Below are 112,004 nucleotides of genomic sequence, written 5' to 3'. Positions count from 1 at the left end.
ATGGACGAGCCCTTCGCGGCTGTGGACGCGCAGACCCGGACCCTGCTGCAGGACGAGTTGCTCCAGGTCTGGTCCCAGCACCGCAAGACGGTCCTGTTCATCACGCACAGCATCGAGGAGGCGCTGCTGCTGGCGGATCGGATCATCGTGCTCGGCCCCCGGCCGACCCGGGTGGTCGAGGAGATCCGGGTGCCGTTCGCCCGGCCCCGCGACCGGGACGTCGAGCTCGATCCGCGCTTCACCGAGCTGAAGCGTCATCTCTGGGCGCAGCTGCGGGACGCCACCCTGGCGGCCGAGTGGGCGGAAGTGAAGGGGGAACGATGAGCGAGAGCAGCGCGCCGACCCGCGACCGGGCGGCCGAGAAGTCCCCGCCGGTGGTCCGCTACGCGGTGGACCCCCGGGCCGAACGCCCGCCGGGCCGAATGTTCAAGCTACTCAGCAGCGGGCTGGGCAGCATGGCCCCAGTGGTCCTGGTGCTGCTGCTCTGGCAGGCGGGCAGTGCGGCCGGGCTGATCGACAAGACCTTCTTTCCCGCCCCGTCGGAGTGCGTACGGGCGCTCGTCGACCTCTTCTCCTCCGGGGATCTGCTGCCGAACGTCGGCATCACGGCGCGGCGGATCCTGCTCGGCTTTCTGCTCGGCGTGATCCCGGCGACCCTGCTGGGCATCGCGATGGGGCGCTCCCGGTGGGTCCGGGTGCTGATCGACCCGCTGATCGCCATCACCTACCCGATTCCGGTGGTGGCCATCCTGCCGCTGCTGCTGGTCATCTTCGGCACCGGCGGGCGGCCGATCGTCGTACTCGCCGGGATCATCTCGTTCTTCCCCGCCGTGGTGAACGCGATGTCCGGTGTGCTCCAGGTCGACGAGCGGCTCATCCTGATGGCCCGCAACCTGGGCGCCAACCGGCAGCAGATCCTGTGGAAGATCGTCCTGCCGGGCGCCCTGCCGTCCATCTTCGCCGGTGTCCGGCTGGCCGCCGGGCTGGCCCTACTGGGCACGATCGCCGGGGAGTTCCTCGCCGCCAGCGACGGCATCGGGTCGATGACCTGGCGCTACTGGCAGATCTATCAGATCGACAACATGTACGCCACGCTCGCGGTGATCGCGGCGATGGGTTTTGTGCTGACCACGGTGACGCTGCGCGTGCAGCGACGCTTCTTCGGGTGGACGGAAGGCCAGAAATGAGAATCAAGAAGTCGGGTGTGATCGCCGGCCTGCTGGGTGTCTCGCTGCTGCTCGGCACCGCGGCCTGCGGTGACGACTCTGTGGACTCGGCCGACTCCGGCGGGACCGCAAAGGTGACGGTGAACTCGCTGGAGATCCTGTCGTTGGCACCGATGATGGTGGCCGACGCGAAGGGCTTCTTCGGCAAGCACAAGATCGAGGTGGAGTTCAGCAACGCCGACATCTACTCCCGGTTGGCCGTGCAGGGCCAGGGCAAGCTGGACGTCAACATCCCCGGCACCGGTGGCGCGCTGTTCAACGCGGTCAACCAGGGCCTACGGGTGCGTGCGGTGGCCGACCGGCAGCAGTACCGGTGCGCCTCGGACAACCTGCTGCTGGCCCGGACCGAGGCGTTCAACGGCGGACTGAAGAGCGTCGCCGACCTCAAGGGCAAGAAGGTGGCCATCCTGGCCAAGGGGTCGACCACCGAGTACTGGCTGGACCGGGCGCTGGACGAAGTCGGGTTGAAGCAGTCCGACCTGGCGCAGATCGTGACCCTGAGCTACCCGGACACCGCCAACGCGCTGAAGAGCGGGGCGGTGGACGCCGGCTTCGTCGTCCAGCCGCTGGCGTACCAGCTCATCACCGACGGGCAGGCCAAGCGGGTGCTCGCGATGAACGAGGTGGCCCCCAACCAGGAGCAGGGCCTGATCACCATGTCCCAGGACTTCATCTCCAAGCGGCCGGAGGTCGCCGCCCGGTGGACGGCCGGCTGGCTGGAGGGGGTCCGGTACTACCAGGACCCCGCCAACAAGGACGACGTCATCAAGATCGTCGCCGAGCGGACCAAGGTCCCGGCGGAGACGATCGGCAAGCTCTACGGCACCGACCAGTGGCCGTACATGGACCCCAACGGCCGGGTGGACACCGCGACGGTGGTGGCCGAGGACGGCAAGTGGCTGCTCGACAACAAGATCATCGAGAAGCTCCCGGAGGTCTCCGGCTGGCACGACGGTTCGGTCGTCGACGCCGCCCTGAAGATCGTCGGTGAGGTGCCGGTCAACCGCGACTGCGCCTCCGTGCAGAAGCTGGTCTCCTGATGTATCCCCGCCCGAGCCGGCTGGCCGCCACCCTGCGCGAAGGTGGGGTCGCCCTGGGCAGCCTCACCCTGCTCCAGGAGCCGGCACTCGGCGAGATCCTCGGCTGCCTCGGCTACGACTTCCTGGTCATCGACACCGAGCACGCCGCCGCCGACGAGCAGAGTGTGCTGAGCATGGTGCGGGCGGCCGGTTCGGCGGGGACCACCGCCCTGGTCCGGCTGCGCCGGATCGAGGAGAAGGACCTGCTCTGGTCCCTGGACAGCGGGGCCGGCGGGGTGATGTTGCCGCTGGTGGAGACCGGGGAGCAGGCCGCTGAGGTGGTCCGACTCACCCGGTACCCCCCGACCGGGGACCGGACGCTGTGCTCGGCGGCCCGGGTCGCCGGGCACGGCACCGCGCGCGGCGACTTCGACCGGTACCTGGCCTGGGCGGCCGAGAACACCACGACGGTCGCCCTGGTGGAGACGCCCACGGGGCTGGCCAACCTGGACGACATCCTCGCGGCTGACCTCGACGTGCTGATGCTCGGCCGGGCCGATCTGTCGGTCAAGCTCGGCCTGGGTTACCAGCCGACCCACCCCGAGGTGGACAAGCACGCGGTGGCGTTCGTCGAGCGGGTGGTCGCCGCCGGCCGGGTCGCCGGCATGCTGGCCTACTCGCCGCAGGAGGCCCGCCGCTGGATCGGCCTCGGCGTCCGGTTCGTCGTCTACTCCCAACCGGAGATGCTGCTCTCCACCGCCTACCGGCAGGCCCGCGAGGAGATCCTCGGGGGCACCGGATGAGCCTGCTGGTGACCGGTGGGGCAACCTCAACGTCCTCGACGGCGGGACCCGGCTCTCCGGCACCGCGTACGCGGCGGCGAAGGCCGGGGTGCTCGGCCTGATATGCGTCACCTGGCCGTCGACTTCGGACCGCGGGGGGTCCGTGTCAACGCCGGCGCGCCCGGCCCGGTGGGCACCCCCACGCACGCCCGGCTGGACGAGGAGCAGAAGGCTGCGCGGCGCCGGCGGATGCCGCTGGGCCGGGTCGCCCGGGCGGCGGAGATCGCCGACATCGTGCCGTTCCTGCTCTCCGACTCGTGCGCCACGGCAACCGGGACGACCTTCGATGTGAACGGGGGCAGCCATCTCAGCTAGGTTGCCGGGGACGGAACCGCTGCGGGGCACAGGAGGCACAGTGAACAAGCGGGTGACACTGCGCGACGTCGCCAAGTTCACCGGTGTGCACGTCTCCACGGTCTCCCGGGTGCTACATGGCGACGACGGGCGAGTCAGCCCCGCCACCGCGATCCGGATCGCCGACGCCGCGAAGGAACTCGGCTTCCACCGGGATCGCTGGGCGGCAAGCCTGCGCAGCGGCAAGACTGGCGTGATCGGGGTGCTGGTGCCCCGGATCACCGACATCGTGCTGGCCACGGTGTTCGAGGGCATCGACGCCGCCGCGGCGAGCGCCGGCTACCAGGCCGTGGTCAGCGGTTCCTGGGACGACGACGAGGCGCGGGCGGTGCGGATCCGGCGGTTCCTCGGCGAACGCGTCGACGGCCTGATCATCGGCGATGCTCGACGCACCGACCCGGCCCTGGTCCGGCTGGCCGCCGACCAGGTGCCGTTCGTGCTGGTCAGTCGCGCCTCCCGGGGCTTCCCGTCGGTGACCGGCCGGGACCGCTTCGGCGGTCGGCTCGCCGCCGAGCACCTGATCGACATCGGGTGCCGGCGGCTCGCCGTGGTCGCCGGACCCGACCACGCCAGCACCTCCGCGGACCGGGTCGCCGGCTTCGTCGCCACCGCGAAGGCCCGTGGGGTGCCGGTCGATCCCCGACTGGTGGCCCCGTCCAGCTTCGACGTGGCCGGGGGCGCGTCGGCGATGGCCCGGCTGCTGGAGGTGGGGCGGCCGGACGGCGTGTTCGCGGTCAACGACTTCGCCGCCATCGGGGCGATGGGCACGCTGCGCGACCACGGCATCCGGGTGGGCCGGCAAGTGGCGGTGGTCGGCTACAACGACATCGACGTGGCCGCCCAGCTCCTGGTGCCGCTGACCTCCATCCGGCAGCCGCTGCGCGACATGGGCGCCCGGGCGCTGCACGCATTGCTGGCCCTGTTGGAGTCGGGCAGCACAGAGTCGGCCCGACTGGCGCCCGAACTGGTCGTCCGGGCGACCACCGGCGATTTCGCACCGTCGGCGGCGGACCGGCTGTGACGGGCGGCGGAAGACCCCTCGACCGGATCTTCCGCCGCATGCCCGACGGCGTTCGGGAAGCCTGCGGCCGCCGGTCGTCCCGCCGGTGAGCGACCTAACGGTCGACTGTGGAGTTCGTGACCGCCGGTAGAACGACCGTGAACACGGTGCGCCCCGGGCGGCTGGCGACCTCAACCCGGCCGTGGTGGGCCTCCACCACCGCCGCCACGATGGCCAGCCCGAGGCCCGTGCTGCCGTGGGCCCGCGACCGGGAGCTGTCGCCGCGGGCGAAGCGCTCGAAGACGTCGCCCTGCAGTTCGGGCGGCACGCCTGGGCCGTCGTCGGTGACACTCAGCGCCACCCGGTCGGGCCCGTCGGCGACGAGTCGGGTGGTGACGGTGGTCCCCGGCGGGGTGTGCACCCGAGCGTTGGCCAGCAGGTTCGCCACCACCTGGTGCAGCCGGGCGGCGTCGCCGGGCACCAGTAGCTCCGCCTCGGGCAGGTCGAGCTGCCAGCGGTGTTCCGGGCCGGCGACGTGCGCGTCGCTGACCGCGTCGACGACCAGCGCGGTCACGTCCACCGGCTCGACGGCGAGTGGCCGGCCGGAGTCGAGCCGGGCCAGCAGCAGCAGATCCTCCACGAGGCTGGTCATCCGGGTGCTCTCCGACTCGACCCGGCGCAGCGCGTGCGCCACGTCGGGCGGGACCCGGTCCCGGCCCCGTCGGGCCACCTCGGCGTACCCGCGGATGGCCGCGAGGGGGGTGCGCAGCTCGTGACTGGCGTCGGCGACGAACTGGCGTACCCGCGTCTCGCTGGCCTGCCGGGCGGCGAGCGCGGCGGCGACATGCCCGAGCATTCGGTTGAGCGCGCCCCCGACCTGGCCGACCTCGGTGCGGGGGTCGGTGTCGGCGTCCGGCACCCGCACCGACAGGGCGACCTCGCCCCGGTCCAGCGGCAGCTCGGTGACCCGGGTGGCGGTGGCGGCGACCCGGCGCAGCGGGCGCAGCGTGGCCTGGACGATGAGCGCGCCGAGACCGCCGGCGACGAAGAGGCCAGCGGTGGCCACTCCGGCCTGGGCCAGCACCATCCACCAGACGGTCTCCTGGACGCCGGCCAGCGACAGGGCGAAGATCCGCACCTCGCCGTCGGCGAACGGCCGGGCCACCGCCCGGTAGTCGCCCTGCTCGCCGAGTTCCACGCTGCGTGGCCGGCCGTCGGCGGCCAGGGCGGCCAGCGGGGCCGCCGTGTCGGTGGCCAGCGCCTCGGTCTCACCGGTCGAGGTGCGGACCTTCGCCTCGACGACCCGGCCGTCGGCCACCCGGGCGACGATCGAGCCGGGCGGTAAACCGGGCGGCAGCTCGACGGCGCGGGGCAGCGCGGGCGGGTCGGTGAGCCAGGACGGCCGCCCCCCGCCGCGCCGGCGCTCGTCGAAGGTGAGCTGGTCGTCGACCTGGGAGGTCAGGAACTGCCGCAGCGCCACCGTGGTGAGCCCGCCGATGCCGACGCTGACCAGGGCGAGCAGCGCCACCACGGCGGCCACCAGCCGGGTGCGTAGGGACCAGCCGGCCAGCCACCGGCGCAGCCGGTCAGTCCGCGGGCTTGAGGACATACCCCGCGCCGCGCAGCGTGTGGATCATCGGCGTCCGCCCGGCGTCGATCTTCTTCCGCAGGTACGAGATGTAGAGCTCCACGACGTTGGCCTGCCCGCCGAAGTCGTAGTTCCAAACGTGGTCGAGGATCTGCGCCTTGCTGAGCACCCGGCGGGGGTTGCGCATCAGGTACCGCAGCAGTTCGAACTCGGTCGCGGTGAGGGTGATCAACTGGTCGCTGCGGCGCACCTCGTGGCTGTCCTCGTCGAGGCTGAGGTTGCCGACGGTCAGCACCGCGTCCTCCCGGGTGGCGATCGCGAAGCCGGAGCGGCGTAGCAGGGCGCGCAGCCGGGCGATCACCTCCTCCAGGCTGAACGGCTTGGTGACGTAGTCGTCGCCGCCGACGGTGAGCCCGGCGATGCGTTCCTCCACCGCGTCGCGGGCGGTGAGGAAGAGCACCGGCACGGTCGGGGTGTGTTCGCGCAGCCGCCGCAGCACCTGGAAGCCGTCCAGGTCGGGCAGCATCACGTCAAGCACCACCGCGTCGGGCTGGAACTGCCGGGCGGTGCTCAGCGCCGCCATCCCGTTGCCCGCGGTGCGGACCTGCCAGCCCTCGTAGCGCAGGGCCATCGAGAGCAGGTCGGTCAGCGTGGGCTCGTCGTCGACCACCAGCACACGGACGGGTTCCCCGTCCGGTCGGCGCAGCTCGATTCGGCCCTGCGCGGCCTGCCCCTCCATGACCATGCCCCCCATCGTGGGACGATCGGCTGTGTCCCACCTCGGCAGACCCTGTGTACCAGCTGTGCCGGTCGGCCGGGCCGAGACCGCACGCTCATTCACCCCGCGCTCGCGCCCGTCGGCGGCAGGGAGGGCTCTCCGCCGGGCCGCCCGGGCGGCTCCGCGCGCCGACCGGGTGACCGGAGCGCCCGCGGATCCGAACGCTACGGAGCGTTCCCCACCTATCTACCCGGTGGGTAACTTTCTCCGGTGAGAGCCGGCGGCCGGGCTGCCCGCAGACATGTCCGGTGTGGTCGCCGGCGTGACGGAGGTCTTCGCCGTGCTCGGTCTGGACCGCCCGCACGTGGCCGGCAACAGCCTCGGCGGCGCGATCGCCCTGGAACTCGCCGCCGCCGGTCGGGTCACGTCGGCGACGGTGCTCTCCCCGGCCGGCTTCTACACCCCCCGGGAGCTGCGCTGGGCGCTGGGTGTGCTGACGACGCACCGGGCAGCCGCCCGGGTGCCCGCCCCGGTGCTGCGGGCGGTCCTCGCCCGGCCGGCGACCGCATCTCTTGCCGGGCGACACGGCTCACCGGCTTCGCGCCGGGCGACACGGCTCACCGCGTTTCGACGCCGGGCGCGGCCCACCGCGTTTCGACGCGAGGCGCGGCTTACTGAGTCATTCCGAAGGGATCGGTGCGGACGAAGCGCATCGTCCACATGCCGGTGTCGTCGGGGCGGTCGCGCTGGTAGAGGTGGTCGGCGACGCCACCGACCGGCGTCGGGGAACCATTCGGGTGGCGCAGCACCCAACGCTGCGGGGGTGCCCCGTCGGGCCCGGCCGGCACCTCCCGCATCAGGTCGTGAGCGGGTCCGCCCACGAAGCGCACGGTCACCTCGGTCATCGCCCCTCCGTCCCACCGCCGTCACCCCGGGACGAGCCCTCCGATGGAAGTTACCGCACCTCCCCGCCGGCCGCGGGCGACGCCGGCCGACACCCCGGTGGTTTGCCCTTTTGGCAGGCCGGGTACCGGGCGGAAGCGACGGGATTTTTGCGCCCGCCGGGATGGCGAGCGAGACGAGGAGCGGTCGATGAGAACGCTGGACGGGCGGTACCAGCTCGAACAGCGCATCGGTATCGGGGGGATGTCGGAGGTCTGGCGGGCCCACGACACGGTGCTCGACCGGCCGGTCGCGGTGAAGCTGATCTCCCCCGGTCGGAACGAGCCGACCGCCCTGGAACGGATCCGCACCGAGGCCCGCTCCGCGGCCCGGCTGGTGCACCCGAACGTGGCCAGCGTGCACGACTTCGGCACCTCCTCGACGCTGCCCGGCGGGTCGCTGCCGTACATCGTGATGGAGTTGGCGGAGGGCGACACCCTCGCCGCGCACCTGCGCGCCGGACCGTTGGACTGGCGCATCGCGGTCCGGGTCTGCGCGGAGGTCGCCGCGGCGTTGTCCGCCGCGCACGCGAGCGGCATCGTGCACCGCGATGTGAAGCCGGCCAACGTCATGCTCACGCCCAGCGGGGTGAAGGTGCTGGACTTCGGCATCGCCACCCCGGCCGGCGTGGCCGACGAGGTGCCGGACGGGATCGTGGTGGGCACCCCCGCGTACCTGGCCCCGGAGCAGCTCGAACGGCATCCCGCCACCCCCGCCGCCGACATGTACGCCCTCGGCGTGCTGCTGTACTACTGCCTCACCGGCCGGCTGCCGTACCCGGCCACAAGCACCACCCAACTGCTCGGTGCCCGCCGCCAGCAGCCGCCGGAGCCACTGCCGTCGATCGAGGGCCTGCCGCAGGAGGTGGTCGTGCTCTGCCGGCAGCTCATGGCCGACGACCCGGAGAGCCGGCCGACCAGCCTGGTGGCTGCGCTGCTGCTGGCCGAGGCGGTCGACGCCCGGGTGTACGTGCCGATGCTCGACGCGGGCCGTCCGCCCCGGCAGCGCGACGGGGAGGTGTCCCCGTGGACCGAACAGGCGGCCGCCGAGGCGACCCAGGCGGCGGTCTTCGGCGACGGCCCGGTCGGCTGAGCGGCGAGCCCCCTGTCGACGAAGAGGTCCTGCCTCTCACCGCGATGCCGGCGGCGGTTTCGCGGGGCCCGGGCCGGGTAGCCGGGCGGGTGACTGAGGGGGGAACGCGATGCCGGATCCGAGCTCCTGGCTGCACGAGGCCACCGCTACCGCGGAGGGGGGCCATGTCCGCACCGACGACGGGGGGCTGTCGAGCGCCCTGGCCTCCCCGTTGGCGCCACACTGCACGGGTTTGACGCCGGAGCAACTACTGGCCGCCGCCTTCGCGTCCTGCCTGCACCACGCCGCGGTCGAGGCGGCCGGGGAGATCACCGACGAGGCGCACACCGTGCAGGTCCGTGCGGAGGCCCGGCTGGGCCGCGACGACGACGGACGTTACCGGGCCGACGTGCACGCCTGGATCTCCTCGGCAGGCCTGAGCCGGCAGCAGCTCGCCCAACTGGTCGAGCACGCCGACCGGCTCTGGCCGTTCTCCAGCGGCGACAGCACCCGCCATAGCCTCACGGTCACCTCGGCGGAGAACGGCCGACGTTGACGTCCCGGACGGTGCTCAGGCCGCCCGGGTGCCCCGCTCGCCCGGTGGCTCGACGCCGGCCGCCGCGCCCCGGGTGGTGGGCCCTCCGCCGGGCGGCACGGCCGCGGCGGCCGTCGGCGTGTCCACGGCCACCGGCTCCCCGGCCAGCGCGGTGAGGATCTCGTCGGCCCGCTCTTCCCGGTGGCGACGGGCCGCCAGGGCCGCCTCAAAGTCCCGACGGGCCCACACCGCCTCGGCGTACGTCTGCTCACGGAGGTGCCGGGCCTCCTCGCGGGCCGCGTCGAGCTCGAACCGGGCCTGGGCCAGGATCTCCGCGGCCTCCCGCTCGGTGTCCCCCAGCGGCGACCGGCCCGGCTCGGCTGCGCCCCGGGTGGCGCGGCGGTGCTCGATGAGGGCGCACACGCCGGCCGCCTCCTGTCGGACGCGGTCCCACTCGCGGCCCGCCCCGGTGCCCTCCGCCCGGGCGGCGAGCCGGCTCAACCGGACCGCCAGCTCGTCGAGGCAGGAGTCGACCTGCCGCCGGTCGTAGCCGAACTCCACGACGGAGAATTTCATGCTGTCGCCCCCAGGCAGCCGATGTTTCTTCCCTCCTGCGATCCTCGACGGTGCCGGCTACCGCCGGAGGGGTTCGCCGAAAATGTTCAGCATCCGAAGCGGCGACGCCAGCCGCCTCCGGAGGGCGCGGGGGCGCGGGTCAGCCGCGCTTGGGCAGCACCACGACCCGGCCGAAGAACTCGTCGATCCGACGCACCACGTCGTTGAAGTCGTCCAGGTCGATGGGCTTGGTCACGTACGCGTTGGCCTGGAGGGTGTAGCTGCCCACGATGTCGGTGTCGGCGTTGGAGGTGGTGAGCACCACGATCGGGATGGTACGCAGGTCGTCATCCTGCTTGACCTCGCCGAGCACCTGCCGCCCGTCCATCCGGGGCATGTTCAGGTCGAGCAGAATCACGTCGGGGCGGCGGGCCTCGGTGTGCCGACCCTCGCGGCGTAGGAATTCCATCGCCTCCTGGCCGTCGCTGACCACGTCGATGACCTTGTCGACGTCGGAGTCGGAAAGGGCCTCCTCGATCATCAGAACGTCACCGGGGTCGTCGTCCACCACGAGGATGCGAACGGGGCCGGGGATGTTTCCAGCCATGAAAGACCTGCCTCGGGTTGACGCGGACGGCGACCTAATGGCCACCTTGCTGGCGGGGAAATCTAGCCCATCAGGGGGCAGACTGCGACCTCGGGTTGGCCGTGTCTGAACGGTAACCCAGGACCTCGGCCAGCCCCGTCACCCGCAGCACCCGCTCCACCCGCCCGGAGGCCCCGGTGAGCCGCAGCCAGCCGCCCCGGGCCGCGGCCCGGTTGTCGCCCCGGACGAACGCGGCAATGCCGGTGGAGTCGCAGAAGGTAAGGTCGGTCAGGTCGACCAGAAGGTGCCGTTCCCCCTCCTCGGCGAGCCGGTCGAGGGCCTCGATCAGCTCGGGGGCGGTGCTCACGTCGAGCTCGCCGGCGAGTCGCAGGCACACCGCGACGCCGAACCGCTGGGCGTACGTGACGGTGAACGTCACCGTGGTTCCCCTCGCTCCCCCGCAGGCGGACTCTTGCAGTGGAGCAAGTATAAGCAAGGCCTCCGCGGAGGTCGGCACCACCGCGTGTCACCCCGCCCGCGGGCCCGTTCCGGCAGCGGCCGACGCCGACGCCTCGCCCAGGAACCGCGCCGCCCGCGGAAAGTCCCGCAGCTCGTCCACGTAGTACCCGAGGGTGAGCCCCACCGCCGAGGCCGGCACCCCCCGACTGGCCAGGATTCCGATCAGCCACCGCACGAAGTCGATGAACAGCGAGCCGTCGTCGACGTATACCGCGGCGGCGAGGAAGTCGACGATGTGGCCGAGGTCGCTGACGGTGGAGTCGAGCTGGGCGGTCGTGTACTCCCGCACTCCGGGGGCCCGGGCGCGCAGATCGGCCAGCGCACCGTCGATCAGCTCGCCGCGCCGCTTCGCCAGGCTGGCGTACTCGTCATCGGCGAGCTGGGACAGCTCCGCCGGCCGGACCCGCCGCAGGGCCCGCTCGTCGGCCACCAGGTCGGCCGCGGCGGGCGCGTCGGGGGCCCAGGCGACCCCGAGCCGGTGGGCCCACCGCCCGTCGTGGCCAAAACCGCGACCACCGACCACCACGGGTACGTCGGAGCGGCGGCAGGCCTCGATCATCCGGTGGGCGTGCGGCAGCCGCATCGGCAGCGCGCACGCCAACGCGACCGCGTGCGCGTCGTGCCGGTGCAGGTAGGAGACCAGATGTGCGGCCGGCACGCTGGCCCCGAGAAAGGTAACCTGCCAGCCGCGCAGCCGCAGCACCTCGGCGACCAGCCGGGGCGGCAGGGCGTGCCACTCGCCGTCCATGCAGGCCACCACGACCCGGCCGCGGGTGGGGCGGGGCACGGCCCGGGCGGCGACGGCCGCCACGACCCGCTCGCTGATGTGGGTAGCGGCATGTTCCTGGGCGACGCTCCACTCGTTGCGCGCCCACCGCTCCCCCACCTCGACCTGGGCGGGGGCGATCAGGTCGAGCAGCACCCGCTCGGCCGGCACCCCGGCGTCGATCAACCCGAGGGCCGTGTCGATGGCGGCGTACTCGTCGGCCTCCTCCAACGACTCCAGGAAGCCGTGGTACGAGTCGGTCGGGGACGCCTCGGTGGCGGTGGCGGTCACGCGGAAGTCTCCTCAGGGTGGTCGGTCAGGACGAAGAGGGCACCGCGTGCAGGTGCCGGGTCGGCCGGCCGTGGGGGCCGGTCGCCCGCAGCGCGAGCACCGCGATGTCGTCGTGGTCGCCGTGGGCGAGCCAGTCGCAGGTGACCTGTTCGATCCGCTCGGCCAGCGCCGGGGCTGGCATCCGGTGGCACCCGGTGAGCGCGCGGACCAGCCGGTCGGCGCCGAACTGCTCGTCGCCGCGCCGGCCGCCACGTGCCTCGGTCACCCCGTCGCTGTAGAGCAAGCAGGTCTCGCCCGGCGCCAACTCGACGGTCACCTCGCCGATGCGCGGATCGGGCACCACGCCGATCAGCATCCCGCTGAGGCCGACCGGCTCGACCTCACCGGAGGCGCGCAACACCAACGGCGGCAGGTGGCCACCGCCGGACATGGTCAGGGTCAGCCCGCCGTCACGGCGGGGCCGGGCCACGCCGAGAACCATGGTGGCGAAGCGGCCCTGCCCGTGCGCCAGGGTGGTCTCCAGCAGGGCGTCGTTGAGCAGCCGCAGCAACCGGCCGGGGTGCGACTCCACCCGGTGCAGGGCCTGCAGACACTGGCGGAGTTGCCCGGTGAAGACGGCGGCCTCGACGCCCTTGCCGGAGACGTCGCCGAGGAAGAACACCGAACCGCCGTCGGGCAGCCGGTGCGAGCCGTAGAAGTCGCCGCCGATGCGCAGGCCGGCCTGCGCCGGCCGGTAGGCGGTGCCCCACTGCACACCGGGAGTCTCCGCCGGTTCGACCGGCACCAGACTGGCCTGGAGGGTGTCGGCGACCTCGGCCTGATCGCGGTAGAGCACGGCGGTGGTCATGGCGGCACCGGCCCGGGCCGCGAAGGCGCGTACCAGATCGACATCGTCCTCGTCGTGGTAGCGGGTGTTGCGGCGGGCGACGAGCAACACGCCGGCCGGCAGGTCAGGCCCCGGCAGCGGCACCACCCGAACACGGGCGTCGGCGGCGTCGAGGCCGGGCAGCCAGCCCGCCTCGACGGCCTGCTCCACGAGCCAATCCAGGGCGTGCGGCTCGGAACCGGCGAGCGCCTCGTCGATGGCAGCCGGCAGGTCGACGGCGTTGAGCACGCCACTGTCCACGGTCGGGGTCTCGTCGTCGGCCCGGGCGGCCCGCCACCAGCGGGCCCGGCCTGAGCGGGGGGCCGACACCAGCACGGCCACCTCGGCCAGGGTGGGCACGGCGAGTCGGACCACCGCGGCGGCGGCCCGGTCGGGGTGCAGCGGATTGCCGAGCTTCTCGCCGACCACGGCCAGGAACGCCGAGCGCGCCCGCGCGGCGAGCAGCGCGTCGGCCCGGGTGACGCTCTCGGTGACGTCCTCGACGTACCAGCAGCACCGAGCGGCGGAGAGTGGCACCTGACGGACCCGCAGCCGACGACCACGGTGGGTGAACTCGCCGGCGTCGGACCCGGCGTCGAGGGCCGCGATGCCGGACGCGGCGAGCAGCTCGCCGGCGACCACCTCGGGCAGCAACCGCTCGGCGACCGGGCTCAGGTGGCGCACCACGGCGCGGGCGTCGCAGACGATCAGGCCCTCGCGGAAGTGCTCGACGACCTCTGACCAGTCGGGGTCGGTGTCACGGCCGGGGGTGGGCGGGCCCCGGTCGAGGGACGGCGGGCCCCGGTCGGGGGTGCGCGGGCCACGGTCGGAGGTGCGCGGGCCACGGTCCGGGGTGCGCGGGCCACGGTCCGGGGCGAGCGGCGGCAGCGGCGACGCGGATCGCGCCGCGAGGTCGGCGGACCACGCCGGGAACCGTGCGGTGCCCGGCGTGGAGACCCGTCCGTCGCCCGGGTCCGAGCCCCTGACGTCGGCGGCAGTCACCAGCTGAGCCCCACTCCTTCTCGACACCCACTCGGCACCTGCGGGGTGCCGGAAACGACGCATGGGTCCATTCGCCTACATCCCACCCTACGCCGGTGTGCCGGTAACGCCACTCGACGCCCAGGTACCTGCCGAATCGACGTACCGGGCGGTGGCACGTAAGCATTGATACGATCCGGCGAAGACCTGCCCCACCGGCAGCCCGTGGAAAGGCGTGATCGTGGTCCCCCATGGGAGAAAGTCCGAGGCGACACCACTGCCCCTCTCCGTCGATCTCTCCGATCCGGACGCCCCCCTCGTCCGGGTCGGCGGCGAACTCACCTTCACCACCACCGCCCCGTTGCGGCACGAGATCGACCGGCGACTCGCCGAGCGCCCGGCGGTGCTCGTGCTCGACTTCGCCGAACTCGAGTTCATCGACAGCTCCGGGCTGTCGGTGATCGTGCACGCATGGCGGGAGGGTCAGCAGATCGGCACGGCCCTCCGGCTGCGCTCGACCCCCCGCTTCCTGGACACCATCCTCGACCTGACCGGTGTCGCCGGGCTGCTCGCCCGCCCGCTGCCAGACGGGGCGGAAGAGCCCGCCGAGTTGTGGTCGCATCGCTCGGCGTCCGCCTGAACACCCCCCGGGTGCGTCGATCACGGTCGGCTGGAAGCATGGACCCATGCCCTCCCAGCTGTTGACCATCGAGGTGACCCGGCTCGAAGCCGGGCGCGCCCGGCTTCGGTTGACCGGCGAGTTGGACTTCGACACCTCGCCCGAGCTGGTGGACGCGGCCGACGAGTTGCGTCGGGACGGCCACCACGACCTGGAGATCGACCTCTGCGGGGTCAGGCTCTGCGACTCCTCGGGGCTCAGCGCCCTGGTGGTGATCTACCGCAGGGGATCCACCCCGATCCGGCTGACCGGGATGAGCAGCCAGCTCCGGCAGTTGCTCGACCGCACCGGTCTGACCGAGGTGCTGGCCGCCGCCCGGCCGGCCACCGGCACCCACGCCACCGCCGATACCGACGGGGCACGCGACGTCGGCTGACATCAAGCAAGGCGACGTCGGCTGACATCAAGCAACGCGACGTCGGCTGACATCAAGCAACGCGATGTCGGCTGACATCAAGCTAAGCGGCGTCGGCTGGCCTCGGGACACGCGGCGTCGGCTGGCCTCGGGGCGTCGGATCCCGGGCAGAAGGTGGCCCCCGGCCCTGGGACGAGGGGGCCGGGAGCCGGAGGAACGCCTCAGGTGGCGGTGACCGGTTGCAGACGCGGCCCGTCGACGCGACGCTCGGTGTCGCCGAGCGGAGGTTCCGCGTCCTCCGGCGAACCGGAATCCGGCGTCTGGAACAGGTAACGGACGAACTCTCCACCCGCCTCGTTGTCGTCCGCCCCGGGCCACTGCCCGACGCAGTCGACGCCGACCACCTCCCGGCCGACCCCGTCGGCCTCCTCCAGCAGCGCCCACAGGCTGACCGGGTAGCACCTGGTGGCCTGCGGCGTAACCCGCCAACGGGCGTACCAGCCGGGACGGGCGGGGACGATCTCGACGATCCTCTTCATGGCGACCTTCCCTTCCGCGTGCATCGGAAGTCTTCCGGTCCACTGCGATCGTGGGGGCGATCCGGGTGATCCACCATCACCCACCCGGGATGAGCCTCGGCAGGCCGTCCCACCCACCCGTCGTCCCACCCGGGCCGGCGGCGACGGCCCGTCCCGTCGCGTCCCGCCCCGACAGCCGACCCGTTTCGGCCCCCGGGGCCCGACCCGTTTCGGCCCCGACGACGCCGGGAAGGCGAGGGCCGACGGTCATCCGGAGAAGGAACGGGGTGTGCCACATGCGCAAGCAGATGGAGGGGGACAACCAGCGCCGTCGGGCCCTGGCCCGCCAGGCCCGGGAACGTGGCCGGCAGGCCAGCGAGACCGGTGCCAGCCTCAGCGCGTCCAAACAGCTCACGCACCTGGACCGGGGCAAGCGCGCCGGCCCGCCGCCGGCCGGACGGCACAAGCCGGACGCCACCCGGGGCGGCCCGGCCCCGCCGCCGGCCGCTCCCGCGCCGACCGCCCGGGCTCAGCCGCGCGCGCCGCGGGAACCCGGTGGGGCGCCGGGAGCCACGGCCCTGGGCTACCGCGAACTGGTCGACGACATCGGCCGGCGGGCCGGCGTCGACTTCGGCACGGCGAAGGTGGCCGCCGAGGCGACGGTGCTGACCCTGGCCTGGGCGCTGGACCAGGCCGAGCGACAGCGCCTGTTGGAGGCGGTTCCGGTGTCGCTGCACGACGTGGTCCCGGTGGACGGCATCGAACGCCACCGCGACCTGCCCGGCTTCCTCGCCGAGGTGGCCCGGCTCAGCGGTCGTACCAGGGAACAGGCCCGTTACGGGGCGCAGGCGACGCTCACCGCGCTGGCCGACCGGGACGGCGACCTGGTCGCCTCTCTGCACGTACCGGACGGGTTGCGTGACCTGCTCGGCCCGGCGGCCGGCGGCTGAGCACACCGGCCGGCGGGCCTGTGCCCGCCGGCCCGGCGGCCGGGACGTGGAGCACCGGCCGATACCGTGCCGGGATGCACTCCGCCGCCGACGGCCCACACCTCGTGGCCGACCCGGCCCGCCGCACCGGGCGCACCCTGCTCGCCGGCGGGGTCGCCCAGTCCTACGTCGACGTGGCCGACCCCCGTCACCTGCACTTCGAGTACGTCCGCCGGATGGCTGCCGTGGTGGACCTGGCGGCGCCGCCCGGGGCGCCCGTTGACGCGCTGCACCTCGGCGGGGGCGCGCTGACCCTGCCCCGCTACGTCGGGGTGACCCGGCCGGGGTCCGCCCAGTTGGTGGTGGAGCGGGACCCCGCCGTGGTCGAGCTGGTCCGCCGCGAACTGCCCGCGCCACCGCAGGGGGTACGCGTCGTCGTCGCCGACGCCCGCGACGCGGTGACCGCGGCCCCGACGGCCGGGTACGACCTGGTGCTGGCCGACGTCTACCAGGCGGCCCGGATGCCGGGGCACGTGGCCACCGTGGAGTTCGCCGCGGAGGCGGCCCGGGTGCTGCGCCCGGACGGCATCCTGCTGGTCAACGTCACCGACCTGCCGCCGCTGGCGTTCACCCGCGCCCGGGTGGCCACGCTGTGTGCCGTCTTCACCGACGTCTGGCTCGTGGCGGACCGACGGATGTTGCGCGGGCGGCGCTACGGCAACGTGGTGCTCGCCGCCGCGCACCGGCCGGGGCGGCTACCGACCGGCAGACTCGCAACGCGAGTGGCCCGCGATCCGATTCCGGGCCAGGTCCTGCACGGCCCCCCACTAACCGACTTCACCGCCAACACCACCCCCACCACCGACCCCACCCCCACCCACCCCCACCCCGCCGACGGGGCCGCCGGTGATCATGGAGTTAGCGTCACGAAACGCCGATGCGAATAGCGCTAACCTCATGATCACCGGAGCGCTTCCGGGCCGGGGTGGGGTGGGGGTAGGGCGCGGGGTGGGGGGTTTGTTCGGTTTGGGTGGGGGTAGGCGCGGCGGATGAGGAACGCCGACCTGGTCGCCGCCCGGCGGGCGGCGATCGTCATCGGCCTGGTGCTGGCCACGCTGCTCGGGGCGGCGCTGATCTGGGCCACCCGGCGGGTGCTGCTCTGGACCGTCATCGCGGCGTTCTTCGCCGTCGCGCTGAAACCGCTGGTCGACGCCCTCCAGCAGCGCTTCGTCCGGCACCGCGCGGTGGCCACCCTGCTGATCTTCCTGGCCGTGATCGGGGTGCTCGCCGCGTCGGTCACGGTGATCCTCCTGCCGCTCCTCGACGAGTTCGGCCGCTTCGCCGACCGGGCCCCGCACCTGCTGCGGGAGGTCCGGGACGGGCAGGGGCCGGTCGGCGAGGCGCTGGACCGGTTAGGGCTGCGGCAGTACGTGGCCGGTCACTCCGCGAAGATCGAGCAGTACGGGGGCCGGTTCGGCGAACCCGCCGTCGGCCTGCTCCGGGGCGTGGTGGAGACCTTCGCGGGACTGGTCACCGTGGTCGTACTGGCGTACCTGATGGTGCTGGAGGCCCCGAGGATCACCGCAGGAGTGACGGCCCTGCTCGGCGACGGGCCGGCGCGCCGAGCACGGCGGATCGGCCGGGGCATCTCCCGGGTCATCACCGGCTACCTGAGCGGGAACCTGCTGATCAGCGTGATCTGCGGGGCTCTGACCTTCCTGGTGCTGATCCTGACGGGGGTGCCGTTCGCCGGGGTCATCGCGCTGTTCGTGGCGCTCGCCGACCTGGTGCCCCTGGTCGGGGCGACCCTGGGGGCGATCTTCGCCACCGGAGCCGGATTCCTGCACTCCCGCACGGCCGGCATCGTGGTGCTGGTCTTCTTCGTGGTCTACCAGCAGATCGAGAACCACCTGTTGGAACCGGTGATCATGTCCCGGGCGGTCCGGCTGAACCCGCTGACAGTGCTGGTCAGCGTGCTGTTCGCGGCGGAGCTGGCCGGGTTGGTCGGCGCGCTGCTGGCCATCCCGGCCGCCGGCATCGGGCAACTGCTGCTGCGGGAGTTCGGGCCCTCGGGCCGCCGCCCCCCACCGGCCCCCGCCGCCCCCGCCGGCCGTTGACCGCGCGCTGACCCGTTCTCAGTGGACTCAGCGGCGGTGGGCCGGGACCTCCGGGGACGAACTCTCCAGCGGCACGGTGCTGGCGGGCACCAGGCCGAGCTGCACGACCGGGCGGGGCAGCATCGCGTCGAGCAGCCAGTCCGCGCCGATCCGGGCCCGATTGCCAGGCATCGCCAGCAGATGGTAACCGCGGGTGACAGCCTTGGCCGGCAGGCCGGAGAGGGGCACCTTCAGCGGGTTCGCGGCGGCGTCCTTGCCGCCGAGATCGACAACCCAGCCCAGGTCGTGATGCTTGTACGGCTGGCGCCGGCCCTGCCCGTACGAGGCGGCGATGTTGTGGGCGGCCAGTTTGCCCTGCCGCTGAGCGTGCTGGGCGGTCATCGTGCACACCTGCCCGGGGCGGGTCAGGTCCGGCACCGCGGCGGCGTCGCCGCAGGCGTACACCTCGGGGAAGCCGGGGACGGTCAGGTACTCGTCGACCACCAGGCGGCCCTTCTCGGTGCGCAGGCCGAGCTCGGCGACGAACGGGTCGGGGCGCACCCCGACGCACCAGAAGAGGCTGCACGTGGGCACGTACTCGCCGTCGGTCAGCATCACCCCGTCCGGGGTGGCCTCCGACACCGAGGTGCCCATCCGCACGTCGACCCCGCGCCGGCGCAGCACCCGGTCGGCGGTGGTGGACATCCGCTGGTCCAGCTCGGGCAGCACCCGGGGGGCCACGTCGAGCAGCATCCAGCGCGGCCGGATGTTCAGGTGCGGGCGCTGGGCGACCAGCCGGTCGGTGAAGAGTTGACCGTGCGCGGCCACCTCCGTCCCGGTGTAGCCGGCACCGACCACCACGAAGGTGGTACGGGCCCGCTGCTCGGCCCGGTCGTCGGTCAGCTCGGCCAGCTCGATCTGGCGTACCACGTGGTCGTGCAGGTAGAGCGCCTCGGGCAGGCCGCGGAACCCGTGGGCGTACTGGGTGACCCCGGGGATGGGCAGCAGCTTGTTGACGCTGCCGACGGCTAGTACGAGCCGGTCGTAGGCGATCCGGCCCTGGTCGCCCTCGGAGATCGTGTAGCCGACCCAGCGGTTATGCAGGTCCACCCGGTCGGCCTCGCCGACGATCACCCGTACGCCGTCGAGGGTGCCGCTGAGCGGCACCGCGACCCGGCCGGGCTCTACCACACCGGCGGCCACCTCGGGCAGCAGTGGCAGGTAGAGGAAGTAGTCGGTCGCGTTCAGCAGCACGATCTCGGCCCGGTCCCGCGCGAGGCCGCTCAACGTCTTCGCCGCGTGGTAACCGGCGAATCCGGCCCCCACGATCACCACACGAGGTTTCGTCATGCCGGGTGCTTCCCGTCGCAGGGCGGGGCAAACGTGAGGGTTCAGTCCGACTACGGGCGCGGCTGGTCGGGCGGCAGCGGCACCTGGAGGAAGGTGGCGCCGCGCAGGTCGAGCCAGGCCCGGTCGGGTGCCCGGACCAGGCGCAGCATCACCTGCGTGCACGCCGGGCAGCGGGCGACCAGGCCGGGGGCGTGCGGGTAGACGTGCAGGCCGGCCAGCGGGCCGGTCATCCCACAGGATTCGCAGCGGGCGATGGCGGGGCTCAGGTCGACGGCGAACAGCTCCCGCAGCGGGCCGTCGAGCATGTTGCCGTCCAGGTAGGACATCTCGGTCATCGGGTCTCCTCGCCGGGTCACGCTGTCGGGATCGCAGGGGTGCGAAACTGCGGGGGTCGCGGAGGCGGATCAGCCGGTCGGGCCGAACCGTTCGGTGCGGATTCGCCCGGGCGGGTGACCCAGGCCCACCAGCATGTCCGCCACCGCCTCCACGAAGCCGGTCGGCCCGCAGACGTAGCAGAGCGGGTCCAGGTCGGGCGGCCAGCCGTGGGTGTTCACGTCGGCCGCCCCGATCCGGTGCGGCTCGCCCCGCCATCCGTCGGGCGCGGCCCGGGTGTAGACGTACGCCACGTCCAGGCCCCGGTCGTCGCGGGCGCGGCGGTGCAGCTCGTCGGCGTAGAACACGTCGGCCGGGGTGCGCACGGAGTAGATCAGCCGGAAGGGTGCCCGGCTGCCGGCAGCGCGCCGGCCACGGACCATCGCCATCAGCGGCACCGCGCCGGAGCCGCCGGCGACCAGCAGCACCGGCATGGTTTCCGCCGGCCGCCAGACGAACCAGCCGCCGACCGGGCCGCGCACCTCCACCGGGTCGCCCACCGCCCAGACGTCGATCAGGTACGGCGACACCTCGCCGTCGGGCACCCGCTGCACGGTCAACGCGATGCGGTCGCCGTCGGCCGGCCCCGCCAGGGAGTACGACCGGGCGGCCTGGTAGCCGTCTGCGGCGGTCAGCCGGACGTCGACGTGCTGGCCCGGCAGGTGCCCCGGCCAGCCGGGCGCGTCGAGAACGAGGGTCTGCGCGGTCGGCGTCTCGGGCCGGCGCTCGACGAGCCGGGCCACCCGCCAGGTCAACGGGGCGGTCAATCGCCGGCGTAGCGCTGCTCGCGCCACGGGTCGCCGTAGTCGTGGTACCCGGCGGTCTCCCAGAAGCCGGGCTCGTCCGAGGTTCTGAGCCGAATCCCGCGTACCCACTTCGCGGACTTCCAGAGGTACAGGTGGGGCACCAGCAAGCGCGCCGGCCCGCCGTGCTCGGCGGGCAGTCCCCGGCCGTCGTAGCGGTGCACCACCCAGGCCTTTCCGCCGCGCAGGTCGGCCAACGGCAGGTTGGTGGTGTATCCGCCGTACGAATGGACCAGCGCGTACGCCGCGGCGGTGTCGACGCCGTCGAGCAGGACGTCCAGGCAGACGCCCTGCCAGGTCGTGCCCAGCTTCGACCAGCGGGTGACGCAGTGGATGTCGACCCTCGGGGTCTCCTGCGGCAGGGCGGTGAACTCCGCCCAGGACCAGCGGTACTCCGCGCCAGTCTCGGTGGTGACGACGAACTCCCAGGTGTCCGGCCGCACCGTCGGCGTGGGGCCGGCGGAGAGCACCGGGAAGTCCTCGGTCAGGTACTGCCCCGGGGGTAGGGCCGGCTCCGCCGAGCGGGGCCGGCCCTGGAAGCCCGGTGACACGATTCCCACCCGTCAGTCGTACCACCCGGGGTGGGGCCGAATGCCCGGATCAGCCGGACCCGCCCCCGCCGGGGGCACGGACGCGGGTGGCGCGGAGGCTGGTGAGCGTGACGACGACCAGCACGCCGATGATCACGCCCAGAGAGGCGAGGGTGGGGATCTCCGGCACGCCGGACCAGATGCCGTGCGCCCAGTGCAGGCCGAGCTTGACGCCGATGAAGGCGAGGATGGCCGCCAGGCCGTAGCTGAGGTGCACGAGGCGGCGCAGCGCGGCGTGCAGCACGAAGTACAGCGCCCGCAGGCCGAGCAGGGCGAAGGCGTTGGTGGCGAAGACGAGGTACGGGTCCTCGGTGATGCCGTACACCGCGGGCACCGAGTCGACGGCGAAGACGATGTCGGTGGCGAGCAGCGCGACCACCACGAGGGCGAGGGGGGTCAGCGCCCGGCGGCCGTTGTGCCGCACGATCATCTTGGTGCCCTGGTACTCCTCGACGACCGGCATGAACCTGCGCAGCAGCTTCACCGATCGCATCTTGTTGATGTCCACCTCCTGCTCGTGGCCGGAGAGGGCGTCGCGGAGCAGCTTGGCGGCGGTGACGATCAGGATGATCGCGAAGATCAGGAAGGCGAAGTCGAGGGTCTGCAGGGCCGCCGCGCCGAGGGCGATGAAGACCGCCCGCAGCACCAGCGCGCCGGCGATGCCGAAGAGCAGCACCCGCTGGGCGAGCACGGCGGGCACCGCGAACGCGGCGAGCAGCAGCATGAAGACGAAGAGGTTGTCGACCGAGAGGGACTTCTCGACCAGGTAGCCGGTCAGGTACTCCACGCCCTGCTGCGAACCGAACCGCCACCAGACCCAGCCGCCGAAGGCCAGCGGGAGGGCGATGTAGAAGGCGGACCAGCCGAGCGCCTCCTTGATCGACACCTCGTGCGGGCGCCGGGTGACGAGGAAGTCCAGCACCAGCAGGGCGAGCACCCCGGCGATGGTGACCGCCCAGAGGATGGGGGTACCGACCGAGGACAACTCACCGGCGGAAATATACGACAAATCGGTCATGGAGTCTCCTCGAACACCCTGTCATGTTCGAGGTCTCCTTCACCCACTGTTTCGTGGGCAACCACCCGAGGCGCGCCCGGGGCACGCCGTACTGACCGGAATGATTCGTGGGAAGTACTCCCCTCGTCCGGCAAGGTTAGGCCAGCCCCCGTCGACTCGCCAAGCCCCCATCCCCGCCGTCACCAGCGGTGATCGGTCCCGGACCCGCCGCCGAGGGGCACCGGGACGCCAACCGGCCGGGACGGTCGGGACACGCCACCCCCGCGAACGGGTCCGGGCCTTACGGGACCGAAGCGCAGCGCCTATGGTGGCCCGGTGCGACCCACCCGACGAGGGCCGGATCGGGCTCAGGGGCGGCGTGGCGTGGTGGCGCCCGGGGCGAACGCCGGTTCCACCATGTCCCGGTAGTCCCGCGGCAGTTGGACCACGATGTCGTCGAACTCCCCGCCGGTGACCGCCTCCCGCAGGGTGACGAACACGGCCCGGACCGCGTCCCGGGCGGCCCGCTCGTCGAGGGCGGCCCGCCGGCCGACCCGGGCGACGAACTCGGCCGCGCCGAACCGGTCGGCGGCCTCGGTGTCCGGGCTGGGCCGCAGCACCAGTTGCAGCGGCTTCGGTAGCTGCGCCGCGAGGTCGAGCACCTCGCCCCCGGTCAGGCGCTCCGCCAGCGTCTCCAGCGTGGCCCGGGTCAGCTCGACGGCCCGCTCGGCGGGGACCCTGGCCCGTTGGGCGACCTGGTCGACGAAGGTGTTGTAGTCCATGGGCGTGCTCCTTCCGCTGCCTCGGCCGGCGTGCTTCTTTCCGCCTTCGCCTCGGGCGGGTGGCGTACCCGCGGGCGGGTTCGCCAAACGGCGCCCCCGGCCGGCGAATCCCCCCGCCGCTCGAGGGCGTGAGCGGTCGGCGGGTGGGTAACCGCGGCCGGTCGTGAACCGGATCTAAAGCGGCGAGGAGTCCACATCATGGCGACTTACGACGACGTCCTGCGGTATCTGTCCCGCCTCGACTACCCGGCCGGAAAGGCCGACGTGCTGCGCGAGGCCGAACGGGAGGACGCCCCGCCGGAGGTGCTGCGCGCGCTGCGGGCCCTACCGCCGGTGGACTACGCCAACGGCAACGAGGTGGCCCGGTCCGCGAGGATCGAGGCCGCCCCCGAGGTAGGCAGGTCGCAGCGCGCGGCGCAGGCCCGGGAGCCGCACACCCGGGTCGCGCAGCACCTGCGCGGCATCTGAAAGGGAGACAGGGGGCGCCCCGGGCCGCGAACCGCGGCCTGGGGCGCCACATAGAACCTGTCCCCGGCGGTGACCGCGACCCGAACCGGGTCGCACCGCCGGCGGCTGCCTGCCCGCCCGAACCGGGCGGGCATCCTGCCGAGATCATCATAGGCAATGCCATCGTCCTAACGGTCAGATTTGACGGAACTGTGGGCGAACGCACGCTCAGCCGGTCAGCTCGGCGTACCGCTTCTCCAGCTCCACCCGCGCCAGCGCCCCCACCAGCCACGCCAGCCGCTCCGACTCGCCGGAGCCGGCGAGGCCGGCCAGGTCCGACGGGGAGCGCCCCAGGCCGAGCCGCCGGGCCGCGGTGAGCGCCCGCCGGTCCGCCACCGGGGCGACCTCGCGCCACAGCGCCTGCGCCTCGCGGAGAAACAGGTCCACCGCCTCGGCGTCGACCCCGGGCAGCTCGGCCAGCAGCGCCCGCTCGCCGGCCGGGTCATGGTGCGCCATGGCACGCAGCCGGCGCAGGTCGCCCCGGTACCGCTGGACCACCGCCCGGGCCAGATCACCCAGGACGTCGGCGAGGGCATCGACGTCGCCGCGCTGCCCGGCCGCCCGCAGCACTCGCACCCGGTCGGCGTGCAGGGAACGGGCCAGCCGGGCCGCGCTGTCCCAGCCGGCGTCAGGCAGGGCCACGGCGCTCTCCACGGCCCGCCGGAAGTCGCCCCGGCGGGCCAGCAGGACCGACAGGACGAGCAGCTGGAACAGGCGGGACGGATTGTTGGTGACCTGGAAACCGTACTGCTCGGCGAACCCACGCCCGCTGCCGGCAAGTCGGCGTGCCAGGCGCTTCCTGTCCTCGACGCTGGAGATCGCGGTGGTCGGCATGCCCGCGACTACCCTCGTCGACGCCCGCCACGCGTGGCGGGCGTCGGCTCAGGCCCGGACGTCCCCGTGCCGGGTGCGGGCCTTGAGCCGGGTGGTCGGCAACGGGGGGGCCGGCAGCGGCGGGGCCGCGTCGTCGGCCACCGTGCCGAAGCGTGGACCGCCGGCCATCCAGTCCTCCCGGGCCGCGGCGACCTCCTCGTGCGACCGGCCGACGAAGTTCCACCACATCACCAGCGGCTCGTCGAACGGCGCCCCGCCGAGCAACAGCAGGCGGCTGCCCGGCGCCGCAGTCAGGGTCAGGCTCTCCCGCCCCGCGCCGAGGTAGAGCAGCGAACCCGGCTCCAACGACATGTCCCCGACCTCGGCGGAACCGGACATGGCGAGCAGACCGTATTCGAAGTCGCGGCGCAGCGGAAGCCGAGCCGGCCCCGCACCCCGGGCCGTGAGCTGCGCACCGACCAGCGGGGTGTGCAGCACCGCCGGGGACCGCTCCCCGCCGAACTCGCCGGCCAGCAGCGTGACATCGAGGTCACCGTCGCGCCACACCGGCAGGTCGGCGTGGTGGGCGAAGCCGGCCGCCGCTGCCCGCGCCGGGTCCGGCAGGGCCACCCACAGTTGTACGCCGTGCATCACCGGCGGGTGCGTCGCCGGTGACCGCTCCGAGTGGGCGATGCCGTGCCCGGAGGTCATCACGTTGAGCTGCCCCGGGCGGATCGGCTGGACGTTGCCGAGACTGTCGCGGTGCACGATCTCCCCGTCGAGCAGCCAGGTGACCGTCTGCAGGCCGGTGTGCGGGTGCGGCGGCACCTCCATCCCGGGGCGCTCGGCGACATCGTCCGGGCCGAAGTGGTCGACGAAGCACCAGGCCCCGACCATCCGCCGTCGGCGCTGCGGCAGCAGCCGGCGCACAGTCGTGTAGCGGCCGAGCGGCACGTCGTGCCCGGGCAGCAGCACGCTACCCGGGTCGGCGGTCGCCACGCCGGGCGCGCGTGTCCGCGCCGGCAGGGACTCGGTCCGATCCACCCGCCCGACTGTACGCCCCGGCCCGCGCGACGGTCACCAGCGCTCGGAGTCCCCCCGCCAGGCGTCACTGCGGTAGACGGTCCCGCGGTACTCGCCCGACCCGCCGAAAACCGCCCCGGGCGACCTCGACGCGTCCACGCCACCGGCGTCGACCGGGTTGACGGCCTCGACCGACTCGACCGCGTTCGCGACACCGGCCTCGGCGGCGTCGGTGGACGCCCGCCGGGTGGCGCGGGCCCGCCGTACCCGGGTGACGACGAACCAGCCGACCGCCACCGCGCACACCACGATGACCACGTTCTGGAACGTGCCGACGTAGCCCTCGACGACGTGCCAGTTCTCGCCGAGCAGGTAGCCCGCCAGGACGAAGATCGTGTTCCAGATCAGGCTGCCCAGGGTCGTGTACAGCAGGAAGGTCGGCACCGGCATCCGTTCGACGCCGGCCGGGATCGAGATGAGGCTGCGGAACACCGGGATCATCCGGCCGAAGAACACCGCCTTGACGCCGTGGCGGAGGAACCACGCCTCCGTCCGGTCGACGTCGGCGAGCTTGACCAGCGGCAGCCGCGCGACGATGGCGCGCGTCCGGTCCCGGCCCAGCATCGCGCCGATCGCGTACAGCGCCAGGGCGCCGACCACCGAACCGAGGGTGGTCCAGCCGATCGCCCCGGCCAGGCTCATCCTCCCCTGGCTGGCGACGAAGCCGGCCAGCGGCAGGATCACCTCGCTGGGGATGGGCGGGAACAGGTTCTCCAGGGCGACCGCCAGCCCGGCGCCGGGGCCGCCCAGCCGTTCCACGAGGCCCGTGACGAAGCCGATCGGCCCGTCGGAGCCGGGCTCCGGACCGGCGGCGACCGTACGTGGGAAGGGCAGGAGCGGCTGCGTGCTGATCATCCGACAACGTTAGTGACCGTTTGCGCCGATCGCCACGTCGCGCCCGCCGGCGCACGAGTCCCTGGTGGCCGGAGCGCCGGAACGGATCAGGGCTTGCGGGCCACGGCCCCGTACATGCTGACGTCGACCACGGAGGGCCGGGGCTGCGGCTCCTGCTCGGCGCACCACTCGGCGACCGAGACGATGCCCGGCTCGATGACCTCCAGGCCGTCGAAGAATCGGGTGATCTCGGCCAGGCTGCGCAAGCTCAGCACCCCGCCCGGCCCTCCGCTCCTCGTGGCCGCCTGGGCCTTCTCGACCAACTCCTGCGGCAGGTGGTCGTGGGTGGCGTGCGAGGCGGCCAGGTAGCTGCCGGACGGCAGCGCGTCCATCAGCCGGCGGACCAGGGCGTACGGATCGTCGGGGTCGGGCAGGAAGTGCAGGATCGCCACCAGCATCAGCGCCACCGGCTGCCCGAGGTCGATGGTGCGGCGCAGGTCGGGGTGGGCCAGAATCTTCTCCGGATCCCGCAGATCGGCGTCGATGTAGGCGGTGGCGCCCTCGGGGGCACTGGTCAGCAGGGCCCGGGCGTGGGCGAGCACGATGGGATCGTTGTCCACGTAGACCACGCGGGCCTGCGGGGTGATGCTCTGGGCGACCTCGTGGGTGTTGTCGGCGGTGGGGATGCCGGTGCCGACGTCGAGGAACTGCCGCATGCCGGCCTCGCGGGCGAGGTAGCCGGCCACCCGCTGGAGGAAGCGCCGGTTCTCCAGGGCGGTGACGCGGATGGTCGGGAAGGCCGCGGCCATCTCGTCCCCCGAGTCCCGGTCCGCCTGGAAGTTGTCCTTGCCGCCGAGCAGGTAGTTGTAGCGGCGGGCGGGATGCGCCACCGTGGTGTCGATCCGGTCGCTCGGATGGACGGGACCGGTCGGGGCGCCGGGGGCGTCGGTGGCCACTGTTCCTCCAGAACTCTGCGCTGACCTGCGCGACGGCGAATGTCCACTGTCGTCGATTCCGACCATGGTAGAGGCTCTTCAGGTCGGCACGACGCCCCGGGAACCGGTCACTGCGGGTAGAGCTCGTCGCGCAGTTTGGCGAGCAGCTCCGGCGTCCGCTCCGGGGGCTCGGCCTCGACACAGAGGCGCTCCATGGCCACCGCGTAGTAGTCGAGGTCCTCGCGCTTGTCGAGGTAGATGGCGCTGGTGAGCTGTTCGATGTAGACGATGTCGGGCAGGTCCTGGTCGCCGAAGCGCAGAATGGTGAAGGCGCCGCCCGCCGCGGCGTGCCCGCCCGCGTCGAAGGGGATGATCTGCAACCGCACGTGCGGTGACCGGGTCGCCTCGATCAGGGCGGTGAGCTGCTCGCGCATGACCTCCGCCCCACCGATCGGCCGGCGCACCGCAGCCTCGTCGACCACCGCCCAGAGCTGCGGCGGCCGTGGTCGACGCAGCAGCTCCTGGCGTTGCATGCGCAGGCCCACCCGCCGGTCGACCTCCTCGGCGCCGGCGCCACGGTGACCGAGCAGGACCACCGCCCGGGCGTACGCCGGGGTCTGGAGCAGGCCGGGCACGAACTGGACCTCGTAGCTGCGAATCAGCGCGGCGGCCGCCTCCAGGCCCAGATAGGACTGGAACCAGGACGGCAGCACGTCGCCGTAGCGGTGCCACCAGCCGGGGCTGTTCGCGTCCCGGGCGAGCTTGAGCAGGGATGCCCGTTCCTCGGCGTCGGTGACCCCATAGAGGCTGAGCAGGTCGGCGACGTCGCGCTCCTTGAAGCCGACCCGGCCCAGCTCCATCCGGCTGATCTTCGACTCGGAGGCCCGGATCTCCCAACCGGCGCCCTCCCGGGTGACGCCGCTGGCGTCCCGCAGGCGACGCAGCTGCGTGCCGAGGAGCATGCGCAGCACTGTCGGCCCGGTGGCCGGACCGCCCTCGGTGGGAACCATCGTCACGTCCGACCTCCGCTTGCCAGCCTTCGTCGCCCGAGCCCCACCCCGGCCGACGTGTAAGCATGCCATGGACCGACAGTGAGATGAACCCGTCCGAGGGATGTTTCGGTCCCATTGACAGGACGCTGCCGAGTGGTGACGCTGGGTCAGTTGATCAGGTGATCGAAGTCCCCGTCCCGGGCCCCGAGCACGAAGGCGGCGATCTCGGCCACCGTGTAGATCAGTGCTGGCCCCTCCGGGTGCCGGGAGTTACGCAGCGCGATCCCGGCGCCGCCGGGGAGCTCGGCCAACTCGACACAGTTGCCACTGGGATTGCTCCGTCTGCTCTTCTGCCACTTCAACGGGGGGAGCTGCGGGGCGGGAACGCCGTTACGGGGTTGCTGCATGGGGGCGTCTTTCTCTTCAAGAGCCTGCCGATGCCGCGGGGAGGAGCGGTGGTGGCGAGAGGCGGGATCGAAAACGGGTCCTGCTGCACGTGCATCTGCTATTGCATATGCACCGGACAGCGAGCATGATAACGCACGTGCGGTGTGCCCATCTGTTCACTTTGGGTTACCCAAAGTGGGGCCGTACCAGGGAAAACGAGAGCCCACAGGGGCGTCGGCCGGCCCCGGCCGCAGCCGCCGGGCGGGCGCGCCGAGGGGAGGGTTCGTGCCGGACCCGCTGACCATCGCGTCCGGCATCTCGGCCGCCGGCGCCATCGTCTCCGCATGGCAGTTGCGCCGCCGGGCGCTGCTGGCCGAGGCGGAGATCGAACACCTCCAAGCGGAGTTGGCCGCCGAACGGCACGCCGCCAGCCACGACCCGCTCACCGGCCTGCCCAACCGGCGGGCCTTCTTCCGGCTCGCCGCCAGCCTGTTGACCGACAGCGCCGGCCAGCCCCTGATCGCCGTGGTGCTCGACCTGGACGACTTCAAGCAGGTCAACGACCGCTACGGGCACGCCGCCGGGGACCAGGTCCTGATCAGCGTGGCCGAGCGGCTGGCCGCGTTCGCCGGCGACAACCTCGTGGCGCGGCTCGGTGGCGACGAGTTCGCCGGCCTGCTGACCAGCCCGACGGTCGACCGGCGGTGGATCGAGCACGCGTCCCGCCGGCTCTGCGACTCACTCGCCGCTCCCATCCCGCTCGGCGGCTTCAGCCTCCGGGTCACCGCCTCGGTCGGGCTCGCCCCGGTCAGCGGCCCCGCTCAGCTCACCGAGGCGCTCGACCGCGCCGATGCGGCCATGTACCGGGCAAAGAGCGTCGGGGCGTCCCGCCCCACCCGCCAACTCGTCGACAGCGCGCACCTAACCGAGCGCTGACCCACCCCTCTCCACGCACTTGCCGCCCCGGCGGGGTGGGGTGAGGGTGGGGGTTAGCGCCAGCCGTAGGCGGCGCGTAGGGCCTGGCCGACCCGGTCGAAGCGGGGCCGGTCCAGCACCGCGCCCTCGCGGCGGATGCTGTCCTCCCGCATGGTGAGCACCCGGTCGAGGCGAACCCAGCTCGGTCGGCTGTCACGGTCCCAGGCACCGGGGCCGAGGGAGAGCCAGTGCCGCTGACCGTCCCGTTCGTCCTGGCTGGAGAGCATCAGGCCGAACAGGGTGCGGCTGGACCGGCCCACGACCAGCACCGGACGGTCCTTGCCCTGCCGGGGGTCGTCCTCGTAGGGCACCCAGGTCCAGACGATCTCCCCCGGGTCGGCCTGCCCGTCGGGCTCCGGGGCGTAGCTGAGCTCCCGCCGCTGCAACGCCGAGACCTGCCGGCGCCGCGCGACCTGGGCCGGGATCGGGCCGGGGGTACGCGTCGGCGCGGCCCCGCCACGGGTCACCCGCCCCAGCCGGGACGCCATGCTCCTCAACAGACCTGCCACGGCGGGCAGCCTAACCCCTCCCCCGTCGCGCCGCCGACCGGTAGCCCGCGCGACGGCGCGACGGCGGGCAGAGGACGGGCGCGAAGGCACGCCGACGGCGCGCGAGACGGTGGAGGGGGAAAAGCGGTGGAGACGGACGCCCCGACCCGCAACGATGCCGACGTGACCATCCCCCTGCGTCAGATCCGTGCCCGGTACACCGCCGACACGTTGACCGTGTACCAGGCGTACCCGCCGGAGATCGCCGGGCCGGCGGTGGCGGCGGGTCGGTTCGTGCCCCCGTTCAAGCGGGACCGGATGACCTGGATCAAGCCGTCGTTCCGCTGGATGATGTACCGCTGCGGTTGGGCCCGTAAGGCGGGACAGGAGCGGGTACTCGCCGTCGAGATCAGCCGGGTCGGATTCGAGTGGGCCCTGGCGCACGCCTGCCTGAGCGGCTACGAGCCCGGCCTGCACGCAGACCGGGACGACTGGGCCCGACAGCTGCGCTCCAGCCCGGCCCGGGTGCAGTGGGACCCGGAGCGGACCGTGCGGGCGCAGCCGTTGCCCCACCGGTCGCTGCAGATGGGCCTGACCGGCGAGGCCGCCCGGCGCTACGTCGACGAGTGGCTCGTCGACATCACCGACGTCACCGCGACGGCGCACGCGATCCGGGGCCGGCTGGACGCGGACGACGACGCCGGCGCCGAGTCGCTGCTCCCCGCGGAGCGCCCCTACCCGCTGCCCGACGGGGTGGGCGACCGGGTCCGCGACCGGGAGGAGCGACGGTGCGGGGCATTCCCGACGATCTGCCGGTGATCGAGCGGCGGGCGGTGCGACTGGTGGTCCTCGACGCAGACCGGCTGCTCACCGCGTTCCTGGCCGGGGAGGAGATCGACGAACCGTTCGAGCTGTGGTCGTGAGGACCGGCCCGGGCGGGCAGAGTGGGGGGCATGACGACGAACCTTTCCGGCCCGCTGGCCCGCTACGCCGCCCGGCTGCACGCCTCGGTCGGCGACCGGCACCACGTGGCGTCCCCGCTGGGCGCCTGGCTGCTGCTGGCCCTCGGCGCGTCGGCCCCCCACCCCGACGGCGGCCCCGACCGGGGCACCGGTGATCTCGCTGACGCCCTGGGCATCGACCCGACGGTGGCGGTGCGGGCCGCCGCCGCGTTGCTCGACGCCCCGCACCCGCTGGTGCCGTCGGCCACCGCCGGGTGGCATCGACCCGACGCGGACAGCCCCGCGCTGGCCGCCTGGCGGGCGGCCCTGCCCCGCGCGACGGAGACCGGCCCGCTGCCGGTCCAGGCCGGCCTGGACGCGTGGGCCCGGGAACACAGCGCCGGGCTGATCGAGCGCTTCCCGCTGACCCTGTCGCCCCGGGTCGTGCTCGCACTGGCCTCGGCCCTGGCCACCCGGATCTCCTGGGCCGTCCCGTTCGACGTCGCCCCGGCGACGGCGCTGGGCCCGGACAGCCCCTGGACGGGGCGACTGACCCGGGTGCTGCGCACCCCGGCCTACGGACACCGGGCATGGATCGCCACGACGCCGGAGGCCGGGGACGTGGCCGTGCACGTGGCGGACGCCCGGCCTGCGACGGAGACCGCCGGCGGGCCGGACGGCGCCGGGGACGCGGGTGCGGGGCTGTCGGTGGTCTCGGTGGCCGCCGCGCCCGGAGTCGCCCCGGCGCGGGTGCTGGCCGCCGCGTACCGGATCGCCGCCGACGCGGACGCGGAGACGCCCACCGGCCGGCGCTCCCTGTTCGACCTGCCACTCGGCGCGACGCCGCTGTGGACGCTGCGCGAGGAGGCGGTCCGCACGTACGCGCGCGACCGCCGTGAGGAGCGGCATGCGGCGACGCTGCCCTGCTGGTCGGCCCGCGGGGAGCACGAACTCGCCCGGCCGGGACTCGGGTTTCCCGCCCTCGCCCGGGTCCTCGCCCCGCTGATCGGCGGCACCGAGATCGAGGCGCGGCAGGCCGTGGTCGCCCGGTACACCCGGTACGGGTTCGAGGCCGCGGCCGTGACCGGGGCGTTCGCGACGGTGAGCCTGCCGCCGGAGGGGGTGGCGCGCACCGCGGAGCTGCGCTTCGGCCACCCGTACGCGGTGGTCGCCGTCGCCACCGACCGGCGCGGCGACGACGTCGGCCCGTGGCACGGGGTGCCGGTCTTCTCCGGCTGGGTCGCCGAGCCCGACGACCTGCCCGAGGCCGAACTCGCCGACCCGCCCCAGGGCTGACCGGCGCGACCGGCAGGGCCCGCCGGCAGGTTCACCGCAGGCGCCCGGACCGTGGATCACGCCGCGTGCGCCGCCGTCACGCCGCGACCGGCACCTTCTCCTCCTGCCGCTCGGTGGCCCGGGCGGCCAGTCGCCGCTGGCGCTCCTACCACCGGCCGGCACAGCAGTCCATAGGGCCGCAATCCGGAAGAGACCTTGCCACATCCATAGACGTCTCCCTATCCTCACCTTGGAAAGCGCTTTCCAGGCACCCCCGGATCGTCCCCGACATCACGGCACCTGCGGCGACGCTGCTCCAGCGCCGCTGGAGAGCTGGTCTGCCGTCGATGCCACCTGGCCGATCTCGGATCACTGCACGGCGACGGCGAGGCCCCTCGTCGGGTTCCGCTTCCACCGACACGTACGCAGCAGCAGCGACATCCAGCATTCGAAGGCGAAGGCGAGGCGAGGCGACAATGAGACGACCAGTCGCACTGCGACTCCAGGCGGCGCTGGCCACGGCGGCCGTCGGGGTCGCGATCGGGGTGGCACTGCCGACACCCCAGGCGTCGGCGGCAGCCGGCAGCGCCACCGGGTACGCGACCCAGAACGGTGGGACCACCGGCGGTGCGGGCGGGCAGACGGTACGGGCCACCACGGGGACCGCGATCCACACTGCCCTGTGCACTCGGACCAGCAGCAGCACCCCGATCATCATCGAGGTCACGGGGACCATCAATCACGGCAACACCAGCAAGGTGTCGGGCGGAAGCTGCAACACCGCCGCAGACGTGATCGAGCTCAAGCAGATCAGCAACGTCACGATCATCGGGGTCGGCGCCGGAGCCGTCTTCGACCAGTTGGGCATCCACATCCGCGACTCCAGCAACATCATCATCCGGAACGTGACCGTCCGGAACGTCAAGAAGTCGGGCTCGCCCACATCCAACGGTGGCGACGCCATCGGCATGGAGAGCACCGTCCGCAACGTCTGGGTCGATCACGTCAACCTGGAGGCCTCCGGCGGGGAGTCGGAGGGGTTCGACGGTCTCTTCGACATGAAGGACAACGTCCAGTACGTGACCCTCTCCTACAGCACCCTTCGCAATTCCGGCCGCGGCGGCCTCATCGGCTCCAGTGAGAGCGACCGCTCGAACGGCTTCATCACGTTCCACCACAACCTGTACGAGAACATCGACTCCCGAACGCCCCTGCTGCGCGGCGGCATCGCCCACATCTACAACAACTCCTACCTGAGCCTCCACGAATCCGGCATCAACTCCCGCGCCGGGGCCAAGGCCAAGGTGGAGAACAACCACTTCAAGAACTCCAAGGACGTCCTGGGCACCTTCTACACCAGCGAGGCCGGCTACTGGCAGGTCAGCGGCAACATCTTCGACAACGTGACCTGGTCCAGCCCCGGCACCGACAACAAGCCCGCCGGCCCCAACCCGCAGTCCAACACCGCCGTCAGCATCCCGTACTCCTACAGCCTCGACGGGGCCAGCTGCGTGCCGGACATCGTCCGCCAGACCGCCGGCGCCAACACGGGCCTGAAGGAGTCGAACGGCAACTGCTCGCCGCAGACGCCGACGCCGACCCCGACCACTCCCACGCCTGGGCCGACCAGCCCCACGCCGGGGCCGACGAACCCCGGCGGGACCAACCTCAGCATCGGTGCCGGTTCCGACGGGTCGAGCAAGGCCAGCGGCACGAGCTACGGCAACGTGCGGGACGGCGACATGAGCACCTACTGGTCGCCGGCCGGTTCGACCGGCTCCATCTCGATCAAGTGGGACTCCGCCACCACAGTGTCCAGGCTCATCATCCGTGAGGCGTCGGGCGCCGTGGGCAACATCGGCTCCTGGCGGGTCACCAACGGCGGGACCGGCGCCGTCCTGGCCTCCGGCAGCGGGGCCGGCACCATCACCTTCCCCTCGACCTCGCTGAGCAAGGTCACCTTCGAGATCACCAGCTCGACCGGCACGCCGAGGGTCGCCGAGTTCGAGACGTACGCCGGCTAGCAGTGCCGTCCCGCTGCCCGGCGGGTCCGGTCTCCCCCGGACTCGCCGGGCGGCGGCGGCCGACCCGGCATCGACGCCGTGACCTCACCTCCGCCCGCCACTGATCACCCGGGGGCCACCGGATGCCGGGTATCAGGATGGCCGGGCCCGACACGCCGCCCACATCGCGCGGGTCATCTCGTACTCGACCTCGCCCAGTTCCGTGCCCGGCAGCGGGTCGTCCCAGGTCGGGAAGTACGTGCGCACGTACCGCATGCCGACGGCCTCCAGCACGCCCCGGGAGCCGGTGTTCCCGGCCATGGTCTGCGCGATCACCCGGCTCTGCCCGACGGTGTCGAAGGCGTGCCGCAGCAGGGTCCGGGACGCCTCGCTGGCCAAGCCCCTGCGCCAGTACCGACGGGCGAGGCGGTAGCCGAGCTCCGCGACGGTCGGGTCGTCGGGTTGGTCGGGGCCGTGCGCCGGCGGGAGCATCATCAGCCCGACGAACTCGCCCTCGTCCTCATGTGCGGGCGGCGTCGAGCCGCGCGCGCCGCCGCCGGACCCGAACGCCAGCCAGTAGCCCAGGCCGTCCACCTTGCCCGCCAGGGCCATCCTCCGCGCATGGGACTCGACCACCTCGTCCCTGGATCGCGCCCGGCCGTAGAGGTAGCGAAGCACCTCAGGGTCGGAGTCGAGCTGGACCTCCGCCTCGAGGTGCCGGTCCGCGAGTGGCACCAGCAGCAGACGGTCGGTGCGCAGGACTGGTTGGTTCATCCGACGAGAATCACCTAACGGTGCCGACCGGCGCGATCCAATTATCCGCAGGTCACCGCTTGCCGCCCGGGGTCGAGGCGCAGCCCCCCGGGACCGGCGTCGCCGACGGTGATGGCGCACCCGCTCGGCGAGGCGATCAGGATCGGCTGGACAGCGGGATCGTGGCGGGGTAAGACAGCACGGCGAGGATTCCGGTCGGGCATTGGAAAGCGCTCGATGTCGGCACCGTCAGTCGACACACTGGAGGACCAATGATTACAGGTCGACCGAACGCTCGGCCGTGGTTGCCGTACACCACGGCCATCGTGGCCGGAGTCGCGGTCATCGCGGCGGCCTACCTGATCGTCCGGCCGGCGGCGGACGTGGGGTGCACGCCGTTGCAGGTCAGCGCATCGGTGGAGAAGGACGTGCTGCTCGGCGAGTTGGCCGAGCGCTACAACGACAGCGATCGGCGGTTCGGTGGCCGCTGCGCCACCGTGACCGTCCATGGCCTCACCTCCGGTGCCTCGACGGAAGCGCTGGCCGGCGACTGGGCCGCCAAGCAGCCCGCCCTACCCCGGCCGCAGGTGTGGTTGCCGACGTCGACCCTGTGGACCGGGCAGTTGAAGCTGCTGGACGAGGCCGCCGGTCGCCCGGCGCAGACCTCCGGCCGATACCCGTCGATCGCGAACAGCCCGCTGGTCATCGCCATGCCGCGTCCGAAGGGAGAGCTTCTCCAACGGCAGGGGCCGCTCGGCTGGGGCGAGATCCTAGGCCTGTCCGGACGGACCGGCTGGGCCACCTACGGTCGCCCCGACTGGGGGCGGTTCACCTTCGGCAAGGTCAACCCGAACCTGTCCACCTCCGGGTTGGCGGCCATCATCGCGACGTACTACGCGGCCATCAACCGGTCCAGCGACCTCACCGAGAGCGACCTGGCGGATCCGAAGGTGACCCAGTTCGTCCGCCGCATCGAGGCGAATGTGTCCCACTACAGCGACGACGTGGTGGACCTGCTGAAGAACCTCGCCGAAGCGGACCTGTCCGGCAACGGCACGGCCGCCTCGACCGACGTGAGCGCGATCGTGACGCAGGAGGAGTTGGTCTACCAGTACAACGAGGGGGAGTTGAGCCCAACCCGGGGCGAAAAGCCCAAAGTCCCGCTGGTCGCGCTCTATCCGAAGGAGGGCACGTTCAACCTCGATCACCCGTACGTGGTCCTTCCGTCGGCGAGCCCTGAGCAGCGTGCCGCCGCTGACGACTTTCTGGCGTACCTCCAGGAGCCGGCACAACAGCGCAGCTTCAGCCGGCTCGGGTTCCGCGACCACGAGCGGAACGCCTCCGGCCCGCTGGTCGCCTCCGTCGGCGGGCGTGGGGCAGGCCCGGATCTCACCTACTTCGACCCGCCGGATCCCGCCGTGGTCAAGGCGATCCTCACCGGCTGGGGCACGCTGCGCAAGAAGGCGAACATCCTCGTCGCCGTCGACACGTCCGGTTCCATGAACGCCAAGATCGGTGACCGGAGCAGATTCCAGGTGGCGACCACGGCCGCCGCCAAGGGGTTCGGCCTGTTGAACTCCGAGGACCAGGTCGCGCTCTGGTCGTTCTCGTCCGAGACGAAACAGCGGCCGAAATCGCCCTATAGCGAGGAGGTACGACTGTCGGCGTTCGACCAGAAGGCCCTTGCCAGGAAGATCAGCATTCTTCATGTCGGAGGCAACACCGCGTTGTACGCCACCGTAAGGGCGGCACGCCGTTACATGCTCGACCACTATGACGAGTCCCGGATCAACGCGGTGGTCGTGTTGACGGACGGCAAGAACGAATACAACAAGGACACCGATCTCGCGCGGCTGCTCCAGGACGTCGCGCTGGATCCGGAACGTCCGGTCAAGATCTTCTGTATCGCGTTCGACGAGCAGTCCGACTTCGTGACGTTGGACCGGATCGCCAAGGCGTCCGCGGGCAAGGCGTTCGACGCCCGTGACCCGGCGAAGATCGACGACGCGTTCGTCAAGCTGGTCAGCAGCTTCTAGGGCCTCGCCAGGCAGCCTTGATCGGCTGATCCGAGCGGAGCTCGACCCGACCCTGACCAGGATCGACCTGGCCGGCGCGACGCCATGAGCGACGGCCGTCCCGCCGCCCGGGAAGCCGCTGACGCCCGTCCCGCCTGCGGTCGACCGACGCGGCCAGGAGGGCGTTGACGCCCTACCGGAGGGCCCCGCACTTCACCTGTCCCGGGCTCCCCTGATCGCCGGCTGCACCGGCTCGGGGAGGCGCCTGACCGGACGGCAGTGCCCGTCGAACGGTTCGCCGCTCGCCGCCGGTAGTTCGGCTCGGTCGGGACCGCCGGTGGCCCATCTGGCGGCCGTCCCGGCCGGCTGGCCGGCACTCCCGTGTCGCCGGTCCGGTTTTCGCCACCGCTTGAGTGTGCGCTGGTCACGCCCGGTGTCGACGGTACGCCCCCGGATGTCCGGTTCGGTGCGGCGGCCTGCGGATCTCGCCTGGTCGCGGGCTAGATGATCTCTTGACGGCCCCGCTCACATGAAATATAAAGTACATGCTCCGCCCTTACCTGGGAGGTCTTGTGTTCGTTCGAAAAGGGCGATTCGCCGCTGCCCTGGTCATCACAGCGCTCACGCTGTCGGCCTGCGGCAGTGACCCATCGTCGCCAACTACAGAAGGAGCGGGGAAGCAGGCGCTGACAGTCGCCACCCAACCCGACTTCTTTGGAATTCCCCTGTACTTCGCGGTACAGAAGGGCTTTCTCGCAAAGCAGGGAATCGACGCCAAGTTGCAGGAGTTCCCGACCGGGGTGGAGGGAACGGAGGCCGTGGTCACCGGCCAGGCCGACCTTACCTCCGTCGCCGGCTATCCGGTCGCGAGTCTCGCGGCGAAGGGTGCCAAGGTGAAGATCATCGGGCACAACGCGACGTCGTACGGCTGGTGGGGCATCATCGTCGACAGCAGCATCGCCACCCCCCAGGATCTGTACGGCAAGACGATCGCTCTCCAGTCCAACTCGACGGCCAGCTACTGGTTCGACCGCTTCGTGGCCTTCCACAAGTTGGATAAATCCAAGATCAAGGTCATGGATGCGAAGTACGCCCAACTCGTACCGGCCTTCGCCAAGGGCGACGCGAACGCGATCATCCATTTCGAACCGAACGTGACCAAAGCCATCAACGCACGGCCCGGCGCACGTCTCGGCTGGGCCGGGGGCGATGACGACCTGCTGCCCTTCATCGGTTACGTAGTGGCCGGACCGAAGATCTTCGAAAATCAGGAGGTCGGTGTCAAGGTCCTGCGCGCGCTGCGGGAGACGTCCTCCTACATGAAGAGCAACCAGGGCGAGGTCATCGCTTTCATCAAGTCCAAGACCGGCATCACCGATGACGCCGAGGCCAAGAAGATCCTGTCGAAGATCGATTTCAGCCTGGCCTTCGACCCGGCGAGTGTCGACCAGATCCAGCAGGTCGCTGACTACCAGCTGGAGATGGGCAACATCAAGAACAAGGTCGACGCGAAGAGCTACGTCATTACCGATTGGGTCAGCGCCCTTTGACGATCGCCATTCGGATCCTCGATTCCGAGCCGGCGATCACCGGTGGTGTCCCGAACACCCGATCGACCAATTCCTTCGAGTTGATCCGGACGGTGCGGGAAGGCCGGTCGAACACACCGGACAGTAGCCGCCGGACTTCGAGCCCCGGGTCCGCCGGCATCGGCCCACCACCGGCGGACGCCGGCGGCCGGCCTGTTCCACCGGACCGAGAAGTCATCAGTGCCCCCACCCATGTCGATCGAGTGCCGCACGCACTCGTCGGCCGGCCTTCGGACTCAGTGAGATAGATGGAAATCGCCGTTTCGCACCTCCCGACCGATCCCGCCCGTTCGCTGGAGATCGCCCAGGTCGCCGAGGAGGTCGGCATCGGGACGTTCGGTGTCGCCGACTCGTCCCACCTCTACGGGGCGATGTATCCCGTGGTGCAGCACATCCTCGCGCACACCCGCACCATCCGGGTCGGGCCGTGCGTGACGAATCCGGTCACCCGCCACCCGTCGGTGCACGCCGCCGATGTGACCGCGCTCAACGGGCTCTTCCCCGGCCGGGTGTTCGTCGCGATGGGCACCGGTGACTCGGCCGTGCACAGTGTGGGGTTGCGCCCGGCAGACCCGGGACAGGTGGGCGAGGCGCTCGACACCATCCGGGCGGCGGCCGGCTCGGGTCCTCAACTCTTTCTGGCCGCCAGCGGACCACGGGCGGCGGCGGCAACCCCGGGCAGCGCCGACGGTGTCCTGCTCGGCGGCGGATTCGAACCCGGCTGGCTGGGCAGGCTCGCCGCGACCGCAGCTGAGGCGGCGGGGCGGCCCCCGCGCCGATGGATGATCGCGGTGGCCCACCTGGTCGAGCGGGACAGCGAGGTCGCCGCCGCCCGGCAGGCCGTCCGCGCTTCGGTCATCGCGGTGGCCCGGCACGGGCTGGGGGTCAACCTCGCCGGGCGTGGAGTCCCGGCGGATCTGATACCCGGCCTGCGGGAGTTGTTCTCGAGATACGTGTTCGCCGAGCATGCGCGTCCGGACGGCGTCAACGCCCGGACACTCGCGGACCACCCCCGGGAAGAGGCGTACCTGTTGGACCGGTTCGCGCTGGTGGGGACCCCTGGTGAGGTCGCCGAGCGGCTGCGGGTCGTAGCGGAGAAGGCCGGTATCGAGGGGATCGTCCTCACCACGACGGTTCCCGATCCGATGACGCACGTCGCATTGATCGGACGGCTCGTTCAGGGAGGCAGGGCATGACGACAACGGACGCTACGATGCGACACCCGGCGGTGAACGGGGACGGCTACGTAACGATCGAGGACATCTCGTTCGCATACGCGCCCGGTGCGCCGCGGATCCTTGCGGACGTCTCCCTGTCGCTGTCCCGAGGCGAGTTCTTCGTGCTGCTGGGCCCCAGCGGTTGCGGAAAGACCACCGTCCTCAATCAGGTGGCGGGATTCGAGTTCCCGACCGAGGGGCGGATGACCGTTGCCGGCCGGCCCGTCACCGGCCCCGGGCCGGACCGGGCGGTGATCTTCCAGGGGGACGACTCACTGCTCGGTTGGCTCAACGTCTACGGCAACGTCGAGTTCGGCCTGCGCGTGCTCGGGGTCAAGAACCCCGAACGCCAGCAGCGGGTGCAGGCCGCGCTGGAGATGGTCGAACTCGGTGGTCAGGCGAAGAAGTACCCGCACGAGCTCTCCGGCGGGATGAAGCAGCGGGTGCAGATCGCCCGGGCCCTGGTCACCGACGCGCCGATCCTGTTGATGGACGAGCCGTTCGGTGCCCTGGATGCCCAGACCCGGACCACGTTGCAGGACGAACTCGCCCGGATCTGGGCCGCCACCGACCGCACCGTCCTGTTCATCACCCACGACATCTCCGAGGCGATGATCCTCGGCGACCGGATCGGGATCATGACGTCCGGGCCGGAGGCGCGGCTGCACGACGTCATCGAGAATCCGCTACCGCGTCCGCGTGAGCGGGGCGGGTCGGAGTTCGGCGTGCTCTACCAGGACCTGGAGCGGACCGTGACCGCGGCGAAGGCCCGCCGTCCCGGTCTGGACGGCGAGGTGGGTACGCGATGACCCCCGCCCCCACCACCGACTTCGGTGGGCAACCCGGTGCCGCCCCCACCGGGGTCGCCGATCCCACGACAACGACCGGCCGCCCGGCCGGCCCCCGGCCCCGACGGCACGGACCACGGTCGGCCGCCTCCTGGTCACGGCGCCGGATCGGGCTGAACCTGCTGGCGGTCGTGGTGGCGATCGTGGTGTGGCACGTCGCCGCGCTGGCGAAGAACAACGCGCTGGTCTTCCCGACCCCGGTCGAAAGCGCCCGTGCGCTGGTGGAACTGGTCCAGGACGCGGACTCGCGCAGCGAGGTGCTGATCACCCTGTGGCGGGTGGTGGTCGGGTTCGCACTGGGCAGCACGCTGGGCATCGCCATTGCGAGCCTGCTCGGCTCATCGCGGGTGGCGGCCGACGCGCTGGAACCCGTCGTGCACTTCCTGCGCTCCATCACGCCGGTGGCCTGGATCGTGCCTGCCACCATCTGGTTCGGGGTGGGGGACGCGTCGATGCGGTTCATCGTCATCTACGCCACCGTCTTCCCGGTCATCCTCAACACCCTGACCGGGATGACCCAGGCCGCCCGGAACAAGACCCGGATGGCTCGGGTCTTCGGCGCCGGGCGGTTGCGGACCTACCGTTCGGTGGTCATCCCGAGTGCGGTGCCCTATGTGCTGACCGGGATGCGGCTCGCCCTCGGTTACTCCTTCATGAGCGTGATCGGCGCCGAGATGGTGGCGGGCAGCGACGGCATCGGCTACCTCATCTACGACGCCCGACTCTTCTTCGACACCCCGACGATGTTCGCCGGAATCCTCCTGATCGGTGCCGCCGGCCTGGCCTTCGACCGGGTGTTCGTCCTGGCCACTGCCCGGATTTTCCGCCGATTCTACTGTGGGCAGGTGGCGCGATGAGCGTGTCGACCCGGACGGTCCGACCCACCCTCGTCCGTCGGCCGGGCGGTGCCCCGCGGTGGCGGCGGGCCCTCAGCATCGTCGGCGGCTTCGTCGCCGTGGTGGGGCTGTGGTGGCTGGCCGCCAGCTTCTACGGGATGCCGATGCTCTTCCCCGGCCCTCCCGACGTGGTCACCCAGTTCCGACTGGTGCTTGCCGACGGCAGTCTCGCGCAGGCGGTGTCAGCGAGCCTGGGACGGGTCGCCGCAGGCCTCGTACTGGGCAGCCTGCTCGGTACGCTGCTCGGCCTGCTGAGCGGTTCGAGTCGGGTGCTGGAGGCGTTGCTCGAGCCGTTCATCAGCTTCTTCCGGTTCATTCCGCCGCTGGCCTGGTTCGCTCCCATCCTGCTCTGGCTCGGTGCCGGTGAGCCGGCGAAACTGACCCTGATCCTCTACACGACGGTCTTCGTCGTCGCGGTGAACACGGCGGCGGGGGTACGGGCGGTGCCGGAGAACAAGCTGCGCATGGCGGCGACCTTCGGTGCCCGGCCGTGGCAGACCTTCCTGCTGGTGCGGTTTCCCGCCAGCGCGGCGTACATTCTCGCCGGAATCCGGATCGCGCTGGGCAACGCGTTCATGACGGTGGTGACCGCGGAGATGCTCGGCGCGCCGTTCGGACTCGGCGTGATCGTCACCAACGGCATGGCGACGACCAACATCCGGGGTGTCTTCGCCGCCCTGATCACCCTCGGCGCGCTCGGCCTGATCGCCGATCGCCTCTTCGTCGCCCTGCTCCGCCGGTTCGGTACCCGGTTCGGGGCCAGCCCCGACGTGGCGCGGTAGCCGTCGGCACCTTTCGTCTTTCCCATCCGTTCGACCCGTGATCAAGGAGCACCACATGGCGTACGCGACGATCAACGACACATCTCTGTGGTACGAGGTGGAGGGACAGGGACCACACCTGTTGCAACTGCACGGCCTCGGCCTCGGCCACGCCAACTTCGCCCCGGTGACCCCGTTGCTGCGTCCGGACTTCACCGTGATCGACTACGACATGCGCGGGTTCGGCGACAGTGACAAGCCGCCGGCGCCGTACTCGATCGAGGGGTGGGCCGACGACGCGATCGGGCTGCTCGACCACCTCGGCCTGGACGCCGTCGACGTGCACGGCACCTCGTTCGGGGGCATGATCGCCATCGTGATGGCGGCCAAGTACCCGGACCGGATCAAGCGGCTGGTCATCGGCTGCTGCATGGCCCGCTACGACAGCCTCGCGATCCTCAACAAGAAGGTGTGGAAGGCGATGGCGACCGCGACCGGGATGGGCGAGGAGGTCGCCAACCTCATCGCCTCGCAGGCGTTCAGCCGGGCGTTCCACGACACCGACCGCGCACCGGCCCAGGTGGCGGCGATGGGCGCCGCGTTCAAGAAGAACGACCCTGAGCTGTGGAAGCACTTCTGCGACCTGCTCTGCGAGGCGGATCTCACCGGTTACCTGCCGCAGATCACGGCGCCGGTGCTGGTGACCAGCGGTGACCAGGACATCATGACCCCGGTGGACTCCGGCCCGGCCGGGGTCGGCACCCGGGAGATGGTCCGGCAGCTGCCGAACGCCTGGCTGGAGCTGCTGGAGGGCTGCGGCCACCTGCACCTGGTCGAACGGCCGGAGGAGAGTGCGAAGCTGGTACGGGACTTCATCCTCGACGGGACGATCAGCGGGAAGACCGTGCTCGCGGAGACCGACGGGCGATGACGACACTGGTCACCGGCGGCACCGGTTTCGTCGGTCAGCACGCCACGGCGATCCTCGCCGGGCAGGACGAGCGGGTCCTCGCCCTGGACCCGCTCCCGCCCCGGGAGGAACTGCGGCAGGCCGGGGTCGAGTACGTCCGGGGTGATGTCTCCGATCTTCGATCGCTGCTGGCCATCCTGGCCGAGCACGGCGTGGACCGCGTCATCCACCTGGGTTCCCTGCTGGCCCCGGCCTCGGCGGAGGATCCGTACCGGGCGCTGGAGGTCAACTGCGCCGGTACCCAGAACATCTTCGAGGCGGCGCGGATCCTTCGACTGGCCAATGTCACCTGGGCCACCTCGATGGCGGTGTTCGGGCACAGCGCCGCGGCGTTGGCCGAGGGTGAGCTGCTCACCGAGCACACCCCGCACTCACCCGACAACGCGTACGGGGCGACGAAGTCGTACTGCGAGCACATCAGCCGCGCGTACCGGCAGCGGTACGGGGTGAACTGTGTGGGGCTGCGGCTCGGGTTGGTCTACGGCGCCGGGAAGGTACGCGGCGAGGGCCTGTTCACCGAGCAGTTGTTCCAGCGGCCGGCGCTCGGGCAGCCCGGGGTGGTCCCCTACGGCGACGATATCTACTGCTGGCAGTACGTCCGGGACGTGGCGGCGGCGTTCACGCTGACGTCCCGCCTGGACAGCGCCGACAACGCCGTCTACAACCTGCCCGGGACGGTACTGACCATGGCCGACGCGGTCGAGACGGTACGTACGCTGGTGCCCTCGGCCGAACTGACGGTCGAGCCGGGGGTGCTCGGTTTCCCGTACCGGATCGACGCCTCCCCGCTGACCGCCCTGCTGGGCGACTCCCTCCGGCTGACGTCGATCCGCGACGGTTTCGCCGCCACGATCGAGGGAATCGCCGCCCGGGCCGGCCGATGACGCCCCGGGGTCGAGGGGACTCGACATCGGGGATCGAGCCGACCGGGCTCGCGGGGAAGGTCGCGATCGTCACCGGTGGTGGTTCGCGGGGCGACGGCGTCGGCATCGGTCGGGCCACCGCGATCCTGCTGGCCCGGCGGGGAGCCCGGGTGGTCGTGGTGGACAGCGTCCGGGAGTGGGCCGAGGCCACGGTCGGCCTGATCGAGGCGGAGGGTGGCGAGGCGGTCGTCGTCGAGGCCGACGTGACCAGCTCCCCATCGTGTGCGGCCCTGACCCGGACCATTCTGGAACTCTGGGGCCGGATCGACATCCTGGTGAACAACGTCGGGGTGGTGGGGCCGCCCGGTGACGTGGTCGACGTCGACCTGGACGACTGGGACCGGTGCCTGCGGGTCAATCTCAGCTCGATGGTGCTGATGTCGCGGCATTGCGTTCCGGTGATGCGGTCGGGCGGCGGCGGGTCGATCGTCAACACGGCTTCGGTGGCCGGGTTGGTCGGCGGGCACCCGTCGATCGCCTACCCGACCACCAAGGGCGCGGTGGTGCAGCTGACCCGGGCGATGGCGGCGCAGCACGGTCCGGAGGGGATCCGGGTCAACGCCGTCGCTCCGGGGCTGGTGTGGACTCCGATGGTGTCCAGTACCGGGGTCTCCGAGCAGGATCGCGAGCGGCGTCGTCACCGTTCCCTGCTGCGTACCGAGGGCACCGGGTGGGACGTCGGCGAGGCGATCGCCTTCCTGGCCGGTGATCGCTCCCGGTGGATCACCGGGGTGGTGCTTCCGGTGGATGCCGGAGCAACGGCGGGACTGGGTGTCACCTCGGGACACCTGACCGGTGTGGCCGCTGATGCCGGGCCGGCCGCCGGGGCTGTCGACGGGTCGCCCCTGAAGGGATGAACGAAGACGATCGGGTAGCGGTACGTCCGCCACCCGATCGTCTTCTTCCCGCTCCGGTGACCGGTTCGGCCCCGGTGAGTGTGGCCGGGCCGAACCGGTTCGGTGGGTCAGCTCCTCGCGGCAGCGCCGTCTGGGCTACTCGCTTCGGCAGCGACCAGGCCGTTCGACGCGAAGTGTTCGGCGAGCAGCTCCCCGGCGTGTCGGAGGTGCTCGGTGACCGCTCGTCTGGCTGCTTCCGGGTCGTGGCTGGCCAGTGCTCGTACGATCGAGGAATGGTCGTGCAGGGACGCGTCCGGCCAGCCACCGATCATGGAGTAGAAGCGGCGGGGCACGTACTTGGTGACGAAGCCGAGGAACCAGAGCAGCTTTCCTGAGCCGCCACTGGTGTTGATCATCCGGTGGAACAGGTGGTTCAGGCGTTCCATCTCGTCGGTGTCGCCGTTGCTCGCCGCCTCGTCGATGCGGCCCTGAAGGGCTTGCAGCTCGGCGAGCTGTTCGTCGGTGAGGGTCGTGGCCGCGCGGGCGGCCAACTCCCCCGCGATCAGTGCCTGGGCGATGAACAGGTCGCGGATGTCCGCCGGGGCCAGCGGAGCGACCACGAAACCACGCCGGGGCTGGAGTTGGAGGAAGCCCTCGGCGCGCAGCGAGAGCAGTCCTTCCCGGACCGGGGTGACGCTGATCTCCAGCGCGGCGGCGACCTGTTCCTGACGAAGGTGCTGTCCGGGCCGGAGCTGTCCGGACATGATCAATTCTCGGACGTAGCTGGCTGCCTCGTCACTGAGCTGCATCCGCTTGTTCTGGGACTGAGCGCCGTTGACGGGTAGGTTCATCCAGAGTCCTCAAATATGAAATATGGCCGACCCAGCATACTGAATCGGTCCTCGGATACGAGAGGCGGCCCGACCTCGGCGTGTCGGTCGGGCCGCCTCTCTCACCAACGGCTGAGGCCGAACAGGTTACCAATTTCGTCGCGTTCGTCGATACGCCAGGCCGCGTGCCACAGGGCCGCCGCGCGATCCCCCAGGCGGGGACCGACGAGCAGGTCGAACTTGGCCCGTAGCCGCTCATCGGACATCGGCCGGTCGACGCTGCCGGTGGCGTGTGCGATCGAGACCCGGTGCGTCGCGCCCCCGGTCGTGCGTACGGTGACCTCGCAGGCGTCCTTGGGCATCGTCGGGTCGGTGCTGGCCCGCACCTTGCGGCGTAGGGCGATCACCGACTCGTCCCGCGCCCGGGCGTCGCTGTACTGGGCCGGTCCGGCGCCGCCGTCGAGGAATCCCACCGCGAAGCAGTGGTAGACGGAGAACTTGCTGCGCAGTCCGTCTTCCGGTTCCTCGACCCCCATCACCTGCAACACCACCGGGCGGACCACCACGTCGACCGACTCGATGACCTCCGGTCCGGACAGGACGTCGCGTAGCTCGATGGCGGCGTCGATGACCGGGTGGCTGACGATCCCGCAGCTGTAGGGCTTGAACGCGTTCGCCTCGATCTCCCAGGCCCGGCCCAGCTCCCGGGTGGCCTCGGCCAGGTCGGGTTCGGGCGCCGACAGGGCCGCGAGGCCCCGCCGGCCCTCCAGCGGCGCGTCGGGCCCGGTGAACCCGGCGGCGGCCAGCAGCGCGGCCTCCACCCCGTCAGCGGCGGCCTTGCCGGGATGCATGGACTTGCTCATCGTGCCCAACTGCTCGGTGGTGCCGGCAGCCTGGGTCGCCGCCAGCGAGACCGCGTGCCGCATCCGGGTGGCGTCGAGTCCGAGCAGCCGGCCCGCCGCGACAGCGGCACCGAGATGCCCCATCGTGCCGGTCAGGTGCCAGCCCCGGTCGAAGTGTCCCGGACCGAGCGCGTTGCCGACCCGACAGGCCACCTCGACTCCGGCGGTGACGGCGGTGAGGAGGTCACGCCCTGAGGCGTTGGTGAGTTCGGCCGCGGCGAGAGCGGCCGGCACCACCGGTGAGCCGGGATGGATCACGGTACGCAGGTGGGTGTCGTCGAAGTCCTCGACGTGCATCGCCATGCCGTTCACGAACGCCGCCCCGGCGGCGGTGAGCGTCTCCGCGCGGCCGAGCACCGGGTGGCGCCCGCGCAGGCCCAGGTCGCCCAGGGTGGCGACGGCGATCTCGACGGCGTCGTGGCGGCAGGCGTCCACGGCCAGTCCGACGACGTTGACGAACGTACGCCGGGCGGCGTGCCGGGCCGATTCCGGGATCTGGTCCCAGGTCAGGCCGCTGGCGAACTCGGCAAGCTCGGCGGTGAGCCGGACCGGGCCCGGTTGCGCTCTTCCCGTCATGCTGGCTCTCCCACGATCGTCGTCAACAGGTCGCCGCAGGAGGTGGCCGTGGCCAGGCCGCGTACCGCCGCGATGACCTCGGGGCCGTGTCCGGGTCGGGTCCGGTCGACCAGGGCGGTGACCTTCAGGTCGAGTTCGGTGTCGGTCATCGGTCGCGCGACGCTGCCCCGGGCATGCGTGACGGATTCGGTGAGTACCGACCCGTCCGGGACCACGACCTCGACGGTCGCCGCGTCGCGGGCCATCGACTCGTCGACGATCAGGGTGGTGGCGGCACGGAGGGCGGTCACGTCCGGGGCGACCACCCGGGCGTCCTCGTACTGGGCCAGCCCCACCACACCGTCGGCCAACGCCGCGGCGACGCCGTGCATGGTGCTGAACCGGGCGGCGAGTCCGGTCTCCGGTGCCGGGTTCCCGGTCAGCTCGGCGACCAGGGGGTGGCAGCGGACCCGTACGGCCACCGGTGCGCGGCCGTCGAGCCGGGCGTGCAGCCGCTCGGCGGCCTCGATCGCGGGATGCGCGACGATCCCACACGGATACGGCTTGATGGCGTTGTCCAGGAACTCCCACCGGGTCCCCAGCTCGGTGGTCAGCCGGGCGAGATCGGTCCTGGGCGACAGCGCCCGGAAGTAGCCGCGTGGGCCTTCCAGCGCCGTCGGGGAGCCGGTGAAGTCCCGCCGGGCCAGGGCAGCCGCCAGTACGCCGTTGGCGGCGGCCTTGCCGGGGTGGAACGGCTTGACCATCGTGCCGAACCCCTCCCGATGCCCCAGCGTCATGCTGGATGCGATCGCGATCGCGTTGCCGAGCTGCCCCGGGGAGAGCCCCAGGAGCAGGCCGGCGGTGACCGCGGCGCCCAGGGGGCCCACGGTTCCGGTGATGTGCCAGCCGTCGTCGTAGTGCCACGGTGTCATCGTCCGGGCAAGCCGAAGCTGGGTCTCCAGCCCGAGGGCGACCGCGTCGAGGAGTCGGGGTCCGGTGGTCCCGTGGTCCGGCAGGACCGCCACCACGGCGCCGAGTACGGCCGCGCCCGGGTGTACGACGGTGTCGAGGTGGGTGTCGTCGAAGTCGTCGAGGTGGGCGGCGAGCCCGGTCGCCAGCGCGGCGCTCAGCGGATCGAGGCGCTCCGCGCGGCCGGGCACCGGAGAGCGACGCTCACCCCCGTTCTCCAGCGCGGTGGCGATGACGATCTCGACGGCCCGATCACGGCTGGCGCCGATCGCGGTGGCGACGACGTTCAGCAGGCTGCGGGCCGCGTGCGCGCGGAGTTCGCCGGTCAGGCCGGTGCGGGACAGCTCGACCAGACCTCGGGCCAGCTCGTGGGCGGCCGGATCTGTCGTGCTCACGCGGTCGGCTCCCGGACGTACTCCACCAGGATCCGGTCGGCTCGCCGGGGGTCGACGAAGCCGATCGTCGTCCCCCGCGAGCCGGGGCGGGGCACCGTGTCCATCAGGTGCATGCCGCGCGCCTCGGCATCGGTCAGCGCGATGGCGACGTCGTCGACCAGGTACGCGCAGTGATGGATACCCTCGCCCCGGTCTCGGAGGAACTGGGCCACATCGTCCTCATCGGACTTCGGCTCGAGCAGCTCGATCAGGGTGGCGCCGGCCCGGAAGAAGGCGACCGTCAGGGTCGGGAACTCCTCGGCGCCTTCGTACGGCAGGCCGAGTTGGGTCTCGAAGTGCTCCCGAGACGCCTCGATCGAATGTACGGCCCAGCCGAGGTGGTGTAGCTGCATCGTTCCTCCTGCTCGCGGCTGAGCTCCGGACGCTCAGCGGCGCTGGCATACTGTGTATCATATTTTTCATCTCCGAGATATTCTCGTGCCGACCGAGGTCAGCACCTGACTCAGAGACCTTTCGCATGCGGGGAGAACCAGCAACACACCAGGACAAGGAGGACCCGTGCTCCCTCTGGATGGCCTCGTCGTCGTCTCACTCGAACAGGCCGTTGCCGCTCCGTTCGCCACCCGGCAGCTCGCCGATCTCGGCGCGCGCGTGATCAAGATCGAACGAGCTGAGGGTGACTTCGCCCGGGGCTACGACCGAACTGTGCACGGCCAGGCGAGCTACTTCGTCTGGCTGAACCGCTCGAAGGAGTCGGTGGTCCTGGACCTCAAGTCACCGGGCGGCCGAACCGCGCTGCGTCGACTGCTCGCCCAGGCGGACGTGTTCGTGCAGAACCTCGCCCCAGGGGCGGTGGACCGGCTCGGCTTCGCGGTCGAGGAGTTGCGCGCCGACCGGCCAGAGCTGATCACCTGCTCGATCAGCGGCTACGGCAACGGCGGCCCCTGGCGTGACCGCAAGGCGTACGACGCGCTCATCCAGTGCGAGACCGGCCTGCTCTCCATCACCGGCACCCCGGAGACGCCGGTGAAGGTGGGGATCTCGGTGGCCGACATCGCCGGTGGGGTCTACGCCTACAGCGGCATCCTGACCGCGCTCTACCGTCGGGAACGCACCGGCGAGGGCTGCGCGCTGGAGGTCTCGCTCTTCGACGCCCTCGCCGAGTGGATGTCGCAGCCCGCGCTGATGGCCCAGCACACCGGAACGGACCCACGCCGGTTCGGCGCCCACCACACGATCATCGCGCCGTACGGCCCGTACCCGGTCGCCGACGGCACCGTCCAGCTCGCCGTCCAGAACGAGCGTGAGTGGCGTCGCTTCGCCTTCGAGGTCCTCGAAGCGCCGGCCCTGGCCGACGATCCACGGTTCGACAGCAACTCCGATCGGGTGGCCCACCGGGCGGACCTCGACCAGGAGCTGGCCAGGTCGATGAAGCGGTTCACCGTCGCCGAGCTCACGGCCCGACTCGACCGGGCCGGGATCGCCAACGCGACGGTCAACACCGTGACGGACTTCCTCGACCACGTGCAGCTCACCGCGCGGAACCGGTGGACGAACGTGGCGACCCCGGGCGGTGAGGTGCGGACCCTGCTGCCCCCGGTCATCTCGGCGCAGATCGACGTGCGGGTCGATCCGGTGCCCGCCCTCGGCCAGCACACCCGCACCGTGCTGGCCGAGTTGGGGTTCACCGATGAGGAGATCGCGCAGATGAGTACCGATGAGGCTCCCCGATGACCGTCAAACCCGGCTGGACCGGCCGGTTCCTCGAGGACTTCGAGGTCGAGGACATCTACGAGCACCCGTTGGGGCGCACCATCAGCTCGACGGACAACACCTGGTTCACCCTGCTCACCCAGAACACCGCTCCCCTGCACTTCGACCACCACTACGCCAGCCAGACCGCGTTCGGCCGCCCGCTGGTGAACTCGTGCCTGACCCTGTCGGTCGTCACCGGCCAATCCGTCACCGACGTGTCGCAGAACGTCTTCGCCAACCTCGAGTGGGCCGAGGTCCGGATGCCACATCCGGTCTTCGAGGGGGACACCCTCTATTCCCGCTCCGAGGTACTCGGCGTCCGACCGTCGAGTTCGCGCGCTGACGTGGGCGTTGTCGAGGTCCGCACGACTGGTTACAACCAGGACGGCACGGTCGTGGTGACCTTCCGCCGGACCCTGCTGGTCTACCGGCGGGGACACGGCCCGCGGCGTCCCGCACCGGCGGTCGCCGCGTGAACACCACCGGCACGCGGCGACCGGTGGAGACCGCCCGGACCCTGCTGTTCGTGCCCGGGTCCCGTCCCGACCGCTTCGGCAAGGCCGTCGCGGCTGGGGCTGACGAGGTCATTCTCGACCTGGAGGACGCGGTCAGCGGGCCGGAGAAGCCGGCCGCGCGGCAGTGGGTCCGGGACTGGCTGCGCGGCACCGGTGCCGCCGCGGTACGGATCAACGCCGGTCCGGAGCAGGCCGATGACCTGAGCGCCCTGGCAGGCGTACCCGGGCTCACCGCCGTGGTGGTCGCGAAGGCTGAGGATCCGGACGTACTCCAGCTGGTGGGCGACCGGCTCGGGGTCCCGGTGCTCGCGCTGATCGAGAGCGCCCGGGGGGTGGCCCGAGCCCGTGAGGTCGCGGCTGCCCCGGCGGTGGCCCGGCTGGCGATCGGCACGGTCGACCTGGCCCTGGACCTCGGGGCTGAGGAGGCGTGGGAGCCGTTGCTGTCGGCCCGCGCCGAGTTGGTCATCGCCTCCCGACTGGCTGGCCTGTCCGGTCCCGTGGACGGGGTCAGCGCCGGGCTCGACGACGAGCGGGAGGTGTTCACCGCCACCGAGCGCGCTCGGGCACTGGGGTTCACCGGCAAGCTCTGTGTCCATCCCCGGCAGATTCCCCCGGTGCATCGCGCGTTGCGGCCCTCGGCGGACCGGGTTGCCTGGGCGAGGCAGGTGCTGGCCGCGACCGACACGGGGTCGTCGGCCGCCCGGGTCGGCGCGGAGATGGTGGACCTGCCCGTCCGGCTCCGGGCCGAGCGGATCCTGGCCGCGCACCGTGCCGCCGTGGGCGAGGCACGGTGACTGAGATCGGCGAACTGGGCGATCCGTCGCTGACGGAGGCACTGGTCGCCGAGGTGCGCCGTCCGGTCGACGCGGATACGCGCGGGATCGCCGCGCTGCACGTACTCGACTGGATCGCGACCGCGACGGCTGGCCTCGGCACCGAGGAGGGCAGCATCCTCACCGCGTTCGCCGCCTCCGCCGACGACGGTCCGGCGTGGGCCATCGGGTACGGCGAACGGGCCGAGTCGACCGCCGCGTTCGTCAACGCGGGGCTGGCTCTGGTGCTGGAGATGGACGCCACCCATCGACGGGCCAGGCTGCATCCCGGGCCGGTGGTGATCGCGGCGGCCCTGGCGATGGCCCAACGACAGGCTGCGACCGGGGCGCAGTTCCTCGACGCCGTGGTGCGGGGGTACGAGGTGATGATCCGGGTCGGTGAGGCGACCGGGCCCACCCATTACCGGTACTTCCATCCGACGAGCACCTGTGGCGCGTTCGGGGCCGCGGCAGTCGGCGCGAGCCTGCTGGAGCTGACCGACCGTCAGTGGGTCGACGCCCTCGGCAACGCGGGCAGCCGTACCGGTGGTCTGTGGCGTTGCCGCCTCGAACGGACGATGTCCAAGCTGGTCCACGTCGGGGAGTCGGCCGGCGCCGGACTACGCGCGGCGCGGCTGGCCCACCTGGGGCTGACCGGTCCACGGCACATTCTTGAGGGAGAGCTGGGCCTCTTCGCGGCAAGCTGTCCGGACGCCGAGCCCGAGGCCGTCAATCGGCCCGGCGGCACCGAGTGGAAGATCAGCGAGACCTCCCTCAAACCGTGGCCGGGCTGCCGGCACGCGCACCCCGCCGTGGACGCCGCGCTTCGGCTGCGGGGGCGCCTGGTGGCGGACGGGGTGCCCACCGGGGAAGTCGAGGAGATCGAGGTCGTCACCTACCCGGAGGCGTTGGGCTTCACCGATCAGCCCCGGCCGGCGTCGACCCCGGAGGCGTTGTTCTCGGTCCAGCACCTGGTGGCTGTCGCGCTGGCGGGTGGGGAGCCATCCCTGGACGACGTGGCCCCGCCGGCCCTGCGTGATCCCGACCTGGCGGCGATCCGGGCCCGGGTGCGGGTGGCCAGCGGGGAACCGTACGCGTCGGCGTACCCGTCGAGTTGGGGGGCGCGGGTGTCGGCGGCATACCGGGGACGGTGGTACCGCGAGCAGGTCCGGGACACCAAGGGCGATCCGGAGTCACCCATGACCGCCGGTGAGATCGAGGCCAAGGCCGGCCGGTTGTTCGAGCGGGCGGGCCTGACCGGGGCCGAGATCGCCGCCGGGCTGGCGGCCGTGGCAAACCTGCCCACCGCGGGTGGGCTGGGGCAGCTCGCCGCCGTGCTGCCCGGTAGAAGCGGGCCGGGTCGCGCCGGAGCAGCCCGGCAATGATCGCCGCAGGTCCGGCCCGGTGGGCTCTTGCCCTGACCAGTCAGAAAATATATTATTTTATGGATACTCGAGCCGGGCGAAGGAGATCACGTTGTTCTTAGTTTCCGCCGAGGAACGGGCGATTGTGGACCTGGTGCGGGACTTCGTCGACAGCGAAGTCAAGCCGGTCGTCCGAGACCTCGAACACGACAACGTCTACCCCGAGGACCTCATCAAGCAGATGGCGACCATGGGGATGTTCGGCCTGACCATCCCCGAGCCGTACGGCGAGGTCCGCGTCTCCACCGTCTGTTACGCGATGGTCACCGAAGAGCTCGCCCGGGGCTGGATGTCGCTGGCCGGCGTGATCGGCGGGCACACCGTGGTGGCCAAGCTGATCCTTCTCTACGGCACCGAGGAGCAACGACAGCGCTACCTGCCCCGGATGGCCACCGGTGAACTGCGCGCGACGATGGCGCTCACCGAGCCCGGGGGCGGATCAGATCTCCAGGCCCTCCGCACGGTGGCTCGCCTGGACGGCGACGAGTACGTGGTCAACGGTTCCAAGACCTGGATCACCAACGCGCGCCGGTCCGACCTGGTCGCGCTGCTGTGCAAGACCGACCCGACGGCCACGCCGCCGCACACCGGGATCAGCGTTCTGCTGGCGGAGAAGGGGCCCGGCTTCGACGTCTCCCGCGATCTGCCCAAGCTCGGCTACAAGGGTGTGGAGAGCTGTGAACTCAGCTTCGACGACTACCGGGCGCCGGTCGACGCGGTGCTCGGTGGTGTGCCCGGACGCGGGTTCGTCCAGATGATGCGGGGCCTGGAGATCGGCCGGATCCAGGTCGCCGGGCGGGCCGTCGGGGTCGGCCGGGCCGCGTTCGAGGACGCGTTGCGCTACGCCCAGGAGCGGGAGAGCTTCGGTGTCCAGATCTGGAAACACCAGTCGATCTCGAACTACCTCGCGGACATGGCGACCAAGCTCACCGCGGCTCGGTTGATGCTGCACAATGCGGCGGAACGCCTGGACCGGGGCGAGCGCTGCGACCTGGAGGCGGGGATGGCGAAACTGTTCGCCTCGGAGACCGCCATGCAGATCGCCCTGGACGCGTTGCGAATCCACGGCGGCTACGGGTACTCGACGGAATTCGACATCGAACGGTACTTCCGGGACGCGCCGCTGATGATTGTGGGCGAGGGCACCAACGAGATCCAACGCAACGTCATCACCCGCCAGCTCATCAGCCGGCAGCGGAGCCAGAGCTGAAGCGTGCCCGGTCGGCGGCTCCGCCCGCCCCGGGGCACCCTTTCGGCAGCGTCCTTGAGGTCACGGCAGGCCAGCGCCACCGCGAGGACACGGACCAGGAGACGATCGCATGACCGACCCCAATCCGGCATCCACGCCCGACCCGACCCTCGGAGACCGGCGGCGGCCGACCGTACTGAGCACGCTGCCGGAGAAGATACGTCCCGACCGTGCCGCGCTGCTGATCATCGACATGAGTAACGACTTCCTGCACCCTGCGGGCAAGACGATCGTCCGGGGCGGCCGGGACGCCGGCGCGGCCTGGGCCGTGGTACCGGTGCAACGCCGGCTCATCGACGCAGCCCACTCCGCCGGGGTGCCGGTCATCTATGTGTCACACACCACCCTGCCCGACCACGCCAGTGACTCCGGGCCGTGGCTGGACGCGCGCAGCCGGGCGAGCTTCTCCGTCGTGGACATCTGCGTCGACGGATCCTGGGGGCAGCAGGTGATCGACGAACTCACCCCGGCCGAGGACGACATCCGGGTGAAGAAGTACCGCTACAGCGGGTTCGCCGGAACCAACCTCGATCTGGTGCTGCGCAGCCTCGGCCGGTCGACCGTCATCTGCGCCGGTGTGTCCACCAACGCCTGCGTCGAGGCGACCGCGCGGGAGGCGTTCAGCCACGACTACTACGTGGTCATCCCCGAAGACGCCTGCGCGTCGTGGGACATGGCACTGCACCAGGCCACCCTGGACACCGCCCGACACCGGTACGCCACAGTCGGCCCCGCCGCCGACATCATCGAGATCTGGTCGAGCGCACAGGAGCGGCGATGACCCCCACGACACCACGGATCGCCTACTCGTACGGCGAGAGCGGCGCCGGGCTGCAACCACCGGCCCCCGGCAAGCGGCTGATCGCGCACGTGGTGCTCAACGTCGAGCACTGGCCGCTGGACGCCCCGATGCCCCGTAAGCTCCTGGGCAGCCCGCATGGTGCGGACCACATCCCGGACGTGCCGAACTACAGCTGGGCCGAGTACGGCATGCGCCGAGGGCTACCCCGGGTGGTGTCGGCGCTCACCAGTCGCGGGCTGCCGGCCAGCGTCAGTTTCAACGCCGCCGTCATCGACGCCTATCCGGAGGCGGCCGGGCGGCTACGGGACACCGGCTGGGAGTTCATCGCCCATGGTCTGCACCAGCAGGCGCTGCCGTCGGCACCGGACGAGAGCGTGGTGATCGACGAATGCCTGCGCAAGATCGAGGAGTTCACCGGCCGGCGACCCCGGGGATGGCTCGGTCCCGGCCTCCAGGAGACCTTCAGAACTCCCGACCTGCTGGCCGCAGCCGGCGTCGACTACACCTGTGACTGGGTGATCGACGACGTTCCGGTCTGGCTGGCGGCCCAGCCGAGACCACTGGTCGCGCTGCCGTACTCGCTGGAGTTGAACGACAGCATCATCTACGCCACCGAGAAACACTCCTCCGACGAGATGTACCGGCGATTTACCGAGACCGTCGAGGTGCTCGCCGCCGAGGCGGCGCTCGAACCGAGGGTGCTCACCCTGCCGATCCATCCGCACATGGTCGGGGTGCCACACCGGATCCGGTACTTCGACCGCATCCTGGACGAGTTGTCGAATCGGGGGGACACCATCTTCCTCACCGGCAGCGAGATCTGCGACTGGTTCACCGCCCAGCGCCCGGCGGCGGAGCGCTGACGGCCGGGCCAGCCGTTACCGGACGTTGGGCGAGACGACACGGTCACGAAGCACGTTCGCGTCCACCTCGACCTCGGGATGCAGGCGGGCCAGCAGGTTCGCGGCCGCCCAGTGCGTGGCGGCGCGGCACCCGTCGAGCAGCCCCGCAGCGGCGAGGACGAAGGAGCCGAGGCAGATCGAAGGTGGGCGGCTCGCTGCTCCCAAGTCGTTCTCACCATCTACACCGCCCACGACCACCAGTGGCTGACCCGACCGGGGTACGTCGACGCGGCGCAGGCCGCCGTCAGCGGCCCGCCGGTCACCTCGCCCCAACCCAGCTACGAGGCGTTCACCTCCGGCGCCGGGGAGTTCCTCGCCTGGGTGTTCGTGCCGCAGTAACACCACCGCCGGTCGGCGGCCAGGACGAAACCGTCCACGGTCGGTGGGACCAGTGGGTGTCGGCATACGAACGGCCCTCGGCCGAATAGCCGAGGGCCGTTCGCGCGTGCGTTCGTCAGCCGACGGGGCCGAGCCTCTTCGCCAGGTCCACGAACCCTGCCCAGGCGGGCGGCGCGAAGGCCAGCGTGCCGCCATCACGGTCCTTCGTGTCACGGACGAGGACAACACCGGGCAGGTTGTCGGCAACCTCGACGCACGATCCGCCGTTGTTACCGCTCTTCGTGCTCTTCCGCCATTGCGCCTGGCTCATGTTCATGATGCCGCTGCCTCCCTGATGAGGTCCAGTGACTGTGCCCGGGAGAGGGCTTCGCCGCGAATGCGCTCCCACCGTCGGACCAGCGTAGCAACGTCGGAAGCCTGGTTGATGATCTGCGCGCGTGCCTGGCTGTCGACGTGTGCGACGTGTCCGCCATCGGGTAGTTCGGCGAGGATGATCGGGCCGCCGAGACCCGGGTACATGCCGACGGTGGCTGGCACGATGTAGACCTGCGCCGAGGGACGCTGTGCGTACTCGGCGAGGTGTTCGCACTGCTCGCGCATGAGGTTCCGGTCGCCGTACGCCGATCGCCGCAAGACTGCCTCGTCAATGATCGCGATGACCGGCGAGCCGCGCACCCGCCCGGAGCTGTGGCAGGGGAACGGTGGCCGGTGGTGAGGTCGACTCCCGGTCCGCTGGTGCTGGAGTTGCACTGCGCGGCGGGCCCCCGGTGGCTGTGCGAGGCCGACGGTGAGCCGTTCCCGTGCTCCGTGTGGCCGGCCCTGCCGATGGACGACCACCTTCGCGGCGCACTTCTGGCGGGCTTCACGCTGTTCCTCCGTCCGGCGATCCGCGACCTGCGGGGCCGCTGATGCCCGGCATCCCGCACCTCCCGATCCGGCCCCTCTGGTTGTGCAGACGCTGCGGGGCCCCATGGCCGTGCGGCCCGGCCCGGCTGTCGCTGCTGGCCGAGTACCAGGGCAACCGCATGGCCTTGCTGTTCTACCTGGCGATACTCCAAGAAGAGGCGACCGCGCACCTGACGGAGCTGAATCCGTCGAATCCGCCGGCCGACCTGACCAACCGCTTCCTGTCCTGGGTACGCGCGCCGCGATAGCCCGCCCCGGCCGGTCCCCTCCCCCGGGACCGGCCGGGGCGGGCCTCGTCCTGCCTGAAACCGCCTCGCTACACCGATGAACGCAGCGCCTGCGAGATGTCGCCGCATCGACCCTCGCCGACCTGCACCGGGCAGCCGGCAAGTAGTCCGTCACGACAGAATCCGCCGTCACGCCTCCTGGAACAAGCTGCCGATCGCACCGGTGCCGCGATCAGCCGGCGCAGCAGCCGCCGGCACCAGAGTCCACGGCGACCAGCGACAGCGGGGTGGCCAGCAACCCACCGGCCAACCCCGTGGCCACCCCCCGGCCGGCCGGCTCCGCAGTGGAATCGCAGCAGCCTCCGCCGTCGACCGAGTCGGCCGGGTCGCTGCTGCACACCCCCGTCTCGGGCAGCTCCAGCCGCACCTCCCGGGCCGCCGCCCAGTCCCCCGCCAGCGCCGCGACCACCGAGCGGACCTGCTCGTACCCGGTGGCCATCAGGAACGTCGGCGCGCGCCCGTAGCTCTTCATGCCGACCGCGAAGTAGCCCGGCTCGGGGTGGCTGAGCTCGTCCACGCCGTGCGGCGGGACGGTGCCGCAGGAGTGTTCGTTGGGGTCGATCAGCGGGGCGAGGGCCCGGGTGGCCCCGAGCACCGGGTCGAGGTCGAGGCGCAGCTCGGCGGCGATGCCGTGGTCGGGCCGGAAGCCGGTGGCGGCGACGACCCGGTCCACGGTCACCGACTCATCCGCGCCGTCGGGGCGGCGCACCGCGACGGCCACCCGTCCGTCGGTCGGGGTGAGGGCGCGCACCGAGACACCGGTGAGCAGCCGGATCTCACCCGCCTGCACGTGGGCGCGCAGCCGGGTGCCGAGGGCGCCCCGGGCGGGCAGGGCGTCGGCGTCGCCGCCGCCGTACGCGCGGGCCGGCGAGGTCGCGCGGAGCGCCCAGGTCACCTGCGTGCCGGGCGCGTCGGCGGCCAACTCGGCGAGGGAGAGCAGGGTGTTGGCGGCGGAGTGGCCGGCGCCGACGACGAGGGTGTGCCGGCCAGCGAAGCGGTCGCGGTCCGCGCCGAGCACGTCCGGCAGGGCATGTTCCAGGTACGCCCCGGCGCGCTCCTCGCCCCGGGCCGGCAGGCCGGAGGCGCCGAGCACGTTCGGGGTGCCCCAGGTGCCGGTGGCGTCGATCACGGCGCGGGCCAGCAGCTCCTCGCCGTCGGCGAGTCGGACGAGGAAGGGGGCCCGCTCGCGGCCGGCGGTGCGCAGCCGGTCCAGGCCAAGGCGGCTGATCGCCACCACCCGGGCGTGGTAGCGCACGTGCGGCGCGAGCTGCGGCAGCTCCGCAAGGGGCCGAAGGTACGCGTCGGCAAGCTCCGCCCCGGTGGGCAGCGTCTCCGGGTCGGGGGCGACCCAGCCGGCGTCGACGAGGAGCCGGCGGGCGGCGTCGTCGACGTCGTACCGCCAGGGTGAGAAGAGCGCGACGTGCCCCCACTGCCGGACGGCCGCACCGGCGCTCTCTCCAGCCTCCAGGACGGTGAACGCGAGGCCGCGTTCGTGCAGGTGCGCGGCGGCGGCGAGCCCCACCGGGCCGGCGCCGATCACCACGACGGGCAGTTCGTCCAGGACGGTCATGGGGTGCTCCTCCGGTTAGACAGTCAGCAAATCAGGAACAGCCGACGACGCGGCTGCGGCGCTCGATCAGCACCACGTCGCGCCACCGGCCGTGGTGCCGGCCGACCCGCTCGCGGACGCCGACGACCCGGAAGCCGGCCCGCTCGTGCAGGGCAAGGCTGGCCGCGTTCTCGGGGAAGACGCCGGCCTGGATGGTCCAGATTCCGACGGCCTCGGTGGAGGCGATCAGCGCGTCGAGCAGCCGCCGGGCGATCCCGCGCCCGCGCGCGGCCGGGTCGACGTAGACGGAGTGCTCGACCACGCCGGCGTAGACCGGGCGGGCCGAGGTCGGCGAGATCGCGACCCAGCCGAGCACGGCATCGTGGTCGTCGACAGCGGCTAGCCGGTGGGCGGGCAGCCGAGCCGCGTCGAAGGCCGCCCAGACGGGGGCGGCGGTTTCGAAGCTGGCGTCGCCGCCGTCGAGGCCGGCCTGGTAGATCGACAGGACCCGGTCCGCGTCGGCGGCGGCCATGGGGCGGATGGTGATCCCGGTCATCAGCGCACTCCGTCCGGGCCGGGGACGTCGCTGTCTCGACGTCCGTCGAAGCAGAGACTTGCACGTTGATTAGACAACTGTCAACCTAGACCCATGTCGAAGCAAGCAGCTCTCCGGCTCGATCTCGCGGTGACGACCTGCTGCGCTCCCCTGACGCAGCGCCCGGTGCCGCCCGAGACGGCGCAGGCGCTCGCCCCGGCGTTCAAGGCACTCGGCGACCCGGTGCGGCTGCAACTCCTGTCGATGATCGCCTCGGCCGAGGGCGGCGAGATCTGCGTCTGCGACCTCACCCCGGCCTTCGACCTGACCGGGCCGACGATCTCGCACCACCTGAAGGTGCTGCGTGACACGGGGCTGGTCGACGCCGAGCGGCGCGGCACCTGGGTCTGGTACCGGGCCCGCCCGGCGATGCTGCGCCAACTCGCCGTGTTGCTCGCCGCCCCTCCGGCCGACGCCCCGTGACCACCACCCACGCCGAGCGCCCCGAGACGACGGCGGTAGTCGGCCGGTTGTCCCGCCTCGACCGGTTCCTGCCCGTCTGGATCGGCCTGGCCATGGTCGCCGGCCTGCTGCTCGGCCGGCTCGTCCCCGGCCTGGACCGTGCGCTCGACGCGGTGCAGCTCGGCGGGATCTCCCTGCCGATCGCCCTCGGCCTGCTGGTCATGATGTACCCCGTACTGGCGAAGGTCCGCTACGACCGCCTCGACACGGTGACCTCCGATCGCCGGCTGCTGGTCTCGTCGCTGGTCCTCAACTGGGTCGTCGGCCCGGCGCTGATGTTCGCCCTCGCCTGGATCTTCCTGGCCGACCAGCCGGAGTACCGCACCGGCCTGATCATCGTCGGCCTGGCCCGCTGCATCGCCATGGTGATCATCTGGAACGACCTGGCCTGCGGCGACCGGGAGGCAGCCGCCGTCCTGGTCGCGCTGAACTCGGTGTTCCAGGTGCTCGCGTTCGGGCTGCTCGGCTGGTTCTACCTGGCCGTGCTCCCCGGCTGGCTGGGCCTGCCCGGTGCCGGGCTGGCCGTCTCCGGCTGGGACATCGCCCGCAACGTGCTCATCTTCCTCGGCGTCCCGCTGCTGGCCGGTTGGCTCACCCGCCGCCTCGGCGAGCGCGCCCGGGGCCGCGACTGGTACGAGAGCCGCTTCCTGCCGAAGATCGGCCCGGCCGCCCTCTACGGGCTGCTCTTCACCATCGTGCTCCTCTTCGCCCTCCAGGGCGACGCCATCACCGGCCGACCGCTGGATGTGGCCCGGATCGCCCTGCCACTGCTGGTCTACTTCGCCGTGATGTGGGCCGGCTCGTACCTACTCGGCCACGCCGTCGGCCTCGGCTACGCCCGCACCACCACCCTGGCCTTCACCGCCGCCGGCAACAACTTCGAACTCGCCATCGCCGTGGCCATCGGCACCTTCGGCGTCGCCTCCGGTCAGGCCCTCGCCGGGGTCGTCGGCCCGCTGATCGAGGTGCCCGTCCTGGTCGGCCTGGTCTACGTCTCGCTCTGGGCTCGCCGCCATTTCACCCACTGACCCGCCCGCATCGGCAGGGACCTCCGTGACCGACCGGGCTTTCCCGGCGAGCGGTACGAGGACTGCAAGCTCGACGCCCCGAACAGGCAGCGCGGTCTTCTGTTAACACGGGGGATCCCGGCCGGACCCGCCTGTCCTAACCTGCTGAGGAATTGGGAGGTGGCGACGTGCGTGTGTTGTTGATGGCGTACGGGTCGCGCGGGGACGTCCAGCCGCTGGTGGCCCTCGCGGTGCAGTTACAGGACATCGGCGTCGAGGTGCGGGTGTGCGCGCCGCCGGAGGAGGAATGCACGGAACTGCTGGCCGGTGTCGGCGTGCCGGTGGTGTCCTTCGGCCCGCCGGTGCGCTCGCTGGTGAACAAGGTGGCGCAGCCGACGACAGGCCCCCAAATCGCGGCCGAGTTGGTCGCCGCGCACTTCGACACGGTCGCCGCGGCGGCCGAGGGATGCGATGCGCTGGTGGCAGCCGGCTTGATGCCGGCCGGCGCGCGGTCGGTGACCGAGAAACTGGGCATCTGCTACGTGTACGCGTGCTACCTCCCGATCCGCCTCCCATCGCCGCACTACCCGCCGCCGTGGGTGGCGAACATGCCGGTTCCCCCGGACACGACCGACAACCGGGCGCTCTGGGAGCTGGATGCGCAGCGCATGAACGGGCTGTACGGCGAGGCGCTCAACACTCGACGGGTGGCGATCGGCCTGCCCCCGGTGGACAACGTCCGCGACCATGCCTTCACCGACCGGCCGTGGCTGGCCGCGGACCCGGTCCTGTGGCCGTGGCAGGGGTCGTCGGATCTCGACGTCGTGCAGACCGGCGCGTGGTTCCTGCCGGACGAACGCCCGCTGTCGGCCGAGGTGGAGTCGTTCCTGGACGCCGGCGCGCCACCGGTGTACGTGGGCTTCGGCAGCATGCCCATGCGCTCGAAAGACACCACCCTGCTGGCAGTCGAGGCGATCCGCGCGCAGGGGCGCCGCGTACTGGTTTCCCGAGGCTGGTCCGACCTGACTCTGATCGACGGCCAGGACGACTGCTTGGTCATCGGCGAGACCAACCTCCAGGCCTTGTTCGGCCGGGTGGCTACCGTCGTCCATCAAGGCGGCGCAGGCAGCACGTTCACGGCCGCCCTGGCCGGCGCACCCCAGGTGGTGATTCCCAACTCCCCGGACACGCAGTGCTACGCCGACCGGGTGGCCGAACTGGGCATCGGCACTGCCAAGGAGCCCGTTCCGACCTTCGAGTCCCTGTCGGCGGCACTCAAAACGGCCCTGACTGCCGAGGCCGGCGCACGAGCGCGCGCCGTGGCCGGCACGATCCGCACCGACGGAGCGGCGGTGGCCGCGCAACTGCTGCACGACATGATCAGCGAAAAGAAGTAGGGCCGGCCGAGGCGTCGGCGAGGACGTCGAGCAGCAGCGCAGCCGTCCAGGCGAACGCGGGTGAGCCGAGGCCGGCACCGGTGTCGGGGTGGAAGTACTCGTGACAGCCGGCCGTCGCAACCAGGTCCACCATGGACGCGCGAAGCCCGGCCGCCAGGTCGAGCCGGTGGTGGGTGCGCAGCCCTCGCCACAGCAGCCAGTCGAGGTTCAACCAGCTTGGCCCCCGCCAGTAGCGCAACGGCTCGAAGTCCGGCGCGGTCCGGTCGTGGCTGGGCAGCGGCCGGTCCATCCGCGCGGCCAGGCCGAACCGGGGTGAGCACGCCTGCGCGATCACCGACGCGACCTGCGGGAACGGCAGGTCGGGCAGCGCCAGCGGGATGAGGCCGAGCGCGGTGCGGGCCGGCACGAGGCGGTCGGTGCGCAGGTCCCGGGGGTGGAAGGTGCCGGTGGTCGGGTCGTACAGCCGGTCGACGATCGCGGCGGTGATCCGTGCCGCGCGCTCGCGGTGCGGGCCGGGGTCGCCGCCGAGCTCGCGGGCGATGCTCGCGAGGGCGTGCTCGGCGAGCCCCAGCGCGGTGTTGAACAGCGGGCACTCCACCAGGAACGGGTGCCGCCAGGTCAGCCCCTCATCGCGGTACCCACCGTCGCGGTAGGCGTCGACCAGCGCGACGTACCGGGCGTAGTCCAGGTCCGTGGGGCGGTGCGCGGCCTCGGCGTGGGCGGTGTCGTGCCGCCGGTACGCCCGCATCACCGCCACGTCGGCGGGCACCGCGGCCAGCGGCGCGTCCCAGGCGGGGCTGTTGTCCAGCCCCGACTCCCACGGGTGCACGAGGCAGGCCAGCCCGGCCCCGCCGACGTCCCGCCGGCCGGTCAGGTAGCGCTGCTGCGCGACCAGCGCGGGGTAGAGCCGGGCCAGCTCCGCCCGGCCGCACTCGGATGGTGCCCGCCGATATACCAGCCAGGCGGCCAGGGCGTGCACGGGCGGCTGGACGATGCCGGAGGTGGCCGTGGCGGGCGCGCCCGCGCCGAGGGACGAGTTCCAGAACTCCGGTCCCGGGAAGTAGGACCCGGCGCGCAGCGCGGGGTTGAACACGATGTGCGGCACCCGCCCGTCGGCCCACTGGGCGGCGAACAGGGTGTGCAGCTCCCGCCAGGCCCGGTCGGGACGCACCGTGGCCAGCCCGATCGCGATGAACGCCGAGTCCCAGCTCCACTGGTGCGGGTAGAGGGTGCGCGACGGGACGGTGTGGTCGTGCTCCCAGTTGCCGTCGAGGGTGGCCACCGCCAGCCTGCGCAGCGCGCCGAGGTCCCGGGCCATGGCTGGGCTGACCATGGGCGCGTCGTCGGCGGCGGTGCCGGCGCTCACGCCGCCACCTGCCTCGGCTCGGCGTGCCGGAGCACGGTGGTGGCCTGGTGCAGCGCCCGCACCGGCTCGCCGCGCAGCCGACACTCCAGGGCCAGCCAGCCCCGGTAGTCGATCTCCAGCAGGGTACGCACCAGAGCCGGCCAGTCCAGGTGACCGGCACCGGGCTGGCACCGGTTGGAGTCGCTGACCTGCACGTGCCCGAGGTAGGGCGCGGCGGCCCGCAGCGCGGTGTGTACGTCGTCCTCCTCGATGTTCATGTGGAAGGTGTCGGCGACCACCCGCACCGAGGGCAGGCCGACGGCCGCGCAGAGGGCCACCGCCTCGTCGAGCCGGTTGACCATGTGGTCCTCGTACCGGTTCAGCGGCTCCAGGAACAGGGTGACCCCCTCGGCGCGGGCGTGCTCGGCCAGCTCACCGAGGGTGTCGAGAAGGAGCCGCCGGTCGCCGGCCGGCGGGCGGGGCGGCTCGAACGGCGGCAGCCGGCGGGAGAACATCCCCCAGGAGGCGGGGGTCATCACCCCGATGCCGCCCAGCTCCGCGACGACCGAGAGCTGGGAGCGCAGGTTGGCCACGGCGTCACGGGAGCGCTCGGGGTCGAAGTCGCCGATGAAGTGGTCCATCTCGACGCAGACGGTTGGCATCGCCACCCCGGCGGCGCGGGCCCGGCGCAGCTCCGGCAGCCGGCGGGCGAAGGAGAGGTCGCCCCGGCCGCGCAGTTCGAGCCCGTCGAAGCCGAGCGCGGCGGCGAGGGCGTGTTTCTGGATCAGGTCGACGCCGGGGAGCAGTTGCTCCTGGCAGGCGAGTGGAATGGTCATCTAGAACCTCAGCACCACTTGGAGGACGTCGGAGTCACCGCGGTCGAGCAACGCCAGCGCGTCGGCCACCGCGCCCGCGTCGACGACGTGGCTCACGAACGGCAGCGGGTCGACGCTGCCCTCGGCCACCAGGTCCATGAAGGTGTGGGCGATCCGGGCACCGGTCCACCGGCCGGCCAGGCCGGGCACCGGGTCGACCCCGGACACCTGGGCCGCCACGAGCTGGATCCGGTTGTGGTGGAACTCCTCACCGAGCCCCAACCCGTCGGCGTGCCCCTGGTAGAAGCCGGCCGCCACGACGCGGCCGGCGTGGGTGGTGGCCCGGATCGCCTCGTGCAGCGCCGGGTACGCCCCGGACAGCTCCAGGCAGACGTCGGCGCCCCGGCCGGCGGTCGCCCGGCGCAGCGCGACGGCGGCGGACTCCGCATTCGCGTCGACGACCAGCCGGGCACCGCAGCGGGCGGCGTGGCCCAGCCGGCCGGGCAGCCGGTCGACGGCCACCACCCGGGCCCCGGAGAGGGTGGCCAGCCGGGTGGCGAGCAGCCCGATGACGCCCTGGCCGAAGACGCCGACCCAGTCGCCGAGGTGCAGGTCGCCGGCGATGACGGCGGTCAGCGCGATGGCCCCGGGCCGGGCGAAGACGGCAGCGAGCGGGTCGAGGCCGGTGGGCAGCGGATGGACCGCGTCGGCGCGGACGACCGCGTCGGCCCGGTGACCCCAGATGCCCCAGACGGTCTGGCCGGGATGCCGGTCGGCGACGTCCGGAGCCACCTCGACGACCTCGCCGACCTCCTCGTAGCCGAAGCCGACCAGTGGGTACGGCACCGGCGCTTGTCGGGGGACGAACATCCGGGTGGCGTCGTCCCAGTCCTTGCTCAGTCTGGGGTTGCTGCCACGGTAGAGGGTCAGCTCGGTGCCGGCGGAGATGCCGGAGTAGCAGGTGCGGACGCGAACCTGACCGGGGCCGAGCGGATCCGGGGCGCAGGGCTCGAGGCTGATCCTTCGGGGCCCGGCGAGTGAGACAACCCAGTTGACCATGAGTCACATCCCGGTAGCACTGGGCTCCATCATAGAACAAAATATCGGCATATGTCTTGTAATTGATCAATCGAAGGTATTGAATCCGTCATGTACCCTTCGAGAGGAGTGCCACCGATGCCATCAACCTCGATGCGGATTCTCGCCTCGGCCCTGATCATGGCAGTAACCGGCGTGTCCCTGCTGGCCTGCGACGCCGACGAGGCGGGCGACGACTCGACGCTGACCGTGTGGAGCCTGGAGGACGTGGCCGACCGGGTCACCGCCACCAAGGCGCTCATCGCCGACTTCACGGCACGCACCGGGACCAAGGTGGACCTGGTCACCATCAACGAGGACCAGTTCCCGGCCCTGATCGCCACCAGCGCCGCCTCCGGTGAGCTGCCCGACGTGGTCGGGTCCGTCTCGCTGGCCGGCGTGCGTACCCTCGCCGGCAACGAACTGCTGCACCCGTCCGCGAACGGCGAGGTCGTCGACGCGCTGGGGCGGCAGACCTTCTCCGCCCGCGCCCTGGAGCTCACCGCCGAAGGCAACAAACAGCTCGCCGTGCCCAGCGACGGCTGGGGGCAACTGCTGGTCTACCGCAAGGACCTCTTCGCCGCCGCCGGCCTGCCCGCCCCCGACACATACGAGAAGATCGCCGCCGCCGCGGCGAAGCTGCACACCGGCGGGATCGCCGGCATCACCGCGGCCACCGCTTCCGGTGACGTGTTCACCCAGCAGACCTTCGAGCACCTGGCCCTGGCCAACAACTGCCAGCTCACCGACGACTCCGGGGCGGTGAAGCTGGACTCCCCCGAGTGCGTCGAGGCGTTCCGGTTCTACGGCGACCTGATGCGCACCTCCTCCGTGAAGGGCGCGCAGGACGTCGACACCACCCGGGCCACCTACTTCGCCGGCAAGGCGGCGATGCTGATCTGGTCGCCGTTCATCCTCGACGAGCTGGCCGGGCTGCGCGACGACGCCAAGCCGACCTGCCCACAGTGCCGGACCGACCCGACGTTCCTCGCCCGCAACAGCGGCTTCGTCACCGGGATCAAGGGCCCGAACGCCGCCGAGCCCGCCCAGTACGGCGAGATCAGCTCCTGGGCGGTGCTCGACGGGGCGGCCGACCCGGCGAAGTCCCTCGTCCAGTTCATGCTCGGCGACGGGTACCCGCGCTGGTTCGGCATGTCCCCCGAGGGGCGGTTCCCGGTGCGCAAGGGCACCGCCGACGACCCGGAGAAGTTCCTCACCGCCTGGAACGCCAGCCAGGCCGGCGTGGACCGCAAACAGCCGCTGGCCCAGGTGTACGGCGACGACGTCCTCGCCAACCTGCGCCGCAGCCCGGACAGCTTCCAACGCTGGGGCATCACCCAGGGGCAGGGCGCGTTGGTCGGCGCGATCCTCGGCGAACTGCCGGTGCCCCGGGCCCTAGCCGACGTGGTCTCCGGGAAATCCGACGCCCCGGCGGCGGCCCGGCGGGCGAAGAAGGACGTCGAAGCGATCAAGGCGGGTGTCAATTGACCACCACCGCGCCCGGCCCGAGCCGCTCCCCCGAACGGGAGCGCCCCGCCCGGCGCGGGCGCCGCCCGCTCACCCTGCGCCGGCGTGAGTCCCGGGCCGGGATCGCCCTGGTCGCCCCCACCCTGCTCGTCGTGCTGGCGGTGGTCGGCATCCCGATCGTCTGGACCGTCCTGCTGGCCTTCCAGCGGGTCCGCCTGGCCACCCTGCGCAAGACCGGCCTGTTCGGCGAGTTCACCCTGGACAACCTCGACCGGGTGGTGCACACCCCCGGCTTCGCCGACTCGCTCTGGACCACCCTGCTCTACAGCCTCGGCGCCACCACCGGTTCGATCCTGATCGGCCTGGTCGCCGCGTTGGTCGTCCGCCGGCCGTTCCGGGGACGCACCCTGGTCCGGGCGTCGATGCTGCTGCCGTACGTGGCGCCGGTGGTCGCCGTCGCGTTCGTCTGGCAGGTGATGCTCGACCCGCAGCTCGGCATCGTCAACGACTGGGGCAGGCGGTTCCTCGGCTGGGACAACCCGATCCCGTTCCTGTCCCAGGACTCCACAGCCCTGTGGACGGTCATCGCCTTCGAGGCGTGGCGATACTTCCCGTTCGCCTTCCTGTTCCTGCTGGCCCGGCTCCAGGCCGTGCCCGGCGACCTGGAGGAGGCGGCCCGAGTCGACGGAGCCACCCCCACCCAGCGCTTCCGGCACATCCTGCTGCCCCAGCTCATGCCGGTGATCGCCCTGCTGGGGGTGCTGCGCTTCATCATGACGTTCAACAAGTTCGACGACGTCTACCTGCTCACCGGCGGGGCTGCCGGGACCGAGGTGGTCAGCATCCGGGTCTACCAGTTCCTCACCGCGCGCACCGACGTCGGCGCGGCGGCTGCCCAGGCCGTCGTGCTGGCCGTCGTCCTGCTCGCCTTCGTCGCGCTGTACCTGCGCTTCTTCGCCGGCCGGAGGGAGACATGATGGACCGGGACCGGATCGAGACGGTGACCCTGCGCTGGCTGCGCCGGGCGGTGATCGCCGGGTTCCTGGTGATCACCGTGCTGCCGTTCTGGTACATGCTGGTGCTCTCGGTGCGCCCCATCGAGCAGCTGCTGCTGCATCCCGGCACGCTGCTGGTGCCGCTGGGCGAGCTCACCGTCGCCACGTACGCCGAGGTGCTCAGGGCCGCCGACGACGGCGGCCAGGGCTTCCTCACCTTCATCCGCAACAGCGGCCTGGTCGCCCTCGCCGCCACCGCGCTGACCCTGGTCGTGGCGATCCCCGGCGCGTACGCGGTGTCCCGGCTGCGGTTCTTCGGCCGCCGGCAGGTCAACGCGCTGTTCCTGGCGGTCTACCTCTTCCCGTCGATCGTCATCGCGATCCCGCTCTTCGTGGTCTTCACCCGGGCCGGGCTGCGCGGCTCGCTGTTCGGGCTGGTCCTAGTCTACATCTCGCAGACCCTGCCGGTCTCGGTCTACATGCTGAAGAACTACTTCGACACCATCCCGATCAGCCTGGAGGAGTCCGCCGCGATCGACGGGGCGAGCCGGCTCGGCATCATCCGCCGGGTCAGCCTGCCCCTCGCGGCCCCGTCGATCATGGCGGTCGCCCTCTACGACTTCATGATCGCCTGGAACGAGTACCTCTTCGCCCTGCTCTTCCTCGTCGACAAGCCGGACCGCTGGACGGTGTCGCTCGGGCTGTCGCTGCTCGCCGACGGCGTCGAGGTGCCCAAGACGGTGCTGATGGCCGGCTCGGTCATCCTCACCCTGCCCATCGTGCTCCTCTTCTTCGCCAGCGAGCGGCTGCTCACCGAGGGGCTGACCAGCGGCGCGGAGAAAGGATGACCCGGATGCTCACACTGCCGGGCTCACCTCCGAGACGGCGAAGTCCGCCACCCGCAGCGCCGGCATCGCCATCCGGGTGAAGTAGTCGCCCCACTCCCGGGGCAGCGTGTGCTCGGTCGCCCCCACCTCAACCACCCGGTCGAGGAGGGCGACCGGGCTGACGTTGAACCGGAAGTTGGGCAGGGAGCCGACGATCTCGCCCCGCTCCACCAGATACACCCCGTCGCGGGTGAGGCCGGTCAGCAGCAGGGTGCGCGGATCGACGTCGCGCAGGTACCACAGGCAGGTCAGCAGCAGCCCCCGCTCGGTGCCGGCAACCATCTCGGCCAGCGACCGGCCGCCCGGCGGGCCCTCCAGCACGAGGTTGTCGACCTGCGGGGTCGGCGGCTGGCCGGCGCACCGCGCCGAGTGTCGGGTGTGCACCAGCGCCCGCAGCTCACCCTCAGCGATCCACCGGGTGCCGGCCAGCGGCAGGCCGTTGTCGAAGACGCTGCTGGCCGAGCCGGAGACCCGGGCCAACACGAACGGCGCGCAGGCCAGCCCCGGCTCGGCCGGGTCGCTGCGCAGGGTCAGCGGCGCGGCGGTGAGCCGGTCGCCGACGCGGGTGCCCCCGCCCGGGGCACCGAACACGGTCCGGCCGTCAGCGGCGTCGGCCGCACCGGCGTTGAGGTACAGGTGCAGCATCAGGTCCGCGACGCAGGACGGCGGCAGCAGCACCTCGTACCGGCCGGGGGCCAGGCTCAGCCGGCGGCGGGCGGTGCCGAGGCGGCCGGCCAGCCCCGCGGCGAGCACGGGCACGTCGGCGTCGGTCAGGTCGACGCCGCCGAGCCCGGCCCAAGCGGAGTTGGCACCGCCGGCGTCGCGCAGGCTCACATCCAGCACGGCGGTCGGCTGGGCGTGGCGCAGCCGCAGGCCGGTGGAGGAGGCCAGCCAGGTGGTGGTCGCCCGCTGCTCGGCGTACCCGTACAGCGCCCGCCCGGCGGCGCGGGCCTCGGCGAACGCGATGCCCAGCCCAGCGGCGATCCCGCCCAGCCGTCGCACCGGCACCTCCACCGGCGGGTCCGCCCAGGACGGCGGGGGCCCAGCCGGCGGGGCGAGCAGCGGCGCGGCGTCCGGGGCCGGCTCGCCGCCTCGGGCGGCCCTCTCGGCCCGGGCCACCAGCGCGGCCAGTTCGCCGTCGTCGGGCGCGCCGCCCTGGCTGACCACCGCCGCCGCCGTCCCGGCCGCGCCACCGGCCAGCGCCACCACGGTCAGCCGGCGGTGCCGGGTCTCCCCCGAGGTGGTCAGCGCGTTGCCCGCCCACCGCAGCTCCGCCGCCGCCGTCTCGTCGACGACCACCAGCGCGTCGTCGGCGTGCCGGGCGTGGGCCAGGGCCCGCTCGGCCAGCTCCGCGCCGCTCACCGTGCCCCCTCCGCGCCGGTGTCGACCACCCGGACACCCCGGAACACCGCCGTGGGACAGCCGTGGCTGGCCGCCGCCGCCTGCACCGGCTGGCCCTTTCCGCAGAGGTCCGCGCCGAAGCTGTGGTAGGTGCCGGGCCCACCCACGGCGACCAGCGAGCCCCAGAAGTCCGTGGTCCCGGCCTGGTAGGCCACACCGGCGAGCTGCCCGTCCAGCCGGCCACGCCGAATCCGGTGGGCCCGCTGGGCGGTGAACTGGAACCGACGCCGCTGGGTGTCGATCGACCAGCTGTCCGAGCCGACCAACAGGATGCCGTCCTCCACCCCGGAGACCAGCGAGGCGGTGTCCGGCCCGTCCGGGGCGGGGCGGAGCGAGACGTTCGGCAGCCGGGAGATCGGCACGTGAGTCGCCGACTCGGCGTACGCGCAGCCGGTGGAGCGGTCCGCGCCCAGCCGCACCGCCGTGTGCCGGTCGGTCTGCAAGCCGGTCAGCACGCCGTCCCGGACCAGGGTCCACGACCCGGCGGCCACCCCCTCGTCGTCGTACCCCACGGTGGCCAGCCCGTGCGGGTCGGTGCGGTCGGCGGTGACCGTCATCAGCTCGGAGCCGTAGTGCAGCGACCCGACGTCCGCCGGGGTGGCGAAGGTGCCGCCGGCGTAGGAGATCTCGTGGCCGAGCGCCCGGTCGGCCTCGGTGGCGTGCCCCACCGACTCGTGGATGGTCAGCCAGAGGTGCGACGGGGCCATGACCAGGTCGTACCGGCCGGGCCGCACCGGGCGGGCACGCAGCTTGCCGGCCAGGTGTTCGGGCAGCTCGGCCAGCTCCGCCGCCCAGTCCCAGCCGTCGGAGTCCGCCAGGTACTCCCAACCCCGGGCGGTGGGCGGCCCGAGCGTACGCAGGGTGGCACTGCCGCCGTCGGGCCCCGCGCCCACGACGAGGAGCTGAGGGTGGACGCGGACCCGCTGCTGCACGACGCTCGTGCCGGCGGTGTCGGCGTACCAGGTGGTCTCCCGCACGGCGCTCACCTTCGCCAGCACGTGGGCGACAACCGGCGCGGCGAGCAGTCGCCGGCTCCAGCTGGCGAGCAGCGCCACCGCCTCCGGCTCGGGCACGGCGAACGGGTCGATCCGGCACGGCGACGACCAGCGGCGGTCGGCGTGCACCGGCTCGGGCGCCAGCTCCACCGGCTCCGCGCCGGCGGCCCGGCAGACCCGGGCCACGGCCACCGCCCGCTCGGCGGCGGAGGCCGCAGCGGCGGGGGTCACCTCGGGCACCGCCGCGAAGCCCCGCGCGCCGCCGTGCAGCACGCCCACGCTCAGACCCAGCTCGGTGGTGTCCTGGCTGCCCCGCAGCCGGCCGTCGTGCAGCAGCAGGCGGCGGGCCCGGGTGCGGGCGACGCGCACGGCGGCGTGGCCCACGCCGAGCCGCCGGGCCCGGTCCAGGGCGGCGCCGGCCAGCTCGGCCAGCGGCAGCGCAAGGAACGACGGGTCGATCCGCGCCGAATCCGCCCCGGCGCCCGCCCGCCGGGTGGGCGCGCCCGGCCCGGCCGCCGCGCGGACGCCGCTCACCGCCGCCCCGCCGTCGGGGCGGGACCCGCCCCGACCAGGTCGGACATCGCGGCCAGGTGCGCGGGCGTGGTGCCGCAGCAGCCGCCCACCAGGGTCAGCCCGTACTCCTCGCACCAGCGCGCCGTCAGATCGCCGAACGCCGCCGGCTCCAGCAGTGGCGGGAACGCGTCGACCGGCCCGCCGCCGTCGCGGTCCTCCATGTTCGGGTACGCCCCGATCGGCCCGGACACCGCCGGTCGCAGCGCCCGCAGGCACTCCTCGGTGCGGGTCGGGTCGGTGCAGTTGACCAGCACCGCCGCCGCGCCGTCCGCCTCGACGGCGCGGGCGGCGTCGGCCAGCGGCTCGCCGGAGAGCAGCCGGGCGTCGTCGCCGCAGACGAAGCTCACCCAGGCCGTGGCCCCGGCGGTCAGCGCCTCGGCCAGGGCGATCCGCGCCTCCCGGGCGGTGTTCATCGTCTCCACCAGCACCGTGTCCACCCCGGCCCGGGACAGCTCGGTGGCCAGCCACCGGTGCTCGGCGCGCAGGGTCTCGTCGTCCGGCACCAGGTCCGGGCGGTACGCGTCGGCCACCGGCGCCACCGAGGCGACCACCCGGGTGCCGGCGGTGCCGGCGGCGTTGCGGGCGGCCAGCGCCACCCCCACGGCGGCGTGCACCATCCAGCCCAGCCCGGCGTCCTCCAACCCCGCGGCCTGCAGGGTGCTCAGGTTGCAGCGGAAGGTGTTGGCGGTGACCACGTCGGCGCCGGCGGTCAGGAACCGCTCGTGCACCCCCTTGAGCACCTGCCGCCGCTGGTCGGAGAGCAGCGCCCGGGTCGTCCACCACGGCGGTGTCACCGGGATGCCGGCGCGTTGCAGCTCGGTGGCCACTCCACCGTCGAGCAGGATCCTGGCCTGGTCGGTCGTCCGTTGCACCATCGGTGCCGCTCCTCCCTGACGACCGGTCACTCCGGTCGCTCCCGTAGCGCGCGGATCAGGTCCTCGACGAGGTCCGCCGGGTCCTCGATGCCCATCGACAGCCGGACGAGGTCGTCGCCGATGCCCAGCAGCAGGCGGGTCTCGCGCGGCACCGGCCGGTGCGTCATCAGCGCCGGGCACTCGATGAGCGACCGGACCCCGCCCAGGCTCACCGCCGCGGCGAAGAGCCGCACCCGGTCCAACAGCTTCATCGGGTCGCCCCGGTAGGCGAAGCTGACCAGCGATCCCGGCGCGCGCATCTGGCTGACCGCCACCTCGTGCTGGGGGTGCGCGGGCAGACCGGGGTAGTGGACCGCGCCGACGGTCGGCTCGGACGCCAGCGCGGCGACCACGGCCTGCGCGTTCTGCACCTGCCGGGCGACCCGCAGCGACAGCGTCTTGACGCCCCGCTGGACGAGAAAGCAGTCCAGCCCGCCCGGCGCGCTGCCGACCGTCGTGCGGTGGGCCAGCAGCCGCTCGTGCAGCTCCGGGTCGTCGTACACCAGCGCGCCACCGAGCACGTCAAGGTGCCCGGCGAGGAACTTGGTGGTGCTGTAGAGGCTGACATCGGCGCCCAGGGCCAGCGGCTGCTGCAACGCCGGGCTGGCGAAGGTGTTGTCCACCAGCACCAGCGCGCCCCGGCGGTGGGCGTGCCGGGCCACCGCCGCCACGTCGGTGATCTTCAGCAACGGGTTGCTCGGCGTCTCCAGCCAGACCATCGCCAGCGGCGCGGAGTCGTCGGCCAGGACCGCCTCGCGCCGGCCCGGATCGGCCAGGTCGACCTGCTCGACGCTGATCCCCCGGGCGCGCACCAGGTCGAACAGGGCATGCGTGCCGCCGTAGACGTCGTCGCTGGCGACCACCCGCTGCCCGGGGCGCAGCAGCCCGAGCGCCGCCTCGGCGGCGGCCTGCCCGGAGGTGTACACGGTGGCGAACCGGACGCCCTCCAGTGCGGCCAGGCAACGCTCCAGGCCCTCCCGGGTCGGGTTCTCGCTCCGGCCGTAGAAGTAGCGCGGCGGATCCTGCGCGGTCCGGTCGTAGCTGACGGCCAGGTGCACCGGCGGCACCAGGTCGCCGGTGCCCGGGGTCGGGGTCTGGCCGGCGTGGATCAGGCGGGTGTCGAAGCGCATGGCAGTCACAGGAACCGGGTCGTGGGGTGCTCGGCGGTCCAGAACCCGGGCTCGACGCCCGCGACCGCTTCCCGGACCCGGTCGACGTCGGCCACCGTGTTGTAGACGCCGAAGGAGAGCCGGACCGTGCCGAGCAGACCGAGCCCGTCGAGGAAGACGCTGGCACAGTGCACCCCGCAGCGCGCGGCGATCCGGTGCCGGTCCAGGTGCCCGCCGACGTCGTAGGGGTGGATGCCCTCGACCACGAAGGAGACGATGCCGCTGGGGTCGCGCGCCGGATCGCCGACGATCCGGACCCGGTCCAGCTGGCCCAGCGCGGTCACGGCGTGCCGGACCAGCGCCGCGTCGTGCGCGCGCACCGCGTCCCGGCCGAGGCCGTCGAGGTAGTCGAGCGCCGCCGCGAGCCCGACCGCACCGGCGACGTCCGGGGTACCGGCCTCGAAGCGGGGCGGGCCGGCGAGGTAGCGGACCGGCTCGGCGAGCGACACCCCCTTCACCGTGCCGCCGCCCACCTGGTAGGGCGGCAGGTCGGCGAGGAGGTCACGGCGGCCGTAGAGCACCCCGACGCCCATCGGCCCGTATACCTTGTGTGCGGAGAAGCAGTAGAAGTCGGCGTCGAGGGCGCGGACGTCGACGGGCCGGTGCGGCACCGCCTGCGCACCGTCGATGACCACCGGGACACCGTGCCGGTGCGCCTCGGCGATCATCTCCCGCACCGGGTTGACGGTGCCGAGCACGTTGGACACGTGCGCCATCGCGGCCAGCCGCACCCGCGGGCCGAGGGCGTCGGCGAACGCGTCGGCGCGGACCGCGCCGTCGGCGTCGACCGGCACGGCGACCAGCTCGGCACCGGCCTCCTCGCACAGCCGCCGCCAGGGCAGCAGGTTGGAGTTGTGTTCCATGCCGGTCACCAGCACCCGGTCACCGGGGCCGACGAGGCGGCGGCCCAGCGTCGCGGCGAGCAGGTTGACCGCGTGGGTGGTGCCGGAGGTGAAGAGGACCTCGTCGGGGTGCGCGGCGCCGATGGCCCGCGCCACGGTGCCGCGCGCCGCCTCGAACCGGTCGGTGGAGGCCATGCTGAGCCGGTAGTAGCCGCGTCCGACGTTGCTGTTCGCGGTGGCGTAGTAGTCGGTGATCGCGGCGAGGACAGCGGCCGGCTTCTGGGTGGTGGCGGCGTTGTCCAGGTAGGCCAGGCCGACGCCCTCCGCGCCCCGGAAGAAGGGGAAGTCGTCGCGGACCGTCCCCGGGAGCGCCCGCTGGTCGACGTCGCCCTGCCAGGTCGTGCCGGTCATGGTGTCTCCCGTCCGTCGAACAAGCTGGTGAACTCCTCGAGCAGCCGCCGGTCCAGCACGGTGACCTTCTGTTCCGGGTACGGCCGGCGGCTCGGCGGCACGTACCCGGGGTCGCTGGGGCTGCGGGGCCGGCCGGCCGCATCGAGCAGGTGTGGGCCGTAGAAGAACCAGCAGATCTGGCCAACCTGTTCGGCGAAGAGGACCGGGTGCGTCTGGCGGGAGTACATCCGCAGGTGGCCCCAGGCGGCCCGGAACTCCCCGCGCGGGCCGAAGCTGTTGCCGAGCATGACGTGCCCGAAGAGGTCGTGCACCGCCCGGAAGACATCGTTGTGGGTGAACACCACGCCGTCGGCGGTGACCGGGCTGGGCTCCCGCAGCGGGTGCGGGGCCGTCACGGGCCCCGGACCGTGCCCCTCCCGGGTGAGGTAGACCGCGAGGGTGCCGCTGCGCCGCACCCGGTCGCGCAGCTCGGCCGAGTCCCGGTACGGCTGGCCGGGGCCGCGCCATGGCCGCACCCGGATTCCGGCCGCGCTCGCCTCGCGCAGCTGCGCGAGGTTCTCGGCCTTGAAACGGTCGTACCCGGCGAGGGTGGCCCGGTCGGGCGGCCCGGTCGCCCGGTGGTACGCGGCGGCGATCCGCAGGGCCAGGTTCTCGTCGAGCGGGCCCGGAGGGTCGGCGGGCCGGTCGACCGGGGTGCCGTGCCCTGGCAGCCACGGACGGCGGTCCACATATGCCTGAGCGGCGGCGGTCAGCGCGGGAACCGCGTCCGACTCGCACTCTGCCATCGCCGCCCCCGGTGGGTGTTCGCGTCGGCGCCATGGGCTCCGTGGCGAGCCAGGCCTCGGGCGCACCCGGACGGCCCTCGCGCCGACTGGCCGGCACCATCGATGGACACACTACCGGTTCCTAAAGCTAATTTCGAGAGCGCGACCGATGCACGTCACCGCCCATCGCACCGGCGGCGGGCGGCGGACGGCGGGCGGCGGACGGCGGGCGGCGGGCGGCGGGCGGCGGGCGGCACGACGCAAAAGGGCGATGCCGACCCGGCCGACCACGAGGCCGGCAGCACGGGCCACGGCGCCGGGAAGGGCAGGCCACGGCGACGGGCTGGGCGAGGCAGGCCACGGCGACGGGCTGGGCGAGACGGGAAGAGAGGGAGGGCGCTCTCGCGCGTCAGCCCTTGGGAAGAGCCCTGGCCGGGGTGGCCACCATCGGGCCGGTCTCCAGGCCGAGCAGCTCGCAGCAGCGGAGCACGGCCTCGGTGTCGCCCTCCAGCTTGAGCCGCCCCTGGATCATGGCGAGCAGCGGCGTGAGCCGCCCCGAGCCGATCTGCACGAAGGTGGCCGCGTCGGTGATGGCGATCATCGCCGGCCGCTCCGCCGCGGACCGGACCGGACGCGCGCCGCCGTTTCGGACCTGGAGGTGGAACACCTCGTCGTCGACCCGGAACTCGTAGTCCTCGTCGAGGTCGGGGACGTTCTCCGGCTGGATCATCGCCTCCACCGCGAGGAAGCCCCAGTGCGGCCGGACGGCGTCCTCCGCCGACAGGTCGCCGACGAACTCCATGCCCCAGTGCGCCAACCCGAGCACCATGGGCCGCAACTGCTGGCCGACCTCGGTCAGCTCGTAGGCCAGCCGGGAGCCGGTGCCGCGCAGGTCGGTCTGCCGGACCACGCCCCTCTCGGTGAGGAAGCGCAGCCGCTCGGCGAGCAGGTTCGTGCCCACCCCGGGCAGGTCGGCGAGCAGCTCGCCGTAACGACGCGGACCCATCAGGAGCTCACGGACGATCAGCAGCGTCCACCGCTCGCCCAGCACGTCGAGGGCGCTGGCGAGGCCGCAGTACTGGTGGTAGGCACGCTTGCCACCGGCCGAGGGAGTCTCCACCCGAACTACTGTATCGGATAGCTTCACTGTCCGCATCGACGTGTGATGACGGACCGTCACGCCGCCTGTCTGCGGCCGAACAGGCCGCGCATCAGCACCGGCTTGGCGACCTCCTGGAAGTCCATGCCGGGATCCAGTTCGCGCACGGTGCCCTCGATGACGAGCAGGGACAGCAGCGGGAAGATCAGCTCCGGGGCGGCGTGCACCCCGTGCCGGCGTTGCAGGTCGAACATCTCCCCGGCGAAGGCAATCAGGCTGAACTCCCGGGCGGGCAGCCCGTGGCTGCGCTCGACCAGGTCGGCCATCCGCACCAGGAACCCCTCCACGTCGGCGTCCGCGCGCAGCCCGGTGCCGCTGCGCACCACGATCTCGGCGCAGTGCCGCCCTCGCCCGATCGACATGTTCAGGAAGAACTCGGCGAACAGCCGGCGCAGCTGCTCGCTGAGCTGCACGCTGAACCCTGCGTCGAGCACCACGATCTGCCCGCCCCGGGTGAAGTAGAGATTGCCGGGGTGCATGTCGCAGTGGACGAAACCATCCACGAAGAGCATGTGGTAAATCGCGGTGAGCCCCGAGGACGCGAAACGCTTGCGCAGCGCCGGCGGGCAGCGCCGGGCGGTGTCCACGTCGAGGTCGGGAATGTACTCCATCACGATGCACCGGGGCCGTGACGCCGCCTCGTGGACCAGCGGGACCCAGACCCGGGGCACGGTGGACAGGTTCGCCCGCAGCCGGCGCAGGCTGGCCGCCTCCCGGGCGAAGTCGAGCTGCCCCAGCACCGCCTCGGACATGTGCCGCATCACCTCGTTGACCGGCACGTCCCGAAAGATCGGCAACCGGGCCATCAACGCCGCCCCGCCCCGCATCAGGGCCAGGTCGAGGGTCATCAGGCGCTCCACGCCGGGGCGGCGCAGCTTCAGCGCCACCTCCTGGCCGCCGGGCAGCCGCCCGCGGTAGACGCAGGCCACGCTCCCGCTGGCCACCGGACGCGGGTCCAGCTCCGTGAAGAGGTCCGGCTCCGCCACGCCGTACGCCTCGACGAACGCGCGCCGGGTGCCGGCCTCGTCGAGCGGTGCGACCGCGTCCTGGAGCACCGACAGCTCGTCGCAGAACTCCGGCGGCAGCAGATCGCGCCGCGTGCCGAGCACCTGCCCGGCCTTGACGAACGTGGAGCCCAGCCGCATCAGCAGGATCGTCGAGCGCCGGTAGAGGTGGCGCCGCCCGGCCTCCCGCCCCCGGGTCACGGCGAGTGCCGCCCCGCCGAGCAGGGCGGGACCCAGCACCGCCACGGTGAGCAGCACCGTCCAGACCGCCCGAGCGGCCAGTGCGGGCCTTCCGACCACGGCCCTCACCTCCTCACGATGCCGGGAACCTCGATGGCCCGCAGCTGCAGCGTGCCGTGGTCGCAGTACCAGATCCGACTGCCGTCCCAGGTCACCCCGGTTGGTTTGCCCGCCACCGAGTACGTCGCGACGTCGCGCCGCTCGTCGAGGTCGTAGACGTTGATGGTGGCGTGGAGGTAGTCGGCGTAGACCAGGAAACTGTCGGAGACGGTCAGCCCGGCCGGGCCGTGACGGACCGGGAAGGTGTCGATCAGACCCATCCCGCGCGGGTCGCGCAGCTCCACCAGCCGCAGGTCCTCGTAGCCGAGCCAGAGCCCGTGCCGGGTGGCCTCCAGCCCGCGCAACACGTTTCCGGGCCGTGGATTGGGCAGCTCGGTGACCTCCTCGCCGGTGGCCGGGTTGAGCCCGCGCAGGCACCGCTGCGTGCCGCACACCTGAAGCAGGTACCCGTCCAGGGTGGTGAGGTCGGTGCACACCTCGGGGCAGGGGATGCGGTGCTCGACCTGCCCGGTGTGCGGGTCCAGCGCCATGATCTGGTTGGACACCGCCTCGGAGAACCAGAGGAACTCCCCGAACCAGGTGAGCCCGCAGAGCTTGAAGGCCCGGACCGGGATGTCTCGGACCGTGCCGGCGGCGAACGGCATCAGGACCTGCCCGCCCGGACGACGCCGCAATCCAGGCGCCAGTCGGTGGCCAGCCGCACCCCGGTGCCGCCGCGCGGCCGACGCAGGTCCAGCCGCAGCTCGTCGCCCTCGGCGACCCGGGTATGCCGCAGCGGCCAGACCCACACCGCCCAGTTGCACCCGGGATAGCTGGGAAAGTTCGACAGGGACACCCCGTCGGCCATGTCGGCGGTGAAGAAGCCGACCACGGCGTGCAGGGTGCCGGCGCGCACGATCCGCAGCCGTTGGCCGGACCGGGGCCGGGCGGAGCCGGCCCGGCCCAGTGGCGAGTCGGCCACCGGCGCCGGATCGCTGAGCAGTCGCGGGTTGCGCTGGAAGAAGTGCAGATGGGCCTGCGGCTCGACGAGTTGCTGCACCACGTCGAGCCGGTGACCGAGGAAGTCGGGGCCCCACAGACCCCAGCCCTCGCCGTCGAACTCGACCGCCGCGAGTTGGGTCACCAGCCGGCGGGGCACCACCCGGCCGCCCGGGCGCAGCACCCGGCGGGCGACCACGCCGAGGACCTCGGCCATCTCCTCCTCCGGGCCGAGGTTGCCCATCATCTCGCAGACCAGCACGTCGGCCGGCTGCGGCAGCCGCAGGGCGCGGGCGTCGCCCACCACCAGGGTGATGCGCTCCTTGAGGTCGTTGGCCTCGATGATCCGGGCGGCGACCTCGGCCATCGCCGGGTCGGCCTCGACGGCCCAGACGTGGCCCGCCCCGTGGCGCAGGGCCAGCAGGGACAGCACCAGGGTGCCGGCGCCGACGTCGACGACCACGTCCCCCGGGCCGACCGCCTGTTCCAGGGCCCGGTCGTACGCCCGCAGCCGGGGTGCATCGGCGAGCATCGTCTGGTGCATCAGGAGCAGGCGCTGGTCCACCGGGTCCTCCCCATCTCGGGTGGCATCCCTCCCGGGCCCTGGGGGGCGGGCCGGAAGGGATGCCACCGGACACTGGCGCTACCGGATTTTCTAGTTAATCCGTGAGCGGTGATGCCGTCAAGAGGTTCAGGCGTTGACGTTCGCGCGCTCGCCGACGACCGCGTCCCGCATCACCAGGTTGACCCCGGTGAGGCGAGCCTTGGGCTGCTCGTCGGTGGTGACCAGGGCGGTGTCGCCGCCGTCGAGGCGCAGCTCGGTGCCCGTGGCCTCCATGTCGCGCAGCTTGCCGTTGATGTGCACGGCGTTGGCCGCGTACAGGGTCTGGCTCGGGGTGACCAGCTCGAACTCGGCGTCGATGTGCAGCTCGCTCGGGAACTTGACCCGGCTGAGGCTGTCCTCGTTGCCCTCGCCGAGGGTGCCGCCGGAGACCCGCGGCCAGCTGGCCCGCAGCATGACCCGGCCGCCGAGCTCGGGGCTGTGCCCGACCACGGCCACCCGGGCGAGCTGGGCGAGGACGCCCGCGCCCTCGTCGTGCTTGTCCGGGCCGAACAGCAGCACCTCCGCCCCGGCGGCCTGCCGGTAGTCACCGGCCAGGTCGATCCGGAGAGTCTTGCCGTTGATCTCGACCTCGATCTGCCCCTCCATCGAGGTCTGCATGATCATGGAGGGATCGACCAGCATGGACATGCACGGGCCGGCGCTCGGCGCGAAGAACAGGTTGGGCGTGATGCCCACCGGCTGGTTCTCGTCGTTCGCCGGGTACCACGCCTCCGGCAGCGTGGTGCCCCGCACCACGTTCGGCGCCTGCATGACCTCGAACGGGCCGTCGCCGCGCGGCTTGCCCAGGTACGGGCCGGTGAGCGGCTTCTTGAACGGCGGCACGCTGTCCACCACGCCGTAGATGTCGATGACGTTGCGGTGGGCCAGCCGCAGCGTACTCGACTCCAGGATGCCGAACCGGCGGATGTAGAACTCAGCCGGGAAGTTCTTGCCCGGCACGATCTGCCGCACGTGCCCGCTGTTGGGCAGGAAGGGGTTCGACAGCACCTGGATGCGGTCGTCCAGCTCGTAGCTGAAGCCCTTGATGCCCACTTCCGGAGCACTGATGAGCTCCGTCGCGAACTCCGCGTAGCCCTTCTCGTCCACCCGGTGCTCGAAGCCGGGCATCGGCCACTTGTTCAGCTGCACGAAGCCCGACAGGTTGATCGTCTCGCGTCGACCCGAGTAGTAGTCCTCGCCGAAGACCACCGTCGCGGCCGCGAGAATGTGCGGCCGGATCGGCTTCGGCTCCAGGTTCAACGACTCGTAGGTCTCCCGTACTCCACTCACCCCGACACCTCCGTAGGGCACTGACCGGTTACCGGGAGCAACCTGTCCCGGCCCGGGGTCCGGGGGCCCGGACTCATGCCAGGAAGCTATATGTTTTTATAGTTAGGTGTCAATCGTCGTTCCCCTATCTCTCACCTTCGGTCACATCCGCCAGACTCTCCGGCCCCGGGCACGCCGGAAACCCGGGGCGCGTGGGGGCGAGCCGGGGCGCGCGGGCCGCCGAGGCGCCTGGGACGGGCCGGGGCAGCGGGCAGCGGGCAGCGGCCGAACTCAGTGCGGTTCGACGCCGTACGCCTCGGCCGCGTGCAGCTCCGCCGACAGCCGGCGCAGCACGGTGAGGCACCGGCGACGGCCCTCCGGGCCGCCTGGCTCCGGCAGCAGCAGCGACTTGTCCTCCAGCCTGGCCAGCACCCGGGCGACGTCGGCCGCGTCCCAGTCGTACGGGCCGCAGAGCCGCGTCGCCTCCGCCGGCCCGAAGACCGGGGGCAGGCTGTCGAGCCGGGCGAAGACCCAGCGCTCGGCCGGCGTCAGCGTGCGTACGCTGCGGTCCAGGACCGCGCGCAGGGAGGGAGACGCAGCCCCGTCGGCCGGGGGCCGAAACTCGGCCAACGGCGCGTCGAGCCGGCACAGCACCCCCTCCAGCGGGCCCTCGGCCAGGCCCGCAGCCGCGTACTCGATGGCCAGCGGAAGCCCGTCCAGCCGCCGGCAGATCCGCTCGACGAGCGCGATGTTGCCCGCGGTGATCCGGAATCCCGGCCGGGCCCGCGCCGCCCGCCGGGCGAACAGGTCGACCGCCGGCGCGAGAGCGGGCCGGCACTGCGGCACGTCGCCGGGGACGGCGAGCGGCCGCAACCGTCGGACCACTTCGTTCGGCAGGCTGAGCGGCTCCCGGGAGGAGACCAGCACACGCAGCCCCCCGGCACCGCGCAGCAGCGCGTCGGCCATCAGCGCGCAAGCGTCCACCAGGTGCTCGGCGTTGTCGAGCAGGACCAGGATCCGCCGGGCCTCGAACGCGGCCCGGCCCGTCGGCGGCCCGCCGAGCAGGTCGATAATCCGGGCGCGCAACTGCGCTCGGTCGGCGAGGTCGGCGACGTTCACGGTCACCACCCCCTGGGTGAACCGGTCCCCCAACCGACGGGCCACCGCCCGGGCAAGGGCCGACTTCCCGCACCCCGGCGGCCCGGCCACGGTGACCAGCCGATACTCGCCCAGCAGCTCCGTCACGGCCCGCGCGTCCGCCTCGCGGTGCACCAGTTCGTCGGTGACCTCGCCCGCCGCCACCGTCGCGGCGGCCCCGCCGCCTGCCTGCCGTGGCGGGCTCCAGGGTGGCTCCACCAGCCGTCGGTGGACAGCCCGAAGGGCGGGGCCCGGCTCGATGCCCAACTCCTCGCGCAGCAGCTCACAGACCCTGCCGAACCGGCTCAGGGCCAGCGCGCGCTGACCGGTGCGCTCCAGGATCGTCAGGTAGTGGGCCTGGACCTGCTCGTCAAGGGGTTCCAGCGCCGCGAGCCGGGCTGCCATCTGCCGCACCGCCGCCGGGTGACCGGTGCGCAGCCCGAGGACGACGTACTCGCGGGCGGCGTCGGTCCAGCTCAGGCGCAGCGCCTCCACCTCGACGGACTGCCGCAGCAGGACGGTGAGCTCGTCGAGCGCGGGGTCGCACCACAGGTGCAGGGCGTGGCCGAACAGCCGCAGGGCGCGGTCCTGCTCGCCGCCGGCAAGCCCGGCCCTGGCCTGGCCGACCAGGTCGCGGAAGACGCCCAGATCGACGTCACCCTGGTCGATCCTCAGGGCGTAGCCGGTGGGGGTGGAGGCGATCACGTTGGTCCGCTGCCGGCGGGGGGCGTCGGGTTCGAGGATATGCCGCAGCCGGGCGATGTAGGTGTGCATCAGCTGGCGCGCGCGCAGCGGGACGCGCTCGCCCCAGACCGCCTCCTGCAGGTCGCAGAGCGGCACGCTACGCCCTGGCTGGAGCGCGAGCGCGGCGAAGACGGCCTTCTGTTTCGTCGGGCCCAGATCAACGGGGACGGCACCGCGGTTCACCCGGAGCGGACCCAGGACCTGAAGACGCAATGTCCCATCCGCCACCGGAACCCGCCAATCATCATCGACAGCAGCAAGCACCAAGCGTAACAATGCCACAACTTATTGTGCAGATGTTGCGCACGCGACCGGTCCCGCCGCCCTCACCCCTCGCCCCGCCGGGCGCCCACGAACCAGCCATGACGGCCTGACGATCAGTCACTATCGGAATCCATAGTCGACGGCATGCGGCTGGTGGCCTGTCAGGTTCGCACCGAGACGTGACCCAAGGCGGTGTCGGTGGCCTTGCAGGCGTCGGTGGCCTTGCAGGCGTCGGTGAGCTGCGGTGCGTCGGTGGGCTCGGAGTCCAGCCCGGAGGGCGCGAACTCAGGGCGGCCCGGCCCGTGGCCCGCCGACCGGGCCGAAGGCGGCGCGGCCGATCGCCGCCAGCCGGTCGCGGGTCACCGGATCACAGAGCGCCCCGGCGACCCCGGCGGCGAACGCGTCCGCCCCGCCCACCCCCAGCCGGGCCGCCAACTCGTATTCCTGGGACAGGTCCGTGCCGAACATCGCCGGATCGTCGGTGCCAATGCTGCACCGCACGCCCGCCGCGCGGAGCCACGGCAGCGGATGCGTGTCGAGCCCGGCCACCACCCGGGTCCGCAGGTTCGATGTCGGGCAGACGTCCAGCACGATGCCCCGGCCGGCGATCTCGGCCAGCAGCTCCGGGTCGTCCACCGCCCGGATACCGTGCCGCAGGCGAACCGGGTCGTACCACAGCGCCTCACGCACCGATGCGGCTCCGGCCGCCTCCCCGGCGTGCGGCACCAGCCCCAGCCCACCGTCACGGGCGACGGCGAACGCGCGTCCGTAGGCGTCGGCCCCGCCCGCCGACTCCGGGCCGCCGAGCCCGAAGCCGACCACCCCCCGGTCGCGGTACCGAACCGCCTGCCGGGCGCACTCCTCGGCCCAGTCCGGCGGGAGCCCCCGGTCGATGTCGGGGGTGAGTCGGACCACGACGCCGTGCCGCTCGTACGCCTCCACCGCCCCGTCGGCGTAGCCGCCAAAGGCATCGTCCCAGCGCACCCCGCGCCGCACCCGCTCCGCCGGGGAGAAGATGCCCTCCAGGTACACCGCGCCGTGCCGGGCGGCCTCGGCCGCGTAGTCCACCACCACCTGCCGGAAGTCGCGCCGGGTACGCAGGCAGTTGGTGGTGGCGATCCACACCTCGACGAAGTGCGCGAAGTCGACGAACCGGTAGTGCGCCACCAGTTCCTCCTCGGTCCGGCCGGGCAGCGGAACCCCGTTGCGGCGGGCGATCTCCAGCAGCGTGGTTGGCCGGATCGTGCCCTCGAGGTGCACGTGCAGCTCAATCTTCGGCACCGGCCGCCCGTACGCCGCGCCGGCCCCCGTCGTCGGGACCGGGGCCGACGCGGGCGTTGACGTGGGCAACCGGGCCGGGGCGGACGTTGACGTGGGCAACCGGGCCGGGGCGGACGTCGAGGTGGGCAACGGCCGTCGCTGAGGGCCGGCGGTCACGCCGACCGAGGGGTGTGCACGAGGGCGTCCGGTGAGGCGGCGGAGAGCATGCCGACCAGCAGTCGAACCGGCTCCGCGGAGAGCACCGGCGGGTCGGTGGGCTGCGGTGAGCGCAGCCGCACCGGCAGCCGGGACGCCCGGTGCGACACCGCCAGCTCGGCCCTGCCGATCAGGTAGCTGTCGGGCAGCCCGTCGATCAAGGCCGCCGCGCCGGTCCACCCGCTGCGCAGCAGCAGGCCCTGTACCCGGTAGCGGCCCGACGGCAGGCCCGGGGAGATCCGCACCGGCCCCGGTCCGACCGCCGCCGCCCAGGTCGCCGGCTCCGCCTTGGCGTCCACCGGTGCCACGCCGATCAGGACCCTGCCGCCCGGGTCGGAGAGTCCCGCGCGGACCACCGGCGTGAGCACGGTCCCGTCCCCGGGGCACACCGTGAGAGGCCGCTTCGCCGGCTCGATCACCCGACCCGACAACGCCCGGACCAACCGGCGGAACCGCTCCGGCGGTACGCCGACCAGGCGGGTGAACTGGGTGGTGAAGGTGCCGACGCTGGTGTATCCGACCCGACCGCTGATCGCGCCCACCGTCAGCCGGGAGTGCAGCAGCAGCCGCCGGGCCTGGGCCATTCTCAGCGCCGCCAGGAAACGCGCCGGAGTCTCGCCCGTGACCGCCCGGAAGACCCGGTGGAAATGAAAGGGACTGAACAGGGCGACCCGCGCCAGATCCGCCAGCGGGAGGGCGACGCTCAGATCAGCAAGCATCCGCTCGATCGATCGAATCACCGCCGTGCGATGGCGATAAGCAAGCGGTTGTTCCACGGCAGAAGACATTTGTGATCCCCCAGGACATTGCGTCTCGCCGACCGAAACCGTCCACAGTATCCGTTCGCCGTCTTGAAAAACTCTTGATTTTCATATAGCGCATTGTTGATCGATGGCGGTGCCGCACCCGGTCGCCGATGCCCGGAGCAGAGCGGCTGCTCAGCAGCGTGTCTTCCAGATCCCGGTGCCGACTGGCGGCCCACGGCGGAACCGGCGGGCCGGAACCACCGCAGCCAACAGAGCAAGCTGCGAGAAGACAGCGCCTGCACCTTCCGCAATCATGGTCGAGTGCGCGGCCCGGGATACCGGACAACGGATCACCCCGGCACCGGCCAACTGCCGGCCACCATTTCCGCGGCCCTCTCCTCTCATTCTTGGAGAATTCATGCCCGCTCTGTGGTTGACGCTTCGACGACGCCTGCTCACCCCATCCCCAGAACAGACGGACCTACGGAAACGCGGTTTCCGGGTCAAGAACACCGACGCCCGCCGGGCGCTCGAAACGGCCGGACGCAGCTTCCTCACCGGCTTCGGACACGCGGCCGGCTCGGCCACCCCGGCGGACGCCGAGAAGCTGCTGGAGGCCGTGGACGCCCCGCTGCGCGGCTTCGCGTACGAGGGTGCCGCCATGGCCTACAGCCTGATGGCCGGGCTCGGGCTCGGCGACTGCGTCGAGGAGTTCCTGACCGGGCCCGGGCAGCGGCACGTCTACATGGGCCACGTCGGCGCCGGCTGGGCGCTGGCCCGACTCCCCCGTCGACGGTGGCGGTGGGTCCTCCCCGCCGACCCGCTGCTGCGCTGGCTCGCCCTGGACGGCTACGGCTTCCACCAGGCGTACTTCCGCACCGACCGGTACGTGCGCCGCCAGCAGCGGGAGCCCGACTCGGTGTGGCCCCTGCCGCCCGAGCTGCGCCCGTACGCCGCGCACGCCGTCGACCAGGGCATCGGTCGGGCGCTGTGGTTCGTGGCGGGTGCCGACGTCGCCCACGCCGTGGCGACGGTGCGGCGGTTCGCCCCCGAGCGCCACGGCGACCTGTTCAGCGGGATCGGACTCGCGGCCACGTATGCCGGCGGCGTCGACGACGACGAACTGGAAACGCTGTGGCGGCTCGCCGGCCCGCACCGGCCGGCCGTGGCGCAGGGAGCCGCCTTCGCCGCCAAGGCACGGCTGCGGGCCGGGCTGGCCACCGCGCACACCGCACGGGCGACCGCGGCACTCTGCGCCGCCACCCCCGAGCAGGCCGCCACGATGACCGACGACGCCCTGCGGAACCTGCCCGCCGACAGCGACGGGCTCCCCACCTACTCGGTCTGGCGACAGCGCGTCGCCGACGAGTTCACACTTCTCGGGAGGTGCTGACCGGTGACCCGGACCAGAGACTGGGCCAGACGGCAGATGGCCGGACTGGTCGCCCTCGTGCTCATCGTGGGCATGTTCCTGGTGGCCCACACACCCGGGGCGTCGGGTGCGCAGCGCCGGGCGATGGCCGAGGCGTACCGGTTCACGCCGCTCTCCATCGGGCTGCCCGGCGGATATCCGCAGCAGAGCGTCCGCCGGGTCAACAAGGACTACCGCCACATCGCGGCGTGGATCTCCTCCGTCGGCGCGGGGGTGGCGATGAACGACCTGGACGGCGACGGGCTCCCCAACGACCTGTGCGTGACCGACCCCCGCTTCGACCGGGTGATGATCACCCCCACGCCGGGGGCACGGGCCGACCGCTACGCCCCGTTCGCGCTGGACCCGGCGCCCCTGCCGATGAACCCGCACATCGCCCCGATGGGTTGCGCCCCCGGCGACTTCGACGAGGACGGGCGGCTCGACCTGCTGGTGTACTGGTGGGGACGCTCCCCGGTGCTGTTCCTGGCCCGCCCGGACCAGCCCCGGCTGTCCGCGACGGCCTACCGACCGGTGGAACTCGTCGCGGCACCGGTGGACGCGGCCGGCCGGTACGCCGGTGTGCGGTGGAACACCAATACCGTGACCCTGGCCGACTTCGACGGCGACGGCCACGATGACCTCTTCGTCGGCAACTACTTCCCCGACGGGCCGGTGCTCGACGACACCGTCAGCGGCGGCGTGGCGATGAACCGCTCGATGTCGGACGCGCACAACGGCGGGCTGGACCACGTGCTGCGCCGCTCCGGCACCGGGCCGGGCGGCACCCCGACGTACGCCGACGTGCCGGGGGTGTTCGACCGGGACGTCTCAGCCGGCTGGGCCCTGGCGGCCAGTGCCCAGGACGTCGACGGCGACCAACTCCCCGAGCTCTACGTGGCCAACGACTTCGGGCCGGACCGGCTGCTGCACAATCGGTCCACCCCCGGCGACATCCGGCTGGCCCTGGTCACCGGCGAAGAGAGCCGGGCGTTCGTGCCGAAGTCGAAGCGCCTCGGGCACGACTCGTTCAAGGGCATGGGGGTCGACTTCGGCGACCTGGACGCCGACGGCCTGTACGACCTGTACGTCGGCAACATCACCACCTCCTTCGGTATCCAGGAGAGCAACTTCGCCTTCGTCAACACCGCCCGCGACGTCGATGACCTGCACCGCCGGCTCGAACAGGGCAGGGCCCCGTGGCACGACCGCAGCTCGCAGCTGAACCTGGCCTGGAGCGGCTGGAGCTGGGACGTCAAGCTCGCCGACTTCACCAACCGCGGCGTCCTGGACATCGTGCAGACCAGCGGCTTCGTCAAGGGGACGGTCAACCGGTGGGCGCAGCTGCAGGAGGCGGCCACCGCCAACGACACCCTGCTGGAGCACCCGCTGTGGTGGCCGCACGTGAAGGTCGGCGACGACATCGCCGGCGGCCAGCACCTGCGCTTGCACGCCCGGGGTCCCGACGGGCGATACGTCGACCTCAGCGCGGAGTTGGGGCTGGCCGTACCGGTGCCCACCCGAGGGGTCGCCGTCGGCGACTCGGACGGCGACGGGCGCCTGGACATGGCCGTCGCCCGCCAGTGGGACGCCCCGGTCTTCTACCACAACGACAGCCCGGTCAGCGGCTCATCGCTGGAGCTGCGGCTGACCCACGAGGGGTCCGGCGGCGCGCCGGGGCAGCTCGGCTCACCGGTGATCGGGGCGTCGGTCACCGTCACCACCCCCGACGGCCGGATCCTGCTGGGCCGGGTCGACGGCGGCGGCGGGCACTCCGGCCGGCGCAGCTTCGACGCTGTCGTCGGACTGGGCCGGGTCGACGGGCCGCTGCGGGTCCGCATCGACTGGCGGGACCGCACCGGCGCACCCCACCAGCAGGAACTCCGACTCGCGCCGGGTCGGCACGCGCTGACCCTCGGTGCCCAGGCCCGGGAGGTGACGTCATGACCGACACCGCACCACGCGATGCGCGGATCATCGCGCTGCGCAACTTCGCGATCTCGATCACCGCGCTCAACGTCCTCGGCTACGCCGTGCTCGGCTTCGAGCAGGCTCCCCTGTGGCCGGTGGCCGCCGTGCTCACCGCGTACCTCACCGAGACGGTCCTGGAGGTGGTCGGGGCGCGGGCCGAGAACCGGGCGCCCCGGTTCACCGGGCGCGGCGTACGGGGCATGATCGAGTTCCTCTACCCCGCCCACATAACCGCCCTCGCCGTGAACATGCTGCTCTACGTCAACGACCGCATCCTCGTGACGCTGTTCGGGGTAATCGTGGCGATCAGCGGCAAGTGGTTGCTGCGCGCCCCGGTCAACGGGCGGCTGCGGCACTACATGAACCCGTCGAACTTCGGCATCAGCGTGGTGCTGCTGCTGTTCCCGTGGGTGTCCATCGCCCCGCCGTACCAGTTCACCGAGAACCTCAGCGGTTGGGCGGACTGGGTGCTGGTGGTGGTGATCGTCAGCTTCGGGACCCTACTCAACGCCAAGCTCACCGGACGGATGTGGTTGATCGGGAGCTGGCTGCTGGTCTTCGCCGCCCAGGCGGTATTCCGGGGGCTGGTGCTCGACACCGCCATCCCCGGCGCGCTGGCCACCATGACCGGGGTCGCGTTCGTGCTGTTCACCAACTACATGATCAGCGACCCGGGGACCACCCCGTCCCGGCCCGCGTCGCAGGTGGCCTTCGGCAGCGGGGTGGCCGTCGTCTATGGAGTGCTGGCCGGCGCGTCGGTGGTGTACGGCCTCTTCTTCGCCACCGCCATCGTCTGCCTGGTCCGGGGCGCGTTCCTGTGGTCGCTGCACCTGATGCGCCGGGATCGGCAGGGCCGGCCGGAGGCCGCGGCGGCCCACCCCGCCGCCCCGGCGGCCGTGGCCCCGGCCCCCGTGCCGGCCGCCGACCGGGTGCCGGAAGGGGCGGTGGCCCGCGCCTGACCGGGTGCGGGCCCACCGACCCACATGCTGAGGAGAACACATGGACAACCTCGCGATCGTCGGGATGAGCTGCCTGTTCCCCGACGCCCAGTCCCCGGCGCAGCTGTGGGAGAACGCGGTCGCCGGCCGGCGGGCGTTCCGCCGGCTGCCGGCCGGGCGGCTGCGCGCGGAGGACTATTGGGACCCGGACCCGACCGTCCCGGACCGGGCGTACGCCCGGACCGCCGCCGTGATCGAGGGCTACGAGTTCGACCGCCTGGCGTTCCGGGTCGCGGGCAGCACCTTCCGCACCACGGACCTGACCCACTGGTTGGCCCTGGACGTCGCGGCGCGGGCGCTCGCCGATGCGGGCTTCCCCGACGGGGCGGGGCTGCCCCGGGAGCGCACGTCGGTGATCGTGGGCAACACCCTCACCGGCGAGTTCTCCCGGGCCAATGTGCTGCGGCTGCGCTGGCCGTACGTCCGACGGGTGGTCGGGGCGGCGCTACGCGCGCAGGGTTGGTCGACGGGGCAGCTCGCCGGGTTCCTGGAGGGGTTGGAGGAGACGTACAAGGCGCCGTTCCCCCCGGTGGACGAGGACACCCTCACCGGGTCGCTCTCCAACACCATCGCCGGTCGGATCTGCAACCACTTCGACCTCGGCGGCGGGGGGTACACCGTGGATGGTGCCTGCGCGTCGTCGCTGCTGTCGGTGGTGACCGCGTGCCGCGCCCTGGCCGACGGTGAGGTCGATGTCGCGGTGGCCGGGGGCGTCGACCTGTCAATCGACCCGTTCGAGGTCATCGGCTTCGCCAAGGCCGGCGCGCTCGCCACTGGCGAGATGCGCGTCTACGACCGGGAGTCCGGCGGCTTCTGGCCGGGCGAGGGCTGCGGCATGGTGGTGCTGATGCGCCAGCGCGACGCGCTGACCGCCGGTAGGCGGATCTACGCCACCGTCGCCGGCTGGGGAATCTCCTCCGACGGGCGCGGCGGCATGACCCGGCCGGAGGTGTCCGGCTACCGCCTCGCGCTGGACCGCGCCTACCAGCGGGCCGGGTTCGGCATCGACACCGTGCCCGTCTTCGAGGGGCACGGCACCGGCACGGCGGTGGGCGACGGCACCGAACTGCGGGCGCTGGGGGCGGCCCGCCGGGACGCCGACCCGAGGGCCCGCCCGGCCGCGATCAGCTCGGTCAAGGCGCTGATCGGGCACACCAAGGCCGCCGCCGGCGTAGCCGGCCTGATCAAGGCGACCCTCGCCGTGCACCATCGGGTGGTGCCGCCGACCACCGGCTGTGTCGACCCGCACCCCGAGTTCGCGGCGGAGCGGCCGGCCCTGCGGGCGGTGCCCGTTGCCGAGCCCTGGCCCACCGATGCCCCGGCCCGGGCCGGGGTGACCGCGATGGGCTTCGGTGGGATCAACACCCACCTGGTGGTGGAGGGCGTGCCCGCCCGGCCGCCCCGCGCCGAGTCCGAGCGGATCACGGTGCTCGGCCGCTCCGCCCAGGACGCGGAGCTGCTGCTGGTGGACGCCGACAGCCCCGAGGATTTGCGGGCCCGCATCGGCGAGCTGCGCACGGTGGCCGACCGGCTGTCGTACGGGGAGCTGACCGACCTGGCCGCCGTGCTGCGGGGGCGGCTGGCGCAACGGCCGTACCGGGCGGCGGTGGTGGGGTCCTCCCCGGAGGAGGCCGAGCGGCGGCTCGGCACGGCGGCTCGGAGCCTGGACGCCGGGCACACCGCGCTGCTCTCCGTACCGGACGGGGTGTTCCTGGGCCGGGTCACCCGGCCGCCCCGGATCGGCTATCTCTTCCCCGGCCAGGGCTCCGGACGCGGCACCCGCGGCGGCGCGCTGCGGCAGCGCTTCGCCGCCGCCGACGAGATCTACCGAGCCGCCGGACTGCCCGAGGACGCCGACGGCGTGAATACCGAGGTGGCCCAGCCGCGCATCGTCACCGCCTCGCTGGCCGCCCTGCGGGTGCTCGACGCCCTCGGCGTGGAGGCCGCGGTGGCGGTGGGGCACAGCCTGGGCGAGCTGACCGCCCTGCACTGGGCCGGGTCGACCGACGCCGACACCCTGCTGCGCGTCGCCGCCGCCCGGGGCGCGGCCATGGCCCGCTGCCCGGAGCCCGGCACGATGGCGGGCGTCGCCGCCGGGCCGGAGGCCGTCCGCGACCTGGTCGCCGCCGAGCCGGTCGTCGTCGCCGGGTACAACGGGCCCCGGCAGACCGTCGTGTCCGGCCCCCGCGACGCGGTGCGGCGGGTGTGCGCGGCGGCGGCGGGGCGCGGCCTTCAGTGGGCGGAGTTGGCCGTGTCGCACGCCTTCCACTCCCCGCTGATGGGGCCGGCGGAGCGGGAGTTCGGCAGCTGGCTGGGCGACGTCACGTTCGCGGCGCCCCGCCGGGCGGTGGCGTCCACGGTGACCGGTGAGCTGCTGCCGGAGCCGGTCGACGTGCGGGAACTGCTGCGCCGGCAGGTGACCGCGCCGGTCCGGTTCGCCGATGCGGTGGCGGTCGCGGTCGGCACGGGTGTGGATCTCTTCCTCGAGGTGGGGCCCGGCCGGGTGCTCAGCCGGATGGCCGGCGACCTGACCGGGATCCCGGCGATCCCGGTGGACACCGACGGTGCCACGCTGGCCGGCCTGCTCGCCGCGGTGGGTGCCGCCTGGGTGGCGGGGGCACCGGTGCGGCACGAGGCGCTCTTCGCCGGCCGGCTCGTCCGGCCCTTCGATCCGGCGGCCGAGCCGAGTTTCTTCACCAACCCGTGCGAGGCGGCACCGGAGCTGACCGTGCCGGCACCGGCCGCGCGACGCGACGCCGAACCGGCGCGTCCCACCGGGGAGGGCACCGCCGGGGCGGAACAGGCGGTGGCGGTGCTGCGCCGGCTCGCCGCGGAGCGGGCCGAGCTGCCGCTGGACAGCGTCGGGGCGGACACCCGGCTGCTGGACGGCCTGCACCTGAGCTCCATCGCCATCGGACAGCTGGTCAACCAGGCCGCCCGGGAGCTGGGGCTCGAGGCGGTGCGGGCGCCGACGACCTTCGCCACCGCCACGATCCGGCAGCTGGCCGAGACGTTGCAGACCCTGGCCGTCGCCGGTGTCGACCGGTCCGCGCCGGCCGAGGCGACCGGGATCGCCGCGTGGGTCCGGCCCTTCGCGGTGGAGCTGGTCGCCCGCCCGCGCCCGCACCGGGTCGCTGCCCGGCACGCCGGCTGCTGGCAGCTGTACGCCCCGCAGGGGCACCCGTTCGCCGGGGCGCTGCGCGACGCCCTGCACCGGGCCGAGCTGGGCGACGGTGTCCTGCTCTGCCTGCCCGAGGAGTGCGGCGAGGCGGACCTGGCGCTCGCGCTGCCGGCGGTGCAGGCCGCCGTGGCGCAACCGGGCGAGGCCCGTCTGGTCGTCGTGCAGCACGGCCGGGGGATCGCCGCGCTGGCCCGGACCTCCCGGCTGGAGAGCCCTCGGCTGCGCACCACCGTGGTGGACCTGCCGCCGACCGGTGCCGGTGAGGTTGAGGTTGCGGGTCACGGTGAGGTTGACGGCGACGCCGTGGCGCGGGTGGTCGCCGAGGTGGCCGGCACCGAGGGCTTCGTGGAGGCGCGCTACGGCGACGACGGGCTGCGCCGCGTACCGCTGCTGCGGCGGCTGGTCACCGACGGCGATGTCGCGCCGTCCGGCCCACCGCTGGACGGACGGGACGTGCTGCTGGTCAGCGGCGGCGGCAAGGGCATCACCGCCGAGTGCGCTGCGGCCCTGGCCGCCGACACCGGGGCCCGGCTGGCCGTCCTCGGCCGCGCGGACCCCGCCGGGGACGCCGAGCTGGCCACGAACCTCACCCGGCTGCGGGAGGCAGGCACGACCGTGCACTACGTACGCGCGGACGTGACCGACCCGGCGGCCGTGCGCACGGCGGTGGCCGAGGTGACCCGGGTGCTCGGCCCGGTCACCGCCGTGCTGCACGGCGCGGGGCGCAACGAGCCGGCCGCCCTGACCAACCTGGACCTGCCGACGGTACTGCGGACGCTGGCCCCGAAGGTGGACGGCCTGCGCGCGGTGCTCGACGCCGTCGACCCGGCCCGGTTGCGGCTGCTGGTCACCTTCGGCAGCGTGATCGGACGCGCCGGCCTGCCCGGCGAGGGGCACTACGCGCTGGCAAACGACTGGCTGGCGGAACTGACCTCCGACGTGGCCCGGCGTCACCCCACCTGCCGCACGGTCTGTCTGGAGTGGTCCGTTTGGTCCGGGGTAGGCATGGGCGAGCGGCTGGCGGTGGTCGAGTCGCTGGCCCGGGCCGGCGTAACCCCCGTCACCCCCGACCAGGGGATCCGGCTGCTCCGCGAGGTGCTGGCCCACCCGGCCCCGCCGGCCGTGGTGGTGCTGACCGGCCGCACCGGGACCCTCGACACCGTCGCCTACGACCGGCGGGAGCTGCCGCTGCTGCGGTTCCTGGAGCGACCGCTCGTGCAGTACGACGGCATCGAACTGGTCACGGAGGCGGAGCTCTCCGTCGCCACCGACCCGTACCTGGAGGACCACCGGCTCGACGGGAGCCTCCTCTTTCCGGCGGTGCTGGGGCTGGAGGCGATGGCGCAGGTGGCCACCGCCCTCACCGGCACCACCGGGGTGCCGGTGGTGCGGGACGCGGTGTTCTCCCGGCCGATCGTCGTGCCGGCCGACGGCTCGACCACGATCCGCCTCGCCGCCCTGGTCGCCGACGACGGGCGCATCGACGTGGCCGTCCGCACCGCCGAGACGGGTTTCGCCGCGGACCACTTCCGGGCCACCCTGTCGTTCGACCCGATCGGCGGCGAGGCCGACGATCCCGGGCCGGTGGTCGGCGACCCTCCCCCGCTGGCCCTGGACCCGGGCCGGGAACTCTATTCCGACGTGCTCTTTCAACGGGGCCGGTTCCGGCGGCTGCTGCGCTATCGGCGGGTGGTGGCCCGGTCCACCGAGGCCGACGTGGCGACCGCCGACGATGGCTGGTTCGGAGCGTTCCTGCCCGCCCAGTTGGTGCTGGGCGACCCCGGCGCACGGGACGCGTTCATGCACGGCATCCAGGTGTGCGTGCCGGACGCGACGTTGCTGCCCGTCGGTGTGGACCTGATCGAGCCGGCGGGACCCAAGCTCGCCGCCACGGGGGAGGTCCGGTTCACCGCGGAGGAACGCGGGCACTCCGGCGACACGTACCGCTACGACGTGACGGTGCGGACCGCCTCGGGGACGGTCGTCGAGCGGTGGCGGGGCCTGCGGCTGCGGGCGGTGCGGCGGCGCGACCCGCGCGGGCCGTGGACGCCGGCGCTGCTCGGACCGTACCTGCAACGCCGGCTGCCGGAGGTGGTCGGCGCCGACGTCACCGTGGTGGTGGAGCCGCACGGCGTGGACCCGGCCGGCGCGGAGCGGCGCGCGGTGACGGCCACGGCCTTGTGGCGGGCGGTGGGCAGCCCGGTGCGGGTGGCGTACCGGCCGGACGGGCGGCCGGAGGTCCTCGGGGGGCCAACGGTCTCGGCCGCGCACGGCCCGGGTCTGACCCTCGCCGTGGCCGGCACCGGCCCGCTCGCCTGCGACGTGGAGGCGGTGACGCCCCGGCCCACCGGGGTCTGGCGGGACCTGCTCGGCCCACACGTCCGGCTCGGCGAGCTGCTCGGCGCGCGGGACGGCGACGCCGCGACCGGGCACACCCGGGTCTGGTGTGCGATGGAGTGCCTGCAGAAGGCGGGGCAGTCGCCGGTGGCGCCGCTGAGCCTGGCGTCGGACGGCCCCGACCCCGGGTGGGTGGTGCTCACCTGCGGGGACCTGCGGGTCGCCACGTTCGTCGCCACCCCGCACGGCCGGCCTGGGCCGGTGGTGGTGGCGGTCCTGACCGGAAGGGAGGCATGAGATGGCGGACTTCTGGACCTACCAACACGTGGTCGGATTCGAGGAGACCAACCTGGTCGGCAACGTCTACTACGTCAATTACCTGCGGTGGCAGGGGCGGTGCCGGGAGATGTTCCTGCACGACCGGGCCCCGGAGGTGCTCACCGAGCTGCGCGCCGGCCTGAAGCTGTTCACCCTGCGGGTGGATTGCGAGTACTTCGCCGAGCTGGCTGCCTTCGACGAGCTGACCATCCGGATGGGGCTGGTGGAACTCACCCAGACCCAACTGGAGCTGAGCTTCGACTACCTGTGTACCCGCGGCGCCGACCAAGCGCTGGTGGCCCGGGGCCGGCAGCGCATCGCGTGCATGCGGGGCACGGACGGGCAGACCGTGCCGGCCCGGGTGCCGGCGGCACTGGTCCGGGCGCTGGTCCCGTATCGGGACGCCTCGTCGGCGGCGACCGTCCGTGGCTGAGCGGCGGGGCGCACCGATCTTCGTCGGGCGGCTGCGCTCCGTGCACCGGGTCGGGGCGCCCCGGGCGCTGGTCTTCTTCGGCGGCCGGTTCGGCCAACTGACCGCCCCGACCGCCCCGCCGCCCGCCGCCAGTGACCCGCCCCCGCCCGGCTGAACAGGACCCGAGCCGCGGCCAATCCAGCTTTGTTCCACCCGTCCCCGAACCGTACGGAGGAATCATGGCGACCTCACAGCAGTACCGGGCCGGCGAGACCGGTCGTCTCAACGGCGTCTGGCACCGCGCCGCGCTGAACGTCTTCATGCTCGTCGTCGTGGCCCACTGGGCCGAGCACATCGTCCAGGCGGCGCAGATCTGGGTGCTCGGCTGGCCCCGGCCCGAGGCGCGTGGGGTGCTCGGCATGCCCTTCCCCTGGCTGGTGGAGCAGGAGTGGCTGCACTACGGCTACGCGCTGGTGATGCTCGTCGGCCTGTGGATGCTGCGCGACGGCTTCGTCGGCCGTTCCCGGCGCTGGTGGCTCGCGGCCCTGGCCATCCAGGTCTGGCACCACCTCGAGCACCTGCTGCTGCTGGTGCAGGCGCTGACCGGAACCTACCTGCTCGGCCGCGCGGTGCCCACCAGCCTGCTCCAGTTGGCCCTCCCCCGGGTGGAGCTGCATCTGTTCTACAACGCGGTGGTGTTCCTGCCGATGGTGGTCGCGGTCTATCTGCACCTGCGCCCGAACGAGTTCGAGCTGGATCGGATGAACTGCAGCTGCCGCCATGTCGCTCGAACCGCCTGATCCGGCCGAGTCGCGGGCCGGGAACCGGGCCGTCATCCGGCGACGGGTGGCCGCCGTGGCGGTGGCGCTGCTCGCCCTGTCGGTGGTCGGCCTGGGGCTCGCCGTGTCCCGGTCGCCGGCCCGGCTGGAATCCGTCGCCCCGGCCGACGAGGCGCGGCCGGCCACCGCTGCGGGCGCGCTGTCGCTGACCTTCAGCGGCCGGGTCGACCCCCGGGAGGCGCACGTGACCGTCGTGGACGACACCGGGCGGTCGTCGACCGGGCCGGTCCGGGTGCACGGCCGGACAGTGACCGTGTCGCTGCCGACCTCCGGCCCGGGCGACTACCTGTTGGGCTACCACGTGCTCCTCGGGGACGGTAGCGCCGTATCCGGGCAAACCACCTACCGGGTCGGGCCGGACCCCGTCGCGTCCCGGCGCAGCGGGGCCCCCCGGGCAGTCGGAGCACCCGGTGCGGCCGGGCACGACCACGTCGGCTCGGGGCCGCTGACCGTCGCGGTTCTGATCGTCGCCACCGTCCTGACCGGACTCACGCCCGCAATCCTGTTCCGGCGGCCCCGGCGGCCCCGGCGCGACGGCTGACCTCGAGCGGGCGTCCCAGCTGCCCGTCGCGCGGTGCGCGGTGCGCGGGCGGGCGGCGGTGCGGCGCCCGCAGCCGTCAGCAGGCTCGCGTCCGGCCCTGGTCAGCGAGCCGGCGCAACGCCGCCAGCAGACCGTCGCCGAGGATCGCGGCGACCGCGTGGTGGCAGGCCGACCCCGCGTGCCGGTTGGCGATCGGAGCGAGTCGCCGGTCGGCCTCGACGCTGCCTTCGGCTGCCCGAGCGTACGCGTCGAGCGCGTCGACGTCGGCGTCCAGGCCGACCTGCCGCAGCGCGACGACCAGGTCGGTGGCCGCCCGCCACGCCGGGTTTTCCGGGTCGACGTCCCAGCCCCTACGCCCGATTAGTTCGCCGACGGTCGTCGCAGCGGCGGCACGGATGCGGGGATCGGCCGGTGGCGGGGCGCTCGGGCCTGGCCGTACCGTCTCCGACAACGCGGCCGGCACGTCCGGATCCGGCCGGTCCAGTTCGGCGAGCAGCCGGCCGATCTCGGCGATGCTCAGCCCACCGGCGTCGAGCAGCACCCGGACCAGCCGCAGCCGGAACACGTGCGAGTCGGCGTAGCGGGCCTGGTTGGGGCTGGTGACCTCCCCCGACGGGAGCAGCCCCTCGCGCAGGTAGTACTTGATAGTCGGCACCGGCACCCCGCTGCGACTGCTGAGCTCCGCGATCCGCATCCCCACCTCGTTCCGCCGGTCGGCCGTCCGGCCCGGGCCGGACGTGGCACCTGACCCATCCTGGCTGGCGGATCGCGGGACGGCTTCTCGCACCTTGCGGCGTTGCCCGTCGCCGTCGGCCCGTCCGATGGTGACGTGGCGGGCGGTGGTGACAATCCGGCCGAGTGCCGTCACCACGCCCTGGCCTGGCCGCTCGGCGCCGGGCAGAGCCGGCGCGCGCCGGGGCACCGACCCGGCCACGGCCGAAGCCGGCTCACGGGCTCAGCTCGGGCAGGGTGACCGCGCGCAGGTGGGAGGTGGTGTAGTCGCAGTACCAGATGCGGGAACCGTCCCAGGTCAGGCCGGTGGGGTTGCCGGTGACCGCGTACGAGACGACTTCCAGGCCGCTGGCCAGGTCGACGACCGTGACGCTGCCGGCGGGGTGGTCGGCGTAGACGAGGTGGCGGTCGGAGACGGTCAGGCCGGCGACGGCGCCGGTGACGGCGATGGTCTTGAGTAATCGGCCGTCCCCGTCGCGCAGGTCGATCAGCCCCAGGTCCTCGTAGCCGAACCAGGTGCCGTGCCGGCTGACCTCCAGCCCGCAGAGCTTGTGCCCGGGGCGCGGGGCGGGCGTCTCGGCGACGATCGCGCCGCTGTCCGGGTCGATGGCCCGCAGCGCGCGCTCCCCGCCGACGACCTGGAGCAGGTGGCCGTCTCGGGTGGCCAGGTCGGTGCGGACGTCGGGGCAGTCGATCCGCCGCTCGACGGTGCCGGCGATCGGGTCGACCGCCATGATCCGGCCCTGGTCGGCCTCGGAGAACCAGAGGAACTGGCCGGACCAGGCGAGGCCGCACAGCCGTCGCGCCGGCACCGGGATGTCGCGTACCGATTCAGCCCTGAGGGACATCACCACTCCTCGCACCCACGGACCGGGCTCCGGAGACCGGCCGAGCCACCCGTCGCTATCTCATAGTCCAGTTAACGGGCGGAGGGGAGGGCCGTCAAGGAGCGCCGGCGAGCCGGTGGACGTCAGCGGTCGGATCGCGCTCGATCACCAGCCGATGGGCGCGAACCGGACGGGCTCCGGGAGGGGAGCCCGTCCGGGGGGACGTCACGGGGCTGGTCAGGACCGCTGGGTGGCCAATCGGCGGGTGAAGAACTCGTCGGCCAGGTACTGGTCGGCGGAGAAGTGCCGGCCGCTGGCGAGCTTGCCGTCCACGAACGACCAGAGCACCGTCCAGCCCATGGTGACCTCCTGCCCATCCGAGTCGCCGCGCACCCACTGGGTCTCGACCACGTAGGAGTCGTTGGTGCCGGTGATGAGCTTCTCCGGACGGAAGCCCATGCCGCCCATCCGGTCGAAGAACGCCATGACCTCCTCGCGGCCCCGCTTCGCCCCGGACATCGGATTGCGGCCCGGAAAGTGCCAGGTCAGGTCCTCGGTCGTCACCTCGGCCAACGCGGCCATGTCGCGCTTGCTGTATGCCTCGAAGAATCGGCTGATGGTGTCCAGGTGGGGATGCGTCACGGAGCTGCCTCCAGTTGGCACGGATCAGGATGAACACGTGGGGGCCGGAAGGAGCGGCACCAGGAATCGGACGTGCCGCACGCCGACGCACTATACCTATCACAATTGGGGCGAGCCGGCCGGCTTACCGCGACACCGCGTGCCGAGCCGGCCTCAGCCGGTCACCGCCGCCTTGTCGCCGCTCTCGAGGAACTCGCGCAGGTTCGCCAGGATCGGCGTCCAGCCCTCGCGCCACCCGTCGACCTCGTCGGGGCCGGACAGCTGGTCGTGCACCAGCCGCAGCCGCACCCGCTCGTTCGCCAGGGGCGTCAGCCCGAAGGTGACCCGGGTGTACGGGCGTTGCGCCGCGCCCTCCTGGAGTTCGTGGCGGAACGAGTAGGAGAGCCTGCGCGCCGGCTCGTACGCGAGGACCGTCCCGGTGTCGGTGACCGTGGCGCCGTCGCCGTCGTGGAACCGGACCGGGGACCCGGGAGCCCAGGTCGACTCGATTCGTCGGTCGAACCAGTAGCGCCGGGTGACGCCGCCGTCGGTCAGCGCCCGCCACAGCCGCTCGGGCGTGGTGGCCAGGTCCATCTCGTGCACGAAAGCGGGTGCGGTCATCGGGTGTCGTCCTCCTCGGCCGGCCCGGCGGTTCCCCGCGCGTCGGCGCAGGTGCGACGGGTGGGGTGCGGATACCTACAAAGAGTTAGCGCAGGCCCTGGGCCGGGTCAAGCAGACGCGCCCGATGCTGGCGGACTCACCGCCGGATGGCTCCGGAAACTTCTTTCTCATATAGTCATTCGCTGAGGCGTCTGTCCCCCGCGCCCGCCCGCCCGTCCCCCGTCCCGCCGCGCACCGGACGCCCGCCGGCGGACCCCAGGAGGAGCACGATGGACCGTACGACCGACCCCGACCCCGACCCCGCCCCCACCGCGTCCCGCCGCGCCCGCGTGGCCGGCGTCTACGACTACTACCTCGGTGGCGACCTGAACGACGACGTCGACCGGGAGTTCGCCCTCCGGATGATGGCCAGCGTGCCCGAGGCGCCCGAGGTGGCCCGGCTCAACCGGGCCTTCCTGGCCCGCGCGGTGCGGCACTGCGCCCGGGCCGGCATCCGGCGGTACCTCGACATCGGCTCGGCCATCCCCCGCGTCGGCACGGTGCACGAGATCGCCCGGGCCGTGGTCCCCGACGCCCGGGTGGTCTATGTCGACATCGAGCAGGAGGCGGTGGCGCACGGCCGGGCCCTGCTGGACGGCACGCCGGGAGTGGCGATGATCGAGGGCGACCTGCGCCGACCCGATGACCTGCTCGCCCGCCCCGAGGTGCGCCGCCTGCTCGACCCGGGCGAGCCGGTGGCCCTGCTCCTGCTCGGCGTGCTGCATTACGTCTCCGACGCCGACGGGCCGGGCGCGCTGGTGACCCGGTACCGCGAGGCGGTGGCCCCCGGCAGCATCCTGGTGGTCTCGCACGGCACCGACGACGGGGCGCCGCAGCCGGTCCGCTCGATGGTGGACATCACCGAGGAGGGGCAGACCACGGCGTACATGCGCACCCGGGCCGAGGTGACGGCGTTCTTCGCCGGATTCAACCTGCTCGACCCCGGCGTGGTCTTCCTGCCCCGGTGGCGGCCGGAGCCCGGCGACGAGCCGGGCTCGCCGCGCGCGGCCGTGATGGCGTACGGCGGCGTCGGCCACCGGGCGACCTGACCGTCCCGGCGGCCGCGGGCCGGGCGGGCGGTCAGGCGGGCGCCGGGGCGTCGGCGGCGAGGTCGACGGGGAGCACCGGCTCGACGAGCAGCCTGCGGTACCGGCCGGCGACCGCCGCGCCCGGGGCCCCAGCGCCCAGCCAGCGCCGCACCAGGCGGGACCCCTCGATGTACGTCGTGGTGTACGCCCGCCACAGCGGGTCGGTCAGGAACACCAGCATCTGCCGGGCCCGCTCGTCGCTGACCAGCATCGCACGGGCCAGGAAGCCGGCGACCTCGTCGGGCGACCCACCCCGGTCGTGCAGCATGATCGCCGCGTCCTGTCGGGCGGCCAGCAGCCGACCGAAGGCGGTCTCGATGCGCTCGGCGCGTTCACCGTCGAACCGCAGCCCGACCTCGGCCAGCACGTCGGCGGTCCAGGCGCCCCACCCGGGGCCCAGCGCGGCGTGGATCGCCTGCTCCGCCATCCCCTCGGCGACCAGGCACTGGGGAGTGTTGACCAGCGCGATCGAGTGCTCCGCCCAGCCCCGGGCGCGCACCAGCTCCGCCTCCTTGAGGCAGTGCTCGGCGTGGTGCCCCGGGTACGCCTCGTGGGTGGCCACGAACGGCAGCGCGGTGATCCGGTGACCGACGTCGGCGTTCAGGGCGACCCGGGAGCGCAGGCCGCCGAGGTAGGTGTTGAACGCGTTCCACGGCTGGCCGGTGACCACCTCGAAGTCGACGCGCTCGCCCGGCGGGAGGGGGAACCGGTCGGCCAGCTCGGCCCGCAGGGCCTCGGCGACCGCCCGCACCGCCGGGCCGAGCCGGTCCGGGGGCACCCGGTCCCGGCGGTGCGCCTCGACGAGCCGGTCCCGCAGCGGCGCGGAGCCGGGTAGTTCGGCGGCCAGCTCGGCGTGCGCCGAGGCGTACCAGTCCGGGTCCCGCAGCTCGATGCGAACCTGGAAGTACGCCTCGATCTCCCGCAGGAAGGGCAGCTCCTCCCCCGCCAGCCGCCGGCCGCCGCACTCCAGGGCGGTCAGCTGCGCGGTGAGGAATCGTTGCCGCGCCGGCTCCAGTCCGCTGTCCGGGACCGCGACGGCCACCTCCCGGGCCTGCCGGACCAGCTCCGCCGCGGTCGGCAGGGGTTCGTCGCGCACCTCGCGCTCCAGGGCCGGGTCGCCGATCCAGCAGTCGACGAACCCGTCGACGAGCCGGCCGAAGCGCAGCCCGAGCAGCAGGTAGTCGCGGACGACGGCCGGCGGCAAGCCCGTCGATTCAGTCGCGGCCTCCATGCCCACCCCTCAGTTCACTATCCGAAGTGTAAGTTTCCGGACCCAGCCTCACTCATCGGGGCAGCACACGTCAATCATCGACACTTGACCGACCGCACAGTGGTATAAGAACCTATAGCGGATTGCGACGATCGTGATCGCTGCAACAGAGAGCCGTCCCATGCCTGTCCCGGCCGCCCCGGCCGCGGTGTCGCCCTGGCCGCTCAGGGCGACCGGCGCTGGCACCGCCCGTCGCCGGGCACCCGACCGATGACGCCACCTCGCCCCCCACGTGGGAGGATCCGTGTCACCATCTCCTCATCCGTCCCGGCGCCGCACCATCGCCGGCGTCCTCAGCATCCTGTGCGTCCTGACCACCGACGCCCTCTTCGGGGCCGGCGGAGGACTCGGCGCGTCCGCCTCGACACCGGTCGCCGTCACGACGTCGAGCGTGCGGGGCACCGACGGCCAGACGTACACGGTCACCAATCACCTCACCCCCGACGCCCGCCGCGGTTCGACCCGCCGGGAGTGGCTGCTGGTCTGGGCCGGCGACGCCGGGCCGGACGGCGCCACGGGTGCCCCGGCCGCGGCCACCGACTCCGGCGCGGCGGCCGGCACGGCGGGGCACGGCCACTCGGGCAGGGCGGGCTTCGGCGTGCAGGGGCCGGACTTCCTCGCGGTCCTCGACGCCACCAAGGGGTCACCGAGCTACGGCCGGGTGGTCAACACGGCCACGCTCGACCCGCTGCGGGCCAACGAGCCGCACCACCTCCAGTACTCCTGGCACAAGGGCGACAAGGTGTACGCGGGCGGCATCCTCTCCGACACCACGTTCGTCTTCGACGTGGCACGGCTGCCCGAGGTGCGGCTCTCCGGCGTGAACACCCCCGGGGACACCCCGTGCGGCTCCGTGCCGGACGCGTACGCGGTGCTGGGCGACGGCACCGCGTACAGCACCTACATGGGCGGGCCGAACCTGACCGGCCCATGCCGGTACACCAACGGTGAGGTGCGCGTCGGCAACGGGTACGCCGGCTCCCCCGGCGAGATCGTCCGCATCGGCCCGGACGGACGGACGTTGAGCGAGGCGCCGGCGATGCCGGCTGCCGGGGAGAGCTCCGCCTGGTGTCCCAACCGGCCCGCGCTGGCCAAGCCGACCTGCGCCAACCCGCACGGGCTCGCGGTCCGGGAGGACCTGAACCGGATGGTGGTCTCCGACTTCGCCGAGATCCGCAACTACCTCGACAAGCCCGACGGCGAGTTCGACCCGTACCTGATCCGGGACACGGTGCGGGTCTTCGACATCTCCGACCGGAACAACCCCCGGCTGGTCAACGTCAGCCACCTGCCCAGCGGGCCGCGCACCGAGGCGTTTCCCGTCTTCGAGGAGGAGAAGCTCTTCATGGAGACGGCGGTGACGCACCAGGGCCGCAATCGGGGGGCCTTCGCCTCGACCATGTGGGGCGGCGCGGTCTTCTACACGCCGGACATCACCGCGGCGACGCCCGCCTGGCGGGAGGTCTTCGACGACACCACCGCCTACCGCCGGTTCGACACCTCCGGCCGGCTCAGTGGGGCCGGGGACGGCGGCAGCTGGCTGCAACTGAGCCCCGACGACCGGTTCCTCTTCCACACCGTGATGGGGGTCCAGCTCGGCGGGGAAAGCGAGCTGACCAGCGGCATGGTGTACGTGCTGGACGTGCGGAAGCTGCTGTCCGCCGGCCGGAAGGCCCGGTGCCGGATCGACACGCTGCCGGAGGTCACGGCAGGCGGCGCCGAGGCCGACTGCCCGGCACTGGTGGACGTGCTGCCCGTCCGCGACGTCACCGACGGCGGGCCGCACTGGGGGGCGATGGACACCTTCGCGCAGCGCGGCGGCCTCCACAGCACGTACCGGGAGGACTCCCGGGTGGAACGGATCGCCACCGCGAACTACTTCCTGGCCCGGCTGGGCAGCGACGGCGACCACCGGGTGTGCATGATCGATGTTGCCCCCTCCGGTGGGCTCTCGGTCGACTCCTCGTTCCGCGACGAGCAGACCGGGACAGCGTGCGTCAACTTCGATCGGGAGTTGTGGCCGCACGGCGCATTCGGCGACGCCCGACCGCACGGGGTGCTGTTCGCGGTGGCCGACCAGGACCTCAGGACCGGCCGTCCCTGACCCTCTTCCGCACGACGATCCGCCCCGGCCGCGCGCTGGCGACCGGGGCGGACGGGAAATCGGCGGCTACCCGGCGTTCAGGGCCGCGGTCACCGGGGTGACGGTGCCGCCGGGGAGCCAGGCGGTGCCGTGGTGGCCGCCGTGCCCGGCGAAGTCGCCCGGCACGGTGAGCCGGGCCGCCGCATAGAGCCGTACCGGGCCGGTGAGGTGCCCGCCGTTGGCCTCCAGGTACGCCTGGTAGCCGGCGGCGCTGGGTGGCACGTCGGGAGCCACGGCCGCCAGCGCGCCGAGGTACCGCTGGGTGCCCGGGTCGAGCGGCCCGAACGCCAGCGGCACGACCTGGCCGACGGGCTCGCCGAGCAGCGGCGCGTGCAGCAGCCAGGGAGCGAGGTAGGCCCCGGCGGGCGCGGCACGCCGGCCGTCGGCCACCTCGCGCAGCGTACGGTGGGCGAGGTCCCAGCCGGAGAGGATGAACACCGGGCCCCGGGCCGCCGGATCCACCGCGACGCCCCGCCTGCCGGCCTCGGCCGCGACCGCCCGGGCCGCCTCCCGGGACCGGGGGGAGTCGTCGCCCACCACGCTGATCTCGTCGCCTCCCCTGGAGGCGACGAACCGCACCGCGGCGAAGAGGGCAGCCCGGTCGGGAACCGTCAGGCGCTGCGCCGGGCAGGACGCCAACGGGCCGTGCTCTCCCGCGGCGAGGCGCCCCAGCGCCGCCGTCGCGCACTCCGGCCCGTCGGGGCCGGTCAGCTCGTCGAGCGCCCGGGGACCGGTGCCGACGGGCACAGGAAGCGCCGCGGTACGGCCGGCCCGACCGATCCAGACCGTGCGCTGCCCGGGGGCCAGTTCCACCGTGGCCCACGCCCCGCCGCCGCCGACCCGGACAGTGGCGGGGGTGAGCGCGGTGGGCGCGGCGCCGACGGCGTACTCCGCCGACGGCACCCGCACCAGGTTGCGCCCGGGGCGGCCGGGCACGACCAGCACGGAGGCGGTGTCGCCGAGGTCGACCCGGCCCAGCACCGGCACCCCCACGGGCTCCGCGGTCATCGGGGCGGACGCCCCGGCCACCGTGGTCAGCACCGCGGCGAGGACCAGCAGCCCGTAGGCCGGACGGCTCCGGCGGCGGCCGCCCGACGATCCGGGCCGGGCCCGGTCCGTCAAGGCCCGGCCGGCCGGGTCAGTGAAGGTCGGCATCGGCGACGGCGAACAGCACGCCGTGGGGTCGGGCGTTGCCCGTGGCGCCGTGCGGCCACCAGGCCCGGTTGAAGCTGACGCACGGCTCGTCGGCGTACTCGTCGCGGAAGGTGTTGTCCAGCGCCGGCCGGCCGTCGTCGGCGATGTCGATGAGGCAGACCCGGTGGTCACCGTCGATGCCGGACTGGGCCAGGAAGTAGTTGGACGTCGCCACCCGGTCGATTCGGTCCTGGTCGCGCAGCTTGCCGCCGAGACCCGGGGCCCGCCCGAAGTGGTCGATGGCGCCCCAGTGCGGGCCGACGCCCAGCAGCGGTGACACCGCGTCGCGCAGCGGGACGACGCCCAGCAGCGCGGGGCAGTCCGGCTCGACCCCACCGGCGCTGACCTCGGCGACCGTGTCGATCCGGCACCGGGCGTCCTTGCCCGCGGCCAGCAGCTTCTGGATGTCGAGGACGTAGAGCATGCCGCTGTTGACGTCCCGGGGCTGGCGCGGGTCCGAGCCCATCACCGCGTGGAACAGGTAGCGGTCGTCGAGGCTGGTCTGGAGCCAGCTGCCACCGGAGTTCGAGCCGGTCAGCAGCCCGGTGGTGTCAAAGGCCCGGTACGCGGTGGTGTCGTCGAAGATCTCCTGCCACCGCGGGTTCGGCGCGGTGATGTCCGGGGTGTAGAAGATCGCACCACCGGCCATCGTGGAGACGAAGGCGCCCTTGTGCCTGCGTTGGTTGGTCACGGTCGTCTCCATCACCATGCGCGGCTCGGAGAAGGCCGGAAGCTGGTCGACCCGGGGGCCCTCCGGCAGGTGTGCGACGGAACGCAGCCTCGGCCGATTGCGATTGGAGATGTCGAAGATCCGTACGGTGTCGCGCAGCAGGTACGGGTCGACCACCTCGCTGCTCGGATCCAGGTAGTTTCGGGCCTCGGCGAAGTCGCTGACCACCATGAGGTTCAAGTCCTCGCGCACCTGGACACCGTGCGGATTGGCGCAGGTCGCCGGCTGCACCTGCGGGATGCTCTTGCAGGTCTCGGGGCTACCGCCGGTCGGGAAGTCGGCGGGGGCCTCGGCGAGCGTTCGCCCGTCCGGGCCGATCCGGACCACCTCGCCGGGGGTGCCGCCGAAGCCGTTGCCGTTGCGCACCTCGCCGTTGCTGTATCGGCACGGACCGGCGACGTCCGGACCACCCATGTACGTGACGTACGCCGTGCCGTCCCTGAGCACCCAGGACGCATCGGGCAGCGACCCGCACGGGGTGTCCGCCGGTAGGTTGATCCCGACGAGCCGGATCTGCGGCAGCCGGCTGGCGTCCAGCACGTACGTGATGTCGCTGAACAGGCCGGCGGCGTAGAGCTTCTGCCCCTTGTGCCAGATGTACTGCAGGTGATGCGGCTCGTTGCCCACCACCGGGGACATGGTCACCGTGTTGACCACGCGGCCGTACTCCGGTGATCCCTTGGTGGCGTCGATGACGGCCAGGAAGTCGGGGTCGCCGGCCGCGCCGGCGGTCGCGTGGTGCCCACCGGCGGCACGGCCGGCCGTGCCGCCGGTGACGGGGTTCTCGTCGCCGGCCCAGGCGAGCAGCCACTCGCGGGGGGCGCGGGGCCGGCCGGACGCCTCGTCCCGGACGAGGTGGTTGGTCGCCGTGTACGTGGCCCCGTCGGAGCCGACGACGCTGGAGGTGACCCGGTCGACCGGCGCCGCCTCCACCCGTGGTTGGTCCGAGAGGGCGAACACCAGGGTCGTGGCGACCGCGATGGCGCCCGCCCTCATCCATCGACCACGTCGGATTGCTATGAACACGGCTTCTCCCGATCGTCAGAGGGACCTTCCGGCACGGTGTCCGGCGACGGCCGCCGGGACCATGGAGACCGGGCCGGCACGGGGACACGGGCCACCGGAAGTTGCATGCAGGGACCCGGTTAACTATCTGATTCTAAACTGATGAGCAGATCAGCGGAAGGCTGCCGCTGTCCCGGAGGCACCGCCTCAGTCGGGACGCCGGCCGCAGACCACGAGCACCTCGCCGGTGGGCCGGACCGGCCCGTCAGGGAAGGCCGCGCCGAAGGTCCGGACCGCGTCGTCGTGGATCGCCTGCCGGGTCCGCTCCGGCAGCGACGTGAGCAGCGGGATGAACGGCCCCGCCGTCCGGGCGAAGAACTCCCACGCCGCCGCCGGGTCGGCCGCCTCGAAGATAGGCGCCTCGAACACCTCGGTCCGCAGGTCGACGAAGCCCGCCTCGGTGAACAGGTGCGCCAACTCCTTCAACGAGGAGAGCCCCACCGGCCCGGAGTCGTCCTCCGGGCCCTTCTCGGGCAGGGGCACGTGCCGGCTGACGATCGCGTTGGTAAGCCGGAACGGCATGCACCGCTCGGCCGCGCCCAGCGTCATGGCCACGAAGCGCCCGCCGGGGCGCAGGGCGTCGAGGACCGCCGCCATCGCCCCGGCCCGGTCCGGCATGTACTGCAGGCCGGCCCGGCAGGTGGCGGCGTCGAAGCTGCCCGGGGGCACGCCGAGAGTTGTCTCGTCGGGCACCGTGCGGAACTCCACGTTGCCCAGCCCCAGCTCGACGGCCACGGCGCGAGCGCCGTCCACCATCGCCTCGACGAGGTCGAGCCCGAGGACGTGACCGTCACCGCCGACCCGGCGGGCGATGTCGAACGCCGGGTTGCCGACCCCGCAGGCCAGGTCGAGCACCCGGTCCCCGGGCCGCGGGTCGGCCAGCCGCAGCATCGCCTCCGTGATCGGCCGGCTCGGCTCGACGAAGTTGGCGCGGTACTCCCGCCACGCTCCGGCGCACAGCGTCCACTCGGTGCGTTGCTGGTCACGGACGGCCTGCGAGTTCATCTGGACCTCCTCGGGCGCGGCGGCCACCGTGGCCGCCGGTCGGTGCGCGGAACGCGACAGCACGACTGGGAAAGGGGCGAGTGGCTCAGCGCGAGGCGCCGGCCACCCCGGTGAGCAGCAGCACGGTCGAGGGAAGCTGGACGGTGCCGTCGGGCGCCTGGTAGTTCCCGGCCAGCCGGGCCACGTCTGCCCACAGCTCCGGGTCGTCCTCGGAGCCGAGCCGTTCGCGCAGCATGGCCCGGACCGGGCCGGGAAGCACGCCCCGGGCATACTCCGCGAACCGCTGGGGGGACTCGATCCAGAACGGTGCCTCCAGCCGCTCCACCCGCACGTCGGCGAAGCCGGCGGCGGTCAGCTCGGCGTGGCAGCGCTCGGGGTCGGCCATCGAGTACGGGCCGGGCGCGTCCGGGGGGACCGGCGGCGGCGGGGTGGGGCCCTGCAACCGGGGGATGATGGCGCGGAACGGCAGGCCGACCACCATGGCCTCCTGGGGCGGCCCCCAGACGGCGGCGGCGAACCGCCCACCCGGTGAAAGGATGTCGTGCAGGGCGCGCAGCGCGGTGGCCCGGTCGGGCAGGAACATCAGTGCCCACCGGCTGAGCACCACGTCGAAGGAGTGCGCCGGCAGCGCCAGGTCGGCGAGGTCGCCCACCTCGAACCCGGCCTGTGGCAGGTCGGCGGCGCGGCGGCGGGCGATGTCGACCATGGCCGGCGAGACGTCCACCCCGAGCAGGCGCCCGGAGGGCCCGACGACGCGCGCGGCGGTCAGTGCGGGCTCGCCGCAGCCGCTGCCCACGTCGAGCACCCGTTCGCCGGGGCGCAGGCCGGTGAGCTCCAGCAAGCGGTGGGTCACGGCCGCACCGCCGCGTTCGAAGGTGTCCCCCCATGCCTGCCAACAATCGCTGACCGAGTCCCAGGTCCGTCGCTGCTCGGCCAGGACGCTCTCCCTGGTGGGAACCGACATGCTCATGGGTCTCCCCTGCTCGTCGGGGCGGACGCGGCCACTGGCACGACGTTCCTCGGGCACCCGCCGACAGCGGCGTCGCACCCGCGGCCAGGCCGCGAAGGACAGCACCACTCTAGTCAGGGAGAGACGCAATGTGCTAGATGTTCTTCAAGTGTCCGTTGAGGATGGTCGGCCTTCCGCCCCGGCCCGGTGAAGGAGGGTGAGCCCATGCCCATTGCCGCGCATTCGGTGCACGCGCCGATCGGCGTGCTGCTGGCCGGCGGCCGGGGTACCCGGCTGGCACCGCTGACCGACCGGACGAGCAAGCAGTTGCTGCCGGTCGGCGGCCGTCCCCTGGCGGCCCGGGTGATCGACCAGCTGACCGCCGCTGGCGTCCGCGACGTGCTGGCGGTGATCGACGACCGGCACGCCGACGCGTTCCTGGCCGAACTGCGCGACGGCCGGGGCCTCGGGCTGCGCAGCCTCGCGTACGTCTGGCAACCGGCCGTCGGCGCGGGCATGCCCTCGGCGATCGCCCAGGTGGAGCCGCACGTCGGCGACCAGCCGATCGTGGTGGTCTGCGGCGACCTGCTGCTCGAGGCGAGCCTGAGCGGGGTCGTCGCCGACTTCCTGGCGCAGCCGGAGGGCGCCCGGGTGCTCGCGACCGGGGTGCCGGACACCGCCGGGCACACGCCGCTGCGCGCAGTCGACGGCCGGGTGCTGGAGCTGGCGGACAAGGACCGGGCCCGCCACGCCCCGGGCCTGATGGAGCTGGGCGTCTACCTGTACCGCCGGGACGTCTTCGACGAGATCCGCGCGCTGCGCCCGTCGGCCCGCGGCGAGACGGAGATCTGGGAGCTCAACCGCCGGTACGCCCGCCGTGGCCTGCTGCGCTGCACGGAGGTCACCGGCTGGTGGTACGACGTGGGCGGAAGTCTCACGGACTACCGGGCAGCGGACCGGCGCTACACCGACCTCGCCGGCACCCCGGCAGCCGCACCGGTCGCACCCGCCGCCCCGACCGCGTCGCACACCCATCGTTGACACTTTATTTTACTATAGTTAAGCTCCTCGAACGGTTCTCGACAGGCAGGAGCTGCGCCGTGAGCATCCGTCACGAAGTCACCACCGGGGACGCAGCCGCCGAACAGGTGTTCCTGAGCTTCCTCGGCAACCCACCCGACGTCGAACCCCTCGCGCAGTACCACTGGCTGCACGAGCACGCCCCCGTGTTCACCACCACGTCGGGCATGGTCGTGCTCACCCGGTACGACGACGTGGACACCGCGCTGCGGCACCGCAGCCTCGGTCGCGGCGACGAGTCGGTCCAGCACCTCACCGACCTGCCGCCGGAGTT

112 protein-coding genes and 2 pseudogenes (2 of these 114 running past the window's edge) are annotated in these 112,004 nt (G+C 72.7%); 56 read left to right on the top strand and 58 right to left on the bottom strand.

Annotation, left to right across the window (positions count from 1 at the left end):
* The 6 genes from SNR22_RS10035 to SNR22_RS10010 all read left to right on the top strand — a co-directional run.
* Nucleotides 1–324 carry the final stretch of an ABC transporter ATP-binding protein gene (locus tag SNR22_RS10035; protein ID WP_320066235.1) on the top strand. The gene continues 468 nt to the left of window position 1, outside the view, so the window shows 324 of its 792 coding nt (coding positions 469–792); its start codon lies off the left edge, out of view; it ends in the stop codon at nt 322–324.
* A complete protein-coding gene (locus tag SNR22_RS10030; protein ID WP_320066234.1) occupies nt 321–1,187 on the top strand; it encodes an ABC transporter permease in 867 nt (288 codons plus the stop codon). The genes SNR22_RS10035 and SNR22_RS10030 overlap by 4 nt, the downstream gene beginning before the upstream one ends.
* Complete coding sequence (locus SNR22_RS10025) at nt 1,184–2,266, top strand: ABC transporter substrate-binding protein (protein WP_320066233.1); 1,083 nt, start codon at nt 1,184–1,186, stop codon at nt 2,264–2,266. Before SNR22_RS10030 ends, SNR22_RS10025 begins: the two co-directional genes overlap by 4 nt.
* A complete protein-coding gene (locus tag SNR22_RS10020) occupies nt 2,266–3,048 on the top strand; it encodes an HpcH/HpaI aldolase family protein (RefSeq protein WP_320066232.1) in 783 nt (260 codons plus the stop codon). Before SNR22_RS10025 ends, SNR22_RS10020 begins: the two co-directional genes overlap by 1 nt.
* A gap of 102 nt (nt 3,049–3,150) precedes the next feature.
* The gene (locus SNR22_RS10015) at nt 3,151–3,402 is read left to right on the top strand and encodes an SDR family oxidoreductase (protein WP_320066231.1); all 252 of its coding nucleotides are present in this window, start codon (nt 3,151–3,153) and stop codon (nt 3,400–3,402) included.
* A gap of 40 nt (nt 3,403–3,442) precedes the next feature.
* A complete protein-coding gene (locus SNR22_RS10010; RefSeq protein WP_320066230.1) occupies nt 3,443–4,462 on the top strand; it encodes a LacI family DNA-binding transcriptional regulator in 1,020 nt (339 codons plus the stop codon).
* Between the two features lie 94 nt (nt 4,463–4,556).
* On the opposite strand, the gene SNR22_RS10005 is transcribed toward SNR22_RS10010, so the two are convergent.
* From SNR22_RS10005 to SNR22_RS09995, 3 genes are all read right to left on the bottom strand, one after another.
* A complete protein-coding gene (locus SNR22_RS10005; protein ID WP_320066229.1) occupies nt 4,557–6,050 on the bottom strand; it encodes an ATP-binding protein in 1,494 nt (497 codons plus the stop codon).
* Nucleotides 6,028–6,774, bottom strand: a complete 747-nt coding sequence (locus tag SNR22_RS10000) for a response regulator transcription factor (protein WP_320066308.1) — start codon at nt 6,772–6,774, stop codon at nt 6,028–6,030. The genes SNR22_RS10005 and SNR22_RS10000 overlap by 23 nt, the downstream gene beginning before the upstream one ends.
* A gap of 644 nt (nt 6,775–7,418) precedes the next feature.
* On the bottom strand, nt 7,419–7,652 hold the full coding sequence (locus SNR22_RS09995) for a hypothetical protein (RefSeq protein ID WP_320066228.1): 234 nt from the start codon (nt 7,650–7,652) through the stop codon (nt 7,419–7,421).
* A 187-nt stretch (nt 7,653–7,839) separates the two neighbouring features.
* Between SNR22_RS09995 and SNR22_RS09990 the strand changes: the two genes are divergently transcribed.
* Nucleotides 7,840–8,781, top strand: a complete 942-nt coding sequence (locus SNR22_RS09990; protein WP_320066227.1) for a serine/threonine-protein kinase — start codon at nt 7,840–7,842, stop codon at nt 8,779–8,781.
* Nucleotides 8,782–8,890: 109 nt separating this feature from the next.
* Nucleotides 8,891–9,316 (top strand): OsmC family protein, encoded by a 426-nt coding sequence (locus tag SNR22_RS09985; RefSeq protein WP_320066226.1) that lies wholly within the window; start codon nt 8,891–8,893, stop codon nt 9,314–9,316.
* A 15-nt stretch (nt 9,317–9,331) separates the two neighbouring features.
* Here SNR22_RS09985 and SNR22_RS09980 read toward each other — a convergent pair whose 3' ends face one another.
* The 5 genes from SNR22_RS09980 to SNR22_RS09960 all read right to left on the bottom strand — a co-directional run bounded on the left by SNR22_RS09980 (nt 9,332) and on the right by SNR22_RS09960 (nt 13,879).
* Nucleotides 9,332–9,871 (bottom strand): ATPase, encoded by a 540-nt coding sequence (locus tag SNR22_RS09980; protein WP_320066225.1) that lies wholly within the window; start codon nt 9,869–9,871, stop codon nt 9,332–9,334.
* Nucleotides 9,872–10,010: 139 nt separating this feature from the next.
* Nucleotides 10,011–10,457: a response regulator gene (locus SNR22_RS09975; protein ID WP_320066224.1), complete on the bottom strand. Its 447-nt coding sequence runs from the start codon at nt 10,455–10,457 to the stop codon at nt 10,011–10,013.
* A 70-nt stretch (nt 10,458–10,527) separates the two neighbouring features.
* Complete coding sequence (locus tag SNR22_RS09970) at nt 10,528–10,875, bottom strand: STAS domain-containing protein (RefSeq protein ID WP_320066223.1); 348 nt, start codon at nt 10,873–10,875, stop codon at nt 10,528–10,530.
* 87 nt (nt 10,876–10,962) lie between these two features.
* On the bottom strand, nt 10,963–12,012 hold the full coding sequence (locus SNR22_RS09965; RefSeq protein WP_320066222.1) for a B12-binding domain-containing protein: 1,050 nt from the start codon (nt 12,010–12,012) through the stop codon (nt 10,963–10,965).
* A 25-nt stretch (nt 12,013–12,037) separates the two neighbouring features.
* Entirely contained in the window at nt 12,038–13,879 is a 1,842-nt protein-coding gene (locus SNR22_RS09960) for a PP2C family protein-serine/threonine phosphatase (RefSeq protein ID WP_320066221.1), read from the bottom strand.
* Between the two features lie 220 nt (nt 13,880–14,099).
* Between SNR22_RS09960 and SNR22_RS09955 the strand changes: the two genes are divergently transcribed.
* Both SNR22_RS09955 and SNR22_RS09950 read left to right on the top strand, forming a co-directional pair.
* The gene (locus tag SNR22_RS09955; protein ID WP_320066220.1) at nt 14,100–14,498 is read left to right on the top strand and encodes an STAS domain-containing protein; all 399 of its coding nucleotides are present in this window, start codon (nt 14,100–14,102) and stop codon (nt 14,496–14,498) included.
* 46 nt (nt 14,499–14,544) lie between these two features.
* Complete coding sequence (locus tag SNR22_RS09950; RefSeq protein ID WP_320066219.1) at nt 14,545–14,913, top strand: STAS domain-containing protein; 369 nt, start codon at nt 14,545–14,547, stop codon at nt 14,911–14,913.
* Between the two features lie 200 nt (nt 14,914–15,113).
* Here the strand turns inward: SNR22_RS09950 and SNR22_RS09945 are convergent, their stop codons facing one another.
* Entirely contained in the window at nt 15,114–15,431 is a 318-nt protein-coding gene (locus tag SNR22_RS09945; RefSeq protein WP_320066218.1) for a hypothetical protein, read from the bottom strand.
* Between the two features lie 275 nt (nt 15,432–15,706).
* Between SNR22_RS09945 and SNR22_RS09940 the strand changes: the two are divergent.
* The 3 genes and pseudogenes from SNR22_RS09940 to SNR22_RS09930 form a co-directional block, all read left to right on the top strand.
* Nucleotides 15,707–16,357 (top strand): annotated as a pseudogene (locus tag SNR22_RS09940) (DUF2267 domain-containing protein); the annotation flags it as partial.
* Nucleotides 16,358–16,434: 77 nt separating this feature from the next.
* Nucleotides 16,435–17,286: a fused MFS/spermidine synthase gene (locus tag SNR22_RS09935; protein WP_320066217.1), complete on the top strand. Its 852-nt coding sequence runs from the start codon at nt 16,435–16,437 to the stop codon at nt 17,284–17,286.
* A 102-nt stretch (nt 17,287–17,388) separates the two neighbouring features.
* Nucleotides 17,389–18,456 (top strand): AI-2E family transporter, encoded by a 1,068-nt coding sequence (locus SNR22_RS09930; RefSeq protein WP_320066216.1) that lies wholly within the window; start codon nt 17,389–17,391, stop codon nt 18,454–18,456.
* Nucleotides 18,457–18,483: 27 nt separating this feature from the next.
* Here SNR22_RS09930 and SNR22_RS09925 read toward each other — a convergent pair whose 3' ends face one another.
* From SNR22_RS09925 to SNR22_RS09900, 6 genes are all read right to left on the bottom strand, one after another.
* On the bottom strand, nt 18,484–19,785 hold the full coding sequence (locus tag SNR22_RS09925) for an NAD(P)/FAD-dependent oxidoreductase (protein WP_320066215.1): 1,302 nt from the start codon (nt 19,783–19,785) through the stop codon (nt 18,484–18,486).
* 50 nt (nt 19,786–19,835) lie between these two features.
* A complete protein-coding gene (locus SNR22_RS09920; protein WP_320066214.1) occupies nt 19,836–20,120 on the bottom strand; it encodes a DUF6510 family protein in 285 nt (94 codons plus the stop codon).
* Between the two features lie 69 nt (nt 20,121–20,189).
* Complete coding sequence (locus tag SNR22_RS09915; RefSeq protein ID WP_320066213.1) at nt 20,190–20,924, bottom strand: ferredoxin reductase; 735 nt, start codon at nt 20,922–20,924, stop codon at nt 20,190–20,192.
* A complete protein-coding gene (locus tag SNR22_RS09910; RefSeq protein WP_320066307.1) occupies nt 20,921–21,511 on the bottom strand; it encodes a sulfite oxidase-like oxidoreductase in 591 nt (196 codons plus the stop codon). The genes SNR22_RS09915 and SNR22_RS09910 overlap by 4 nt, the downstream gene beginning before the upstream one ends.
* Before the next feature lie 49 nt (nt 21,512–21,560).
* Nucleotides 21,561–22,568, bottom strand: a complete 1,008-nt coding sequence (locus SNR22_RS09905) for a TerC/Alx family metal homeostasis membrane protein (RefSeq protein WP_320066212.1) — start codon at nt 22,566–22,568, stop codon at nt 21,561–21,563.
* Nucleotides 22,569–22,915: 347 nt separating this feature from the next.
* Nucleotides 22,916–23,329 (bottom strand): DUF2267 domain-containing protein, encoded by a 414-nt coding sequence (locus SNR22_RS09900; protein WP_320066211.1) that lies wholly within the window; start codon nt 23,327–23,329, stop codon nt 22,916–22,918.
* A gap of 198 nt (nt 23,330–23,527) precedes the next feature.
* Here SNR22_RS09900 and SNR22_RS09895 point away from each other — a divergent pair, with 198 nt between their 5' ends.
* Entirely contained in the window at nt 23,528–23,797 is a 270-nt protein-coding gene (locus tag SNR22_RS09895) for a DUF2795 domain-containing protein (protein WP_320066210.1), read from the top strand.
* A gap of 207 nt (nt 23,798–24,004) precedes the next feature.
* Here SNR22_RS09895 and SNR22_RS09890 read toward each other — a convergent pair whose 3' ends face one another.
* The 6 genes from SNR22_RS09890 to SNR22_RS09865 all read right to left on the bottom strand — a co-directional run bounded on the left by SNR22_RS09890 (nt 24,005) and on the right by SNR22_RS09865 (nt 28,900).
* Nucleotides 24,005–24,670, bottom strand: coding sequence for a hypothetical protein (locus tag SNR22_RS09890; RefSeq protein ID WP_320066209.1), 666 nt, complete (start codon nt 24,668–24,670; stop codon nt 24,005–24,007).
* Nucleotides 24,671–24,718: 48 nt separating this feature from the next.
* Entirely contained in the window at nt 24,719–25,693 is a 975-nt protein-coding gene (locus SNR22_RS09885; protein WP_320066208.1) for a pirin family protein, read from the bottom strand.
* Between the two features lie 33 nt (nt 25,694–25,726).
* The gene (locus SNR22_RS09880) at nt 25,727–26,587 is read right to left on the bottom strand and encodes a DedA family protein (RefSeq protein WP_320066207.1); all 861 of its coding nucleotides are present in this window, start codon (nt 26,585–26,587) and stop codon (nt 25,727–25,729) included.
* 86 nt (nt 26,588–26,673) lie between these two features.
* The gene (locus SNR22_RS09875) at nt 26,674–27,522 is read right to left on the bottom strand and encodes an SAM-dependent methyltransferase (protein ID WP_320066206.1); all 849 of its coding nucleotides are present in this window, start codon (nt 27,520–27,522) and stop codon (nt 26,674–26,676) included.
* Between the two features lie 107 nt (nt 27,523–27,629).
* Nucleotides 27,630–28,463: a helix-turn-helix domain-containing protein gene (locus tag SNR22_RS09870; protein WP_413775617.1), complete on the bottom strand. Its 834-nt coding sequence runs from the start codon at nt 28,461–28,463 to the stop codon at nt 27,630–27,632.
* 197 nt (nt 28,464–28,660) lie between these two features.
* On the bottom strand, nt 28,661–28,900 hold the full coding sequence (locus tag SNR22_RS09865) for a DUF397 domain-containing protein (RefSeq protein WP_320066204.1): 240 nt from the start codon (nt 28,898–28,900) through the stop codon (nt 28,661–28,663).
* Between the two features lie 265 nt (nt 28,901–29,165).
* Here SNR22_RS09865 and SNR22_RS09860 point away from each other — a divergent pair, with 265 nt between their 5' ends.
* Complete coding sequence (locus SNR22_RS09860) at nt 29,166–29,816, top strand: GGDEF domain-containing protein (RefSeq protein ID WP_320066203.1); 651 nt, start codon at nt 29,166–29,168, stop codon at nt 29,814–29,816.
* Nucleotides 29,817–29,869: 53 nt separating this feature from the next.
* On the opposite strand, the gene SNR22_RS09855 is transcribed toward SNR22_RS09860, so the two are convergent.
* Complete coding sequence (locus tag SNR22_RS09855) at nt 29,870–30,364, bottom strand: type II toxin-antitoxin system PemK/MazF family toxin (RefSeq protein WP_320066202.1); 495 nt, start codon at nt 30,362–30,364, stop codon at nt 29,870–29,872.
* 162 nt (nt 30,365–30,526) lie between these two features.
* Between SNR22_RS09855 and SNR22_RS09850 the strand changes: the two genes are divergently transcribed.
* From SNR22_RS09850 to SNR22_RS09835, 4 genes are all read left to right on the top strand, one after another.
* A complete protein-coding gene (locus SNR22_RS09850) occupies nt 30,527–31,162 on the top strand; it encodes a DUF4291 domain-containing protein (protein ID WP_320066306.1) in 636 nt (211 codons plus the stop codon).
* A complete protein-coding gene (locus SNR22_RS09845; protein ID WP_320066201.1) occupies nt 31,132–31,266 on the top strand; it encodes a hypothetical protein in 135 nt (44 codons plus the stop codon). The genes SNR22_RS09850 and SNR22_RS09845 overlap by 31 nt, the downstream gene beginning before the upstream one ends.
* 30 nt (nt 31,267–31,296) lie before the next feature.
* Nucleotides 31,297–32,580, top strand: a complete 1,284-nt coding sequence (locus SNR22_RS09840) for a hypothetical protein (RefSeq protein ID WP_320066200.1) — start codon at nt 31,297–31,299, stop codon at nt 32,578–32,580.
* 455 nt (nt 32,581–33,035) lie between these two features.
* Complete coding sequence (locus tag SNR22_RS09835; protein ID WP_320066199.1) at nt 33,036–34,583, top strand: polysaccharide lyase family 1 protein; 1,548 nt, start codon at nt 33,036–33,038, stop codon at nt 34,581–34,583.
* A gap of 132 nt (nt 34,584–34,715) precedes the next feature.
* On the opposite strand, the gene SNR22_RS09830 is transcribed toward SNR22_RS09835, so the two are convergent.
* A complete protein-coding gene (locus SNR22_RS09830) occupies nt 34,716–35,336 on the bottom strand; it encodes a GNAT family N-acetyltransferase (RefSeq protein WP_320066198.1) in 621 nt (206 codons plus the stop codon).
* 251 nt (nt 35,337–35,587) lie between these two features.
* Between SNR22_RS09830 and SNR22_RS09825 the strand changes: the two genes are divergently transcribed.
* Both SNR22_RS09825 and SNR22_RS09820 read left to right on the top strand, forming a co-directional pair.
* Complete coding sequence (locus SNR22_RS09825; protein ID WP_320066197.1) at nt 35,588–37,351, top strand: vWA domain-containing protein; 1,764 nt, start codon at nt 35,588–35,590, stop codon at nt 37,349–37,351.
* 551 nt (nt 37,352–37,902) lie between these two features.
* Nucleotides 37,903–38,880 carry an ABC transporter substrate-binding protein gene (locus tag SNR22_RS09820; RefSeq protein ID WP_320066196.1) on the top strand — a complete coding sequence of 326 codons (978 nt, stop codon included), beginning with the start codon at nt 37,903–37,905 and terminating at the stop codon, nt 38,878–38,880.
* On the opposite strand, the gene SNR22_RS09815 is transcribed toward SNR22_RS09820, so the two are convergent.
* Nucleotides 38,867–39,040, bottom strand: coding sequence for a hypothetical protein (locus tag SNR22_RS09815; protein ID WP_320066195.1), 174 nt, complete (start codon nt 39,038–39,040; stop codon nt 38,867–38,869). The genes SNR22_RS09820 and SNR22_RS09815 overlap by 14 nt on opposite strands.
* 127 nt (nt 39,041–39,167) lie before the next feature.
* On the opposite strand from SNR22_RS09815, the gene SNR22_RS09810 reads away from it, so the two are divergent.
* The 7 genes from SNR22_RS09810 to SNR22_RS09780 are packed head-to-tail and all read left to right on the top strand — an operon-like array spanning nt 39,168 to nt 45,391.
* Nucleotides 39,168–40,115: an LLM class flavin-dependent oxidoreductase gene (locus SNR22_RS09810; RefSeq protein ID WP_320066194.1), complete on the top strand. Its 948-nt coding sequence runs from the start codon at nt 39,168–39,170 to the stop codon at nt 40,113–40,115.
* Complete coding sequence (locus SNR22_RS09805) at nt 40,112–40,945, top strand: ABC transporter ATP-binding protein (RefSeq protein ID WP_320066193.1); 834 nt, start codon at nt 40,112–40,114, stop codon at nt 40,943–40,945. The genes SNR22_RS09810 and SNR22_RS09805 overlap by 4 nt, the downstream gene beginning before the upstream one ends.
* Nucleotides 40,942–41,841 (top strand): ABC transporter permease, encoded by a 900-nt coding sequence (locus SNR22_RS09800; protein WP_320066192.1) that lies wholly within the window; start codon nt 40,942–40,944, stop codon nt 41,839–41,841. The genes SNR22_RS09805 and SNR22_RS09800 overlap by 4 nt, the downstream gene beginning before the upstream one ends.
* Nucleotides 41,838–42,662, top strand: coding sequence for an ABC transporter permease (locus tag SNR22_RS09795; RefSeq protein WP_320066191.1), 825 nt, complete (start codon nt 41,838–41,840; stop codon nt 42,660–42,662). The genes SNR22_RS09800 and SNR22_RS09795 overlap by 4 nt, the downstream gene beginning before the upstream one ends.
* A 55-nt stretch (nt 42,663–42,717) precedes the next feature.
* Entirely contained in the window at nt 42,718–43,572 is an 855-nt protein-coding gene (locus SNR22_RS09790) for an alpha/beta fold hydrolase (RefSeq protein ID WP_320066190.1), read from the top strand.
* Nucleotides 43,569–44,495, top strand: coding sequence for an NAD(P)-dependent oxidoreductase (locus SNR22_RS09785; RefSeq protein ID WP_320066189.1), 927 nt, complete (start codon nt 43,569–43,571; stop codon nt 44,493–44,495). The genes SNR22_RS09790 and SNR22_RS09785 overlap by 4 nt, the downstream gene beginning before the upstream one ends.
* On the top strand, nt 44,492–45,391 hold the full coding sequence (locus tag SNR22_RS09780) for an SDR family oxidoreductase (RefSeq protein WP_320066188.1): 900 nt from the start codon (nt 44,492–44,494) through the stop codon (nt 45,389–45,391). The genes SNR22_RS09785 and SNR22_RS09780 overlap by 4 nt, the downstream gene beginning before the upstream one ends.
* A gap of 107 nt (nt 45,392–45,498) precedes the next feature.
* Here SNR22_RS09780 and SNR22_RS09775 read toward each other — a convergent pair whose 3' ends face one another.
* From SNR22_RS09775 to SNR22_RS09760, 4 genes are all read right to left on the bottom strand, one after another.
* A complete protein-coding gene (locus SNR22_RS09775; protein WP_320066187.1) occupies nt 45,499–46,221 on the bottom strand; it encodes a GntR family transcriptional regulator in 723 nt (240 codons plus the stop codon).
* 101 nt (nt 46,222–46,322) lie between these two features.
* Entirely contained in the window at nt 46,323–47,678 is a 1,356-nt protein-coding gene (locus SNR22_RS09770; RefSeq protein ID WP_320066186.1) for an MmgE/PrpD family protein, read from the bottom strand.
* On the bottom strand, nt 47,675–49,021 hold the full coding sequence (locus tag SNR22_RS09765) for an MmgE/PrpD family protein (RefSeq protein WP_320066185.1): 1,347 nt from the start codon (nt 49,019–49,021) through the stop codon (nt 47,675–47,677). Before SNR22_RS09765 ends, SNR22_RS09770 begins: the two co-directional genes overlap by 4 nt.
* Nucleotides 49,018–49,413, bottom strand: a complete 396-nt coding sequence (locus tag SNR22_RS09760) for a VOC family protein (protein ID WP_320066184.1) — start codon at nt 49,411–49,413, stop codon at nt 49,018–49,020. The genes SNR22_RS09765 and SNR22_RS09760 overlap by 4 nt, the downstream gene beginning before the upstream one ends.
* Nucleotides 49,414–49,579: 166 nt before the next feature.
* Here SNR22_RS09760 and SNR22_RS09755 point away from each other — a divergent pair, with 166 nt between their 5' ends.
* From SNR22_RS09755 to SNR22_RS29360, 8 genes are all read left to right on the top strand, one after another.
* Nucleotides 49,580–50,755: a CaiB/BaiF CoA-transferase family protein gene (locus SNR22_RS09755; RefSeq protein ID WP_320066183.1), complete on the top strand. Its 1,176-nt coding sequence runs from the start codon at nt 49,580–49,582 to the stop codon at nt 50,753–50,755.
* Nucleotides 50,752–51,252, top strand: a complete 501-nt coding sequence (locus SNR22_RS09750; RefSeq protein WP_320066182.1) for a MaoC family dehydratase — start codon at nt 50,752–50,754, stop codon at nt 51,250–51,252. Before SNR22_RS09755 ends, SNR22_RS09750 begins: the two co-directional genes overlap by 4 nt.
* Entirely contained in the window at nt 51,249–52,085 is an 837-nt protein-coding gene (locus tag SNR22_RS09745) for a CoA ester lyase (protein WP_320066181.1), read from the top strand. Before SNR22_RS09750 ends, SNR22_RS09745 begins: the two co-directional genes overlap by 4 nt.
* A complete protein-coding gene (locus SNR22_RS09740; RefSeq protein WP_320066180.1) occupies nt 52,082–53,488 on the top strand; it encodes an MmgE/PrpD family protein in 1,407 nt (468 codons plus the stop codon). Before SNR22_RS09745 ends, SNR22_RS09740 begins: the two co-directional genes overlap by 4 nt.
* A gap of 91 nt (nt 53,489–53,579) precedes the next feature.
* Nucleotides 53,580–54,737, top strand: a complete 1,158-nt coding sequence (locus SNR22_RS09735) for an acyl-CoA dehydrogenase family protein (RefSeq protein WP_320066179.1) — start codon at nt 53,580–53,582, stop codon at nt 54,735–54,737.
* A gap of 109 nt (nt 54,738–54,846) precedes the next feature.
* Entirely contained in the window at nt 54,847–55,557 is a 711-nt protein-coding gene (locus tag SNR22_RS09730) for an isochorismatase family cysteine hydrolase (RefSeq protein ID WP_320066178.1), read from the top strand.
* Entirely contained in the window at nt 55,554–56,441 is an 888-nt protein-coding gene (locus SNR22_RS09725; RefSeq protein ID WP_320066177.1) for a polysaccharide deacetylase family protein, read from the top strand. The genes SNR22_RS09730 and SNR22_RS09725 overlap by 4 nt, the downstream gene beginning before the upstream one ends.
* Before the next feature lie 111 nt (nt 56,442–56,552).
* Complete coding sequence (locus tag SNR22_RS29360) at nt 56,553–56,819, top strand: hypothetical protein (RefSeq protein ID WP_413775614.1); 267 nt, start codon at nt 56,553–56,555, stop codon at nt 56,817–56,819.
* Nucleotides 56,820–56,934: 115 nt separating this feature from the next.
* Here SNR22_RS29360 and SNR22_RS09715 read toward each other — a convergent pair whose 3' ends face one another.
* Nucleotides 56,935–57,129 (bottom strand): DUF397 domain-containing protein, encoded by a 195-nt coding sequence (locus SNR22_RS09715; RefSeq protein WP_320066305.1) that lies wholly within the window; start codon nt 57,127–57,129, stop codon nt 56,935–56,937.
* 2 nt (nt 57,130–57,131) lie between these two features.
* Nucleotides 57,132–57,497: pseudogene (locus SNR22_RS09710) on the bottom strand (Scr1 family TA system antitoxin-like transcriptional regulator); the annotation flags it as partial.
* Between the two features lie 33 nt (nt 57,498–57,530).
* Here SNR22_RS09710 and SNR22_RS09705 point away from each other — a divergent pair.
* Both SNR22_RS09705 and SNR22_RS09700 read left to right on the top strand, forming a co-directional pair.
* Entirely contained in the window at nt 57,531–57,728 is a 198-nt protein-coding gene (locus SNR22_RS09705; RefSeq protein WP_320066176.1) for a hypothetical protein, read from the top strand.
* Nucleotides 57,729–57,844: 116 nt separating this feature from the next.
* Nucleotides 57,845–57,973 carry a hypothetical protein gene (locus SNR22_RS09700; RefSeq protein WP_320066175.1) on the top strand — a complete coding sequence of 43 codons (129 nt, stop codon included), beginning with the start codon at nt 57,845–57,847 and terminating at the stop codon, nt 57,971–57,973.
* A 211-nt stretch (nt 57,974–58,184) separates the two neighbouring features.
* On the opposite strand, the gene SNR22_RS09695 is transcribed toward SNR22_RS09700, so the two are convergent.
* Both SNR22_RS09695 and SNR22_RS09690 read right to left on the bottom strand, forming a co-directional pair.
* Nucleotides 58,185–59,582, bottom strand: a complete 1,398-nt coding sequence (locus tag SNR22_RS09695) for an FAD-dependent oxidoreductase (RefSeq protein ID WP_320066174.1) — start codon at nt 59,580–59,582, stop codon at nt 58,185–58,187.
* A gap of 31 nt (nt 59,583–59,613) precedes the next feature.
* Nucleotides 59,614–60,117 carry a GNAT family N-acetyltransferase gene (locus SNR22_RS09690; protein ID WP_320066173.1) on the bottom strand — a complete coding sequence of 168 codons (504 nt, stop codon included), beginning with the start codon at nt 60,115–60,117 and terminating at the stop codon, nt 59,614–59,616.
* A 93-nt stretch (nt 60,118–60,210) separates the two neighbouring features.
* Here SNR22_RS09690 and SNR22_RS09685 point away from each other — a divergent pair, with 93 nt between their 5' ends.
* The 3 genes from SNR22_RS09685 (at nt 60,211) to SNR22_RS09675 (ending at nt 63,022) form a co-directional block, all read left to right on the top strand.
* On the top strand, nt 60,211–60,579 hold the full coding sequence (locus SNR22_RS09685; RefSeq protein WP_320066172.1) for a metalloregulator ArsR/SmtB family transcription factor: 369 nt from the start codon (nt 60,211–60,213) through the stop codon (nt 60,577–60,579).
* Nucleotides 60,576–61,646 carry an ACR3 family arsenite efflux transporter gene (gene arsB, locus SNR22_RS09680; RefSeq protein WP_320066171.1) on the top strand — a complete coding sequence of 357 codons (1,071 nt, stop codon included), beginning with the start codon at nt 60,576–60,578 and terminating at the stop codon, nt 61,644–61,646. Before SNR22_RS09685 ends, arsB begins: the two co-directional genes overlap by 4 nt.
* Nucleotides 61,647–61,813: 167 nt before the next feature.
* Entirely contained in the window at nt 61,814–63,022 is a 1,209-nt protein-coding gene (locus SNR22_RS09675) for a glycosyltransferase (RefSeq protein ID WP_320066170.1), read from the top strand.
* On the opposite strand, the gene SNR22_RS09670 is transcribed toward SNR22_RS09675, so the two are convergent.
* From SNR22_RS09670 to SNR22_RS09660, 3 genes are read right to left on the bottom strand one after another with little or no spacing between them, the layout of a single operon-like run.
* Nucleotides 63,006–64,340: an MGH1-like glycoside hydrolase domain-containing protein gene (locus SNR22_RS09670; RefSeq protein WP_320066304.1), complete on the bottom strand. Its 1,335-nt coding sequence runs from the start codon at nt 64,338–64,340 to the stop codon at nt 63,006–63,008. The genes SNR22_RS09675 and SNR22_RS09670 overlap by 17 nt on opposite strands.
* Nucleotides 64,341–64,384: 44 nt before the next feature.
* On the bottom strand, nt 64,385–65,203 hold the full coding sequence (locus tag SNR22_RS09665; RefSeq protein ID WP_320066169.1) for a sugar phosphate isomerase/epimerase family protein: 819 nt from the start codon (nt 65,201–65,203) through the stop codon (nt 64,385–64,387).
* A complete protein-coding gene (locus SNR22_RS09660) occupies nt 65,204–66,241 on the bottom strand; it encodes a zinc-binding alcohol dehydrogenase (protein ID WP_320066168.1) in 1,038 nt (345 codons plus the stop codon).
* 117 nt (nt 66,242–66,358) lie between these two features.
* On the opposite strand from SNR22_RS09660, the gene SNR22_RS09655 reads away from it, so the two are divergent.
* The 3 genes from SNR22_RS09655 to SNR22_RS09645 are packed head-to-tail and all read left to right on the top strand — an operon-like array spanning nt 66,359 to nt 69,569.
* Complete coding sequence (locus SNR22_RS09655) at nt 66,359–67,747, top strand: ABC transporter substrate-binding protein (protein ID WP_320066167.1); 1,389 nt, start codon at nt 66,359–66,361, stop codon at nt 67,745–67,747.
* Nucleotides 67,744–68,703, top strand: a complete 960-nt coding sequence (locus SNR22_RS09650) for a sugar ABC transporter permease (RefSeq protein ID WP_320066166.1) — start codon at nt 67,744–67,746, stop codon at nt 68,701–68,703. Before SNR22_RS09655 ends, SNR22_RS09650 begins: the two co-directional genes overlap by 4 nt.
* Nucleotides 68,703–69,569: a carbohydrate ABC transporter permease gene (locus SNR22_RS09645; protein ID WP_320066165.1), complete on the top strand. Its 867-nt coding sequence runs from the start codon at nt 68,703–68,705 to the stop codon at nt 69,567–69,569. Before SNR22_RS09650 ends, SNR22_RS09645 begins: the two co-directional genes overlap by 1 nt.
* 9 nt (nt 69,570–69,578) lie before the next feature.
* Here SNR22_RS09645 and SNR22_RS09640 read toward each other — a convergent pair whose 3' ends face one another.
* From SNR22_RS09640 to SNR22_RS09575, 14 genes are all read right to left on the bottom strand, one after another.
* Nucleotides 69,579–70,970 carry a metallopeptidase TldD-related protein gene (locus tag SNR22_RS09640; protein ID WP_320066164.1) on the bottom strand — a complete coding sequence of 464 codons (1,392 nt, stop codon included), beginning with the start codon at nt 70,968–70,970 and terminating at the stop codon, nt 69,579–69,581.
* On the bottom strand, nt 70,967–72,538 hold the full coding sequence (locus SNR22_RS09635; protein WP_320066163.1) for a TldD/PmbA family protein: 1,572 nt from the start codon (nt 72,536–72,538) through the stop codon (nt 70,967–70,969). Before SNR22_RS09635 ends, SNR22_RS09640 begins: the two co-directional genes overlap by 4 nt.
* A complete protein-coding gene (locus SNR22_RS09630; RefSeq protein WP_413775616.1) occupies nt 72,535–73,449 on the bottom strand; it encodes a homocysteine S-methyltransferase family protein in 915 nt (304 codons plus the stop codon). The genes SNR22_RS09635 and SNR22_RS09630 overlap by 4 nt, the downstream gene beginning before the upstream one ends.
* A gap of 29 nt (nt 73,450–73,478) precedes the next feature.
* Nucleotides 73,479–74,621, bottom strand: coding sequence for a PLP-dependent aspartate aminotransferase family protein (locus SNR22_RS09625; RefSeq protein ID WP_320066161.1), 1,143 nt, complete (start codon nt 74,619–74,621; stop codon nt 73,479–73,481).
* A 5-nt stretch (nt 74,622–74,626) separates the two neighbouring features.
* A complete protein-coding gene (locus SNR22_RS09620) occupies nt 74,627–75,913 on the bottom strand; it encodes a cysteine desulfurase (RefSeq protein ID WP_320066160.1) in 1,287 nt (428 codons plus the stop codon).
* Nucleotides 75,910–76,698 carry a hypothetical protein gene (locus SNR22_RS09615; protein WP_320066159.1) on the bottom strand — a complete coding sequence of 263 codons (789 nt, stop codon included), beginning with the start codon at nt 76,696–76,698 and terminating at the stop codon, nt 75,910–75,912. Before SNR22_RS09615 ends, SNR22_RS09620 begins: the two co-directional genes overlap by 4 nt.
* A 388-nt stretch (nt 76,699–77,086) precedes the next feature.
* Nucleotides 77,087–77,797 (bottom strand): winged helix-turn-helix transcriptional regulator, encoded by a 711-nt coding sequence (locus SNR22_RS09610; protein ID WP_320066158.1) that lies wholly within the window; start codon nt 77,795–77,797, stop codon nt 77,087–77,089.
* A 56-nt stretch (nt 77,798–77,853) separates the two neighbouring features.
* Entirely contained in the window at nt 77,854–79,140 is a 1,287-nt protein-coding gene (locus tag SNR22_RS09605; protein ID WP_320066157.1) for an ABC1 kinase family protein, read from the bottom strand.
* 5 nt (nt 79,141–79,145) lie between these two features.
* A complete protein-coding gene (locus SNR22_RS09600) occupies nt 79,146–79,784 on the bottom strand; it encodes a hypothetical protein (protein WP_320066156.1) in 639 nt (212 codons plus the stop codon).
* Entirely contained in the window at nt 79,784–80,683 is a 900-nt protein-coding gene (locus SNR22_RS09595; RefSeq protein ID WP_320066155.1) for a class I SAM-dependent methyltransferase, read from the bottom strand. Before SNR22_RS09595 ends, SNR22_RS09600 begins: the two co-directional genes overlap by 1 nt.
* Nucleotides 80,684–80,809: 126 nt before the next feature.
* Nucleotides 80,810–82,012 (bottom strand): DUF6004 family protein, encoded by a 1,203-nt coding sequence (locus SNR22_RS09590; RefSeq protein ID WP_320066154.1) that lies wholly within the window; start codon nt 82,010–82,012, stop codon nt 80,810–80,812.
* A 270-nt stretch (nt 82,013–82,282) separates the two neighbouring features.
* A complete protein-coding gene (locus tag SNR22_RS09585) occupies nt 82,283–84,055 on the bottom strand; it encodes a BTAD domain-containing putative transcriptional regulator (protein ID WP_320066153.1) in 1,773 nt (590 codons plus the stop codon).
* 366 nt (nt 84,056–84,421) lie between these two features.
* The gene (gene add, locus SNR22_RS09580) at nt 84,422–85,417 is read right to left on the bottom strand and encodes an adenosine deaminase (protein ID WP_320066152.1); all 996 of its coding nucleotides are present in this window, start codon (nt 85,415–85,417) and stop codon (nt 84,422–84,424) included.
* A gap of 152 nt (nt 85,418–85,569) precedes the next feature.
* A complete protein-coding gene (locus tag SNR22_RS09575) occupies nt 85,570–86,352 on the bottom strand; it encodes an AraC family transcriptional regulator (protein ID WP_320066151.1) in 783 nt (260 codons plus the stop codon).
* 424 nt (nt 86,353–86,776) lie between these two features.
* Between SNR22_RS09575 and SNR22_RS09570 the strand changes: the two genes are divergently transcribed.
* From SNR22_RS09570 to SNR22_RS09535, 8 genes are all read left to right on the top strand, one after another.
* Nucleotides 86,777–87,751: a DUF1702 family protein gene (locus tag SNR22_RS09570; protein ID WP_320066150.1), complete on the top strand. Its 975-nt coding sequence runs from the start codon at nt 86,777–86,779 to the stop codon at nt 87,749–87,751.
* Nucleotides 87,752–87,787: 36 nt separating this feature from the next.
* Nucleotides 87,788–89,716, top strand: coding sequence for a VCBS repeat-containing protein (locus SNR22_RS09565; RefSeq protein ID WP_320066303.1), 1,929 nt, complete (start codon nt 87,788–87,790; stop codon nt 89,714–89,716).
* Complete coding sequence (locus SNR22_RS09560; protein ID WP_320066149.1) at nt 89,713–90,699, top strand: enediyne biosynthesis protein; 987 nt, start codon at nt 89,713–89,715, stop codon at nt 90,697–90,699. The genes SNR22_RS09565 and SNR22_RS09560 overlap by 4 nt, the downstream gene beginning before the upstream one ends.
* Before the next feature lie 40 nt (nt 90,700–90,739).
* On the top strand, nt 90,740–96,553 hold the full coding sequence (locus tag SNR22_RS09555; RefSeq protein ID WP_320066148.1) for a type I polyketide synthase: 5,814 nt from the start codon (nt 90,740–90,742) through the stop codon (nt 96,551–96,553).
* 1 nt (nt 96,554) lies between these two features.
* Nucleotides 96,555–97,007, top strand: coding sequence for an acyl-CoA thioesterase (locus SNR22_RS09550; RefSeq protein ID WP_320066147.1), 453 nt, complete (start codon nt 96,555–96,557; stop codon nt 97,005–97,007).
* A complete protein-coding gene (locus tag SNR22_RS09545) occupies nt 97,000–97,161 on the top strand; it encodes a hypothetical protein (protein ID WP_320066146.1) in 162 nt (53 codons plus the stop codon). The genes SNR22_RS09550 and SNR22_RS09545 overlap by 8 nt, the downstream gene beginning before the upstream one ends.
* 64 nt (nt 97,162–97,225) lie before the next feature.
* Nucleotides 97,226–97,786 (top strand): hypothetical protein, encoded by a 561-nt coding sequence (locus tag SNR22_RS09540; RefSeq protein WP_320066145.1) that lies wholly within the window; start codon nt 97,226–97,228, stop codon nt 97,784–97,786.
* Nucleotides 97,767–98,366: a copper resistance protein CopC gene (locus SNR22_RS09535; protein ID WP_320066144.1), complete on the top strand. Its 600-nt coding sequence runs from the start codon at nt 97,767–97,769 to the stop codon at nt 98,364–98,366. The genes SNR22_RS09540 and SNR22_RS09535 overlap by 20 nt, the downstream gene beginning before the upstream one ends.
* Before the next feature lie 76 nt (nt 98,367–98,442).
* Here SNR22_RS09535 and SNR22_RS09530 read toward each other — a convergent pair whose 3' ends face one another.
* The 4 genes from SNR22_RS09530 to SNR22_RS09515 form a co-directional block, all read right to left on the bottom strand.
* On the bottom strand, nt 98,443–99,060 hold the full coding sequence (locus SNR22_RS09530) for a MerR family transcriptional regulator (RefSeq protein WP_320066143.1): 618 nt from the start codon (nt 99,058–99,060) through the stop codon (nt 98,443–98,445).
* Nucleotides 99,061–99,313: 253 nt separating this feature from the next.
* On the bottom strand, nt 99,314–99,946 hold the full coding sequence (locus SNR22_RS09525; RefSeq protein ID WP_320066142.1) for a hypothetical protein: 633 nt from the start codon (nt 99,944–99,946) through the stop codon (nt 99,314–99,316).
* 216 nt (nt 99,947–100,162) lie between these two features.
* Nucleotides 100,163–100,567, bottom strand: a complete 405-nt coding sequence (locus tag SNR22_RS09520; RefSeq protein ID WP_320066141.1) for a nuclear transport factor 2 family protein — start codon at nt 100,565–100,567, stop codon at nt 100,163–100,165.
* A gap of 153 nt (nt 100,568–100,720) precedes the next feature.
* The gene (locus SNR22_RS09515) at nt 100,721–101,167 is read right to left on the bottom strand and encodes an SRPBCC domain-containing protein (protein ID WP_320066140.1); all 447 of its coding nucleotides are present in this window, start codon (nt 101,165–101,167) and stop codon (nt 100,721–100,723) included.
* A gap of 269 nt (nt 101,168–101,436) precedes the next feature.
* Between SNR22_RS09515 and SNR22_RS09510 the strand changes: the two genes are divergently transcribed.
* Nucleotides 101,437–102,255 (top strand): SAM-dependent methyltransferase, encoded by an 819-nt coding sequence (locus SNR22_RS09510; protein ID WP_320066139.1) that lies wholly within the window; start codon nt 101,437–101,439, stop codon nt 102,253–102,255.
* 31 nt (nt 102,256–102,286) lie between these two features.
* Here SNR22_RS09510 and SNR22_RS09505 read toward each other — a convergent pair whose 3' ends face one another.
* Nucleotides 102,287–103,525 carry a DUF885 domain-containing protein gene (locus SNR22_RS09505; protein ID WP_320066138.1) on the bottom strand — a complete coding sequence of 413 codons (1,239 nt, stop codon included), beginning with the start codon at nt 103,523–103,525 and terminating at the stop codon, nt 102,287–102,289.
* A gap of 283 nt (nt 103,526–103,808) precedes the next feature.
* Between SNR22_RS09505 and SNR22_RS09500 the strand changes: the two genes are divergently transcribed.
* A complete protein-coding gene (locus tag SNR22_RS09500) occupies nt 103,809–105,668 on the top strand; it encodes a hypothetical protein (RefSeq protein ID WP_320066137.1) in 1,860 nt (619 codons plus the stop codon).
* 66 nt (nt 105,669–105,734) lie between these two features.
* On the opposite strand, the gene SNR22_RS09495 is transcribed toward SNR22_RS09500, so the two are convergent.
* The 4 genes from SNR22_RS09495 to SNR22_RS09480 form a co-directional block, all read right to left on the bottom strand.
* Nucleotides 105,735–106,862, bottom strand: a complete 1,128-nt coding sequence (locus SNR22_RS09495; RefSeq protein ID WP_320066136.1) for a hypothetical protein — start codon at nt 106,860–106,862, stop codon at nt 105,735–105,737.
* The gene (locus SNR22_RS09490) at nt 106,846–108,627 is read right to left on the bottom strand and encodes a hypothetical protein (RefSeq protein WP_320066135.1); all 1,782 of its coding nucleotides are present in this window, start codon (nt 108,625–108,627) and stop codon (nt 106,846–106,848) included. The genes SNR22_RS09495 and SNR22_RS09490 overlap by 17 nt, the downstream gene beginning before the upstream one ends.
* A 216-nt stretch (nt 108,628–108,843) precedes the next feature.
* On the bottom strand, nt 108,844–109,701 hold the full coding sequence (locus SNR22_RS09485; protein WP_320066134.1) for a methyltransferase domain-containing protein: 858 nt from the start codon (nt 109,699–109,701) through the stop codon (nt 108,844–108,846).
* Nucleotides 109,702–109,786: 85 nt separating this feature from the next.
* On the bottom strand, nt 109,787–110,671 hold the full coding sequence (locus SNR22_RS09480; RefSeq protein ID WP_320066133.1) for a class I SAM-dependent methyltransferase: 885 nt from the start codon (nt 110,669–110,671) through the stop codon (nt 109,787–109,789).
* A gap of 204 nt (nt 110,672–110,875) precedes the next feature.
* On the opposite strand from SNR22_RS09480, the gene SNR22_RS09475 reads away from it, so the two are divergent.
* Both SNR22_RS09475 and SNR22_RS09470 read left to right on the top strand, forming a co-directional pair.
* A complete protein-coding gene (locus SNR22_RS09475; RefSeq protein WP_320066132.1) occupies nt 110,876–111,691 on the top strand; it encodes a sugar phosphate nucleotidyltransferase in 816 nt (271 codons plus the stop codon).
* Between the two features lie 59 nt (nt 111,692–111,750).
* Nucleotides 111,751–112,004 carry the 5' end (the start) of a cytochrome P450 gene (locus tag SNR22_RS09470; RefSeq protein WP_320066131.1) on the top strand. Its footprint extends 982 nt past the window's final position, so only the first 254 of its 1,236 coding nucleotides appear in the window; the start codon lies at nt 111,751–111,753; the stop codon falls past the right edge of the window.

Source organism: Micromonospora sp. RTGN7, from assembly GCF_033804645.1.
Lineage (GTDB): Bacteria > Actinomycetota > Actinomycetes > Mycobacteriales > Micromonosporaceae > Micromonospora.
This window is presented reverse-complemented; position numbering and strand designations above follow the sequence as displayed.

Bases quoted from the DNA above. Each gene is read 5' to 3' on its own strand.
- SNR22_RS09870 (WP_413775617.1), bottom strand. From the start codon at position 28,463: ATGCTCCTCGGCACGCAGCTGCGTCGCCTGCGGGACGCCAGCGGCGTC.
- SNR22_RS09750 (WP_320066182.1), top strand. From the start codon at position 50,752: ATGACCGTCAAACCCGGCTGGACCGGCCGGTTCCTCGAGGACTTCGAG.
- SNR22_RS09535 (WP_320066144.1), top strand. From the start codon at position 97,767: ATGTCGCTCGAACCGCCTGATCCGGCCGAGTCGCGGGCCGGGAACCGG.
- SNR22_RS09950 (WP_320066219.1), top strand. From the start codon at position 14,545: ATGCCCTCCCAGCTGTTGACCATCGAGGTGACCCGGCTCGAAGCCGGG.
- SNR22_RS09815 (WP_320066195.1), bottom strand. From the start codon at position 39,040: ATGCCGGCGGACCCGGGGCTCGAAGTCCGGCGGCTACTGTCCGGTGTG.
- SNR22_RS09795 (WP_320066191.1), top strand. From the start codon at position 41,838: ATGAGCGTGTCGACCCGGACGGTCCGACCCACCCTCGTCCGTCGGCCG.
- SNR22_RS10000 (WP_320066308.1), bottom strand. From the start codon at position 6,774: ATGGTCATGGAGGGGCAGGCCGCGCAGGGCCGAATCGAGCTGCGCCGA.
- SNR22_RS09480 (WP_320066133.1), bottom strand. From the start codon at position 110,671: ATGAGCATGTCGGTTCCCACCAGGGAGAGCGTCCTGGCCGAGCAGCGA.
- SNR22_RS09715 (WP_320066305.1), bottom strand. From the start codon at position 57,129: ATGAGCCAGGCGCAATGGCGGAAGAGCACGAAGAGCGGTAACAACGGC.
- SNR22_RS09620 (WP_320066160.1), bottom strand. From the start codon at position 75,913: ATGACCGGCACGACCTGGCAGGGCGACGTCGACCAGCGGGCGCTCCCG.
- SNR22_RS09930 (WP_320066216.1), top strand. From the start codon at position 17,389: ATGAGGAACGCCGACCTGGTCGCCGCCCGGCGGGCGGCGATCGTCATC.
- SNR22_RS09645 (WP_320066165.1), top strand. From the start codon at position 68,703: ATGGACCGGGACCGGATCGAGACGGTGACCCTGCGCTGGCTGCGCCGG.
- SNR22_RS09525 (WP_320066142.1), bottom strand. From the start codon at position 99,946: ATGTCCCTCAGGGCTGAATCGGTACGCGACATCCCGGTGCCGGCGCGA.
- SNR22_RS09625 (WP_320066161.1), bottom strand. From the start codon at position 74,621: ATGCGCTTCGACACCCGCCTGATCCACGCCGGCCAGACCCCGACCCCG.
- SNR22_RS09725 (WP_320066177.1), top strand. From the start codon at position 55,554: ATGACCCCCACGACACCACGGATCGCCTACTCGTACGGCGAGAGCGGC.
- SNR22_RS09840 (WP_320066200.1), top strand. From the start codon at position 31,297: ATGACGACGAACCTTTCCGGCCCGCTGGCCCGCTACGCCGCCCGGCTG.
- SNR22_RS09945 (WP_320066218.1), bottom strand. From the start codon at position 15,431: ATGAAGAGGATCGTCGAGATCGTCCCCGCCCGTCCCGGCTGGTACGCC.
- SNR22_RS09505 (WP_320066138.1), bottom strand. From the start codon at position 103,525: ATGGAGGCCGCGACTGAATCGACGGGCTTGCCGCCGGCCGTCGTCCGC.
- SNR22_RS09900 (WP_320066211.1), bottom strand. From the start codon at position 23,329: ATGGACTACAACACCTTCGTCGACCAGGTCGCCCAACGGGCCAGGGTC.
- SNR22_RS09790 (WP_320066190.1), top strand. From the start codon at position 42,718: ATGGCGTACGCGACGATCAACGACACATCTCTGTGGTACGAGGTGGAG.
- SNR22_RS09925 (WP_320066215.1), bottom strand. From the start codon at position 19,785: ATGACGAAACCTCGTGTGGTGATCGTGGGGGCCGGATTCGCCGGTTAC.
- SNR22_RS10030 (WP_320066234.1), top strand. From the start codon at position 321: ATGAGCGAGAGCAGCGCGCCGACCCGCGACCGGGCGGCCGAGAAGTCC.
- SNR22_RS09670 (WP_320066304.1), bottom strand. From the start codon at position 64,340: ATGGCCCGGGACCTCGGCGCGCTGCGCAGGCTGGCGGTGGCCACCCTC.
- SNR22_RS09825 (WP_320066197.1), top strand. From the start codon at position 35,588: ATGATTACAGGTCGACCGAACGCTCGGCCGTGGTTGCCGTACACCACG.
- SNR22_RS09895 (WP_320066210.1), top strand. From the start codon at position 23,528: ATGGCGACTTACGACGACGTCCTGCGGTATCTGTCCCGCCTCGACTAC.
- SNR22_RS09995 (WP_320066228.1), bottom strand. From the start codon at position 7,652: ATGACCGAGGTGACCGTGCGCTTCGTGGGCGGACCCGCTCACGACCTG.
- SNR22_RS09975 (WP_320066224.1), bottom strand. From the start codon at position 10,457: ATGGCTGGAAACATCCCCGGCCCCGTTCGCATCCTCGTGGTGGACGAC.
- SNR22_RS09530 (WP_320066143.1), bottom strand. From the start codon at position 99,060: ATGCGGATCGCGGAGCTCAGCAGTCGCAGCGGGGTGCCGGTGCCGACT.
- SNR22_RS10020 (WP_320066232.1), top strand. From the start codon at position 2,266: ATGTATCCCCGCCCGAGCCGGCTGGCCGCCACCCTGCGCGAAGGTGGG.
- SNR22_RS09515 (WP_320066140.1), bottom strand. From the start codon at position 101,167: ATGACCGCACCCGCTTTCGTGCACGAGATGGACCTGGCCACCACGCCC.
- SNR22_RS09665 (WP_320066169.1), bottom strand. From the start codon at position 65,203: ATGACCATTCCACTCGCCTGCCAGGAGCAACTGCTCCCCGGCGTCGAC.
- SNR22_RS10005 (WP_320066229.1), bottom strand. From the start codon at position 6,050: ATGTCCTCAAGCCCGCGGACTGACCGGCTGCGCCGGTGGCTGGCCGGC.
- SNR22_RS09990 (WP_320066227.1), top strand. From the start codon at position 7,840: ATGAGAACGCTGGACGGGCGGTACCAGCTCGAACAGCGCATCGGTATC.
- SNR22_RS09800 (WP_320066192.1), top strand. From the start codon at position 40,942: ATGACCCCCGCCCCCACCACCGACTTCGGTGGGCAACCCGGTGCCGCC.
- SNR22_RS09905 (WP_320066212.1), bottom strand. From the start codon at position 22,568: ATGACCGATTTGTCGTATATTTCCGCCGGTGAGTTGTCCTCGGTCGGT.
- SNR22_RS09865 (WP_320066204.1), bottom strand. From the start codon at position 28,900: ATGCAGCAACCCCGTAACGGCGTTCCCGCCCCGCAGCTCCCCCCGTTG.
- SNR22_RS09880 (WP_320066207.1), bottom strand. From the start codon at position 26,587: ATGATCAGCACGCAGCCGCTCCTGCCCTTCCCACGTACGGTCGCCGCC.
- SNR22_RS09835 (WP_320066199.1), top strand. From the start codon at position 33,036: ATGAGACGACCAGTCGCACTGCGACTCCAGGCGGCGCTGGCCACGGCG.
- SNR22_RS09690 (WP_320066173.1), bottom strand. From the start codon at position 60,117: ATGACCGGGATCACCATCCGCCCCATGGCCGCCGCCGACGCGGACCGG.
- SNR22_RS09490 (WP_320066135.1), bottom strand. From the start codon at position 108,627: ATGAGGGCGGGCGCCATCGCGGTCGCCACGACCCTGGTGTTCGCCCTC.
- SNR22_RS09555 (WP_320066148.1), top strand. From the start codon at position 90,740: ATGGACAACCTCGCGATCGTCGGGATGAGCTGCCTGTTCCCCGACGCC.
- SNR22_RS09615 (WP_320066159.1), bottom strand. From the start codon at position 76,698: ATGGCAGAGTGCGAGTCGGACGCGGTTCCCGCGCTGACCGCCGCCGCT.
- SNR22_RS09475 (WP_320066132.1), top strand. From the start codon at position 110,876: ATGCCCATTGCCGCGCATTCGGTGCACGCGCCGATCGGCGTGCTGCTG.
- SNR22_RS09810 (WP_320066194.1), top strand. From the start codon at position 39,168: ATGGAAATCGCCGTTTCGCACCTCCCGACCGATCCCGCCCGTTCGCTG.
- SNR22_RS09785 (WP_320066189.1), top strand. From the start codon at position 43,569: ATGACGACACTGGTCACCGGCGGCACCGGTTTCGTCGGTCAGCACGCC.
- SNR22_RS09770 (WP_320066186.1), bottom strand. From the start codon at position 47,678: ATGACGGGAAGAGCGCAACCGGGCCCGGTCCGGCTCACCGCCGAGCTT.
- SNR22_RS10025 (WP_320066233.1), top strand. From the start codon at position 1,184: ATGAGAATCAAGAAGTCGGGTGTGATCGCCGGCCTGCTGGGTGTCTCG.
- SNR22_RS09510 (WP_320066139.1), top strand. From the start codon at position 101,437: ATGGACCGTACGACCGACCCCGACCCCGACCCCGCCCCCACCGCGTCC.
- SNR22_RS09920 (WP_320066214.1), bottom strand. From the start codon at position 20,120: ATGACCGAGATGTCCTACCTGGACGGCAACATGCTCGACGGCCCGCTG.
- SNR22_RS09980 (WP_320066225.1), bottom strand. From the start codon at position 9,871: ATGAAATTCTCCGTCGTGGAGTTCGGCTACGACCGGCGGCAGGTCGAC.
- SNR22_RS09775 (WP_320066187.1), bottom strand. From the start codon at position 46,221: ATGAACCTACCCGTCAACGGCGCTCAGTCCCAGAACAAGCGGATGCAG.
- SNR22_RS09550 (WP_320066147.1), top strand. From the start codon at position 96,555: ATGGCGGACTTCTGGACCTACCAACACGTGGTCGGATTCGAGGAGACC.
- SNR22_RS09540 (WP_320066145.1), top strand. From the start codon at position 97,226: ATGGCGACCTCACAGCAGTACCGGGCCGGCGAGACCGGTCGTCTCAAC.
- SNR22_RS09485 (WP_320066134.1), bottom strand. From the start codon at position 109,701: ATGAACTCGCAGGCCGTCCGTGACCAGCAACGCACCGAGTGGACGCTG.
- SNR22_RS09695 (WP_320066174.1), bottom strand. From the start codon at position 59,582: ATGACCGTCCTGGACGAACTGCCCGTCGTGGTGATCGGCGCCGGCCCG.
- SNR22_RS10015 (WP_320066231.1), top strand. From the start codon at position 3,151: ATGCGTCACCTGGCCGTCGACTTCGGACCGCGGGGGGTCCGTGTCAAC.
- SNR22_RS09600 (WP_320066156.1), bottom strand. From the start codon at position 79,784: ATGCCGTTCGCCGCCGGCACGGTCCGAGACATCCCGGTCCGGGCCTTC.
- SNR22_RS09655 (WP_320066167.1), top strand. From the start codon at position 66,359: ATGCCATCAACCTCGATGCGGATTCTCGCCTCGGCCCTGATCATGGCA.
- SNR22_RS09685 (WP_320066172.1), top strand. From the start codon at position 60,211: ATGTCGAAGCAAGCAGCTCTCCGGCTCGATCTCGCGGTGACGACCTGC.
- SNR22_RS09730 (WP_320066178.1), top strand. From the start codon at position 54,847: ATGACCGACCCCAATCCGGCATCCACGCCCGACCCGACCCTCGGAGAC.
- SNR22_RS09830 (WP_320066198.1), bottom strand. From the start codon at position 35,336: ATGAACCAACCAGTCCTGCGCACCGACCGTCTGCTGCTGGTGCCACTC.
- SNR22_RS09805 (WP_320066193.1), top strand. From the start codon at position 40,112: ATGACGACAACGGACGCTACGATGCGACACCCGGCGGTGAACGGGGAC.
- SNR22_RS09935 (WP_320066217.1), top strand. From the start codon at position 16,435: ATGCACTCCGCCGCCGACGGCCCACACCTCGTGGCCGACCCGGCCCGC.
- SNR22_RS09890 (WP_320066209.1), bottom strand. From the start codon at position 24,670: ATGCCGACCACCGCGATCTCCAGCGTCGAGGACAGGAAGCGCCTGGCA.
- SNR22_RS09560 (WP_320066149.1), top strand. From the start codon at position 89,713: ATGACCGACACCGCACCACGCGATGCGCGGATCATCGCGCTGCGCAAC.
- SNR22_RS09565 (WP_320066303.1), top strand. From the start codon at position 87,788: ATGGCCGGACTGGTCGCCCTCGTGCTCATCGTGGGCATGTTCCTGGTG.
- SNR22_RS09985 (WP_320066226.1), top strand. From the start codon at position 8,891: ATGCCGGATCCGAGCTCCTGGCTGCACGAGGCCACCGCTACCGCGGAG.
- SNR22_RS09495 (WP_320066136.1), bottom strand. From the start codon at position 106,862: ATGCCGACCTTCACTGACCCGGCCGGCCGGGCCTTGACGGACCGGGCC.
- SNR22_RS09660 (WP_320066168.1), bottom strand. From the start codon at position 66,241: ATGGTCAACTGGGTTGTCTCACTCGCCGGGCCCCGAAGGATCAGCCTC.
- SNR22_RS09760 (WP_320066184.1), bottom strand. From the start codon at position 49,413: ATGCAGCTACACCACCTCGGCTGGGCCGTACATTCGATCGAGGCGTCT.
- SNR22_RS09780 (WP_320066188.1), top strand. From the start codon at position 44,492: ATGACGCCCCGGGGTCGAGGGGACTCGACATCGGGGATCGAGCCGACC.
- SNR22_RS09570 (WP_320066150.1), top strand. From the start codon at position 86,777: ATGCCCGCTCTGTGGTTGACGCTTCGACGACGCCTGCTCACCCCATCC.
- SNR22_RS09700 (WP_320066175.1), top strand. From the start codon at position 57,845: ATGGCCTTGCTGTTCTACCTGGCGATACTCCAAGAAGAGGCGACCGCG.